Below are 111287 nucleotides of genomic sequence, written 5' to 3' on the forward strand. Positions count from 1 at the left end.
GTGGATCATTTGGATTCGCAATAAGGTCTCAATGAACAATGAATAACACAAACCGAACCATCTGATGATCGTTCTACCTGGGGAGGAAGGAATGAAATTTGAGGGACGTCGCGCTGCACCTCTGGTTGCGGCGCTTGGGCTTTTGCTCGCGCAAAACATCTATGCCGCACCACCGTCCGCGCGAGTGGTGACACCACGGCTAGCGCTCGACAAGGCGGCGATCGCCTCACAGCGCGATACAAACCCTGCACTCAACGGATCCATCGGCGAATGGCGCCCGACGCCGCCGGATGCGGCCCTACAAGCTGCGGCCAACGCCGCCCGGCAAGACTCCAACCCGGTCCTCAACGGCACGGTTTCCTCATGGACACCCCTCGGTGCAAGCAAGAGCGTATCGATCAGTACCGCCTGGACCGCGTACGAGCACTGCCATTGGCGCACGGCGTTTGAAGGGTTTGCCGCGCATGCCGATGCGGGAAATTTCCAGGCCGCACGCATGGCGTTGGCCATGGCCAAGCACGGCAATGCCCTTTACGGACAAACGTTTGAGGTGCCCGAGACTCGACGATTGGCATGGCTCCATGTCGTCGAACTCGGGCCGACATGGAGAGGACAAGACGTTCCCGCGGCATCGCAAACCGCACTCGATCACACCCCCGCAGAGATCTCGCAATAGCGGGGGCGTGGCCTATGCGTCTCGAGGCGGCCGACAAGGCATTCGTCTCGCCAGCGCGGCCGAACCCTCAACTCGAATCCCAACAACAATGGAGAAACTCCCATGCACTTCGCCCGTATCGCAGCCGTTGCGACCATCGTTGCCGCTCTGAGCCCTGCTCACGCCGGTGTCAGCAAAGCGGTGGACTCCGCCGGTGCCATTCAGAACTTCGACATCCTCGGCGTCAAACTCGGCATGACCGAAGCTCAGGCGGTGTCCGCCATCAAGCAACGTTTCCCAGATGGCACCAAGGAAAGCCGCGGCCGCACCATCAAGCTGAAGATGTCGGAATACACCTGGCCCAATTCGGTCACCCGTGCGCCGATGCGTGCCGGCATCCGCTTCGATTTGTTCCCCGAACAGAAGAGTAACTACGACTTCATCAAGATCCTGATCAACGACGGCAAGGTCTGGGCGATCTGGCGGGATGACACGACGTCGACCTACGCGTATGAAAAGACCATCGGAGACATGGGTACCAAGTATGCCGGCGCGGCTCCGATCAACGACTATTTCGACATCCTCGTCAATGGGCAGCGCAAAGGCGATGGCTCCAAGACCCTCACGGGCTTCGAGCTCTATCAGGGGACGTGCAGCGACAACACTCTGCCGTTCGGACGAGTCAATCAGGGTGACTCGATGCGCCTCGAGAACAGTTGCAACAAGGTTTTCCGCGTCAACTACGGCGTGATCTCCACCAGTGGTGTGAAGTCCATGGGCAATGGGAGCGCCCAGCTCGTGGATATGGATGCGGGCCGTGCGTTCCTTGCATCCATGGCAAACGCAGCCGCGAACAGCGCCGCCAAGGAAGCTACCGCCGGCGCCAAACTCTAAAACAGACGCAGACATCCATCATCGCCAAGACCGCTGATGCCCATCTAAGGTCGCTGGACATCTCATCTTTGGCAGTCAAGCCGAAGCATGCTTGTTGTTGCACCGTGGCGTTCCAGGCGGAGATTCTGGGCGCATGCGTCGAGTCTGGTATCTCGGTCGCTGCGCTTGGCGCCGTCACTGAGGTTGTGATGCTTGCCCGGTTGCTCTCGTGGCCGAATCAGCGAATTCTCGCCCCAGTTCAGCCAGCGCAGCGAGGCGTCGAACGCGCGGATCTGCAGCAAAGCGATTTAGTGGCTCATCCCATGAGCTACCAGTAGCTTACGCTGACCTGTCCAGATGGAGGTCAACATGGACAAGTACCGAAACACCTACCAAGGCATTTCCGCCCGTGCCATCCACCAGGCGCTGCCGCAGAACTGCCGACACCTCTTCCTCCGGCTCATGCCTTTCAGCTGGGCTTCGCCAGAAGAATACGTCGACCTACAAGTCCAGACGTATCACGCGCTGAGGTCAGATCAGACCCGCGAGGCGCGAGCCGCCGCAATCATGCGGATTGCATCGATTTACGACACCGAATTCGCTGACATGCATGAACGGCTCGAGTTTCTAGCCGAAGTCGCGAGCCGGGTGCTCGAGATGGATTTCTCTTTTGATGTTGTTGAGTGGCTCACATGGTCTCAGCTGTCCAAAGAAGACGTGCTTGTTGATGAGTCGCGGTCGTCACTTGACGAGGGCGGCGTGCCGGTCTTGACCTGGCATAACCCGCAGAAGTTGAGTCAGGCCCTTCTCACCATGAAGTGGTCATTTGAAACTTTGGAGAAGATGCCTTTCGAGGCGCAACAGGCCTTGCCCGAATCCGAGGCACGTGCGGCAATCAGACTGCTCCGGCTGTACAGCCGGTATTTCGAGCCGACTGAGGTTTCGAACAAGGCTCAAGCGCGCGCAGAATTCTTCCGAGACCGCGCGCAGCCGATATGGCTCCGGTTGATCCGCTTCGGCCACGCGCACGGTGAATCTGCAACATGTGGAACCGGCGCCGTAGTCGCGCTCAATCGCCTGCTGCAAAGGAACGCTGAGGAAGAGTCCATGCCGTTACAACCATGTCCAGCTGCCGTTGCCTTGAAGAGCTCGACTCTTCCTCGGCTGGTGCATACCGTTGTCAAGGAAAGGTTTCCGCGAGGCCGGGGCGATGGCGACACCGACGTGCTCCGGGAGTTCGAACCGCTGCGCAGGCCAATGTCAGTTGCGGCCTTGCCCGATGTCACTGAGCTCGAGAAGCGGCGTGCCCAGTTGACCGCGGAGTTTCCATGGGCCACAACCGCGATCAACCCGGTGTTCGACGAGATGATTGGACGCCGGCAAATGGGCGTCATCAAACTTCACTTTCAGCCGATCCTGTTGACTGGACCAGCCGGCTCCGGAAAAACTCGTCTGGCTCGCCGTCTGGCAGAGATTCTCGGGATCGAGTGCTATTCGCAATCGCTTGCAGGTGCGAGCGACTCGATGTCATTGCTCGGGACGGCGCGGGGCTGGAGTTCGGGTCAACCAAGTCCGCTTCTCCGCCCTCTCCTGAAAGGGTGCGCAACGGTTCTGGTCGCGCTCGACGAAGTGGAAAAAGCTGGGGATGACGTTGCCAAAAGTCCGTCCGTACAGAACGCCTTGCTGTCTTTGCTCGAGCCGAACGAGAGTCGACATTGGCGAGATGTGTATCTGCAGACTGAATGCGACTTGAGCACCTTGATTTTCGTACTGACATGCAACTCGACGGTTTGGCTTTCGCAAGCGCTCAGGAGTAGGTTGCGTGAACATGAAATCAGGCGACCGACTCGGAACGAATTGGTGCAAGTCGCCAAGTTCGTCGTTGATGATCTGGAACGAGAGATGGAACTGCCTCCGGGAGTTTTCGCTGGCATGCCGGTGGAGGAACTTTTGCCACCGTCTATGTCATCGCTGCGAGATCTGCGCAGTGCGGTGCGAATGGTGATGCGGCATTGGATGAGTCTGCCCGCGCAAGCAGCTCGGCACTGATCGTCTACGATCTATGCGATCACCTCTCAATATAGTGAAGCGCATAGGTCGCTCTGTGGCCAATCGGAAATCCGATGTATTCCTACGCGCGGACTTTGAAGCTTTCGGTAGCCGGTCCCAGATAGGTCGCGCGCTCGCCGAACTGATCAGCAGCGGCGCACTTTTACGTGTTGGGATCGGTGTGTACGTCAAGGCCAAGCCAAGCGTACTGTCCGGTAAGCCCATTCCCATCAGGCCGCTCGAGGTGCTCGCACCCGAAATTCTCAAGAGGCTGGGTGTGCAGGTGAAAGAGTCTCGTCAGATGCGCGAGTACAACTCTGGTGCGAGTACACAGGTCCCAGTGGGCTTCGTTGTCTGCGTCGGCAAACGGCGCATTCAGCGCAAGCTAGGTCTGAACGGCAAGATCGTTGAGTATGAGCAGCGCTAGCTAGCCGGCAGCGGCTTGTACCGCTCCAACGAAAAGGTTGGTTGTCCGAGCACCGTCGATAGACGGTGTTTGGTAGCTCGCACTGAGACCTCGCCATGTTAGAGCCGGCGGCTGGCAGAGCAAGACAGGGCGCGCTTGGCTCCACGACGCCAATGATGGGCACCGGATCGGAATCGGGGCGCCCCAAGCAGCACTGACCCCACCGCTATCGCATCAATCTCGAGTCAAATGAGCTATAGGGAACTTATCCAACAATGCAAAAAAGACCCGCAATTCAAATAAAATGCGAATTCATTATTCGATACCAAGCATAAAGCCCCGCATTTAATGCAACTTTATGACAGGGCCATGCTGGCCCCAGTCCCTCACTCGACCGTGACGCTTTTTGCGAGATTTCTGGGCTTGTCGACATCGGTGCCGCGCGCGCAGGCGGTGTGATAGGCCAGCAGCTGCAGCGGGATAACATGCAGGATGGGGCTCAAGCTGCCGTAATGCTCGGGCATGCGGATCACGTGCAGGCCCGGCTCGCTTTCGATCTGGGTGTCGCCGTCGGCGAACACATAGAGCTGGCCGCCGCGGGCGCGGACTTCCTGCATATTGCTCTTGAGCTTTTCCAGCAGCGCGTCGTTGGGCGCCACCGTGACGACCGGCATCTCGGCCGTCACCAGCGCCAGCGGGCCATGCTTGAGCTCGCCAGCCGGGTAGGCCTCGGCGTGGATATAGCTGATCTCCTTGAGCTTGAGCGCGCCTTCCAGCGCGATCGGATAGTGCAGGCCGCGGCCGAGGAAGAGCGCGTTTTCCTTGCGCGCGAACTCCTCGCTCCAGGCGATCACCTGCGGCTCCAGCGCCAGCACCGCCTGCACGGCCACCGGCAGATGGCGCAGCGCCTTCAGATGCCCGGCTTCCTGCGCCTCGCTCAGATGGCCGCGCGTCTGCGCCAGCGCCAGGGTCAGCATGAACAGGCCCACCAGCTGGGTCGTGAATGCCTTGGTGGAGGCCACGCCGATCTCGGCGCCGGCACGGGTGATGTAGGCCAGCTCGCATTCGCGCACCATCGCGCTGGTAGCCACATTGCAGATCGTCAGCGTGTGCGTCATGCCTTGAGCGCGGGCATGCTTGAGCGCGGCCAGCGTGTCGGCGGTCTCGCCGCTCTGGCTGATCGTGACGACCAGGGTGCGCGGGTTCGGCACGCTGTCGCGGTAGCGGTACTCGCTGGCGATCTCGACGCTGGTCGGGATCTTGGCGATGCTCTCGAGCCAGTACTTGGCGGTGGAGCCCGAGTAGTAGCTGGTGCCGCAGGCCAGGATCAGCACCGAGTCGATCTCCTTGAAGATGCGATAGGCACCGTCGCCGAACAGCTCCGGGCTGATGCCGGTGACGGCATCGAGCGTGTTGGCGATCGCCACCGGCTGCTCGAAGATTTCCTTCTGCATATAGTGGCGGTAAGGGCCCAGCTCGGCCGCGCCGCTGTGCGCATGCACGGTGCGTACCTCGCGGGTCTGGGCCTCGTAGCGGCCGGTCTCGGTATTGCGCTTGCTGATCCAGTAGCGGCCCAGCTGCAGGTCTACCACATCGCCCTCTTCCAGATAGACGATCTGGTCGGTGACGCCGGCCAGGGCCATCGCGTCCGAGGCGACGAAATGCTCGCCCTGCCCCGCCTCGGTGCCAACCCCCAGCACCAGCGGCGAACCCTCGCGCGCGGCGATCACGCGGTGCGGCTCGTCGCGCGCGAACACCGCGATCGCGTAAGCACCCTTGAGCCGAGTCAGCGCCTGCTGCACCGCCTCCAGCAGATCACCGCTGTAGAGCTGGTCGACCAGATGGCAGATCACCTCGGTGTCGGTCTGGCTGGTGAAGACATAGCCGCGTGCCTTCAGCTCGGCGCGCAGCTCGTCGTGGTTCTCGATGATGCCGTTGTGGACCAGCGCGATCCGGCCGGCGGTCGCGGTATTGGCATCGGCACCCGGGCCGTGCGAGAAGTGCGGGTGGGCGTTGTGCACCGCCGGCGCACCGTGGGTGGCCCAGCGGGTGTGGGCAATGCCGGTGCCGGAGGCGATGCTGTCCTCGGCCGCCAGCGCATGCAACTCGGCCACGCGCGAGGTGCTGCGGGCGCGCTTGAGCTCGCCGCCCTGGTGCACGGCCACGCCGCAGGAGTCATAGCCGCGATATTCCAGGCGCTTCAGGCCCTCGATCAGGATGGGGACGATATTGCGCTGACTGACGGCGCCGACGATGCCACACATGAGGTTCTCCTGCCTGAGGCTTTGAGTAGATGCCGGATATTAGGCAGGCAGCGAAAACCAATGTTTTCAAATTTTCGTATCAAATGAAATAATCAACCACACCCATCATTTCAAGACTGAATATTTCAAATATCAAATCTCTATGAATAATTCGGTCAATTCCATGGCGCTGGACACCACCGATTTGCGGGTGTTGGACTTGCTGCAGCAGGATGCCTCGCTGTCCAACCAGGCACTGGCCGAGCTGGCCCATGTCTCGCCGGCCACCTGTCTGCGGCGCGTCAAGCGCCTGGTCGAGACCGGCGTCATCGAGCGGCGCGTGGCCCTCCTGTCGCCCGACAAGCTGGGCGCCGGCCTCAGCGCCATCGTCGAGATCACGCTGGACCGCCAGGGGGCCGAGCATCTGGCGGCCTTTGAGCAGAAGCTGTTGGCCGAGGCGGCGGTGCAGCAGTGCTACCGCGTCTCACCGGGGCCCGATTTCGTGCTGATCCTGCAAGTGCCCGATATGCCGGCCTATCACGCGCTGGTGCTGCGCCTGTTCACGCAGGACGCCAATGTGCGCAACGTCAAGACCTTCTTCAGCGTGCTGCGCAGCAAGTTCGAGCCGCGCATCGCGCTGCCGGCAGCCTAGCGCTTGAGCACCAGCAGGCCCTTCAGGTACTCGCCCTCGGGGAAGCAGATGGTCTGCGGGTGGTCGGGCGCGGCAGCCACGCGCTCGAGGATGTAGCCATCGGCCGGCGCATCGAGGCCGGCGCCGGCCACGATCTTGTGGAACAGGTCCGGCGCGATGCCACCCGAGCAGGAGAAGGTGAACAGCAGGCCGCCGGGTGCCAGCAGCTTGAAGGCCAGGCGGTTGATGTCCTTGTAGGCACGGGCGGCGCGCTCGGCGTGGGCCACGGTCGGCGCAAACTTCGGCGGGTCCAGCACGATGGCATCAAAGCGCTCGCCGGCCTCCAGCAGGCCGCGCAGGGTCTGGTTGACGTCGGCGTCGCGCGCCTCGTGGCGGCCGGGCTCGAAGCCGTTCAGCGCCACATGGGCACTGGCCCTGGCCAGCGCCGGTGCCGAGGAGTCGACGCTGATGACACGCTCGGCGCCGCCGGCCAGCGCCGCCACCGAGAAGCCGCCGGTATAGCTGTAGCAGTTCAGCACGCGCTTGCAGCCGTAGTGGCGCACCGCGTCGGCAAAGCGCTTGCGGTTGTCGCGCTGGTCCAGGTAGTAGCCGGTCTTGTGGCCGGTGGCGATGTCCAGGGTCAGCCGCCACTGATGCTCGGCGATCGTCAGCTCGGTCGCGCCCTCGCCCTGCAGCCAGCCGCTGCGCTCCTCCAGACCTTCCAGGCCGCGCGCACTGGCGTCCGAGCGTTCGTAAAAGCGGGCCAGCCCGGTCTGCCTGAGCAGGCTATCGACGATGACCTTCTTCCAGCGCTCCACGCCCACGGACCCGAACTGCGCGACCAGGGTGTCGCCATAGCGGTCGACGATCAGGCCCGGCAGGCCATCGGCTTCGCCGTGGATCAGGCGCAGCGCATCGGAGGCAATCGGCAGCCGCTGGCGCATCGCCAGGGCCTCGGCAATGCGGGCCTCGAAAAAGGCTGCGTCGATACGCTGGGCCTCATCGAAGCTCCAGGCCCGCAGCCGGATCTGCGAGCTGGGGCTGAACGCGGCCCAGCACAGGAACTGGCCCTCGTGCGACTCGACCCGCACGGTCTCGCCCGGATCGCCCCCGCCCTTTTGCAGCGAGCTTTCAAACACCCAGGGGTGGCGGCGTTGCAGCGAGCGTTCCTTGCCCGCGCGAAGACGTATGGATTTCATGCGGCAGATTGTCGCCGCAGTACCTTAGCGGCTCAGTGCGCCGAAGGCATAGCCCAGCGAGACATTGACCACGGGCGAGGACTGGGTCTGCCCGCGCAGCGTGCGCCACTGGCCGACGCCGGTACGCAGGCGCAGCCGCTCGCTCTCGCCGAAGCGCCATTCGGCCCAGGCCTCGGCCTGGGCCACCGCACCGCCGGTCACGGCGACGCCGCCGCCGCCGGCTGCGCCGACCAACAGTTCGGCGCCCACGCGCGGCCCGCCGGCCAGCGGCCGGCCCTGCAGGCCCAGACCGAACAGGCCGAAGGAATAGGCACCGGCGCGCCCGAAGGCCGCACTGCCGGCCTGGGCCGTGCCATAGAGATGGGTACCGAGATCGCGGCTCATCACCATCGCCAGATGACCGACGCTGGTCTCGTGCCCATCCTTGAACCTGACCTTGGGCAGGTGCATCAGGCTGGCATAGACGGTTTGCGTGCGCACCACGCCGCCCGCGTCATTGGCTTGGCCGAACAGGCCGGTGGCCTGGTCCAGCGGCAGGCCCAGCGAGGCGCGCACATAGGTGGACTTGAAGCTGCCGGTCAGCGAGCCCATCACGCCAGCATCCAGATGCAGGGCCGGTCCCCAGGGGGATTTCCAGCGCAGCGTCGGTCCGCCCTTGACCAGCCAGCCATTGCCGGTGTCCACATCGCCACCGCCGCCCAGGCCGGTCGCCACATGCCAGCCGGCACGCAGATTCGGCCCGGCCAGGCCGTAATCCTGACCCATCGTCGCCAGCACCTCCATATAGCCATCGGCGCCGCCCGAGGCAGCGCCGGCCGCCTCCATGCCCCACCAGGCGCCCTCGGTCACGTACTGGCGCAGCACCGCGCCGGCCTTGCCCATGCGCTGGGCCGGCGCACCGCTGCGGGTGCGCGCGCCGGAGCGCGGCTTGTAGGAGCCCACGCTCAAGGACACCTCGTCGACGCCCAGGCCGCTGCGGCGCGTGTTCTGCACACGCCGGCCGGCATCACCCGGCGCATAGCTGAAGAAACCATCGGAATAGCCCAGCACCAGGCCCAGCGAGCTGCCGCGCACATTGCCCCGGCCGTTCGGAAACGCGGTATGGGCCAGCGACACGCCGCTGTACCAGCTGCCGAACTCGGTGCGCAGCGACAACTCGGGCCGCAGCATCAGGCCGCCGCCGAAGCGCACCTTGTCCGAACTCAGACCACCGCCAGCGCCGGCGTAGAGGCCGGCCGCCGCATGGGTCCTGGAGCCCAGCCGCCAGCGGCGCTGGGCCGTGAAGCCTACCGTGAAGATGCCGCCGAAATTGCCCTTGGCCGAGCCGTAAAAGCTCGGGCCCACGCCCCAGTCCTCGTTCATCGCGACCAGATAGCTGGCGCCCAGCAGCGCGATGCGCTCGCCGGTGGGCATCTTCAGCGGCGTCCAGTTGGCCTCGAAGGCGGCCGGCTGGGCCTGCAGAAAACCCGGCCGCGGCAGCGGCGACTGGGCTTGCACGGCGCCGCTGAACACCAGCAGCGGAAACAAGGGCAGGAGGTAACGAGGTTTCATTGCTTTTTCTTGGCGCGCGGATGCGCGGCGTCGTAGACCTTGGCCAAGTGCTGGTAGTCCAGCTTGGTATAGACCTGGGTGGTGGTGATATGGGCGTGGCCCAGCAGCTCCTGCACCGCGCGCAGATCGCCGCTGGACTGCAGCAGATGCGAAGCAAATGAATGGCGCAGCATATGCGGGTGCACATGCGCCGGCATGCCCGCGGCCAGCGCGCGCGCCTTCAGCAGCGCGCGCACCTGGGCCTCGTTGATACGGCCGCCGCGCGCGCCCACCAGGAGCGCCGGTTCGCCGGCCCGCGCGCGCTGCGGGCGCAGCGCCAGCCAGGCCTGCAAGGCGCTGATCGCCGCGCGGCCCAGCGGCACGCTGCGGCGCTTGCTGCCCTTGCCCAGCACCTGGGCCTCGGCGCTGACCAGATCGACCCAGCCGCGCGCGGTGCCGCTGGCCTGGGCATCCAGGCCCACCAGCTCGGCCACGCGCAGGCCGCAGCCGTAGAGCAGCTCGACGATGCAGCGGTCACGTGCCTCCAGCGCCGGGTCGGCCCGGCTGTCGGCATGGTCGGCCAACTGCACCGCATCGTCGGCCGACAAGGCCTTGGGCAGGGGTTTGGCCGCCTTGGGAGCACGCAGGCCCTCGATGGGATTCAGCGCCACCAGCCGCTCGCCGCCCAGCCAGCGATACAGCCCGCGCCAGGCCGACAGCAGCAAAGCCAGGCTGCGCGGCCCCAGGCCCTCGCGATGCAGCTGCGCCACCCAGCGTCGCGCCTGCGCGGTCTGCAAGCGCAGCAGCTCGACGCCGTCGCGCAGGGCCAGCGCCTGCAGGCGCTGCAGCGCGTCCGCGTAAAGACTCAGCGTGCGCGGCGCCAGCCGGCGCTGCACGCGGGCATGCGCCAGATAGCGCTGCAGCACATCCTCAGTCTGCGGCGCCGACATCGGGAGCGGCCGGCGCCGGCAGCAGCCGCGCCAGGCCGGCACTGGCGATCTCGCCGATGCGGGCCAGGAACTCGGTGCCCATCTCGGCCGTGTAGCGGGTCGGGTCAGGCGAGCCCAGCACCAGCATGCCGAAGGCCTGGCCCCCCTGCGACAGCGGGACCAGGGCCAGCGAGGTCACGCCATGGCTCTGATCCAGCCAGCGCGCCGCCTCGAAGCCCGAGTTGACGCCGCAATAGGGCTGATTCAGGCTGGCCGCGAAGCTCTTCACATCCTGGCTGACCGCCTGGGCAAACTCGGCCTCGGCATGGGCGGCATCGACGCCCCACAGCCGCAGCCCGGCCTGCGGGATCATGAACTGGTGGCGCAGCTCCTGCAGCAGCACGGCCGGCAGCGCCGCCGCATCCCGCGTCTGCATCAGCGACAGGGTCCAGCGGTGCAGGCGGTCGGCGATAGACACATTCTCCTGGCCGTTGCGGATCATCTCGATGATCTTGTGCTCCAGACCCTTGATCTTCTCGCGCAGCATCTCGGCCTGGCGCTCCTGCAGCGACACCGCACGCTGGCCGAGCGGATGGCTCAGCTGCACGCTGGCCAGCAGCTCGGCATGGCGCTCGAAAAAGCCTGGCGTGTTGGCCAGGAAGTCGGCGATGTCCTGTTCGGTAATGCCTTGGGTGGTGCTCACAGCGTGATCTCTCCATCAAAAACGGTTTGGGCCGGTCCCGTCATCAGCACCGGCGCGGCCAGGCCCTGGCTCAGGCCGGCCCATTCAATCGTCAGCAGGCCGCCCAGCGCCTGCACGTCCACCTTTTCGTCCAGCCAGCCCAGCCGGATGCCGGCAACCACGGCCGCACAGGCGCCGGTGCCGCAGGCCAGGGTCTCGCCGGCGCCGCGCTCGAACACGCGCAGCTTGATGCGGCCACGGTCCAGCACCTGCATGAAGCCGGCATTGACCCGGCGCGGGAAGCGCGCGTGCCGCTCGAGCTGCGGGCCCAGGCTCAGCACCGGCGCGGTCTCGACATCGGCGACGCGCTGCACCGCATGGGGGTTGCCCATCGACAGAACCGCCACCTCGCAAGCCAGCCCTTCGAGAGGCCAGAGCTCGAAGCCGCCTTCGCCGCGCGGGGTCAGGCCTTGCGCATCGAAGGGCACGCGCTTGAGCGCGAACACCGGCGCGCCCATGTCCACCGTGACCCGGCCGTCCTCGCGCAGGCGCAGCTCCAGCACCGCGTTGACGGTCTCGACCTTGATGCTGCGCTTGTCGCTCAGCCCTTTGTCTGACACATAGCGAACGAAGCAGCGCGCGCCATTGCCGCAATGCTCGACCTCGTCGCCGTCGTTGTTGAAGATGCGGTAGCGGAAGTCGATGCCCGGCGTGCCGGAGCGCTCGATCACCAGGATCTGGTCGCAGCCGACGCCGAAGCGGCGGTCACCCAGCGCGCGCAGCTGCGCCTCGCTCAGCGCCAGCGGCGCCTGGGTGGCGTCGATGACGACAAAGTCGTTGCCGGCCCCCTGCATCTTGGTGAAGCGAAGTTTCATGGCGCGATTATCACCGTCAGTACAGGGCGGGCTCGCCCTCGGGCCGGGTCTTGAAGCGCTTGTGCACCCACAGATACTGGGCCGGCCGCTCGCGGATGCGGGCCTCCAGCCACTGGTTGAGCCTGAACGCGTCGGCCTCGGGGTCGTCGCTGGGGTAGCCGGCCAGCGGCTCGCCGGCCTCGACCTCATAGCCCTGGCCGCCCGGCAGCATGGTCACGACAATGGGCTGGACCCGCATCTGCATGCTGCGCGCCAGCCGCGAGGGCGCCAGCAAGGTCGAGGCCGGCACGCCGAAAAAGGGCACAAAGGCCGACTCGCGCTCGCCGAAGTCCATGTCCGGCGCGTTCAGATAGGCATAGCCCTGGCGGATCAGGCGCAGCACCGGGCGTATGCCCTCGCTGCGCTGCACGAAGGCGGTGGTGCCGAAGCGCGAGCGCCCGGCCAGCATGCGGGCATCGAAGACCGGATTGCTCTGCGCCTGGTACATATCGACGCCGGGGCTCTTCTGGTTCAGCATCAGCGCCGGGCCCGACCATTCGAGGCCGACGAAATGCGGCAGCAGCCACATCACCGGCCCCTGCCCCGACTCAGCACCCTGCTCGGCCAGCTTGATATTGCCCTTGACGCGCACCAGTTTCTGCAGCCGCTCGGCCGGGGCAAACCACAGCAGGCCGCGCTCCAGAAAGCTGCGCCCCAGCCAGCCGAAGTGCTCGCGCGCCAGACGCTCGCGCTGCGCCTGCGTCTGCTCGGGAAAGCACAGCTCGAGATTGCGCAGCGCCACCTTGCGGCGCGAGCCGGCCGCATGCCAGAGCAGCCAGCCCAGGCCCCGGCCCAGCGCCGCCAGCAGGCCCAGCGGCAGGAAATGCAAGAGCCACAAGAGCCCGATGAAGAGATGGGCGGACAGGCGGCCCAGCATCAAGCGCCCCGCCCCAGGTCCAGGCCGCGCGGATTCTTGTAGCGGTGATAGCCCCACAGGTATTGCTGGGGCGCGAGCAGTATCAGGTCTTCCATGGCCTTGTTGATGATGGCGGCAGCGGATTCTGGCGTGGAATCGGCCGGCAGGCTCGGCCCGGGGCTGATGCGCACCACATAGCCGCGCCCCCGGCTCAGGCGCTCACCCCAGATCAGCAGGATGGGCGCGCCGCTTTGCAGGCTCAGCTTGGCCGCCAGTGTCATCGTGTAGGCCGGGCGGCCAAAGAAGGGGGCCCAGACCCCCAGCCCCTCGGGCGGCACCTGGTCGGGCAGCAGGCCCACCGTCTGCCCCTGGCGCAGCGCCCGCAGCATTTGGCGCACGCCGGCCAGGCTGGCCGGTGCGGTGGCCAGTCCCGGGCGCTCGCGCGTGCCGTCCAGCAGCTCGCGCATCCAGGCCTTGCGCGCCGGGCGGAACAGCACGGTGATCGGCGCACGCGCGCCGTAGGCCTCGGCATAGGCCTGGGCCGTCACTTCGAAGCAGCCCATATGCGGGGTCAGCAGGATCAGCCCGCGCCCCTGGGCCAGCGCGGCCTCGACATGCTCGCGGCCCTCCAGCCGCACCCGCGCGCCCAGGGCCTGGTCGTGCGGCCGCAGCCACAGCCAGGGCAGCTCGCCGATCATGCGGCCGGCGTGGGCAACGGCCGGCCGCGCCTGGGCCCAGCGCAGACCGGCGGTCTGCACATTGGCCTTGAAGCGGGCGCGGTAGCTGGGCGACAGCGCCCAGCTGAGCCAGCCCACCGCCGCCCCCAGGCCATGCAGCAGCCACAAGGGGCAGCGGGAGAGCAAAGACAGCAACAAGGACATTTGTGTTTCTATAATCGGCTCATCGCCGAGTTAATTTGGACAACTTGCGGGGCGATGCGGGTGTTTATCAAGCCATTGAAAACCCCGCCGGGCTGTCAAGCTCAACAAATGCCGCTAAAGCGTTCGCCGCGTCTCCCGACAGCACGGCAACGCCGACCGACTGACGACTAGGAGCATACAAGTGGCGAACAGCGATTTTCTCTTTACTTCGGAATCCGTCTCCGAAGGACATCCCGACAAGGTCGCCGACCAGATCTCGGACGCAATTCTCGATGCCATCTTCGAGCAGGATCCGCGTTCGCGCGTGGCCGCCGAGACCCTGTGCAACACCGGCCTGGTGGTGCTGGCCGGCGAGATCACGACCAATGCCCATGTCGACTACATCCAGGTGGCGCGCGACACGATCAAGCGCATCGGCTACGACAACACCGAGTACGGCATCGACTACAAGGGCTGTGCGGTGCTGGTGGCCTATGACAAGCAGAGCAATGACATCGCCCAGGGCGTCGACCATGCGTCGGACGACCATCTGAACATCGGCGCCGGCGACCAGGGCCTGATGTTCGGCTATGCCTGCGACGAGACGCCCGAGCTGATGCCCGCGCCGATCTATTACGCCCACCGCCTGGTCGAGCGCCAGGCCCAGCTGCGCAAGGACGGCCGCCTGCCCTATCTGCGCCCCGACGCGAAGAGCCAGGTGACGATGCGCTATGTGGACGGCAAGCCGCACAGCATCGACACCGTCGTGCTGTCGACCCAGCACGCCCCCGAGTGGAGCCTGGGCGACAAGATGAAGCCCGAGTTCTACGAGGCGGTGCGCGAGGAGATCATCAAGCCGGTGCTGCCCAAGGACTGGATCACGGCCGACACCAAGTACCTGATCAACCCGACCGGCCGTTTCGTCATCGGCGGCCCGCAAGGTGATTGCGGCCTGACCGGCCGCAAGATCATCGTCGACACCTATGGCGGCGCCTGCCCGCATGGCGGCGGCGCGTTCTCCGGCAAGGACCCCAGCAAGGTCGACCGCTCGGCCGCCTACGCGGCCCGCTATGTGGCCAAGAACATCGTCGCCGCCGGCCTGGCACGCCAGTGCCAGATCCAGGTCGCCTACGCGATCGGCGTGGCCCGCCCGATGAATGTCACGGTCTATACCGAGGGCACCGGCGTGATCTCGGACGACAAGATCGCCGCGCTGGTGCAGGAGCATTTCGACCTGCGGCCCAAGGGCATCATCCAGATGCTGGACCTGCTGCGCCCGATCTACTCGAAGACCGCCGCCTACGGCCACTTCGGCCGCGAAGAGCCCGAGTTCACCTGGGAGCGCACCGACAAGGCGGCGACGCTGCGCGCGGCCGCCGGCCTGTAAGGAAGCGCCCCTCACCCGAAGCCACCGCCAGGTGGCTTTTTTGTGCCCGCCGCTGTCCCGCCGCGCAACAACTGCGTACAAGCCCGGCCCCGGCTCTCGTTAAGCTATGTCAGCCCCATAGCCAGATGCCGCCCATCCGCGCATGACTTCGCCCGCCCCACAACCCGATGCCACCCGCCCCGCGGCGCTGCCGAACGCCGACCAGGTGCTGCCCAGCGGCCACAGGCTCGACGGCTATGAGCTGCATGGCCTGATCGCCGCCAGCGGCTCGTCGCTGAGCTATTTGGCGACAGATCTGGAGCTGGGGCTGACCGTCGTCCTGATGGAGTATTTCCCCGCCGCGTTGGCACGACGCGATGGCGCGGGCCTCGTCGCCTGCGTGGAGGACCGTCACGCGGCGGCCTATCAGCGCGGCCTGGCCGCCTTTGTCGATGAAGCGCGCATGCTGGCGCGCTGCCAGCATGCGGCCCTGGTCCAGGTGATACGCCTGTGGCAGGCGCGCGGCACGGTCTATCGCGCCATGCCCTATCGCGGCGGCCAGACCCTGCTCGATCTGCGCCGCGATATGCCGGGCCCGCCCGACGAGGCCTCGCTGCTGGCCCTGCTCGACGATCTGCTCGGCGCGCTCGATGCCTTCCACCGCACGGGCCGGACCCACGGCGGCATCCATCCCGGCAGCGTCCTGCTGCTCGGCGATGACAGGCCGCTATTGCTGGGCCCCGACTGGGCCGCCACCACGCTGGCGCTGGACCTGGGCAGCCCCCAGACCGATGCGCTGGCCGGCTTTGCGCCGCCCGAGCAGCAGGGCACGCCGCCCGGCGCACCGCAGAATCCGGCCTTCGATCTGTTCGCGCTCAGCGAAGTTGTGAGGTTTTGCATCAGCGGCGAGATGCCGCAGTCGGCGCGCCGCAGCGGCGAACCCCGGGAAGCAACGGCGGCGTTGATCGAGCGCTGCGTCACCAGCGATGCGCGCCCGCGCTACAGCCTGCCGCTGCTGCACACGCTGGACGCCGCCACCTCGGGCCGGCCCCAGGAGAGGCCCGCTGGCGTCGCGCCGTACCGGGCCTGGCTGCTCGGCGGCCCGCCGGCCGAGCGCCGCGCCGCCGAGGGGACCGAGGCGCCGGCTCCAAGCAGCGACCACCCGGACGATGCCAACGCCTTTCTGTCGCCGGAATTCCTGGCGCAGCTCAGGCGCGCCAACACCGTGCCGCCCCGGCCCGAATCCGTGCCGCCGGTCCGGCCCGAGGTCCGCGACACAGCGCCCCAGGCGCGGCGGACGCCGGCCCGGCGCGTCGCGGCCCTGGCTGCGCTCGGGGTGCTGGCGGTGCTGGCTGCTGGTCTCTGGCAAGCCGGCCGGATTGACGCACCGATGGCCGGCGTGCCACCCTTCATCGACGCGGCGGCCAGCGACGCGGCCCGCAGGACCGATGCAGATACCGATACCGACGCCTCAGCGGCCCGACGCGCCCGCATCGAGGCCGACCTGCGCCGGGCCGAGGAGCTGCTGGCCCGCTCGGCGCCTGCCGATGCCGGTGTCGACAAGCCATCCGACCCGCTGCCCGTCGAACCCACCGCCGCCGGGCCGTCGTCAGCGCCACCGGCGAGCGCCGCCAGCCAGCCAGGCAGCTCGCCGACCCGCAGGTCCGCCGAAACGCCGCGCAGCAGCTGCGGCAAACGCAGCGACTTTGCGCTCTACCGCTGCATCCAGACGCAATGCGCGAAACCACGCTGGAAGGCCCACGCCCAATGCCTGGCACTGAAAACCGGCGAAGCACCCCGCTGAAGCGCTTCAGCACCCAGCTACGCACAAACCCTTGAGGCAGCTGTAACAGAGGGCAACATAATTACCAGGCGTCAATTCGACGCCCCTGGTCCGGCGCCCCATGCTGCCCTCCTCCCTGCCTCCGCTGCAAATCCTGGTGGTCGACGACCAAGCCTCGACGCGCAAGGTCCTGACGGCCCAGCTCAGCGCGGCGGGCCATCGGGTGGTGGAGGCCGATTCCGGCGACAGCGCGCTGGCGCTGTTCCTGAGCAGCCGGCCCGATCTGGTGCTGCTCGATGTCGAGATGCCCGGCCATGACGGCTACTGGGTGGCCAGCCAGCTGCGCGCCAGCGAGGCCGGTGGCTGGACGCCGATCATCTTCCTGTCCAGCCGCGACCAGGACCAGGATCTCTGGCAGGGCATCGAGTCCGGCGGCGACGACTATCTGGTCAAGCCGGTGTCCACCACGGTGCTGCAGGCCAAGCTGCGCGCGATGCAGCGCCTGCGCCGCATGCAGACGCGGCTGATCGAGCTCTCGGACGAGTTGCGTCTGGCCAATGAGCAGCTGACCAAGCTCAGCAACGAGGACGCGCTGACCCGGCTGCCGAATCGCCGCGCTTTCGATATGCGGCTGCAGCACGAGATCCTCTGCGCCCGGCGCGACCAGCAGCCGCTGACCCTGGTGCTCTGCGATATCGATCATTTCAAGGGCTATAACGACCGGCTCGGCCATGTCGAGGGCGATGCCTGTCTGCAGCGCATGGCCGCGCTGCTGCAGGAGACCTGCCGGCGCCCGCGCGACTGCGCGGCCCGCTATGGCGGCGAGGAGTTCGGGCTGATACTGCCCGGCACGCCACGCTCAGGCGCGATGACATTTGCGCGCGCGGTGCTGCGCACCTTGGCGCTGACCGCGATGCCGCATCCGGGCTCGGCCGTCGCGCCCTATGTGACCCTGTCGGGCGGCATCACCACCTGCACGCCCGACGAGAGCACGACCCTGGAGGGCCTGCTGCGCCGCGCCGACGATGCGCTCTACGCCGCCAAATCGCGCGGGCGCAACCGCTTCTTCAGCTTCGAGATGCAGATGGACACGCTGGAGCAGCGTGGCAACACGGCCTGGGGCGGGCTGGTGCCTTGAACCGTCAAGCCTGGCGGGCCAGCAGCAGGCGCTGAGCCAGCTCCGCGAAGCCCCGGCCGCGCTCACCGTCGGTGACATAGGCCGGCAAGCGCTGCAGCTGCGGCACGAAGCGCGCGATATTGGCCACCCCGACCGACAGCGGCACGCGCTCGAACATCAGCTGGTCATTGGTCGAGTCACCGACATAGACCCAGTCGCCCGCGTCGAAGTCCAGGCCCAGCGCGGTCGGCACCGCCCATTGCGCGGCGGTCCATTTGCTGTGCTCACCGATCCAGCCATTGATGTGGATGGAGCTGACGGTGGCGGTCAACCCATGCTCGCGCATCACCGCACAGGCCTGCGCGATCTGGGCCGGCGCCAGATGGGTGAACTCGCTGTGGTCGATCGCGATATCGGTCAGCCGCCCCGGGCTGTCGGTCGCCAGGCGGGCGCCCGGCACGCGCGCCAGCACCTCGGCCGCACAGGCCTGCAGCCGGGCGAAGTTGACCGTGCGCGTCGCCTCGTCCTGGCTGAAGTCGCGGCGCAGCGCGCCGCTCTCATTGCGCAGCATCACCGAGCCGTTCTCGGCCACGATGGCGGCCACCGGCCAAGCCAGCGCGAAGGGCTCGCTCCAGCCGGCCGGGCGGCCGGTGATCGCGATGACCGGCAGGCCGGCGGCGCGCAGCTCGTGCAGCGCCCGCAAGGCCTCGGGAGCGATCGCGCCGTCGGCGGTCAGGGTGTCGTCGATGTCGGTGAGCACGCCGCGCACGGCACGCAAGGCCGCCGGGGGGCAAAGATTCAAAGGCTGCATGGGCCAGGATTGTCGTCAATCCCGGCGCTATTCCACGCCAGAGCCGTGCGGCTTGCGGCTAGAATTCAAGCCTTCCGAGGAGCGTTGCAACCTCAGCTCCCATTGAGGCCAGGCTCGGATCGTCTTGAAGCGTTGATCTTCAGACCCCTGCAACCGCGCTCACCCGCAATGTCTCGCGTGGGTGACCGTTTTTTGACTCTGACGTCCCACCGGCATTGCGGCTTCAAACATGAAGGAGCTTTTGCAATGACGACGCTGTCCGCTGACCAATACCATATCGCCGACCTGAGCCTGGCCGCCTGGGGCCGCAAGGAACTGAGCATCGCCGAGAGCGAGATGCCCGCGCTGATGGCCATCCGCAAGGAATACGCCGCCAGCCAGCCGCTCAAGGGCGCGCGCATCACCGGCTCGCTGCACATGACCATCCAGACCGGCGTGCTGGTCGAGACCCTGCAGGCGCTGGGCGCCGAGGTGCGCTGGGCCTCCTGCAATATCTTCTCGACCCAGGACCACGCCGCCGCCGCGCTGGTGGCCGCCGGCACGCCGGTGTTTGCCTACAAGGGCGAGACGCTGGAAGACTACTGGGACTACACCCACCGCATCTTCGAATTCGCCGGCAAGGGCCAGCCGGGCGAAGGCCCGAACATGATCCTCGACGACGGCGGCGACGCGACGCTGCTGATGCATCTGGGCCAGAAGGCCGAGAAGGATCTGAGCGTGCTGGCCAAGCCGGGCAGCGAGGAGGAGCGCATCCTGTTCGCCGCGATCAAGGCCAAGATCGCCGTTGACGCCACCTGGTACACCCGCAAGAGCGCCGAGATCATCGGCGTGACCGAGGAGACCACCACCGGCGTGCACCGCCTGAAGGAGATGAGCGCCAAGGGCAGCCTGCTGTTCCGCGCGATCAATGTCAACGACTCGGTCACCAAGAGCAAGTTCGACAACCTCTACGGCTGCCGCGAGTCGCTGGTGGACGGCATCAAGCGCGCCACCGACGTGATGATCGCCGGCAAGATCGCCGTGATCGCCGGCTATGGCGATGTGGGCAAGGGCTCGGCCCAGGCCATGCGTGCGCTGTCGGCCCAGGTCTGGGTCACCGAAATCGACCCGATCTGCGCGCTGCAGGCCGCGATGGAAGGCTACCGCGTCGTGACGATGGAATACGCCGCCGACAAGGCCGACATCTTCGTGACGACGACCGGCAACAAGGGCGTGATCCGCCACGAGCACATGGCCGCGATGAAGCACAACGCCATCGTCTGCAATATCGGCCACTTCGACAACGAGATCGACATCGCCTCGATCGAGAAGTATGAGTGGGAAGAGATCAAGCCCCAGGTCGATCATGTGATCTTCCCGGACGGCAAACGCATCATCCTCTTGGCCAAGGGCCGCCTGGTGAACCTGGGCTGCGGCACGGGCCACCCGAGCTATGTGATGAGCTCCTCGTTCGCGAATCAGACCATCGCCCAGATCGAGCTATTCGCCCACAAGGACGCCTACGACATCGGCAAGGTCTATGTGCTGCCCAAGCACCTGGACGAGAAGGTCGCGCGCCTGCAGCTGGTCACGCTGAATGCCCAGCTCAGCGAGCTGACGGACGAGCAGGCCGCCTATATCGGCGTGCCCAAGCAAGGTCCGTTCAAGCCCGACACCTACCGCTACTGAGAGCCGATGCGCGCGGATCAGTTGCTCGTCGCCCAAGGCCTGGCGCCGACGCGCTCGGCCGCCCAGCGGCTGATCGAGAACGGCGCGGCCGAGTGGGCCTCCGGCAAGGGCTGGGTCGCCGTCCGCAAGGCCGGCGAGGACATCCCCGAGACGGCGCAGTTCCGCATCACCGATGACGCGGAGCTGCGCTACGTCTCGCGCGGCGGGCTCAAGCTCGAAGGCGCGCTGAAGGCCAGCGGGCTGGCCCTCGGCGGGCTGACCGTGCTGGACATCGGCCAGAGCACCGGCGGCTTCACCGACTGTCTGCTGAAAAGCGGCGCCGCTCAGGTGATCGGCATCGATGTCGGCCATGGCCAGCTGCATGCCGGCCTGGCGGGCGACCCGCGGGTGCAGGCCATCGAGGGCATGCATGTGCGGCAGTACCAGCCGGCGCAGCGCTTTGCGCTGATCGTCGGCGACCTGAGCTTCATCTCGATGCTGGGCGAGCTGCCGCGCCTGGCGCCCTGGCTGGCGCCGGGGGGCCAGGTCTTGCTGCTGATCAAGCCGCAGTTCGAGCTGGGGCCCAAGGCCCTGGGCCGCGGCGGCCTGGTGCGCGATGCGGCCCAGTACCCGCTGCTGGAGATCCGGGCACGCGAGGCCGCAGCGGCGCTGGGCTGGCAGGTGCGCGGCTATTTCGAGAGCGCCATCACCGGGGGTGATGGCAATAAAGAGTTCTTCTTGTGGGCACAACAACCATGACGACCGCTGTCAGTTTCGAATTCTTCCCGCCCAACACGCCGGTGGGCGCCGAGAAGCTGAAGACCGTGGTGCAGGACTTGAGCGTCCTGCAGCCGCAGTACTTCAGCGTCACCTATGGTGCCGGCGGCTCCACCCGCGACAAGACCCTGGCCACCGTGATGGACATCGCGGCCATGGGTCATGAGGCCGCGCCGCATCTGAGCTGTGTCGGCTCGACGCGCGAGAACATCGCCGAGATCCTGGCCACCTACCGGGCCCAGAACATCCGCCGCGTGGTCGCGCTGCGCGGCGACCTGCCCAGCGGCACGGCCACGGCCGGCGAGTTCCGTTATGCGGCCGAGCTGGTGCGCTTCATCCGCGAGACCCAGGGCCCGGACTGGAAGATCGAGGTCGCGGCCTATCCCGAGTACCACCCGCAGCAGCGCTACGCGGCGCGCGATCTGCAGCACTTCGCCGACAAGATGCGCGCCGGCGCCAGCGCCGCGATCACGCAGTTCTTCTTCAACCCCGACGCCTATTTCAACTTCGTGGACGAGGTGCGGGCCCTGGGTGTGGACGCACCCATCATCCCGGGCATCATGCCCTTCCACAACTACGCCCGTATCGCCCAGTTCGCCCAGCGCGACGGCATCGAGATCCCGCGCTGGGTGGCGCTGAAGATGGAAGGCTATATGGACGACGCGGCCTCGATCCGCGCCTTCGGCCTGGACGTGATGACGCGGGTCTGCGAGCGCCTGATTGCCGGCGGCGTGCCGGCCATCCACTTCTATACGCTGAACCAGTCGGCACTGACCCTGGAGTTGTGCAAACGCCTCAGACTCGGCTGACAAGCTTGAGCCAGCGCAAACTCCACCGGCCCTCCTCGCGAGGGCTTTTTTTCGCTTGCGTCAGATCAAGTGGTAAGCCGTGCCGCGCGCCTCCAATAGCTTCATCGGGACCACGCAGGTCCCATCAACAAGGAGTTATTGCCATGTCGTCCAAGAAGTTCGTCCTCGCCACCCTCGCCGCTCTCAGCCTGGCCGGCACCGCCCAGGCCCAGGCCGTGCAAGAGCCCTGGCTGGTGCGCGTGCGTGCCGTGCATCTCGACGCGGCCAACAAGGACAGCACCGGTCTGGGCCTGGCGATCAATAACAAGACCATTCCTGAAGTCGACATCAGCTATTTCTTCACGCCGAACATCGCAGCCGAGCTGGTCCTGACCTATCCGCAAAAGCACGACCTGAAGGCCGGCGGCGCCAAGATCGGCTCGCTCAAGCATCTGCCGCCGACCCTGAGCCTGCAGTACCACTTCGCACCCACCGCGAGCTTCCGCCCCTATATCGGCGCCGGCCTGAACTACACCCGCTTCTCCAGCGTCAACTTCGCGCCGTCCGTGGTCAACGCGCTGGCCCCCAGCATCAAGAAGAACAGCTACGGCCTGTCGCTGCAGGTCGGCGCCGATATCGAGCTGGCCAAGAACCTCTACCTGAACGTCGACGTCAAGAAGGTGCAGATCGACACCACCGTCTACTCGCACGGCCAGTCGGCCGGCAAGTTCAAGGTCGACCCGCTGCTGGTCGGCGTGGGTCTGGGCTGGCGCTTCTAAGCCCCCCACCCCGAAGAAAAGCCGTGCGGCTCGGCCGCACGGCTGAGCCACGGACAATCGGCGCCCTGAGACTTCATTTCTGGGGCCTGCCGATGTCCGTTCACCGCATCCTCTTCTTCTGCATGGGCAATATCTGCCGCAGCCCCACCGCCGAGGGCGTGATGCGCGCCAAGCTGGCGGCAGCAAGGCTGGACATCGAGGTGGACTCCGCCGGCACCCATGGCTATCACATCGGCGCGCCGCCCGACCCGCGCAGCCAGCAGCATGCCGAGCGACGCGGCTATGAGCTGGGCGCGCTGCGTGCCCGCCAACTCGTCGCGGCAGACTTCGAGCACTTCGACCTCGTGCTGGCGATGGACGGCGACAACCTCAGCCTCGCCGAGCGTCTGTGCCCGCCGGCGCAGCGGTACCGGCTGAAGCTGCTGATGGATTACGCTCCGCACGCCGGCAGCCCTCATGTGCCCGACCCCTACTACGGTGGCGATGCAGGGTTCGAGGAGGTGCTGGATCTGGTGGAAGCAGCCTGCGACGGGCTGATCGCGGCGCTGCGCCATCGGTGAGTGCACCGTCGCTGCAGAGCTGCGGGGCGGTTTTGCAGCGGAAAGCGCCTAACGCGTGCGGGTTCTTCTGCCGACCTTCAGCTAGGCCCCCCGCTTCAGCCCATGTCAGTTTCGGACGGCCGCCACCCGTGGCGGGGCCCTTGACGACGATTCGCCGGGCCTCCAGGCAAAATCCGCATGATCGGGGCGAGCCTGGCCTCAGGCCTGCCGGGAAGCCCACCTTGAAGAATGGAGCAGCATCAATGGCACTGACGAAGAAGGGCGAGTTCTGGTACGGGACGACGTCCGGCGACACCCAAGCCGAGCTGCGCAGCTACAGCATTGCGAATCGCCATGAGGCCGTCCGGTTTGCCGCGTCCAAATGCGATTGCGGGTGCCGGACCTTCGCGCTGCAGACCGATGAGGAAGCCGGCGTGGCCATCCGCACCTGCACCGACTGCGGGCAGGAACACCTGATGGGCGACAGCGCGGACTACGTTGAAGAAGCCGCGCCCGAGGCGCACGAGTGCGTGTGCGAGAACGAGGTGTTCGAGCTGATGTCAGGCGTCTCCGTCTACGAGGGCACGCATGACGTGCGCTGGTACTACATCGCTTGCCGCTGCGTGGAATGCAATCTGGTCGGGGTCTTCGCAGACTGGAAGTGTGAAGCGGGTGATGCGGCGGCCTTCCTCGCCAAGGTATGAGCGGCCGAACCCCGTGAGGGCCCCGTCATTCGACAGCCGCAGGCTCGGTGTGCCGCTCAGGCTCCGTGGTGTGGAGGATTTCGTTCAGCACGGACGTGGCGTAAGTCCCGGCGGGCAAAGAGAACGTGAGCAGCAGTTGATCGGCTTGCGGCCATTCCCATGACAGGTCCACCGGCCTGGCCACCAGGGCGCGGCGCTCCTGGTCCAGACCGGCGTGCTCCATGCCGTTGCACAAGCCGGCGTGACGTTCGGCCACGCCCATTTCCAGGGCCTGCGCCTGATCGGTGGTGATCACGCGGCCCCGTCCCCAGAGCGGTCCGGTGGGCAGTCCCGCCTCGTCCATCACATCACCAGGCAAGGTCTGGCCCCAGAGCCCCTGCTGGATGCGCAGCGCCAGCACCTCATTGAAAACGAAGGAGCGCAGCGCCGAGAGGTAGAGACCCTTCTTCTTCGGGTTGCGCACACGGATCTCGCGCGCCAGCATGGCTCGGCCCTGCTCGATGTTGCCGCCGTCATGGCCGAAACGCTGAGCGCCGAAGTAGTTGGGCACGCCACGCGCCGCAGCGGCCTGAAGATTGGCCTCGATGGCCTGAATGGCATTGGGGTCGCCGCTCACCTCACGCAGCACGATGCGGAACCGGTTGCCCTGCAGATCACCGGGGCGCAGCTTCTTCACGTGCCGGCTCTGACTCAGCACCTTGAATTCCGGGTGCTGAAGCAGGGTCAGGTCGGGCGTCTCGCCTTTCCCCTTCCCATTCGGCAGATAGATGCTGAACCACTGACGGGTGATGGCGTAGCGATCCTTGAGGCCGGCATAGCCCACATCCCATTCCTGCACACCGGCGGCCTCGGCCAGCGCTTTAGCGACGAAGGCGGTGTTGGCACCGTTCTTTTCGATGTCCAGCCAGAGGTGTTCGCCCGCACCGGAGGGCAGCTGCAGCGGCAGTTCGGTCACGATGAAATCCTCGTTGAGGAATTTCAGCGTGGCGCTGGCGCCGCTGGCCGGGTAAGCCTTGGGCCAGGACGGCAAGGTCGTGTATTGAATAGGGGCGTCGGTCATGAGCAGTCTGACGGCAGCAGCCGTAGAGAGGGAGAGACTGTCTCGCCCATCGGGGGCGGTCCAGACCGTGATTCTCCGCTAGCTGCATGCCTTGGCGGGCGCCAACTCACGGCGACGAGCTTGTGTTGGTGCAGGTTGACGTAGTAGACGGGGAGTGGAAGGCGGCTGTTAATCGCGGCATCGCATCGGTGAGCGAGCCGGTTACGCTGACGTCAGGACTTGTGATCACGTTGGGCGTGACCGCAGGCGTTGCTTTGTCCGCGCCGGACGATGAGGTGAGCCCTCATGAGCTTATTCAGCTAGCCGACCACATCATGCTGGCTGGCAAACGCAGCGGCATGGGGCGAGCATTCATGCGGGAGCCTGGGACTCCTGCGGCCGCACCGGTGGCCTCCTGAGCTGCGAGCGCGTGCGCCGCGATGACAGCCTTTGCAATCATGGAAAGTTCAAGTCCAAGCCAAGCCTTGTGCCAACGCTGAAGGTGACGAGCAACAGGACGACGACTAGCACCACGAACAATGCGGCGAGCTTCAGGCTCGTGCGAAGTACCGCGCGCTGCGTCTCCGTCCCCTTCTTCTGTCCTTGGTCGTAGTGCCATTTGACGGCGTAGAACATGCCAATGCCCAGCACGCCGACCTTGAACGCAATGAAGACCGCAGGGACCCATTCCATGATTTCGATATGCCAGTAGCGCGCTTTCTCACGAGCTGCCACTGTGCGCTCTATGGCACAAGAAATACAGGACCAGATTCTTGGAAAAGAGATCGGATCAGTTTAGGTCTGTCGGACACCTGCCCGGTGTCAGCGCAGCGTCGCGAACGACACCACCGTGAGGGCGGGTGTCGGACAAACCTAAACTCTTACAGTCGCCCCCCCGGCCGGGCCGCGCCCCACCCGCCATCACCCCAGCGCCGCAAACGCATCCCGCGTCAGGTTCTCCGGCGCGCCGTCGCTGCGGCAGACCACATCGTCCTCGATGCGAACGCCGCCGAAGCGGGCCAGGTGCTCGACCAGGCCCCAGTTGACCGCGCTGCCGGCCGGCGTGGCGCGCAGCTTGTTCAGCAGGGTGGGGATGAAGTAGAGCCCCGGCTCTATCGTCACCACCATGCCGGGCTCGAGCCGGCGCGTCAGGCGCAGATAGGGATGGCCCTCGGGCTTGGGCGCGAGCGCGCCGCTGTCGTCGGCCATGAAGCCGCCGATGTCGTGCACCTGCAGGCCCAGCAGATGGCCGATGCCGTGCGGGAAGAAGGTGCTGGTGACGCGCTGCTCGACCAGGGCCTCGGCACTCATGCGGACGATGCCCTGCTCGGCCAGGATGGCGGCGATGCGGCGGTGCGTGCTCAGATGGATGTCGCGGTAGTCGACGCCGGCACGCACCTCGTCGACCAGGGCCAGCTCGGCCGCCTCCATCGCCGCCAGCAAGGCATCGAAGCGCTCGTCGCGGCCGCTCCAGGTGCGCGTGATGTCCGAGGCATAGCCATTGACCTGGGCGCCGGCATCGATCAGCAGCGAGCGTGACTGGGCCGGCGGGGTCGGGTCTTGATACTGGTAATGCAGCACCGCGCCGTGCTCGTTGAGCGCGACGATATTGCTGTAGGGCAGGTCGCGATCGGTATGGCCGCTGGCCGCCAGATAGGCGCGGTGGATGTCCAGCTCCGAGGCGCCGGCCTCGAAGGCGGCCTTGGCGGCCCGATGGGCCGGCACCGCACGGCGCGAGGCGGCGCGCATCTGTTCCAGCTCGTAACCGCTCTTCACCGCACGCTGCCAGTGCAGGATGTTCAGCAGCGCCGCCGGATTGTTGGGCACCAGACCGTCGAGCGCCGCATCGGCCTCGCCGACGATGGCCAGCCGGCCCGGCACGCGCAGATGCGCCAGCGCGTCTTCAGGCCGGCCGATCACGCACAGCTCGACATGGGGTAACCATTCGCCGCTGGGGTCGGCCGGCGGCACATGCCAGAAATCATCGGGCTGGTAATACACCAGGCGCGGCTTGTGGCCCGGGCGCACCAGCAGCCAGCTGTGCGGATGCGCGGTCAGCGGCAGCCAGTGCTTGAAATGCGGATTGGGCTGGAACAGATAGGGCCGGTCGTCGAGGAAGGCGTACTTCTCGATGCCGGCGGCGATCAGCAGCGCGTCAAAGCCGCTGCGGGCCAGCGCGCTCTCGGCCTGGGCTTGCAGGCGGGACAGGTGTCGGGCGTAGGAGTTCATCTGCGGATTGTCTGTCGATCAGCCGTTCACATCCCAGACCACGCCCTCCTCGGTCAGCATCGCGTCGACCGGCATATCGGTCGGCTCGGCCTTCAGCAGCGGCAGGAAGCCATGGGCATAGCCGACACCGGCAGTGGCGGGGCGCGGCGTCAGGCCGGCCAGGGTGCGGTCCATGAAGCCGCCGCCATAGCCCAGGCGCAGGCCACAGGGGCCGTAGCCCAGACAGGGCACGATCATCAGCTGGGGCTCGAAGACCTCGGTGTCCTTGGGCTTGGGAATGCCGTAGGCATCCTCCTCCATCGGGCAGCCGGGATACCAGACATGAAAGCGCAGGGTGCCGTGTGCCTTGTCGACGACCGGCAGGCCAATCCGGCGCTGGGGGTCGGCCTCGCTCCAGCGGTACAGCGCCGGCAGCGGATCGAACTCGCCCTTGATCGGCCAGTAGGCGCCGATGGTGCTCTCGCGGCGGCGCACCAGCCAGACGCGCAGCACGCTTTGCAGCTGCTCGGCCAGCGCCAGGCGGTCCGGCAGGTCCAGCCGGTCCTGAATCAGCTTGTGGCGCAGGGCGGCTCGATCATTGACATCCACGCGGGGCTCCATCCAAGTGCTGCGGTGCCGCGATTGTGCGGGAGCCCCGGCCCGCCGCGTGAGCGGGTTTATCGATAGCGCAAGAGGCTCAGGCGGTCGCCAGGCCGGCCGGTTTCAGCCAGGCCGCGCTGCTGGCGGCAGCGGCCGGCCGGGCACGACGTGCCAGGCTCGGGCAGGCGCTGGGCGGCACCAGCAGCTGAAACTGCGCGCTCGGCCAGGCTTCCAGCACGATCTGGCTGCCCGAGGCCAGCGACACGCTCTGGCCCGGCTCCAGCCAGATGTCCTGCAGGCTGCCGGCCTGGGTCAGCCAGACCCGGCCTTCGACCACGCTCAGCTCGCGCGCACCGGGGCCGATCTCCAGGCTCAGGGCCTCGCCGGACGGCAGCAACCAGACCGATTGCGTGAACTGGGCTTGTGCGACTGTGGATTGCAATTTGCTCATGATTGATTCCCCTGACTCTGCGGCAGCAACAGCTGCTTGGCATGGGTGAATACTAGGGACTACCCGGATCATCGTCCAATGAGATGAGCGCGCGGGATTGATACCATTTGCTCATGAGTAAGCCACTCCGCCAACGTCCGCTGTCGATCGGTCCGCTGCGCGCCTTCGAGGCGGTGGCACGCCTGCTGAGCTTTCGCGCCGCCGCCGAGGAGCTCTACCTGACCCAGTCGGCCATCAGCCGCCAGATCCGTACGCTGGAGGAGGAGATCGGCTGCACCCTGTTCCTGCGCGGCACCCGCCATGTCGAGCTGACCGCCGACGGCGCCACCCTGCAGGGCACGGCGGTCGCGGTGCTGGAGAAGCTGGACGGCACGGTGCGCCAGATCCGCCAGACGCGCGGCCGCCAGGTCGTCAACGTGACCACCTTTGCCTCCTTTGCCTCGCTCTGGCTGATCCCGCGGCTGGAGGCCTTCCAGCGCGAGCATCCGGACATCGACATCCGCGTCTCGGCCCACGACACCGTGGTCGAGCTCGACGACAGCGAGGTCGACATCGCGCTGCGCTATGCCTCGCCGGGCCAGCTCGCCGACCGCAGCGAGGCGCAGCGCCTGTTCGGCGAGACCCTGACCCCGGTGATCAGCCCCTGGCTGGCACGCCAGGCCGCGCAGGGCGAGGTGCCGCCGCTGGCCAGCGCGGCCGATCTGGCCCGCTACACCCTGGCCGAGGAGGACGACCAGCGCCCCAGCGCCGAATACCTGAGCTGGCGGCGCTGGCTGCGCGAGCACGGCCAGGGCGGCCTGCAGCCGCGGCGCTGGATGTATCTGAACTTCACCTACCAGCAGGTGCAGGCGGCACTGGCCGGCCAGGCGGTGGCACTGGCCCGGCTGGCCCTGGTCAGTGAGCAGCTGCACCGCGGCGATCTGATCGAGCCCTTCGGCCCCGAGGGCCGGCTCGACAGCCCCTACGCCTACTGGCTGCTGCTGTCCCGCCACGGCCGCCACCGGCCCGAGGTGCAGCAGTTCAGCGACTGGATACTGGCGCAGGCCGCGCAGTCGCGGCGCGATATCGGCGAGGCGGAATAGTTCAGGGGCTGATGATCTCGTGCTCGGTCAGCACCAGGGTCAGCGCCTGGTCATGCGGCTCGACGGCAAAGCTCGCCTCGCCGCAGCTCCAGGCCAGACCCACGCTGGTCACGCCCGGGTGGGCGGCCAGCCAGCGGTCGAAATAGCCACCACCGTAGCCCAGGCGGTAGCCCTCGCGGGTGAAACCCACGCAGGGCACCAGCACCACATCGGGCTGAACCGGCGCGCCGGCGCAGCTGGCGATGCCGCATTCGTCCTGCAAGGCCGGCGGGCTGCCGTCCCAGCGCCGGTAGTCCATCCGGCGCGAGGCCTGGTAGGCATAGGGCAGGGCCAGCGCCGGCGGCTCCGGCAAGGCCTGGGCCAGCAGATCGCTCACTGCGTTAAATTCGCCGGCTAGCGGCCAGTACAGGCCCAGGCATTGCGGCTCCAGCTGCTCCAGCAGCTCGCGCAGCCGCTGCGCCAAGGCGGCCGCGGCGGCCTGGCCGGCCGTGGAAGCGAGCCATTGCGCACGCGCGGCCAGCAAATGAGTGCGCAACGCGGCGCGTTCATGGGGTACTGTAGAAGTCTGGGACACCGAAGCACCGATGAAGGAAAGAATGTTGTTGGCAGTATATGAAGCTGGGCGGCGGACCCTGGCCGCGCTGATGGCGCTGGGCCTGGCGGCAGGGACAGGTCTTGCACAGCCGGCCGCGAAACCCGAGCTGATCACCGAGGCCCGCGAGGCCTTGCGTGCCAGGGATGGCCAGCGCCTGGCCGCGCTGAAGGCCAGCGCGCTGGAACGCCAGTACCCGCTGGCGCCCTGGATCGACTACTGGGAGCTGGGCCTGCGGCTCAAGGACTTGCAGCAGAGCGATCTGGAGGCCTTCTACGCCCGCTGGCCGGGCAGCTATGTCGAGGACCGCCTGCGCAACGACTGGCTGCTGGAGCTGGGCCGGCGCCGCGACTGGGCCAATTTCGCGCAGGACCATCCGCGCTTCAAGATGAATGACGACCGCCAGGTCAGCTGCTACGCGCTGCTGACCGAGCACCTGGCCGGCCGCGATGTGCGCGTGGCGGCCAGGGCGGCATGGCTGGCGCAGCGCGATGCCGACGACGGCTGCCAGCTGATGGCCGGCGCGCTGTATGAGGCCAAGCGCCTGGACGCCGAGGATGTCTGGCTCAAGCTGCGCCTGGCTGCCGAGGCCGGCCGGCCGCAGGCGATGCAGGCGGCCGCCCGGCTGCTGGGCAAGCCGGTCGAGGCCGAGGTCAAGACCTTGCTCGACAACGCCGGCCGCTACCTGACCCGCAAGGCCGCCGCGAACAACCGCCAGCAGGACGAGCTGACCACGCTGGCCCTGATACGCAGCGCCGCCAACGACGCCGAGGTCACGGCCGAGTTCATGAACAAGCGCTGGGAACGCCAGCTGCCGCATGAGCTGGCGGCCTGGGTCTGGGCCCAGATCGGCCGCTCGGCCGCTTTCAAGCTGCAGCCCGAGGCGGCCGACTACTACGACAAGGCGCTGAAGCTGCAGGGCAGGAAGGCGCCCGAGTGGAGCGACGAAACCCTGGCGCGGGCCGCCCGCGCGGCCTTGCGCGCCGATGACGGCGCGGGCCGCCCGGCCCTGCTGCTGCGCGCCATCGAGCTGATGAGCGCCGCCGAGCAGCAGGACCCGACCTGGCAGTTCTGGAAGGCGCGCGCGCTCAAGCAGAGCAGCGCCGCCGCCAAGCAGGCCGAGGCCCAGCGCCTGCTGCAAGGCCTGGCCTCGCCGCTGAGCTTCTACGGCAAGCTGGCGGCCGAGGAGCTGGGCCAGCGCACCGCGCTGCCGCCCGCCCCGCTGGCGCTGAGCGCGGCCGAGAAGACCCAGGCCCTGGACCACCCGGGCCTGAGCCGGGCGCTGGCGCTGATCGCGGCCGGGCTGCGCAGCGAAGGGGTGCGCGAGTGGAACTTCAGCCTGCGCGGCATGGGCGACCGCGAGCTGCTGGCCGCCGCGCAGATCGCCTGCGACCGCGAGGTCTGGGACCGCTGCATCAACACCAGCGAGCGCAGCCGCGGCGAGATCGATCTGGCCCAGCGCTTTCCGACGCCCTACCGCAGCGAGCTGCTGGCGCAGACCCGCGAGATCGGGCTGGACCCGGCCTACGTCTATGGCCTGATCCGCCAGGAGTCGCGCTTTGTCAGCGATGCGCGTTCCCATGTCGGCGCCTCGGGTCTGATGCAGGTGATGCCCGGCACCGCGCGCTGGACCGCCAAGAAGGTCGGCATCGACTACCGGCCCGAGCTGCTGACCGACCGCGATTTCAATCTGCGCATAGGCACCCGCTATCTGAAGCTGGTGCTCGATGATTTCGGCGGCTCGATGGCGATGGCCGCCGCCGCCTACAACGCCGGCCCCTCGCGCCCGCGCCGCTGGCGCCAGGGGCCGCCGCTGGATGCCGCGATCTGGGCCGAGAACATCCCGTTCCACGAGACCCGCGACTATGTCAAGCGCGTGCTCTCCAACGCGACGATCTACGCCGCCTTGCTGGGCACCGAGCCGCCCGATCTGCGCTCGCGCCTGGGCCGGCTGATCGGCCCGGCCGGCGCTGCGCCCATCAATCAGGACCTGCCATGAGCGCCGGCAACCCTCGCGTGCTGGTCCTCGGCGGCAGCGGCTTTGTCGGCCGCGCGGTCTGCGAGCAGCTGGTGCGCGAGTTCGGCGGCGCCGCCCGCATCACCGTGCCGACCCGGCGCCTGCGCGCGGCCCAGGCGGTGCAGTCGCTGCCGGGGCTGACGGTGCTGCAGGCCGATCTGTTCGACGAGGCGCAGCTGCGCGCGCTGCTGGCTCAGCAGGATGCGGTGATCAATCTGGTCGCCATCCTGCAAGGCAGCGAGGCGGCCTTCCAGCATGTGCATGTGGAGCTGCCGCAGCGCCTGGCCGCCGCCTGCCGGGCCAGCGGCGTGCGCCGGCTGATCCATGTCAGCGCGCTGGGCGTGTCGGACCAGGCACCCTCGCGCTATCTGCGCTCCAAGGCCCATGGCGAGGCCGCGCTGCAGACCGCCGCGCAGATGCAGGGTCTGGATCTGACCCTGCTGCGGCCCTCGGTGATCTTCGGCCGCGAGGATCGCTTCCTGAACCTGTTCGCGCGGCTGCAGACGCTGTTCCCGCTGCTGCCGCTGGCCGGCGCCAAGGCGCGCTTCCAGCCGGTCTGGGTCGAGGATGTGGCGGCCGCCATCGTGCGCTGCGTCGTCGACGCCGACACGGTGGGCCAGACCTATGAGCTGGCCGGCCCCCAGGTGGCCAGCCTGGCCGAGCTGGTACGGCTGGCCGGGCGCTGTGTCGGCCGGGCCCGGCCCATCCTGCCGCTGCCCGGGCCGCTGGCCTGGTTGCAGGCCGTCGCGCTGGAGCTGCTGCCCGGCGAGCCGCTGATGTCGCGCGACAACCTGGCCTCGATGCAGGTGCCCAATGTGGCCGGCGGCCAGCTGCCGGGCCTGGCCGCGCTGGGCATCCAGGCCCATGCGGCCTCTGCCATCGTGCCGGCCTATCTGGGCAGCGGGCTGGGCCTGGCGCGGCTGGACCGCTGGCGTGCCGGCGCCGGGCGCTGAGTTCCTGGCGCGCCGCTGCGTGCGGCGCATCAATCCCTTGCGCAAGCCTCACCCACGAGACGCATGGCGCCGCTTAGGATGACGGGGTTTTGACGAGGAAACCCCCCATGCATCTGATCATCGGCAACAAGAACTACTCCTCCTGGTCCATGCGCCCCTGGGTGCTGCTGAAGGCCTTCGGCATCCCCTTCGAGGAGCGCAAGCTGCGCTTTGACTTCGCGCCCGGCTCGGACTTCTACCGCGAGCTGGCCCGCTACACGCCGACCGGCAAGGTGCCGGTGCTGGTCGAGGACGAAGGCTTCGCGGTCTGGGACACCTTGGCGATCGCCGAGCACATCGCCGAGCGCCATCCCGAGCTGCCGATCTGGCCGCGCGATGCAAGACAGCGCAGCCGTGCCCGCAGCCTCTGCGCCGAGATGCACGCCGGCTTTGGCGCCTTGCGCCAGAACTGCCCGATGAATATCGAGGCGACCCTGCCCGAGGTCGGTACCCGCCTGCTGGCCGAGCAGCCCCAGGTGCGCGCCGATCTGGCCCGCATCGACGCGATCTGGCAGGAGCAGCTGGCAGCCAGCGGCGGCCCCTTTCTGTTCGGCGAGTTCGGCGCCATCGACGCCTATTTCGCGCCGGTGGTGATGCGCATCCACAGCTACGGCCTGCCGCTGTCGGCCGCCAGCGCCGCCTATGCCCAGCGTGTGCGCCAGGCGCCCGGCGTCGCCGACTGGATCGCCGACGCGCTGGCGGAGCAGGACTTCCTGGACTTCGAGGAGCCCTACCGCAAGGTCCGGACGTAAAAAAGGGCGCCACGGGCGCCCTTCTCATAAGGCCGAGAAAACTCAGGCCTTGATATTGCGGCGGCGAGCCACAAAGCCCACGGCGGCCAGACCGGCCAGCATCAGGGCATAGGTCTCGGGTTCCGGCACGGCCGTGACTGCCAGCGAACCTTGGAAGTTGGCTTGACGCAGCACGCCATCCACCGAACCCACGACGGTCAGGGTCAGCGGAGTCGTGCCGGTGTACTCGATGAAACCAGCGCGCAGCTTGCCATTGACGCCCGGGGTCAGGTCCCAGCTCTTGCCGTCCAGCAGCACCGAGCTGAACACCACGCGAGTGCCGCTGATGTCGCCGGTGATGTTGTACTGGCCTGCAGCCAGACCCGAGAACGTGATCGTCTGGGTGAAGTCACCAGTGGTGGTGAACTTGTCGTTGCCGAACATGGCCAGGCCATCGACATCGAACTCGGCCACACCGGCCAGAGCACCGGAGGCGGATACGGCCAGCATGGCGGCCGCTGCAATTGCGCGCAGGTTCATCGGGTTTTCCCTCGTTGAATATTGAAATAATTGAATTTCCGCCTGCATTATCTTCAAGCCTACACTCCATGCCTCCCCTCCATCCGGGGGGATTGGCCAGCGCCAAACACTGGCTTGGCCAGCAATCGCACAAACAAGCCTCACTGATCTCTCATCGATGCAAGTCTTCAAAGTCGGCGGCGCGGTGCGCGACGCTCTGCTGGGGCGCCCGGTCTCGGACATCGACTGGGTCGTGGTCGGGGCCAGCCCGGCCCAGATGCTGGATCGGGGCTATCTGCAGGTGGGTCGCGACTTCCCGGTCTTTCTGCATCCGCAGACCCATCAGGAATACGCGCTGGCCCGCACCGAACGCAAGACCGCGCCCGGCTATCACGGCTTCGCCTTCCATGCCGCGCCCGATGTCACGCTGGAGCAAGACCTGGCACGGCGCGATCTGACGATCAACGCGATGGCCGAGGACGCGGCCGGCGCCCTCGTCGACCCCTATGGCGGCCGGCAGGACTTGGCCGACAAGGTGCTGCGCCATGTCTCCGAAGCCTTTGCCGAGGACCCGGTGCGCATCCTGCGGCTGGCGCGCTTTGCGGCACGCTTGCCCGACTTCAGCGTGGCGCCGGAGACCATGGCGCTGATGCGCCGCATGGTGGCGGCCGGCGAGGTCGATGCGCTGGTGGCCGAGCGGGTCTGGCAGGAGCTGTCGCGCGGGCTGATGGAGGAGAGGCCCTCGCGCATGCTGGCGGTGCTGCGCGAGGCCGGCGCGCTGGCGCGGCTGGCGCCCGAGATCGAGCGGCTGTTCGGCGTGCCGCAGCCCGAGGCCCATCACCCGGAGATCGATACCGGCGTGCACCTGCTGATGGTGCTCGACACCTGCGCCCGGCTCGCGGCGCCGCTGCCGGTGCGCTATGCCAGCCTCTGCCATGACCTGGGCAAGGGGCTGACACCCGCCGAGGCCCTGCCCCGCCATATCGGCCACGAGGGCCGCGGCGTGCCACTGGCCCGCGCCTTGAGCGAGCGCTGGCGGGTGCCGACCGACTGCCGCGAGCTGGCCGAGTTGATGGCGCGCGAGCACACCCATGTGCACCAGAGCGGAGGCTTCGGCCCGGAGGCCAGGCTGCGCCTGCTGGAGCGCTGCGATGCCTGGCGCCGGCCCGAGCGCTTCGAGCAATTGCTGCTGGCCTGCGAGTGCGATGCGCGCGGCCGGCTCGGGCTGGAGGACAGGCCCTACCCGCAGCGGCCGCTGCTGCAGCGCGATCTGCAGACACTGCTGGCCCTCGACCTGGGCGCCGTCAGCACCGCCGCGCTGGCGGCCGGCAAGACCGGCCCGGCGATCGGCCGCGAGGTGCAGGCCGCGCGCCTGCAGGCGCTGCAAGCACTGACCCCGCCCTGAGGCGGGGCTTCGCTCAGAGCATGTGCGAGCGGTCGCCCGCCGCGAAGCCGAGGGCCTCGAAGCTCTCGCCCGCGACGAAGCCGATCACCTTGAACAGCTCGCCCATCTCATGCTCGGCGATTAGCCGGTGCGCCATCGCGCGGCCGGCCAGGTCGGTCTCGCAGAGCAGCTCGGTCAGGCCGCAGTTGATCAGGAAGTTGGCCTGGCTGGTGTAGCCCAGCACGGTCAGGCCGGCCTCCTGCCCAGCCAGCGCGATGCCGGTGAAGTTGACATGGGCGGTGATGTCCTTCTCGCCGACCAGGGCCAGCGGATCGGCATCGACGCGGTGCTGGTGATGGCACATCACGGTGCCGCCGGCGCGCTGCGGGTGGTAGTACTCGCGCTCGGGAAAGCCGTAGTCGATCAGAAAGATCGCGCCGCGCTGCAGGCCGGCGGCCAGCGTGCGCACAAAACCCTCGGCCTGCGCGTGCAGCTCGGTCAGATAGCCGCCGGGATAGGGCTCATTGACCACCTCGGCCGGCAGGCTCAACCCGGTTTCGCGCTCGCCCCAGGCCAAACCTGCCCCCGTCCAGACGACACCGCGCTCCAGCCACTGCTGGCCATCGAAGCGCATCAGCTGCACCGGCATCGCGTCCAGCACCTCGTTGCCGACCACCACGCCGGCAAAGCGCTCGGGCAGCGCGTCCAGCCACTGCACCTTGTCGCCCCAGGCTGCCAGGCGCTCGGCCTGGCGCGCGCGCAGCGAGCCGGACAGGTCGACGATGCAGTAGCGCGCCACGCGATCGCCCAGGGCCTGCAGCAGCTGCGCCGCCAGCGCACCGCTGCCGGCACCGAACTCGAACACGGTGTCGGTGGCGCTGGCGCTCAGCGCCTGATCGAGCTGGGCGGCCAGCGCCCGGCCGAACAAGGGCGACAGCTCGGGCGCGGTGACGAAGTCGGAACCATCGGCCGGCATCGTGCCGAACTTCTGCCGCGCGCCGCTGTAATAGCCCAGGCCCGGTGCATACAGGGCCAGGGCCATGAAGTCGTCGAAGCCCAGCCAGCCGCCGGCCTCGGCGACGGCCTCGCGAATCAGGGTCTGCAGTGGGGTGGGCCGGCCTTCATGCGCTGTCATGGCGCCATTGTAGGAAGGGCGCCGTGGCGGCTGTGCAGCCAGGCCTCGAACTGCTCGGCCGACATCGAGGCGGCGATCAGCTCGCCCTGCAGATCGTGGCAGCCCCAGTCCGCCAGCAGCTGCCATTGCGCGCGGCTGCGCACGCCCTCGGCGCCGACGCGCAGGCCCAGGCCCTGGGCCATCTGCACGATGGCGCGGGTGATGGCCAGCGCGCCAGCGTCGTCGGGCAGCTTGGCGACAAAACCCTGGTCGATCTTCAGCTTGTCCAGCGGCAGCTGGGTCAGATGGGCCAGCGAGGTGTAGCCGGTGCCGAAATCGTCGACCGAGATCGACAGGCCCAGCGCACGCAGCGCGGTCAGCGTGGCCGGGGCCGTGCCGATATCGTCCATCAGCATGCGCTCGGTCAGCTCTAGCTCCAGCCAGGCTCCCGGCACGCCGGCCTCGGCCAGCACCTGGCGCACGGTGTCGGCAAAGCGCTCGAGCCGGAACTGCATGGCCGAGAGATTGACCGCGATCGGCACCGCCGCCACCCCGCTCTCGTGCCACAGCCGCGACTGCCGCGCCGCCTCGCGCATCACCCATTCGCCCAGCGGCAGCATCAGCCGATGCCGCTCGGCCACGCCGATGAAGGCGTCCGGACTCAGCAGACCGCGCTGCGGATGCTGCCAGCGCAGCAAGGCCTCGGCGCCGACCAGACGGCCGTCGCGTGCATCGACCTGGGGCTGGTAGTGCAGGCGGAACTCGCCGCGCGCCAGCCCTTCGCTGAGCTCGGTCTCCAACACCAGGTCGGCATAGGCACGCGCCGCCATCGCCGGCTCGAAATAGCGATAGCTGGCCCGCCCGCCGGACTTGGCCAGATACATCGCGGTATCGGCATGCTGGATCAGCTCCTCGGCACTGTCGCCATGCTCGGGATAGACGGCGATGCCGATCGAGGGCGTCACGAAGAGGTCGCGCCCGTTGACATTGACCGGCACCTCGACCACCGACAGCAGGGCCATCAGCACCACCAGCACATCGTCGCGCTGATGGATATCGTCCAGCAGCACGACGAACTCGTCGCCACCGAAGCGCGCCACCAGATCGCTGGCGCGCAGGCAGTCGCAGATGCGCTGGGCCACCGTCACCAGCACCTTGTCGCCTTCCAGATGGCCCAGCGAATCGTTGACGCGCTTGAAATTGTCCAGGTCGATGAACAGCAAGGCCAGGCGCTGGCCGCCACGCTCGGCGCGCTGCATGGCCGGCACCAGGCGCTCCATGAAGGCGACGCGGTTCAGCAGGCCGGTCAAATTGTCGTGATGGGCCAGGTGGTGGATGCGCGACTGCGCCGCCAGCTGCTCGCGGATATCGCGCACGATGGTCATGCGCAGGCGCTCGCCCTGGCGCAGCAAGGTCCGCACGATGAACTCGACCGGGATCGGCGTGCCGTCGCGATGCAGCACCACGCTTTCATAGCGCAGCTCCTGGCCCTGGTTCATGACCTGGCGGACCTTGTGCAGCTCCTGCGGCGCGACGAAATCCAGTGCGGGGCGGCCGACCATGTCCTCCAGGCTGTAGCCCACCAAGGCGCACAGCGGCGGATTGGCGTCGGTGATGATGCCGTCGCGGTGGAACAGGATGCCTTCCACCGAGGCCTGCATGAATTTGTCCAGCCGCGCCTCGGACTCGCGCACCGCCGCCTCGGCCAAGCGGTACTTGGTGATGTCGAGGATCTGCACAAAGCTGGCCAGCGAATTGCCCTGCGCGTCCAGATGCGGAATCAGGTGCACCTCGATCCAGCGCGGCCGGCCATCCGGGCCGAGCAGCTGACGCTCGTACTGGGCCGGCTGCTTGTCGCGCAGCACCCGCTCCACATAGGGCTGGATGCGCTCGGCCGCCTCCGGGCCTATCACCTCGGCAAAGGTCAGACCCAGCACCGAGCGCTCGGTGAAGCCGAAGGCATGGGCGTACTCGCGATTGGCAAACAGGCAGCGGTGGGTCACCGCGTCATACAGCGCGATCAGCGCCGGCACATGGTCGGCCAGCAGCCGCAGCTGCGCCGCCTGCTCGGCCGCCTTGCTGCTGAGCAGGTCCTGCCAGACGCTGATATGGGCTTGCAGCGCGGCATCCCAGCGCGAGCGGCAGACCAGCCAGCCGGGGCCCGGCGCGCGCGCCAGCTCCAGCTCGAAATCGGTCGGGCGCTGCCAGGCCAGCTGCAGCTCGTCGCACGACTCGACATCCAGCCAATCCCAGCCCGGTGCCGTCCTCAGGCCGGCGAACAGCCCGTTCGCGCCGACCAAGCGGCCCTGCGCATCGACCACGGCCACGGGGCATGGCAGCCGCTCCCAGCTGGCCCGGGTGGACTCGTCGATGGCAGCGGCGGCGGGCTTCATGCGTCTCCTCGTGGCCCTTGTTTTATAACCCAGGGGTCAGGTCTTGCGCTGAAGAACGTCCATGGCCAGACACAAATCTTCCCAGGCCCTGGCCTTGTCGACCAGATTGCGCAGCAGATAGGCCGGGTGGTAGGTGACGATCAGCGGCACGCCCTGGTACTCGTGCACCCGCCCGCGCAGCCGGCCGATCGGCTCGCTGCTGCGCAGCAGCGACTGCACGGCGAAGCGCCCCATCGCCAGGATGATGCGCGGCTGCACCAGCGCGATCTGGCGGTTCAGATAGGGCTCGCACTGCGCCAGCTCCTCGGGCTCGGGATTGCGGTTGCGCGGCGGCCGGCATTTCAAGGTGTTGGCGATGAAGACCTGTTGCTCGGGCGGCCCGTCGGCGCGCGTCAGGCCGATGGCGCGCAGCATGCTGTCCAGCAGCTTGCCGGCCTGGCCGACGAACGGTTCGCCCTGCAGGTCCTCCTGCTCGCCCGGCGCCTCGCCGACCACCATCCAGTGCGCGCGCTCGTGGCCGACGCCGAAGACCGTGTGCTTGCGCCCCTCGCAAAGCCCGCAGGCACGGCAGCCGGCCACGGCCTCGCGCAGCTGCGTCCAATCCATCGCCGCCACCGCGCCCGCCGCGGCCGGCGCCTGCGGCAGCGCTGCCGTTGCGGGCTGCGCAGGTGCCACGATCTGCGGCAGGACGCTGGCGACCCGGACCGGCGCCGGCGCCTCGACCTTGGCCGGCACCGGCGGCTCAGGCACCGCCGGCTCGGGCTCGGCCAGGGGCGGCGCCGTCCAGACCCGCAGCCCCATCGCCTCCAGCATCGCCTGCTGGCGTTCGCTCCAGCTCATGCCGCGCCCTCCGCCAAGCGCAAGCTCATCAGCACCGCGTCCTCGCGCCGGCCTTCGGCGGCCGGGTAATAGGCGCGGCGCAGGCCCACCTCGGCAAAACCGTAGCGCGCATAGACACGCCGCGCCCGCTCATTGCCCTGCCGCACCTCCAGCCAGATCTGCGCGCCGCCGTGCTCGCGCGCCAGCGCCTGCAAGGCATCCAGCATCAGCCGGGCCAGGCCCTGACCCTGGTACTCGGGCAGCACGGTGATATTGAGCAGATGCAGCTCGTCGACCCCCTGCATCGCGAGGAAATAGCCGAGCAGGCTGCCGTCGGCGCCGCGCAGCACCTGGGCCAGGTAGCCGGCCGACAGCGAGTCGATGAAATTGCCGCGCGACCAGGGAAACTGATAGGCGCGCTGCTCGATCGCCAGCACCGCCTCGACATCGCCGGCCTGCATCGCCTGCAGGCGGCTGCCCACCGGGCTCAAGACGTCGCCCCGCATCATGATGCGGCGCGAGCGGCCAGGCGCTCCTCGGTGGTTTGCGCCACCTTGTCGCGCACATAGACCGGCATCGCCTCGGCCGGGTCCAGCAGCAGGCCCTGGGCCCAGGCCTGCTCGGCCAGCACCGGCAGCGCCTGCGCGCGCGAACGGCTCTGCGGCCAGGCCTGCGCGGCCAGGCCTTGCAACTCGGGAAAGACCGTGATCGCACTGCCGCACAGGGCCGCCGGCGGCTCGCGCCACTGGGCCAGCAGTGCGGCCGGGCTGTAGAGCGCCGGCGCGCTCTGCACGCGCCAATGCCGGCCGTCATGCGCATAGGCGCCGGCATAGATCTCGCCCATGCGGGCGTCCATCGCGACCCAGACCTGGGCCAGCGTGCCGCCGGCCTGCTGGCGGGCGTCCTCGGCGACCAGCATTAGGCTGTCCAGCGACAGCACCGGCTTGGCCGCGCCGAAAGCCAGGCCCTGGGCCACCGCACAGGCGGTGCGCAGGCCGGTGAAGGCGCCCGGGCCGCTGCCAAAAGCGATCGCATCGACATCGGCCAGGCGCAGGCCGGCACCGGCCAGCAAGGCCATCAGCTCGGGCACCAGCCGCGCCGAGGCCTGGGCACCGCCGGCACCCTCGAAAAACCAGCGTCCTTGCGGGCCGGACAGGGCCAGCGCCATGCTTTCGGTCGAACTATCCAGGGCCAGCAACACAGTCATGCGGCAAGTGTAGCCGTGCGATCATCGCCGCCATGCGAGCCCTGCCCCTTGTTCTGAGCCTTGTTGCGGGGCTGGCCAGCCCCGCGTCGGCCCCGGCCCAGCCGGCGCCGCTGCCGGCCGGCGTCGGCCAGATCCTGCGCCAGGCCCAGCTGCCGCCCGAGGCCCTGGCCGTCTGGATCCAGGAGCTCGGTGCCGGCTCACCGCGCCTGGCCTGGCAGGCCGAGCAGGCGATGAACCCGGCCTCGCTGATGAAGCTGGGCACCACCCTGGCGGCGCTGGAGATGCTCGGGCCGGCCTGGACCTGGCAGACCCCGGTCTGGCTGCAGGGCCGGCTGCGGCCGGAGACCGGGGTGCTGGAGGGTGATCTGGTGATCAAGGGGGTCGGCGACCCCAAGCTGGTGCGCGAGCGGCTGTGGTTGCTGCTGCAGCGGGTGCGGGCCCTGGGTGTGCGCGAGATCCGCGGCCATATCCTGCTGGACAACAGCGGCTTCGCACCTCGCCCGCTGACGCCGGCCGATTTCGACGGCGAGCCCTGGCGCCCCGGCAATGTGCAGCCCGAGGCCCTGCTGCTGAACTACAAGAGCCAGACGCTGACCTTCCGGCCCGACCCGGCGCGCGGCCTGGCCTGGATCGCCAGCGATGTGCCGCTGCCCGCGCCCGCCAGCGTGCCGCTGCAAAAGGACGGGGCCTGCGGCGATTGGCGCGGCGCACTGCGCCTGCAATGGCAGGCCGGGCAGGCGCTGGGCTTTGCCGGCAGCTATCCGGCCAGCTGCGGCGAGCTGTCCTGGCCGCTGGCCGACACTGACCCGGCCAGCTACAACGCCCGGCTGATCGCCGCGATGTGGCGCGAGATGGGCGGCGGCCTGCTCGGCGAGGTCAGGGCCGGCGCGGCGCCTGCCACGCCGCCGAGCTTCAGCTTTGCCTCGCCGCCGCTGGCCGAGGTGGTGCGCGACATCAACAAGTACAGCGCCAATCTGATGAGCGAGATGCTGTGGATGAGCCTGGCCGGCGGCACGGCGGCGGCCGCCCAGGAGCGGCTGCGCCTGTGGCTGGCGGCCAAGCTCGGGGACTCGGCCTTTGTGCTGGAGAACGGCTCGGGCCTGTCGCGCGAGCAGCGCCTGAGCGCCCGGCAGCTGGGGCGGCTGCTGCAGCTGGCCCATGCCAGCCCGGTGATGCCGGAGTTCATGGCCTCGCTGCCGGTGGCCGGCGCCGACGGCACGCTGACACGCGGCGGGGCCACCCGCTTCGGGGCGGCCGCCGGCCGCGCGCACCTGAAGACCGGCTCGCTGCGCGATGTGGTGGCGCTGGGCGGCTATGTGCTGGCCGACTCGGGCCGGCGCTATGTGCTGGTGGCCCTGATCAACCACCCGCGCGCGTCGGCGGCGCGCGGTGCACTCGACGCCTTGCTGCAGTGGACGGTCCAGGACCTGGACCGCAGCGCCCCCTGATCAGAAGGGGTTGTTGACCGCGCGGCTCACCGCCATCGAGCCCAGGCGCGACTGGCCGGCCGGGCTCATCAAGGTGCTGGTGGCCCACAACCAGGTGTCGCCGCTGGCATTGGTGACCAGGGTCTTGGTATTGCAATCGGGCGCCGGCGCGGTGCCTAGGCAGGCCGCCTCGGTCACATTGGCAAAGCCATAGCTGGTGTTGAAGCGCACGATGCGCTCCACCTCCTCGTTGATCAGCACCAGGCCGATCAGTCGACCGTCATCGATCAGCGTGATGCGCATCTGGGTGTTGAACTCGGTCGTCAACTCGCTGAGCAGCTTGGCGCGGTCGGTGTCGGGCTTGTTGGCGCGTTCGGTCAACGCAAAAGGCGTGGTGCCCATGTCCGGCAAGGTCGCGACGATGACGCGGCCGTCGGCATTGGCAATGCGGTTGACCTGCCTGGCCAGCTCACGCCCGCGCTCGCGGGCCTGGGCCTTCAGCGTGTCGGCGCCCTGCTGGGGGTATTGGCGATACAGCTCCAGCACATCGTTGGCGCCGGCCATCACCGCCACCAGGTCCTTGCTGTTGAAGCCGCCGCTGGCGAAGAAGGTGTCCAGCTGCGCCTTCACGCCGGCCACGGTGGCGCCGGGCTGGGCGTAGATCTTGCCGGCCGGCGTGGTCTGGTTGGTCGGATTGCACTCGGCAAACACCAGGCCGAAGGTCGCGGCCAGCGACTGGATCCAGATCGGGTTGTTGGCGCATTGCTGCGCATTGGTGGTCGCGTCGACCGCGTTGATCGAGTACTTCTTGCCCTCGGTCGTGATCACGCTGGCCTCGTCGCCGAAGGCCATGATGCGCTTGGGAGCGAAGGGCTCGATCTGCCCGCCACCGCCACCGCAGCCGGCCACCAGGGTCGCGGCCACCAGGGCCGCCGTGGCCAATAGCGTGCGGCTGTGCGCAGCTTGCTTCAACATCTTCATGAACACTCCAGGCATGACTAACTTGCTCTTCAACTCAGGACTCGAACGCCGCCGCCGCACGCGACAGCCGGTCGCGCACACCGTCCCATTCGACATCGGGGGGCGGCAGCTCGATCCAGATCTCGCCGGCACCGGCATCGTCCAGCTCCCGCAGCACGGCGAACAGCTGCTGAGCCGCCGCCGCCGCATCGCCCGGCATGGCCCGCCATAGCGGGCCGGCCACCGGGCTCAGCGTCCGCGAATATACCGCCAGCCCCGCCGGCCATTGTTGCTGGCCCAGGCGCTCGGCCAGGGTCGGCGCATCGAGCAGACGCACCACGGCGCTCGGCGCATAGTGGGCCGCCAAGGTGCCCGAGGCGCGCGGCGCCTGGGCATCGGGCGCCCGCAGCGGCTCGCCGGCGGCCGCCTCGATCTGGGCCGGCGTCAGCACGCCGGGGCGCAGCAGCACCGGGTGGGCACGGCTGCAGTCGACGATGCTGGACTCGATGCCCACCGCGCAGTCACCGCCGTCCAGCACCCAGACCAGGCCCTCGAACTCGCTCTCGACATGGGCGGCGCGGGTCGGGCTGACGCGGCCGAAGCGGTTCGCGCTGGGCGCGGCCACGCCGTGCACGCCGAGCGCCTTGGCCTCGGCCAGCAGCGCCCGTGCCACGGGATGCGCCGGGCAGCGCAGGCCGATGCTGGTCTGGCCGCCGGCCGCCGCCGCGCCGACACCGGGGGCGCGCGGCAGTATCAAGGTCAGCGGGCCGGGCCAGAAGGCCGCCATCAGGCGCTGCGCCACCGGTGGCAGCTGGGCCGCGAAATCCGCCGCATCGGCCGCGTCCAGCACATGGACGATCAGCGGGTGATCGCTGGGCCGGCCCTTGGCGGCAAAGATCTTGGCCACCGCGGCGTCGTCATCGGCACGCGCACCCAGGCCATAGACTGTTTCGGTCGGCAAGGCCAGCAACTCGCCCTCGGCCAGATGGCGGGCGGCACGGGCGATGTCGGCGGGGTCGGATCCGTTGAGTAACACGGCGGTCACCAATCGGTGGGCAGGCCCAGGATCGCGGCAGCCTGCTGGGCATGGCTGCGGGCCAGCTCGGGCGTGGCCGCGGTGATGTTCAGATGGCCCATCTTGCGGCCGGGCCTGGCGCTGGCCTTGCCATACAGATGCAGATGCGTGCCGGGGATGGCCAGCACGGCGGCCCAGTCGGGCGCGCGCTCCTTGCCATCAGGCAGGAACCACAGATCGCCCAGCAGATTCAGCATCACGGTCGGCGAATGCAGGCGCGGCGTGTTCAGCGGCAGGCCGGCCAGCGCGCGGACCTGCAGCTCGAACTGCGAGACATCGCAGGCATTCATCGTGTAGTGGCCCGAGTTGTGCGGGCGCGGCGCCATCTCGTTGACGACCAGGCGTCCGTCCTGCAGCACAAAGAACTCGATGCACAGCACGCCCACATAGGCCATCGCCTCGGCGATGCGCGCCGCCGACGTGGCGGCCTGGAGCTGCAGCGCGGCGCTGGCGCTCGGCGCCGGCACCTCGGTGACGGCCAGGATGCCGTCGCGGTGCAGGTTCTGCTGCACCGGGAAGTGCACGATCTGGCCCTGGGCATTGCGGGCGACGATGACCGACAGCTCCAACGCCAGCGGCAGCATCTGTTCCAGCACGCAGGGCACGCGCTTCAACTCATCCCAGGCGGCGAGCAGTTCGGCGCGGGTCTTGACACGGATCTGGCCCTTGCCGTCATAGCCCATGCGGGCGGTCTTGACGATGCCGGGCAGCAGGCTGTCGGCCACCGCCGCCAGATCGGCCTCGCTGCGCAGCACGGCATAGGGCGCGCAAGCCACGCCGCTGGCCTGGAAATGGGCTTTCTCGTCGGCGCGGTCCTGGCAGATCGCCACACAAGCGCCGGCCGGCGCGACAAAGCGCGTCTGCGCCAGCCACTGCAGCGCGGCCGCGGGCACGTTCTCGAACTCGGTGCTGATCGCCTCGCAGACCTCGGCCAGCCGGGCCAGGCCGGCCTCGTCCAGATAGTCGGCGCGGATGTGCTCATGGGCCACGGCCCCGGCCGGGCTGCTGGCATCGGGGTCCAGCACCACGGTGCGGTAGCCCAGGCTCTGCGCCGCATGGACAAACATGCGGCCCAGCTGGCCGCCGCCCATCACCCCGAGCGTCGCGCCGGGTTGCAAGATCTCGGCCATCAGACCAGGTCCTTCGTCATGCCGCGCGCATGCTCGGTCTGGCGCAGGCGGTAGGCCTGCAGCTGCTCGCGCAGGCCCGGCTGCTCGGCCGCCAGCATCGCCACCGCAAACAGCGCGGCATTGCCAGCGCCAGCGGTGCCGATCGCAAAGGTCGCGACCGGAATGCCCTTGGGCATCTGCACGATGGAATGCAGCGAATCGACGCCCTGCAGATGGCGGCTGGCCACCGGCACGCCCAGCACCGGCACGATGGTCTTGGCCGCCAGCATGCCCGGCAGATGGGCAGCACCGCCGGCGCCGGCAATGATGGCGCGCAGGCCGCGGGCTTGCGCGGCCTCGGCATAGGCAAACATATCGTCGGGCATGCGATGGGCGGACACCACCTGCGCCTCGAAAGGGATGCCGAACTCGGCGAGAATGTCGGCAGCGTGTTTCATGGTCTCCCAGTCGCTGCTGGAGCCCATCACCACGCCGACCAGGGGGGAGGCGCTGACTGGCATGTTCGGCACGGCTCGCTCCATAGGCTGGAAAACCTTGAATTGTAGGCGGCTGCCGCCACCTGCTCCCGAACAAGCCGCGCCGCTAGAAACCATGACCGACATCACCATACAGAATTTCGAAACCGAACTGCTGCAAGCCTCGATGCAGCAGCCCGTGCTGCTGGACATCTGGGCCCCCTGGTGCGGCCCCTGCAAAAGCCTGGGCCCGGTGCTGGAGAAGCTCGAAGTCGCCTATGCCGGGCGCTTCAAGCTGACCAAGCTCAATAGCGACGAGCAGCCCGAGATCTCCAGCCAGCTGAGCCAGGCTTTCGGCGTGCGCTCGATCCCGTTTTGCGTGATGTTCGTCGGCGGCCAGCCGGTCGACGGCTTTGTCGGTGCCATCCCCGAGGCGCAGATCCGCGAGTTCCTCGACAAGCATGTGCCCAGCGGCGAGATGCTGGAGGCCGAGGCCGACCTGGCCGAGGCGGAGGAGCTGCTGGCCGAGGGTGATCTGGAGTCGGCGCTGAGCAAGCTGCAGCAGGCGGTCGAGACCGATCCGGCCAACGAGACCGCACGCTACGACTACATCAAGGCCTTGCTGGAGCTGGGCCTGCTGCAGGACGCCAAGGCCGCGTTCGCGCCGGTGGCCGCCCAGGCCGCCGACACCATCACCCCGCATGCCCGCTTTGCCGCACTGGGCCAATGGCTGGCGGCCATCGAGCAGACGGCCGGCGCCGATGTCGCGGCCCTGCAATCGGCGATTGCCGCCAACAAGCGCGATTTCGAGGCCCGCTATGCGCTGGCCCGGAGCCATCTGGCCGGCCAGCGCTTCACCGAGGCGATGGACGAGCTGCTGGAAATCATCATGCGCGACAAGGCCTGGAACGGCGAGGCCGCGCGCAAGAGCTATGTGGCCATCCTGGAGCTGCTGACCAAGCCGGCGCCCAAGGCCCAGCCCGGCGCCGAGGCCAAGGGCACGCTGGAGCTGTCCGGCAAGGCGCTGGTGCCGCCCAGCGATCCGCTGCTGGATCAGTACCGCCGCAAGCTCAGCATGGCCTTGTTCTAAGCGGGTCGGGACAGCCCGGCGCCATCCAACGCCCGGGCCCAGACCTGCTGCTGGGCCGCAAACTCGGCCCATTCGACCACCGCATGGGCGGCATGGCGCTCGGCGGCCGCAGCGTCACCGAGCAGGCCGTAGACCTGGGCCAGCCGGCTGTGGGTGGCGGCCCGGTCGTCGACATCGCAGGCCGGGTCCAGCTCGATCTCGGCCTCGCGCGCCTGCTGCAAGGCATGCTCGCGCTGGCCCAGATTGCAGCGGCACCAGGCCAGATCGGCCAGCAGGCTGCTGCCCAGCCGCGTCAGCCCCTTGGACATGGCCTGCGGCAGATGCTGCTCGTACAGCGCCTGGGCCTGGGCGAACTCGCCCTGCACCGTCAGCACCTGGGCGCGCAGCACCGGCGTCAGCTCGGCCATCGCCGAGCCGCCGACGGCCGCGTCGTAGTGTTTGATCGAATCAGCCCCCAGCAGCAGCTCGGGCACCGGCCGGCTCGGGTGGGCCAGACTCTCGCGCCGCACATGGGCGGTGCGCATCTCGGCCATGTTGTACATCAGGGCCGACTGGCTGGCGTCGTCACCCTCGGCCGAGGCGTGCTGGCGCGCCTGGCCGTACCAGGCCTGGGCGGCCTCGGGCTGGTTGGCAAAGTGATGGGCCAGGCCCAGCGCGATGGCGACCCGCACGCGCGCCGCATGGTGATCGGGTGCGGCCAGCTGCAGGCAGGCCTGGGCATGGCCGACCAGGGCCTCGATGTCATGCCGCACATAGGCCAGATGGCACAGCCAGGCCGCTGCCAGCGCCTCGACCTCCTTGAGCTCGGCCAGCTTGGCGATCGCCTGGGCGCGCTGGATCTTCTCCCGCGCCGCGCTGCCGAAGTCGGTGAAGTAGCTCATCAGCCCTTCGGCGAAGTGCAGCCAGGCACCCAGCTGCGAATTCGGATGCTGGAACGAGAGCTGATGCAGGGCCGTCAGCTCCTCGCGGGCTTCGGCCAGCTGGCCATGGCGGGCCAGCAGCACGGCGCGCTGGGCGCGCAGGCCGGCGGACTGCAGCTGGCTGGGGGCTGCCGCGATCTGGGTGTCCAGCTGCCTCAGCAGGCGGGATTTGGCGGGGATCATGGCCGGAGCTCAGCGCGTCAGGCGTTCCAGCGCCTCGCGGTACTTGGCAGCGGTCTTGGCGATCACCTCGGCCGGCAGGGCCGGCGCCGGCGCGGTCTTGCCCCAGGGCTTGCCGTCGACCTGGGCCTGCTCCAGCCAGTCGCGCACGAACTGCTTGTCATAGCTGGGCGGGTTGATGCCCACCGCATAGCTCTCGATCGGCCAGTAGCGCGAGGAATCGGGCGTCAAGACCTCGTCCATCAGGGTCAGCGTGCCATCGGCATCGAGGCCGAACTCGAATTTCGTATCCGCAATGATGATGCCCTTGGTGAGGGCATAGTCGGCAGCGCGCTGGTAGAGCTGGATGGAGATGTCGCGCACGCGGGTGGCCAGGTCGGCCCCGATGATCTCGACCATGCGCTCGAAGCTGATGTTCTCGTCGTGATCGCCCATCTCGGCCTTGGTGGCCGGCGTGAAGATGGGGGTGGGCAGCTTGGAGGCGTTCTGCAGCCCGGCCGGCAGCGCGACGCCACAGACCTGGCCATTCTTCTGATACTCGGCCCAGCCGCTGCCGGCCAGATAGCCACGCACCACCGCCTCGACCGGCAGCGGCTTCAGGCGCTTGACCAGCATGGCACGGTCCTGGACCTGGGCTTTCTCGGCCGCGCTGCTGACCGCCGACAGCGGATCCTCGCCGGTCAGGTGGTTGGGTACGATGCCGTCCAGCTTGTCGAACCAGAACAGCGCCATCTGCGTCAGCAGCGCGCCCTTGCCGGGGATGGGCTCGCCCATGATGACGTCGAAGGCCGACAGGCGGTCGCTGGCGATCATCAGGATGCGGTCCGCGCCCACCGCATAGTTTTCGCGCACCTTGCCGCGGGCGATCAGGGGGAGCGAGGTCAGCGAAGATTCGAGCAGGGCAGCGGTCATGGTGGGGGTTTCCTGAGCAAGGGCCGGATTTTAGGACGTTAAAAAGCCCGCCGAGGCGGGCTTCGCACGGGTGGGGCGCCGACCCGGGCTTACTGGACGACCTGGTTCAGCTCGCCGCGCGCGTAGGCGGCGGCGATGTCGACCAGGCTGCGCGGCTTGATCTTGCCGGCCTGACCCTCGCAGCCGAACTCCAGATAGCGCGCCTTGCAGACCAGCTTGGCGGCCTCGCGGGCCGGCTTCAGCCATTCGCGGGCATCGAACTTCTCGGGGTTCTCGGCCAGGAACTTGCGCACCGCGCCGGTCATCGCCAGGCGGATGTCGGTGTCGATATTGATCTTGCGCACGCCGTGCTTGATGGCTTCCTGGATCTCTTCGACCGGCACGCCGAAGGTCTCCTTCATCTTGCCGCCGTACTGGTTGATGATGGCCAGCAGCTCCTGCGGCACGCTGGACGAGCCGTGCATCACCAGATGGGTGTTGGGGATGCGCTTGTGGATTTCCTTGACGCGGCCGATCGCCAGGATGTCGCCGGTGGGCTTGCGCGAGAACTTGTAGGCGCCGTGGCTGGTGCCGATGGCGATGGCCAGCGCGTCCAGCTGAGTGGCCTTGACGAAGACGGCGGCTTCCTCGGGGTCGGTCAGCATCTGGCTGTGGTCCAGCTTGCCCTCGGCGCCGATGCCGTCTTCCTCACCGGCCTCGCCGGTTTCCAGATTGCCCAGGCAGCCCAGCTCACCCTCGACGGTGACGCCGACCTTGTGCGACATCTCGACGACCTTGCGGGTCACCTCCATGTTGTACTCGAAGGAGGCCGGGGTCTTGCCGTCCTCCATCAGCGAGCCGTCCATCATCACCGAGCCGAAGCCCAGATTGATCGCGCCCTCGCAGACCTTGGGGCTGGTGCCGTGGTCCTGGTGCATCACCAGCGGGATGTGCGGGTAGGCTTCGACGGCCGCCTGGATCAGGTGCTTGATGAAGGCCTCGCCGGCGTATTTGCGGGCGCCGGCCGAGGCCTGCAGGATCACGGGCGCACCGACCTCGTCGGCGGCTGCCATCACGGCCTGGACCTGCTCGAGGTTGTTGACGTTGAAGGCCGGGATGCCGTAGCCGTGTTCGGCGGCATGGTCCAGCAACTGACGCATGGAGACGAGAGCCATGAGGAAGATCCTCGCTGAAGTTGAAGAATTCTTGCGGGCGCGGCCCAAGGTAACCGCGCCGTAACTGCGACCGATTCTAACGGCGCCCCATCGCCACGGCGCCCATGCCCCCTGGATACGGGTCGGTACAAGCGCGCTTGCGGCTGGACAGGCCTGCCGCTAGGCTCGGCACGGTGTTTTCGGTCCTATTTCGCCGCATGCTGCGCGGGGCGGCCGGGGCACACTGGGGTGGGAGCCCTGCCATGACACGCCTAGCCATCGACCACCTGACCCTCTGGATCAGCGCCGCCGCGCGCGAACACTCGCATGATCTGGTCGCCCATGTGGAGGAGCGCACCGGCGCCAGCCGCCGCGCCGTGCAGGCCGCGCTGCGCCGCCTGGTCGACGCCCATTGGCTGACGCGCAGCGGCACGAGCCGCCGCCCGGTCTATGCCCCCGGCCTGCTGCGCCAGGTGGCGCGCAGCTACACGCTGCACGGCCTGCAGGAGGACCTGCCCTGGCAGCGCGACTTCGCCCCCAATTTCGATCTGCCGCCCCAGGTGGCACGCATGATCCAGCATGGTTTCACCGAGCTGGTCAATAACGCGGCCGACCACAGCGGTGGCTCCAGCGTGACCGTCTCGCTGCGCCAGACCCCCAGCCATGTGCAGCTGCTGGTCTCGGACGACGGCTGCGGCGTGTTCGACAAGATCTGCGCGGCGTTTGATATCGCCGATGCCCAGCACGCGATGCTGGAGCTCAGCAAGGGACGGCTGACCAGCCAGCCCGAGCAGCACACCGGCCGCGGCCTGTTCTTCAGCTCGCAGCTGGCCGATGTGTTCGACATCCATGCCAACAACACCGCCTTCCAGCGCCGCGCCTGGGAGTCGACCGGCTGGCAGCGCGGCCGCCCGCTGCCGCGCCAGGGCAGCTCGATCTATATGGCGATCGCACTGGACACCAAGCGCACGCTCGATCAGGTGCTGGAAGCCTGGAGCACGGCGGGCGATGGCATCGAGTTCGACCGGACGACGATTGCCTTGCGGCTCCTGGCCGGCCCGGGCCAGCCGCTGGACTCACGCGCACAGGCGCGGCGCGTGGCCGCCCGGCTGCCGATGTTCAAGCGCGCCGAGATCAGCTTCGACGGCGTGGCCGATGTCGGCCATGGCTTTGCCGACGAGCTGTTCCGCGTGTTCGCGCGGGCGCACAAGGAGGTGGAGCTGCTGCCCACCCATATGACGCCGCGCATCGCGGCCCTGGTCAAGAGCGCGCAGAACGGCTGATCAGCCGACGCGACACACCTTCAGCATATTGGTGCCGCCCGGATAGCCCATCGGCTCGCCGCAGGTGATCGCGTAAGTGTCGCCGGGCATCAGCGCCCCACGCTCCACCAGCAGTTTCTCGGCCGCCGCCAGCGCGGCGTCGCGGTCATCGAACTTGGGCATCAGCAGCGGCCGCACATTGCGGTACAGACACATCTTGCTCTGGCTGAGTTCCTGCGTGGTCAGCGCGAAGATCGGCACCTGGATGCGGTGGCGGCTCATCCACAACGCGGTCGAACCCGACTCGGTCAGCGCAACGATGGCCTTGCAGCCCAGGTGGTAGGCGGTGAACAGCGCGCCCATCGCGATGCTCTGGTCGATGCGGCCGAACTGGCGGCCGGCGAAATCGGTGTCCAGGCTGACGAACTCGGCGCGCTCGGCTTCCAGCGCGATCGCGGCCATCTGCTCGATGGTCTCGACCGGGTATTTGCCGGCCGCCGTCTCGGCGCTCAGCATCACCGCGTCGGTGCCATCCAGCACCGCGTTGGCGACGTCGGACACCTCGGCGCGGGTCGGCACCGGGTTGACGATCATCGACTCCATCATCTGGGTCGCAGTGATCGCCACCTTGTCGAGCTCGCGGGCCAGCTTGATCATGCGCTTTTGCAGCGCCGGCACGGCCGCATTGCCGACCTCGACCGCCAGGTCGCCGCGCGCCACCATGATGCCGTCGCTGGCCTTCAGGATGGCTTCCAGATGCGGGATCGCCTCGGAGCGCTCGATCTTGGCGATCAGGCCCGGCTTGTGGCGATAGGGCTCGCCGGCCACATTGCAGAGCTGGCGCGCCATCTCCATATCGGTGGCGTTCTTCGGGAAGCTGACCGCCACATACTCGGCCTGGAAGCTCATCGCCGTCTTGATGTCCTCCATATCCTTGCCGGTCAGCGCCGGCGCGGTCAGGCCGCCGCCCTGCTTGTTGATGCCCTTGTTATTGGACAGCTCGCCGCCGACCTTGACGATGGTGTGCACCGCCGCGCCCTTGACGGCCTCGACCGTCAGCACCAGCAGGCCATCGTTGAGCAAGAGGGTGTCGCCCGGTTTCACGTCGCGCGGCAGCTCCTTGTAGTCCAGGCCCACGGCCTGCTCGTTGCCGAGCTCGACGCGGTCGGCATCGAGGATGAAGGGCGTGCCGTTGACCAGCTCGATCTTGCCGTGCTCGAACTTGCCGACGCGGATCTTCGGACCCTGCAGATCGGCCATGATGGCGACCTGCTTGCCGGCCGCGCGCGCCGCCTCGCGCACCAGGCGGGCGCGGTCGATATGGTCCTGCGCCTTGCCGTGCGAGAAGTTCAGCCGCACGACATCGACGCCGGCCCGGATCATGCGCTCCAGCACTTCGGGCGACGAGGAGGCAGGCCCCAGGGTGGCGACGATCTTGGTGGCACGGGTCATGATGAAGCGGTCTCGCTGGAATTAAGTTACAGGCGAGCGATTATGGGCCGCATCAGGACGCCGGCAATGGTTTCACGCGGTTTCATCCCTTCGCCGCGAGCACATCCGCAACAGCCAGCGCCGTCATATTGACGATGCGCCGCACCGTGGCCGAGGGCGTCAGGATGTGCACCGGCGCGGCCGCTCCCAAGAGGATGGGCCCGACGGTGACGCCCTGGCCGGCGCTGATCTTCAGCACATTGAAGAGGATGTTGGCGGCATCCAGGGTCGGCAGCACCAGCAGATTGGCCGCGCCCTTGAGCTTGCTGTCGGGCAGAAAGGTCTGGCGCACCGCTTCGCTGAGCGCCGCATCGCCGTGCATCTCGCCGTCGCTCTCGATCTCCGGATGGGCGGCCGCGAACAGCTCGTGGGCACGCCGCATCTTGACGGCCGAGGGCCGCTTGCTGGAGCCGAACATCGAGTGCGAGACAAAGGCCAGCTTGGGCGGCAGGCCGAAGCGCTGCACCTCCTCAGCCGCCATCGCGGCGATCTCGGCCAGCTGTTCGGCGTCGGGGCTGTCGTTGACAAAGGTGTCGGTGATGAACAGGGTCTGCTTCTCCAGCATCACCGCATTCATCGTCGCAAAGCTGCGGGCACCGGGCTTCAGGCCGATCAACTCGGAGACATGCTCCAGATGGCTGTCGAAACGACCCACCATGCCGCAGATCATCGCGTCGGCATCGCCCAGCTTGATGGCCAGCGCGCCGATGGTGGTGTTGGAGCGCCGCACCGCCGCCTTGGCCGCCTCGGGCGTGAAGCCGCGCCGGCCCATGATCTGGTGATAGGCCTCCCAGTACTGGCGGAAGCGCGCGTCGTTCTCGGGATCGATCACCGCGACATCGCCGCCCAGTTGCAGGCGCAGGCCTGCGCGCTGGATGCGCATCGCGATCACCTCGGGCCGGCCGATCAGGGTCGGCTTGACCAGACCCTCATCCAGCGCCACCTGCACCGCGCGCAGCACTCGCTCGTCCTCGCCCTCGGCGTAGATGACCCGCGCCGGATTGGCCTTGGCCGCCGCGAACACCGGCCGCATGAACATGCCGGTCTGGTAGACGAAGCGCGACAGTTCCTGGCGGTAGGCGTCCAGGTCCTGGATCGGCCGGGTCGCCACCCCCGAGGCCTCGGCCGCCCGCGCCACCGCCGGCGCGATGCGCAGGATCAGGCGGGCATCGAAGGGCTTGGGGATCAGGTAGTCGGGGCCGAAGGCCAGTTCCTCACCGGCATAGGCAGCCGCCACCTCATCGCTGGTCTCGGCCTTGGCCAGATCGGCGATTTCGCGCACGCAGGCCAGCTTCATTTCCTCGGTGATCTTGGTCGCGCCGCAATCCAGCGCGCCGCGGAAGATATAGGGGAAGCACAGGACGTTGTTGACCTGGTTCGGATAGTCCGAACGGCCGGTGGCGATGATGCAGTCGGGCCGCACCGCCTTGGCCAGCTCGGGCCGGATCTCGGGCTCGGGATTGGCCAGGGCCAGGATGATCGGTCGCTCGGCCATGGTCTTGACCATCTCGGCCGTCAGCACCCCGGGGGCCGAGCAGCCGAGGAAGACATCGGCACCGGCCACCACATCGGCCAGGGTCTTGGCCTCGGTCTGCTGGCAGTAGCGCTGCTTGCTCTCGTCGAGTTTGTCGCCCCGGCCCTCGCGGATCACGCCCTTGGAGTCGACGACGAAGATGTTCTGGCGCGCTACGCCCAGCCCCACCATCACATCCAGGCAGGCGATCGCTGCGGCGCCGGCGCCGGAGGTCACCAGCTTGACCTTGGCGATGTCCTTGCCCACCAGCTCCAGCCCGTTCAGCAGGGCCGCCGCGCTGATGATGGCCGTGCCGTGCTGGTCGTCATGGAAGACCGGGATGTTCATGCGCTCGCGCAGCTGCTTCTCGATATAGAAGCACTCCGGCGCCTTGATGTCTTCCAGATTGACACCACCCAGGGTCGGCTCCATCGCCGCGATGATCTCGACCAGCTTGTCCGGGTCGCGCTCGGCCAGCTCGATATCGAACACATCGATGCCGGCGAACTTCTTGAACAGGCAGCCCTTGCCCTCCATCACCGGCTTGGCCGCCAGCGGGCCGATATCGCCCAGGCCCAGCACCGCCGTGCCATTGGTGATCACGCCGACCAGATTGCCGCGCGAGGTGTACTCGGCCGCCAGGGTCGGGTCTTGCTCGATGTCCAGGCAGGGATAGGCCACGCCGGGCGAGTAGGCCAGCGACAGATCGCGCTGGTTGGACAGGGCCTTGGTGGGGGTGACCGAGATCTTGCCGCGCGTCGGGCTGCGGTGGTAGTCGAGCGCAGCTTCGCGCAAGGCGCTTTCCGCAGGCGACAGGGCCGGCGACAGGGTTTTGCTCATCCAGGTCTCCTCTTGTAGGGCCGGTGAGATTACTCCTGTTCGCCACGCATGCCGATGCCGAGTGTTTTAACTGGCATGCAAAGATGGCAATGAAGCCGCCATCAAGAAAGGGGCCGAAGCCCCTTGTTCATCTCAGCCCGCTGCGCGCTTGGCCAGCCCGGTCGCAAGCATGCGACCGGTCCTTCGCCAGCCAGCGCAAGGGTGAGCAGTCACCCTTGCGCGCGCCGGCTCAGGATCTCGAAGGCCGGCAGGGTCTTGCCCTCCAGCACCTCCAGGAAGGCGCCGCCGCCGGTGGAGATATAGCCGACGTCCTTGTCGATGCCGTATTTGGCGATCGCGGCCAGCGTGTCGCCGCCACCGGCGATGCTGAAGGCGCTGGACTCTGCAATCGCGCGGGCGATGGCCTCGGTGCCGCCGGCAAAGGCGTCGAACTCGAACACGCCGACCGGACCATTCCAGACGATGGTGCCGGCCGCCTTCAGCTGCGCGGCCAGGATGGCGGCGGTCTTCGGGCCGATGTCCAGGATCAGGTCGTCGTCGGCCACCTCGGTGGCGGCCTTGACGGTGGCCTCGGCATCGGCGGCAAAGCGCTTGGCGGTCACCACATCGACCGGAATCGGCACGGCGGCACCGCGCGCGCTCATCGCATCGATCACGGCCTTGGCCTCGCCGACCAGATCGGGCTCGGCCAGCGACTTGCCGATCGACAGACCGGCCGCCAACATGAAGGTGTTGGCGATGCCGCCACCGACGATCAGGCCGTCGACCTTGTCGGACAGCGCTTTCAGGATGGTCAGCTTGGTCGACACCTTGGAGCCGGCGACGATGGCGACCAGCGGGCGCTTCGGCTGGGCCAGGGCCTTGCTGATCGCGTCGATCTCGGCTGCCAGCAGCGGGCCGGCGCAGGCGATGGGCGCGAACTGCGCGATGCCATAGGTCGTGCCCTCGGCGCGGTGGGCGGTGCCGAAGGCGTCGTTGACATAGATGTCGCAGAGCTGGGCCATCTTCCTGGCCAGCTCTTCGTTGTTCTTCTTCTCGCCCTTGTTGACGCGGCAGTTCTCCAGCAGCACGAGCTGGCCCGGCGCGACCGACACGCCGTCGACCCAGTCGGCGACGACAGCGATCTCGCGGCCCATCAGCTCGCCCATGCGCTTGGCGATCGGCGCCAGCGAATCCTCGGGCTTGAACTCGCCCTCGGTCGGGCGGCCCAGATGCGAGGTCACCATCACCGCAGCGCCGGCTTTCAGCGCCTGCTCGATGCAGGGGATGGACGCGCGGATGCGGGTGTCCTCGGTGATGTGGCCGGCATCATCCTGCGGCACATTGAGGTCGGCACGGATGAAGACGCGCTGGCCGGACACCTTGCCGGCGGCGACCAGATCGGAGAAACGCAAAACGTTCATGGGAGGGAGCTTGGTGGTTGGATTCAGGCCGAAGCTTACCAACCCAGGCCGATCCGAAGCGCCAGCATCACCACCGTGCCGCTGATGATGGTGCCGAGGATGCCTCCCTTCCAGAAGAAATAGGCGGTGCCGACGGCCGTGGCATAGAGCCGCGCATCCTTCCAGGTCGAGATCAGCTCGCCCTGGCTCATCACGATCTCCGGCACGATGACGGCCGCCAGCGCGGCCAGCGGCGCATAGCGCAGGCCCTGCTTGAGCCAGTCCGGCAAGGGCAGCTCGTTCTTCGGGATCAGGAAGAAGGAGCGCGTCAGCAAGGTGATGGCCCCCATGCCCAGGATGGCCAGCGTGGTCTCCCACCAGTTCATGTGCGCGGCCCCTCTCGCGGCCCTTCGGGCAACCATTTCTCCATCATCAGGCCGACGGCTACCGCCACCGCGATCGCCACCATGATGTTCAGCCGCAGCGGCAAGGCATAGGCCGCCACCGCCGCGCAGCCGGCCACTGCGGCCGTGACCCAGGTATTGCGGTCCTTCAGCAGCGAGTAGGACAGGCCCAGCAGGGCCAGCACGCCGGCAAAACCCAGGCCCCATTCGGTCGGCACATGGTTGGCCAGGAGGATGCCGGCGATCGACGGGATCTGCCAGGCGCACCAGTTCAGCGCCACCCCGCCCCAGAAATAGGGCTCCTGCTCGGGCGCGGGCTTGCCGTCGGGAAAGCGTTTCAGGAAGGCGACATAGTTCAGGTCGGCGGCGAAATAGGCGATCTTCATGCGCCGGGCTCGCGGCAGATGGCCGAAATACATGCGCCACTGGGTGCTGAAGATCACGAAGCGCAGATTGACGCAGAAGGCCGTGGCCCACAGCACCCACATCGGTGCGCCGGCCGCGATCAGCGGCAGCGAGGCCAGCTGCGAGCTGCCGGCGAACACCACCAGGCTCATCAGCAAGGCCATCCAGACCGACAGCCCGCTCTTGACCATGGCCACGCCGGTCACCAGACCCCAGGCCGAGATGCCCAGCGTGATGCCCATCATCTCGCGCGCCCCCCGGCGAAACTCGGGGTCGCGCGTCAGCGCCAGATAGTTGGATACAACAGCCCGCATGGACCGATTGTCGGCGCAAGCCGGGCGGCACGGCGCCGCCCTGTGCGTATAGCGTCAGTTGCCCAGGCGCTTGATCGAGCCGCTGCCGGCCACCGAGCTGCTGATCTCGGGCGATCCGAGATAGCGCACATCGCCGGAGCCGGCGATGCTGACCTTGAGCTGCTTGTTGGCCTGGACCTGGACATCGCCGGAACCGGCAATGCTGACCTTGACCTCGTCGGCCACCAGCTCGGACGCTTTCACGTCGCCGCTGCCGGCCACCGAGACCGCCAGGCTGTTGATGCGACCCTTGGCCAGGATATCGCCCGAGCCCGAGACCTTGAAACCGACCCGCTCGCTGAACAGCTCGGCAAAGCGCACATCGCCGGAGCCCGAGATGCTGGCATCGAGCTGCGGCGTCTTCATCGTCTCGACCCGGATGTCGCCGGAGCCGTTGACCGCCAGCGCGCGCAAGGCGCCAATGTCGACATTGACCTGGATGGGCATCGTGCCGGACAGGCGATAGCCCTTCTTGGTCCGGACCTCCAGCGTGCTGCCGACCAGCTGGGTCTCGATCAGCGGCAGCAGATTCTTGTCGGCCCGGATCTCGACCGACTCGGTCGCGGCCTGCCGCACCAGCACCTTGAACTCGCCGCTCAGCGTGATGGCATCGAAGCTGCCGGGGCTGCGCTTTTCGCTGGCCGCCTCGCCCGAGCCCTTGACGCGCTCGCCGCTGCCGAAGGTCCAATCCCAGGCCTGGGCCGGACTCAGGGCGGCCAGACCAGACAGCGCGATGACAGCCACAGCAAGGCGGCGACGTTGGGTGTTCATGACGGGGTTCTCCTCGTTGTGGATTGCAGTGCCGCCATCATGGCTCAGCCCGGCACGCGGCCCCAGCATGACGCGACCAACTGCAATTCAAAACCCGCCAGCTGCGCCTCAGCGCGACGCGGCGGGGCGGCTCGCCTCGCGAGACGCGCCCTTGGGCTCGGTCTCGACATCGTCGGCCGGCTTGGCCGCGCCTGGGCGCGGCACGACCGGCGCCACGCCCTCGAGCTTGTTCTCGCGCATGTACTCGTCCATCTCGCGCCAGCCGGCAAACACCGCCGCCTTCTGCGCCTTGGGGTTCAGCAGATAGCAGTCCTCGATCGCGCGCATCGCATGGCGGCAGGCGCTGCCTATGGCCTTGCCCTCGGCCTCCTTGTTGGCGGCGGCCTTGGCCGGGTCTTCGATGCCCAGCTGCTCGCAGCCGGCCAGCAAGAGGACGGCAAGCAACACGGGAGAGAGGGAGAGAATGGCCTTCATCGCCCCATTATCGGCCGCTGGGGCCAGGTCTTGAGTCGCGGCCCTTGCTCAGCGCCGGGCCATCTCCAGCAGGCGGGCGACCCGCTCCTCGGTGGCCGGGTGGGTGCTGAACAAACCCTTGATACCGCCAGCGGACAGCGGGTTCATGATCATCATCTGGGCGGTCTCGGGGTGGCGCTCGGCCGCCTCCATCGGGATGCCCTTGGCATAGCGCTGGATCTTCTCCAGCGCCGAGGCCAGGGCCTGCGGGTCGCCGGAGATCTCGGCGCCGCCGCGGTCGGCCTCGAACTCGCGGGCGCGGCTGATGGCCATCTGGATCAGGCTGGCGGCGATGGGCGCCAGAATCATCACCAGGATGCTGACGATGGGGTTGGCCGGCCGGCCCTCGCTGTCGCGCCCGCCGAAGAACATCGCGAAATTGGCCAGCATCGAGATCGCACCGGCCATCGTCGCGCTGACCGTGCTGATCAGGATGTCGCGGTGCTTCACATGGGCCAGCTCGTGCGCCATCACGCCGCGCAGCTCACGCTCGCTGAGCACGCGCATGATGCCGGTGGTCGCGGCCACGGCAGCGTTCTCGGGGTTGCGACCGGTTGCAAATGCGTTCGGCGCATCCTCGCGGATGATGTAGACCTTGGGCATGGGCAGCTGGGCCTTGGCGGCCAGCTCGCGCACCATGGCGTAGAACTGCGGCGCCGAGGTCTCGTCGACCTGCTGCGCGTTGTACATCTTCAGCACCATCTTGTCCGAGAACCAGTAGCTGAAGAAATTCATCGCCACGGCCACGGCCAGGGCCAGCCACATGCCGCTCTGTCCACCCAGCATGGCGCCGATGGCCATGAAGAGGGCGGTGATGGCGGCCATCAGGATGGCGGTCTTCATCAGATTGAACATGTCGTCGAACTCCTTTGTGGACCGCAGATGGGGTGTCCACCCCGAAATTCAAGCCGCCGGCGTGATGAAGCGGCTGCCGACCGCCACCGGCCGGGCCTGCAAAAAAGCCTGGGCCGGCAGGCGCTTGCCACCGGCACGCTGCAACTCGGTCAGCCGCAAGGCCTGCTCGCCGCAAGCCACCAGCAGGCCGCGCTCGTCGGCCGCCAGCACTTCGCCGGGCTGGCCTTGGCCCTGGGGCCGCTCCGCCAGCTCGGCGCGCCAGCATTTCAGGATTTCTCCGTCCAGCTGGGCCTGGCCGCCCGGGAAGGGATCGAAAGCGCGCAGCCGGCGCTCGATCTGCGCGGCCGGCTCGGTCCAGTCGATCTGCCCTTCGGCCTTCTCGATCTTGTGGGCATAGCAGACCCCCTCGGCCGGCTGCACCACCGGCCGCAACCCCCCCTGCTCCGCCAGCGTCAGCGCTTCGACGATCAGGCGCCCGCCCTGCGCCGCCAGACGGTCATGCAGGGTCGCCGTACTTTCCTGCGGCGCGATGTCCAGGGCCTCGACCAGCAGCATGTCGCCGGTATCCAGGCCGGCATCCATCTGCATGATGGTGATGCCGGTCCGGGCATCACCGGCCTCGATCGCGCGATGGATGGGCGCGGCGCCACGCCAGCGCGGCAGCAGCGAGGCGTGGATGTTCAGGCAACCGAGGCGCGGCAGGTCCAGCACCCATTGCGGCAGGATCAGGCCATAGGCGGCCACCACCATCACATCGGGCCGCGCATCCAGCAAGGCCTGGCGCGCGGCGGCCGCCTCCTCGGGAAATTTGCCATCCAGGCGCAGGCTGCGCGGCTGGGCCACCGCGATGCCATGATCGACGGCGAACTGCTTGACCGGCGAGGCCTGCAGCTTCATGCCGCGACCGGCCGGCCGGTCGGGCTGGCTCAGCACCAGCGGGATCTCGTGGCCGGCCGCCCGCAGGCAGGCCAGCGCTTGTTTGGCGAACTCGGGGGTTCCTGCGAAGACGACGCGCATGGACCGCCTCAACGACGCCGCGACTGCTCTTCGCGCGTCTTCTTGACCATCTTGCTCTTGATGCGCTCACGCTTGAGCGGGCTCAGGTACTCGACAAAGACCTTGCCCATCAGATGATCCATCTCGTGCTGGACGCAGACGGCCAGCAGGCCCTCGGCCTCGAACTCATGGGGCTGGCCGTCGCGGCCCAGCGCCCGCACGGTGACCTTGGCATGGCGCGGCACCTTGTCATAGATGGCCGGCACCGACAGGCAGCCCTCCTCGCCCTCGACCCAGCCATCGCTGTGGGCGACCAACTCGGGGTTGATCAGCACGCGCGGCTCGTCGCGGCCTTCCGAGGTGTCCATCACGATGACGCGCTCATGCACATCGACCTGGGTCGCGGCCAGGCCCACGCCTTCGGCCGCATACATGGTCTCCAGCATGTCGTCGACCAGGGTGCGGATGCGTTCATCGACCGCCGTCACCGGCTTGGCCACCGTGTGCAGACGGGCATCGGGGTATCTCAGGATATTCAGTATCGCCATGGACATCTTCAAGGTTTATGGCCGCCTCTTTGGTGCTAAGGAGGCAGCCCGGGCTGTGGACAACGCACAACGCCTGTTTGTAAGAGCGTGCAAGAGCATCGGGGCACCGGACGCTTTCATTGCGACCACCCCTGATTGGGGGCAAAATCGTCTCAAGCCAAGCGGATTTTCGCCGATCTTGAGCAATACCCGCTTGAAGCGGTCCATTCGGTGTGCACGCCGAACATTTTTTAGCTGAGACAGCGCCGCGCTGCGAGGCAGAAGGCGCGGGAGATTTCTTGATGACCCAGAGGCGGCCCCAACTCCCCCACCCTGCCAGTTGCCTGACGGCGCTGGTCCTGAGCCTGGTCGGCGTTTCCGCCTCGGCCACCAACTACCCCATCACCGCCGATCAGCGCCAGACTGCCGCGCGCGTGGCCCAGGCCGGCGTGCCGCTGTCGGAGCTCTCGCCCAACGCGCCGGACGGCCACACCGTCAAGCCCGGCGACACCTTGTGGGACATCTCCAAGCTCTTTCTGACCAGCCCCTGGCGCTGGCCCGAGCTCTGGGGCATGAACCGCGACCAGATCAGCAACCCGCACCTGATCTACCCGGGTCAGGTCTTGCTGCTGGTCAAAAGCAATGGCCGCGCCAGCCTACAGCTGGCGCGTGGCGCCGGCGCGGGCGATGGCGGCACCGTCAAGCTCTCGCCGCAAATCCGCTCCAGCCGGCATGACGACAACCCGATCACCGCGATCCCGCAGCACCTGATCGAACCCTTTCTGACCGATGCCGTGGTGTTCGACAGCGACGAGCTGGCGCGTGCGCCGCGCATCGTCGCGACCCAGGAGGGCCATGTGCTGCTGGCCAAGGGCGATCTGGCCTATGCGCGCGGCGATCTCAGCCAGGCCACCGACTACCGGGTGTTCCGCAACACCGTGCCGCTGCGCGACCCGACCACGCGCGAGATCCTTGGCTACGAAGCGCCTTATCTGGGCACGGCCGAGCTGAGCCGCCCGGCCGAGAACCGCCAGCTGGCCGACGGCAAGGTGGATGTGATCCCGGCCACCCTGGTGATCAAGACCACGCGCCAGGAGATTGGCGTCGGCGACCGGCTCTCGCCGGTGCCGCAGCGCAGCTTTGCGCGCTATGTGCCGCATGCGCCGGCCAATCCGATCTCGGGCCAGATCGTTTCGATCTACGGCGACGCGCTGAACGCCGGCCAGAACCAGATCGTTGCGCTGAACCGCGGTGCCCGTGATGGCATGGAGCGCGGCCATGTGCTGGCGCTGTGGCGCGACGGCCGTCGCATGGTGGACCGCACCGGCGAGAAGCGCGAGGACATCAAGCTGCCCGACGAGCGCCATGGCGTGCTGTTCGTGTTCCAGGTCTATCAGCGGGTCTCCTATGCGCTGATCATCTCGGTACAGGACCCGGTCTCGGCCGGCGACCGCTTCACCCAGCCCTAGCGCGGGCGACCCCGGTCAGGACGCGCAGATGGAGCGCAGCGAACTGGCCGCCTGGCTGCAACTGCTGGAAACACCGGGCCTGGGGCTGGAGAGCGCACGCCGGCTGCTGGCCGGCCTGGGCTCGCCGCAGGCCGTGATCAGCGCCACCGCCCTCACCCGGCGGCAGTTCGTCGCCGCCGGGCCGGCCCAGGCGCTGGGCGAGCCCAGCGCCGAGCTGCTCGGCCTGATCGTCCGCACCTGGGCCTGGTTGCAAGGCGATCCGCGCCGCGATGTGCTGGTGCTTGGCGATGCCGACTATCCACCGGCCCTGCTGCAAACCGCCGACCCACCGCTGCTGCTCTATCTGATCGGTCGGCGCGAGCTGCTGGCGGCCGAGTCCCTGGCCATCGTCGGCAGCCGCAGGCCGACCCCGCAAGGACGGGACAATGCCCACGATCTGGCGCAGGCCCTGGGCCAGGCCGGGCTGACCGTGGTCTCGGGCCTGGCCGTGGGCATCGACGGCGCCGCCCATGCCGGCGCGCTGAAAAGCACCGCCGCCACCATTGCCGTGCTGGGCACCGGGCTGGACCAGATCTACCCGAGCAGCCACCAGCGCCTGGCCAACGAGATCGCGGAGCGCGGCCTGCTGCTGAGCGAGTACTCGCTGGGCACGCCGCCGCTGCCGGCCAATTTCCCGCGCCGCAATCGCATCATTGCCGGACTGGCGCGCGGCTGCCTGGTCGTCGAGGCGGCGCCGCGCTCGGGTTCGCTGATCACCGCCCGGCTGGCCGCCGAAGCCGGCCGCGAGGTGTTTGCCGTGCCCGGTTCCATCCACGCACCGCAAAGCAAGGGCTGCCACGAACTGCTGCGCCAGGGCGCCAAGCTGGTCGAGCGCGCCGAGGACGTGCTCGAAGAGCTGCAGCCCTCGCGCGCCGCGCCGGTGCTCAGAGGCAGCCTCCGGGAAGACGGGCCGGCCGACCCGCCCGAGCCGGAGGGCGAGACGGGCCTGCTGCTGGCCGCGATGGGCTATGAGCCGGTCAGCCTGGACGCACTGCAGGCGCGCGGCGGCTGGTCGGCCGCCCAGCTCAATGCGCTGCTGCTGGAACTGGAGCTCAGCGGTGCCGTGGCCCGGCTGCCGGGCCAGCTGTTCCAGCGCCAGGGCCAGGCCTGAATCGGCCCATATTCGGTCCATATCTGCCGCAAAAGCGGGTTTTCGGCCCCGGTTTCGCGCGCCAGGGCTTTGGGGGCCTGGGTTATAGTCGATTCATGTTTGACGTGCTCGTCTATCTCTACGAAACCTACTGGCGGCCCGACGCCTGCCCCGATCACGCCCAGCTGACGCGCAAATTGTCGGCCGTAGGCTTCGAGAGCGACGAAATCCAGGAAGCCCTGTCCTGGCTGGACGGTCTGGCCGAGGCGGCCCAGTCCTATCACGGCGAACAGGGTGCCCTCAGCCAGCGCGTCTATTCCGTTGACGAGCTGGACCATCTGGGCGAGCCCTCGGTCGGTTTCGTCAGTTTTCTGGAGTCGGCCGGCGTGCTGCCGCCGCCGATGCGCGAGATGGTGATCGACCGCGCGATGGCCATTCCCGGCGCGCCAATGGATCTCGAAGACCTGAAGATCATCGTGCTGATGGTGTTCTGGAGCCTGGGCGAGGAGCCCGATGCACTGATCCTGGACGAGCTCTTCGTCGCGCCGGAAGACCGGCTGATCCACTGACCCGCTCATCAGTTGGGGTCAGAGCTACGCGCTTTGCGCGGGCGGTCTGACCCGCAATCAACTCAGCAATCTCGTCGGATCCACATCCAGCTTGGCCAGCGCATTGCGCGTGGCCTTGACCGTCAGCGCCTCATCCTGGGCCGGCAGCAGCAGGCCGGCCTGCAAAAATGCCGCCAGCCGGCTCAGCTGGAACAGCACGCCGCGCCCCTTCGGTGACACGAACAAGGTCAGCTGGTGGCGCATGCCGCGCCAGGCCAGCTGCACCGCCTCGTTGCGGCCGCGATAGTCCAACATATACCAGCCACCGACCTGAAGCTCCTTGGCCCAGGCCAGCATCGCCGGCGTCGGGCTGGAACCGCCCTCGGCCACCACTTCCAGGTCCTCGGTCTCGTGGCCCGACAGATCGCGCACCAGCGATTCGTTGATCTCCAGCCCGCCGGCCTCGGGCAGCAGCGCGTCGAGCGCCTGCAGCTGGTCCATCAGCTCGTCCAGGCGCTCGCGCGGGATCGCGGCGGTCTTGGCGGTGAAGGCCGCCGCCAGCGAATTGTTCAGCGCGCGGATCTGCTCGTCCTGCTTGGCGCTCGGCAGGCCGGCATGGCCCATGCCGTCGCGCAAGGTCTTCAGCAGCGGCGGCAGCCGGCGTATCACTTCGGCACGCTCTTCCCGGGAAACCTTGGCGCTGGCCGACCAGATCAGATCGGCGGCAGCCCGCTTCATCGCCTTGGTGTTGTCGGACTGGGCGCCGCTGCGCACCGCGGTGACAGCCAGCACATCAGCCCAGACATGGAACAGGAACTCGCGCACACCGTCCTGCACCGGCACCTCGTTGAGCATCTTGCGCAGCTCGATCGTGAACTGGATCGCCAGCGTCTCGCGCTGCTCGACCTGCTGGGCCAGCGACACACCCTTGCGCGAGGCCTGGTTCTCGTTCTCGAAATAGTGGTCGAGAAACTTCTCGAACTCGGTCAGCACGGTCTGGAACACGCGCCGCCCGGTATCCGGATAGGCCTCGACGACCTGGACGATGCGCTTGATCTCGCGCTCCAGCGCCTCGCCGACACCGCTGCCGGCCGAGGTGTTGAAGCCCATCACGCAGGAGCCCATGCGGTCGATCAGCGCGCGCGCCGGATGCTCGGCCTCGGCAAAGAAATCGGGCTCGCTGACCGCCACCCGCAGCACCGGCATCTGCAGCCGCGCAAACCAGACCCGCACAGCGGCCGGGATGCGCTCCTCCTGCAGAATGCTCTGGAACAGCAGGGCCACGATCTCGATGGTCGCGCGCTCGGCCGGCGTGTCCGCGGCCTGCTTGAGCACCTGCTTGAAAGCCTGGTTGCGGGCCTTGATCTCTTCGAGCTGCTGCGGCGCCGGGGCCTCGACCTCGGGGCCGGCCCCGACGGCAGGGCGGCGCTGCAAGGCCTCCTGCGCATGATTGATCGCGGCTGCCAGGCGCGGCGATGCGCTGCCCATCTGGCTGGGCCGTCCCGTCGCGCCTGGCGCCGGCTGGCGCGACGGCGCGGCGCCCGCGGGCGACACGGTCCGATAGCCGGCCGACGGCGATACCGTGGCGGCAAAACCCGGCACCTGGCGGCCCACCACGCGTTGCAAGAGCTGCATCACCTCCTCGGCCGCACGGCTGGCCTGGCTGCGCGCGGCAACCTCGACCGGCGCGACCTGGCGCGCCATATAGCGCGTCTCCTCATGGCCGCCGCTGAGCTCCTGACGTGTCGAGGGCCGGTGGGCCGCGGCAGCACTATTACCAGCACGGCGGATGAAAGGCCGCAGATCGACCTCGGGCAGCACGCCCTGCTGGATCAGCCAGCGATTGGTCTCGTGATAGGCCTCGCCCAGCAGCAGCGAGAACTCGGCATGCAGCGTGCTCTTGAGCATCTGCCATTCCGAGGGGCTGAGCCCGCTGCGATACCAGGCATCGAGCGCCAGGCCGGCCACCACCGGGGCGCGCAGCAGATCGTGGGCCGGCAGCTCATCAAGCTGCTCCAGCTGATGCATGCGGGTGCGCAGATCGGTGAACTCCCACGAGGCCTTGTCCATCATCGCCAGCGACAGGCGCGAGCCGATGATCTCGCGCTCTATCGTGTCATCGTCCACCAGCGAGAGCGGGCCGGACTGGCTGGATCGCCCCATCGCCTGCCGGGCCTCGGCCACGCCATGCGAGACCGCGTGGCGCAGACCGGCGACGAAGGCGCTTTGCCAGGCCGGGCCATGGCGCATCCAGGCGGCCACACCGTCACGGCGCGCCACCATCACCGCGTACTCGGCCGGCAGCAGCAGCAACTGCTGGGCGGCCTCGTTGAGCACGCCGGCCACCGGCGCCAGGCCGCGCACCAGGGCCTCCAGATAGACATGCCGCGCATGCGAAGCCAAGGCTTTGTTGCGGGCGGCGTCGGTCATGAAGGCGTCAGGGATTCAGGCAGCTGGTGCAAATGACTCTACACCACCGCTCCGGAGTTCGGATCGTCCGGATCTTCCTTGTTGACCGGGGCCTTGACCAGGTCTTCGCGCTTGATGCCCAGCCACATCGCGATCGCCGCAGCCACGAAGACCGAGGAGTAGATGCCGAAGCAGATGCCAATGGTCAGTGCGATCGCGAAATAGTGCAGCGAGGGGCCGCCGAAGATCAGCATCGACAGCACCATCATCTGCGTGGAACCGTGGGTGATGATGGTGCGGCTGGTGGTGCTGGTGATCGCATGGTCGATGACCTCGTGCGTGTTCATCTTGCGGAACTTGCGGAAGATCTCGCGCACCCGGTCGAAGATCACCACCGACTCGTTGACCGAGTAGCCCAGCACCGCCAGCAGGGCCGCCAGCACCGTCAGCGAGAACTCCCACTGGAAGAAGGCGAAGAAGCCCAGGATGATGATGACGTCGTGCAGATTGGCGATGATGCCGGCCACCGCGAACTTCCATTCGAAGCGCAGCGCCAGATAGATCATGATGCCGACCACGGTGAAGGTCAGCGCCAGCGCGGCGTCCTGCGCCAGCTCGGCGCCCACCGCCGGGCCCACCACCTCGGAGCGCGAGAGCTTGATCGGCTCGGCCTGGCTCGCCGTCATGCAAACCTGCTTGCTGATCGACTCGCCCTTGTCGGTGACGATGTCACGCTGCGAGACGGTGCCACTCTCGGCCTTGCACAAGGCATCGAACACCAGGCCGACCTGCTCGGTCTGCTTGACGTCGCCGCGCAGCGGCAGGCGGATCATCACATCGCGCGAGGTGCCGAAGTTCTGCACCTGCACCTCGCCGAAGCCCATGGCCTCGACGGTGTGGCGGGTCTTCTCCAGATTGGCCGCCTGCGCATACTCGACCTCGACCACCGAACCGCCGGTGAACTCGATCGAGAAGTGCAGGCCCCGGGTGACCAGGAAGAACACCGCGAGGGCGAAGGTGACGAAGGAGATCGCGTTGAGCAACAACGCGTGCTTCATGAACGGGATATCCCGTTTGATGCGGAACAGTTCCATGACTAGTTTCCTCAGGCCTTGGGCGCGTCGGCCTCGGGCTTCCAGATCTGACCGATAGAGACGGACTTGAGCTTCTTCTGGCGGCCATACCAGAGATTGACCAGGCCGCGCGAGAACACCACCGACGAGAACATCGAGGTCAGGATGCCCAGGCAGTGCACCACCGCGAAGCCCTTGACCGGGCCGGAGCCGAAGGCCAGCAGGGCGACACCGGCGATCAGGGTCGTCACATTGGAGTCGAAGATCGTCGCCCAGGCGCGCTCGTAGCCGGCATGGATGGCGGCCTGCGGCGCGGCGCCGGCGCGCAGCTCCTCGCGCACCCGCTCATTGATCAGCACGTTGGAGTCGATCGCCATGCCCAGCACCAGTGCGATGGCGGCCATGCCCGGCAGGCTCAGCGTGGCCTGCAGCATCGACAGCACCGCGATCAGCAGCAGCAGGTTGAAAGCCAGGGCCAGCGAGGAGAACACGCCGAACAGTGCGTAGTAGATGCACATGAACACGGCCACCGCGACAAAGCCCCACAGCACCGAGGCCAGGCCCTTGGCGATGTTCTCGGCACCCAGGGTCGGGCCTATGGTCTTCTCTTCGATGATCTCCATCGGCGCGGCCAGCGAACCGGCGCGCAGCAGCAGGGCCGTGTCGCTGGCTTCGGTCGTCGTCATCGCGCCCGAGATCTGCATGCGCGAGCCGAGCTCGCCACGGATCACCGGTGCGGTCACGACCTCGCCCTTGCCCTTCTCGAACAGCAGGATGGCCATGCGCTTGCCGATGTTCTCGCGCGTCACGTCCTTCATGACCCGCGCGCCCTTGGCGTCGAGGTTCAGATGGACGGCGGGCTGCTGGTTCTCGTCGAAGCCGGCCTGGGCGTCGACCAGGTTGTCGCCGGTGATGACCACCTGGCGCTTGACGATGATGGGGCCGAAACCGCGGTCGATATAGCGCTCGGTGCCGAAGGGCACCGGGCCGCTGCCGGCCACAGCCGCCTGGGCCTCGGCGCTGTCATCCACCATGCGCAACTCCAGCGTCGCGGTGCGGCCGATGATGTCCTTGGCGCGCGCCGTGTCCTGCACGCCGGGCAGCTGCACGACGATGCGGTCCAGACCCTGCTGCTGGATCACCGGCTCGGAGGTGCCGAGCTCGTTGACGCGGTTGTGCAAGGTGGTGATGTTCTGCTTCAGCGCGGTTTCCTGCACCTGCACCAGGGCCTGCGGCTTCAGCGCGCCGGTCAGCGTCGGCTGGTCGCCGCTCTGGCCAGGGGTCCATTGCACATCGGTGATCTGGTCGCCCAGCAGGGTGCGCGCCGCCGTCATGGCCGCCGCATCGCGGAAGGCCAGCACCACGGTATTGCCATCGCGGCTGATGCCGGCATGGCGGATGTTCTTGTCGCGCAGCAGGGTGCGCACGTCGCCGGTCAGCGACTCGGCCTTCTTGGTCAGCGCCGCCTTCATGTCGACCTGCATCAGGAAGTGCACGCCGCCGCGCAGATCCAGGCCCAGATACATCGGGAAGGCATGCAGATTGGACAGCCAGCGCGGCGAGCGCGACAGCAGGTTCAGCGCGACGATATAGGTCGGGTCATTCGCATCCGGGTTCAGCGCCTTGCTGATGACGTCCTTGGCCTTCAGCTGCGTATCGGTGTCGGCGAAGCGGGCCTTGACCGAATTGCCCTCGAACTCGACGAAGTCGGCCTTAATCCCGGCGGCGCTCAGCGCCTGCTCAACCCGCGACTCCATCGAGGCATCGAGCTTGACGGTGACCTTGGCGCTGGAGACCTGGACGGCCGGCACCTCGCCGAAGAAATTCGGCAGCGTGTAGATGAAGCCGATCAGCATCGCGATCACAAGGATCGCGTACTTCCACAGCGGATAACGATTCATGGTGCGTCCTCTCAGGCCGAGTCAGCGTCAGCGCCTGAAGCGAACCCGGCACCATCATGGCGCCGGGCTATGGTTTGGGGGCGTGCGCCGACGGCGCGGCACCCCTGGCAGCTGGATTACTTGACGGTGCCCTTGGGCAGCACCTGCACGACCGCGCCGCGCTGGACCTGCAGCTCGACCCCGGTGGCCACTTCCAGGGTCACGAAGCTGTCGCCGAGCTTGGACACCTTGCCCAGCAGGCCGCCCGAGGTGACGATCTCATCGCCCTTGGCCAGGGCCTCGATCATGGCCTTGTGCTCCTTCTGACGCTTCATCTGCGGGCGAATCATCACGAAGTACAGCACCACAAACATCAGCACCAGCGGCAGCATGCTCAGCAAGCTGGACTCGGTGCTACCGGCGGCAGCGGCCGGGGCGGCTTGGGCAAAAGCGTTGGAAATAAACACGTCGGAATCCCTTTGGTGAAAGCCGCCCTTGGCGGACGGAAGAACTGCGGATTGTATGCGGCCACCCGGGGCGGCCACCCACCGCAGCCGAGATGGGGTTGACAAGCCGGAATTCAAAAAATATTCTACAAATATATTAAATGCAAACCCTGCTGGCCAGAGCCTAGCGGCCTGCGATGATGGCGCCATGACCGACAGCAACGACGCTCCCGAGCAAGACCATAAACGCCGCGTGGCCGACCAGGCCTATGACGCGCTCGAATCGATGATCGCCACCCTGGTGCTCAAGCCCGGCGCCCCTATCGTCGAGGCCGAGCTGATCGAGCGCACCGGCCTGGGCCGCACGCCCACCCGCGAGGCGCTGATGCGCCTGGTCTCCAACGGCCTGATCGTGCAGCTGCCGCGGCGCGGCCTGCGGGTCAGCGATATCTGGCTGGCCGAGCATCTGGACCTGGTCGAGGCGCGCCGGGTGCTGGAGCGCCTGATCGCCGGGACCTCGGCCCGGCGCGCCACACCGGCCCAGCGCGAGGACCTGCTGGCCTGTGCCCGCAGCATGGTCAAGGCCGGCGAGGACGATGATCTGGCCGCCTATATGGATGCCGATCAGGCGCTGGACCGGGTCAACCACGCGGCCTGCCGCAACCCCTTCGCGGTAGCCGCCGTCGTGCCCATGGTGATCCAGTGCCGGCGCTTCTGGTATGCCTACCAGCACCAGGGCGATATCAAGGAGGGCGCGCGCCGCCATCTGCTGCTGGCCCAGGCCATTGCCAGCGGCGACGGCGAGCAGGCCGCACAGGCCAGCGACGCCTTGATGGACTATCTGCGCCAGTTTGCCCAGGCGGTGATCGAATGAGCACGACTCGCATTGTTGACTCCCACACCGGTGGCGAACCGACCCGGCTGATCGTCAGCGGCGGCCCCGATCTCGGCCGCGGCAGCATGGCCGAACGGCTGCAGCGCTTTCGCAGCGAGCACGATGCCTGGCGCCGCGCCGTCGTGATGGAGCCGCGTGGCTCGGACGTGATGGTCGGTGCGCTGCTGTGCGAGCCCGAGCTGAGCGACAGCACGGCCGGCGTGATCTTCTTCAACAACGTCGGCTATCTGGGCATGTGCGGCCACGGCAGCATCGGCCTGGTCGCGACCCTGGCCTGGCTGGGCCGCATCCAGCCCGGCGAGCACCGGATCGAGACCCCGGTGGGCCGGATCACGGCACGGCTGCATCAAGACGGCAGCGTCAGCATCGCCAATGTGCCGGCCTGGCGCCATGCCAAGCGGGTGGCCGTGCGCATCGCCGGCAAGACCGTGCACGGCGATGTCGCCTGGGGCGGCAACTGGTTCTTTCTGTGCGAAGACCATGGCCTGAGCCTGGAGCTGGCCTCGGTCGAGGCGCTGACCGACTTCGCCTGGGCGCTGCGCCAGGAGTTGCCGCGCCAGGGCGTCAGCGGCGCCGGCGGCGCCGAGATCGACCATATCGAGCTGCTGGGCCCGCCAGCCGACCCGGCCCACAACGGCCGCAACTTCGTGCTGTGCCCCGGCAAGGCCTACGACCGCAGCCCCTGCGGCACCGGCACCAGCGCAAAGATCGCCTGCCTGGCGGCCGACGGCAAGCTGGCGCCCGGCGCGCTCTGGCAGCAGGAAAGCGTGATCGGCAGCGTGTTTGCCGCCAGCTACCAGAGCGGTGAGCCGGGTCAGGTCTTGCCCACCATCCATGGCCGCGCCCATGTGAATCTGGATGCCAGCCTGGTGTTCCAGGGCGGCGACCCCTTCGCCTGGGGCATCGCCTGAAGACCGCCAGCACCCGTCGGGCCGATGTGCTGATCGTCGGCGCCGGCATCGTCGGCGCGGCCTGCGCGCGCGAGTTTGCGCGCCAGGGGCTCAGCGTGGCCGTGATCGAGTCCGGCGCGGTCGGTGGTGGTGCGACGGCGGCCTCGATGGGCCATCTGCTGGTGGTCGATGACGAGGCGGGCGGAAATGACCCGGAGTTCGCGCTGAGCCAGCGCTCGATGCGGCTGTGGCAGGACTGGCTGGACGAGAGCGCCGGCCATGCCGCCCAAGTCGAGCATGGACGCTGCGGCACGCTGTGGCTGGCCGCCGACGATCAGGAGCTGGCACTGGCCGGGCGCAAGCAGGCCTGGTACGCGGCACGCGGCATCGCGGCCGAGCTGGTAGACGGCGCCACGCTGGCGCGGCTGGAGCCTATGCTGCGCCCCGGCCTGGCCGGCGCGCTGCGCGTGCCGGGCGACGGCCGCGTCTACCCGCCCAAGGTCGCAGCCCACTGGCTGCAGGGCTGTGAGCTGATCAGCGGCGAGGTCATCGGACTGGACGGCCACAGCCTGAGCCTGGCCGACGGCCGGCGGCTCTGGGGCGGCCTGATCGTGCTGACGGCCGGCCTGGCCAGCCAGCGCTGGCTGCCGCAGGGCTGGCTGCTGCCCAAGAAGGGCCAGTTGGCGATCACGCAACGAAGCACGCCGCGCGTCGCTCACCAGCTGGTCGAGCTCGGTTATATCAAGAAGGCCCATCTGGCCGACCAGGACACGGTGTCCTTCAATGTGCAGCCGCGCCCCGACGGCCAGCTCTTGATCGGCTCCTCGCGCCAGATCGGCCGCAGCGATGCAGCGCTGGACCGCGCCATGCTCGAAGCGATGCTGGCCCTGGCCTGCGACTATCTGCCCGAGCTGGCGACGCTGAGCCTGCTGCGCTGCTGGACCGGCCTGCGGCCGGCCAGCCGCGATGGACAGCCGCTGATCGGCGCCCACCCCGAGCACCCGCGGGTCTGGCTGGCCTGCGGCCATGAGGGCCTGGGCATCACGACCTCGCTGGCCACGGCCGAGCTGCTGGCCCAGCTGAGCCTGGGCCAGTCCACCCTGTTGAACGCCGCGCCCTTTGCGCCGGCGCGCCTGCTGTGATGAGTAACAAGATCGTCTTGCAGATCAATGGCCAGCCCCATGCGGTGCCGGCCGGCTGTAGCGTGGCGGCCGCGCTGGCCCATGCCGGCCTGAGCGCCACGCGCCACTCGGTCAGCGGCCAGCCGCGCGCCGCCTTCTGTGGCATGGGGCAATGCCAGGAATGCCGGGTCACGATAGACGGCGTCACCGACCGGCTGGCCTGCATGAGCCCGGCAGCGGCCGGCATGGACATCAAGACCTGCACATGAAGACTCTGGACGCCGATATCACCGTCGTGGGCGCCGGCCCGGCCGGCATTGCCGCCGTCTGCCGCTTGATCGCGGCCGGCCGGCGCGTGGCCTGGGTCGATCAGGGCGCCCGGCCCGGCGGCCAGATCTGGCGCGCCGGCCTGCCGCCGCGCTGGGGGCGCGCGCTGGACGAGATCACGGCCAGCCCGCTGCTGCAGCGGCTGGCCGGCCATGCGGTGGTCGATGCCAATGGCCCGCAGCGCCTGCTGCTGCACGACACGCTGAGCAGGCAGGGTTTGTGGGTGCGTTCGCCGCAGCTGCTGCTGGCGCTGGGCGCGCGCGAGCGTTTTCTGCCCTTCCCCGGCTGGACACTGCCCGGCGTGCATGGGGCCGGCGGCCTGCAGGCGCTGATCAAGAACGGTTGGCCGGTCGCCGGCCGTCGCCTGGTGCTGGCCGGTTCGGGCCCGCTGCTGCTGGCCGCCGCCGACACGGCCCGCGCGGCCGGTGCCGATCTGCTGCTGGTCGCCGAGCAGGCCTCGCGCGCCGCGCTGCTGGGCTTTGCCGCCGGCCTGGACACCGCCCGGCTGGCCCAGGCCGCCGGCCTGGGCTGGCGGCTGCGCGGCCGCTACCGCAGCGGCCACTGGGTGCGGCGCGCGATCGGCAGCGACAAGCTCGAAGCCGTCGTCATCAGCGATGGCCACAGCGAGCAGCAGCTGGCCTGCGACGCCTTGGGCGTCGGCTTCGGCCTGCTGCCCAATACCGAGCTGGCCGAGCTGCTGGGCTGCCGCATCGAGGACGGCGCCATCGCGGTCGATGCACAGCTGCGGACTTCGCTGCCGCAGGTCTGGGCGGCCGGCGAATGCACCGGCATCGGCGGGGCCGACAAGGCCCTGGTAGAGGGCGAGCTGGCGGCGCTGCGGATGCTGGGCCAGGACGGACAGCCGCTGCAGGCCGCCCACCGCCAGGCCCAGCGCTTCGCACGTCGTCTGGCCCGCAGCTTTGCCTTGCGGCCCGAGCTGCTGCAGCTGGCCGAGGCCAAGACCCTGGTCTGCCGCTGCGAGGATGTGTCCTTCGGTGCGCTGAAGGCGCAGCGCGGCTGGCGTGATGCCAAGTTGCAGACCCGTTGCGGCATGGGGGCCTGCCAGGGCCGCGTCTGCGGTCCGATCACCCAGCAGCTGCTGGGCTGGGACGCACGCGGCCAGCGCGCGCCGCTGCAGCCGGCGCCGATCGCGCTCTTCCTGCCGGACAAGACTTGACCCTGCTCCCGGCATCGCCGATGCTGGCCGCATGACCGGACCCCGCGCGCTGCTCGCCCTGTTGCTATTTCTCCTCGGCTTCGCGGCCTCGGCCCAGGAGCCGCTGCGCATCGGCTCCAAGCGCTTCACCGAGGCCTATATCCTGGCCGAAGTGCTGGCCCAGACGGCCCGGCCGCATGGGAGCATCGAGCTCAAGCCTGGCCTGGGCAACACCGCCATCGTCTATGCCGCGCTGCGCGCCGGCAGCATCGATCTCTATCCCGAGTATGTCGGCACGATAGACCAGGAGATCCTGAAGAACGCGCAACCCTCGTCCTCGCTGGCGGCGATGAATGCGCAGCTCAAGCCGCTGGGCCTGGGCGTGGCCGTGCCGCTGGGCTTCAACAACGGCTATGCGCTGGCGATGAAGGCCGAGACCGCGCGCCTCCTGGGCATCGCCACACTGTCCGATCTGGCCGCGCATCCGAGCTTGCGCCTGGGTTTGAGCAATGAGTTCATCGGCCGCGCCGACGGCTGGCGCGGTCTGGCGCAGCGCTATGGCCTGGCACAACAGCCCAGCGGCCTGGACCATGGCCTGGCCTATGACGCGGTGACGGCCGGCCAGATCGATGTGATCGACATCTACACGACCGACGCCAAGATAGCCCACCTCGGCCTGACCGTACTTGCCGATGACGCCGCCTACTTCCCGCGCTACGACGCGCTGCTGCTGTACCGGCTCGATGTGCCGCAGCGCTTCCCGGCCGCCTGGGCCGCGCTGCAGCGCCTGGGCGGCAGCATCAATGAGAAGACCATGATCGCGCTGAATGCCAGGGCCGAGCTGCAGGGCCAGGGCTTCGCGGCGATTGCCCGCGAGCACCTGGCCGGCGGCGCGAGCAGCGAGGTCCAGGCCGCGGGCTTCTGGGGCAAGCTCTTCGGCCCCGACCTGGCCCGGCTGACCGGGCAACACCTGACCCTGGTGCTGGCCTCGGTCGCGCTGGCGGTGTTGATCGGCGTGCCGCTGGCGATTGCGGTGGCCCCGCATGCCGGGCCGCGCGCCCTGGTGCTGGGCGCCAGCGGGCTGCTGCAGACCATCCCCTCGCTGGCCCTGCTGGCGGTGCTGATCTCCTGGGTCGACCGCATCGGCGCGCTGCCCGCCCTGCTGGCGCTGACGCTTTATGCGCTGCTGCCCATCATGCGCAACACCTGCGTGGGGCTGGCCGAGGTGCCGCAAGGCCTGCGCCTGGCCGGCACCGCCTTGGGCTTCACCACGCTGCAGCGCCTGCGCCTGATCGAGCTGCCGCTGGCGCTGCCGACCCTGGTGGCCGGTGTGCGCACCGCCACCAGCATCGCGGTCGGCACCGCGACGATTGCCGCCTTCATCGGCGCCGGCGGCTATGGCGAGCGCATCGTCACCGGCCTGGCGCTGAACGACAAGGACCTGCTGCTGGCCGGCGCCCTGCCCTCGGCCGCGCTGGCCCTGCTGTTCGAAGCGCTGTTCGGGCTGGCGGCCCGCTGGATGCGGCGCCGCTGAGTGAATCAGCGCGCGCGCCGCAGCCGCTGCAGCTGCCCGGCCACCATCTCGGCCATGGTCTCGGCCACCGCCTGCGGATCCAGGCCCGGCTGGTCGAACAGCAGCTCCTGGGCCGCATAGAGCGCATCGATCGCGAGCCGGAAGTTCAGCCGCACGCGCGCCGGCTCGGCCTGCGGGTGCGCGGCGATGAAGGCCGCCATCAGCATCTCGGTGACCTGGTCATGCGAACCGTTGCGCACATGCTGCAGCGCAGGCACCGCACGCAGCGCCCGCGTGACCCAGACGCCGGCCGGTATCTGCTCGGTCAGCGCGATGGTCTGCAGGAACAGCGCGGCCACGCTGCGCGCGAACTTCGCCTCGGGCAAGGCCATCGTCGCCGGCGTGGCCCAAGGCTCCAGCAAGGCGTTCTGCGCCGCCATCAGCCGCAGGCCCAGCTCGTGCAGCAGCGCGTACTTGTTCGGGAAGTACTGGTAGAGCGCCGGCGGAGAGATGCCGACGCGCTGGCACACCAGATTGGTCGACAGCCGCTCGATGCCCACCTCGCCCAGCAGCTCGGCGCAGGCCGCCAGGATGCGCTCATAGGTCTCGATCGCACGCGGCTGGGTCGGGGCTTTCTTCAGCGCCAGCTCGGGGGCGGCAGTTTTCGGGAGGCCGGTCATGCCGGCAGTCTAGGGCCATCCCGCCCTCGGGATAGTCCGTAGAACATCGCCCTAGCGAATAAATATAGTCATCGCTACATTCACTGCGTCACGATCGATGGCGACAGGAGACAAGCGATGAAGCACATCAGGCAGCAACACCTGACCCCGCTGATGCTGGCCGCGCTGGGCCTGCTGGGCGGCCCCTGCGCGGGGGCCCAGGAGGCGGTCCAGCTCGAAGCGGTCGTCGTCTCCGGCCAGGGCCGCAGCCAGCAGCTGCAGTCGGTGCCGATCGCGATCCAGGTGCTGGGCGCGGACCAGGTGCGCAGGCTGGGCGCCAATCATCTGGGCGAGCTCAGCGCCCATGTGCCGGGGCTGGAGATCGATGCCAACCAGGCCACCCAGCCGCGCATGTCGCTGCGCGGCATCGGTACCTCGGACTTCGGCATCGGCACCGATTCGCCGGTGGGCATCTATGTCGACGGCGTCTACACCGGCAAGACCGGCGGCGCGCTGCTGAACTTCAACGACCTCAAGCGCATCGAGGTGCTGAAGGGCCCGCAGGGCACGCTGTTCGGCCGCAACAGCGCCGGCGGTGCGATCTCCATCGTCACCAATGAGCCCGAGTTCCGCCGCAGCGGCAGCGGCCGGCTGCGCCTGGGCGAGGACGGGCTGCGCCAGCTCGAGGCCCTGGTCAACCAGCCGCTCGGCGAGCGCCTGGCGCTGCGCGCCAGCCTGGTGTCGCAGCGCAGCGACGGCGATCTGCGCGATGCCGCCAGCGGCCAGCGCTACGGCGGCCAGGGCAGCTGGGGCGCGCGCCTGGCGCTGCGCCTGCAGGCCAGCGAGGACACCAAGGCGGTGCTGACCTATGAGCATGAAAAACTGGACCAGCGCGCCCGCGCCGCGATCGGCCTGGTGGCCGCCCGCCCGGCCGGCACGCCGCTGCCCTTCCCGGCCGATCCGGGCGGCTTTCTGGACCCGCGCAAGGCGCCGCTGTTCAGCGATGTGCCCGATGCCAGGGAGGCGCGCGACTTCGACGGCCTGACCCTGCGCATCGAGCACAGCCTGCCCTGGGCCGAGTTCACCTCGACCACCGCCTACCGCCATTTCAGCTCGCTGAACCGCCAGGACAACGACGGCACCAACAACCCGGCCGCCTATCTGCGCACCACCAATCTCGAGGGCAATACCAGCTGGCAGCAGGAGTTCCGACTGGCCGGCAAGCACCCCGGCGCCGACTGGCTGCTGGGCCTGAGCCTGTTCCACGAGAAGGCGCGGCAGTCGGCCCTGGTCGGCACGACCACCACCGGGCTGGACAGCCTGTCGGCCAATCTGCTGGGCGCGCCGCTGTTCAGCAGCGTCAATATGCTGAGCCAGGCGGCCGGCATCCCGGGCGTGGACCTGCTGGGCCAGGACTGGCTGGAGGACATGAGCAACCGCGCGCGCAACCAGGCGCTGGCGGTCTACGGCGATGTGATCTGGCGCGTCGGCCCGGCCACCAACATCACCACCGGCCTGCGCCTGACCCGCGACGACAAGCGCTTCAGCTGGTTCAACCCGCTGCGCCAGGCCCCCGGCCTGGACGCCCAGCTGGCGGCGCTGGACGCGGCCGGCCTGTTCCCGGCCCTGGTCGCACTGGGGGCGATCAGCCAGGACGAGGCCGATGCACTGTGGGGCGGCATGACGAACAACGCCCTGGTCGCAACCCAGGGCGCCAGCGCCGCGCCGCTGCGCGTCAGCAAGAAGTGGAGCGATACCAGCCCGCGCCTGGTGCTGGACCATCGCTACAGCAAGGACCTGATGGCCTATGCCTCGCTGACGCGCGGCTACCAGGCCGGCGGCTTCAACACCTTGCAGGTCAACTCGCGCTACGAGCCCGAGCGCGTCAGCAATCTGGAGCTGGGCCTGAAGGGCCAGTGGCCGGCGCAAGGCCTCAGCTACAGCGCCGCGCTGTTCCACTACCGCTTCGACAATCTGCAGACCCTGCAGCTGGTGCCGGCCAGCACGCCCGGCGGCATCCCGGCCTACCAGGTGACCATCAGCGACCAGCGCGCCACCGGCCTGGACCTCGAGGCCCGCTGGCAGGCGACGCGCCAGCTGCGCGTCAACGCCGCGCTGGAGCTGCTGGACCAGACCTACCGGCGCGGCCGCGGCAGCGCCGGCGAGAACCTGGCCGGCCTGCCGGTCGGCACGCCCAAGCTGAGCGCCAGCCTGGGCGCCGACTATGGCTGGGCCCTGGCCGGCGGCCAGGCCCAGGCCAGCCTGCAGGCGGCCTATAGCAGCGCCCAGCGCTGCAATAGCGAATCGCTGGTGCAGGGACAATGCCTGAGCACGCCCACATTCCGCGTCGGCGGACCCCGGCAGCGCCTGGACGGCCGGCTGGCCTGGGACAGCGCGAACCAGGGCTGGGGCCTGAGCCTGGCGGTCAGCAATCTGCTGGACAAACGCTATGTCAACAAGCTCTGGTACGAATCGGCCCCGCTGGGCAGCGCCTATGCAACGCTGAGCCGGCCGCGCACCGTGTCGCTCGAACTGCGGGCCAGCTACTGATGCGCATCACCGTATTGCCGACCCTGCTGACCCTGCTGGCGCTGCAGGCCTGCGGCCGGGACGCGCCGCCGACCGCGGCCGCCATCTCCGCCCAGGCCGAGACGCTGCGCCCGGCCGAGGCGCGCCTGGCCGCCGTCTACGAACGCTCCTGCCTGGCCTGCCATGGCCGGGCCCATAGCGGCGCGCCACTGACCGGCGATGCGCAAGCCTGGGCACCGCGCCTGGCCAAGGGCATGGAAGCGCTGCTGCTGAGCAGCCGCCAGGGTCTGGGCGGCATGCCGGCGATGGGCCTGTGCGCCGACTGCAGCGACGCCGATCTGCGCGCGCTGATCGAATTCATGAGCATGAGAGCAAAGCCACGATGAACAAGCGACGCGACTGGCTGAAGATGAGCGCTGCGGCCGCGCTGGGCGGCGGTCTGCTGCCATCGACAGCGCGGGCGAGCAGCGCCACCGCACGCCCCTGGCAGAACTGGTCCGGCAGCGCGCGCTGCCAGCCCAGCCAGTGGCTGATGCCGGCCGACGAGGCCGAGCTGGCCGGGGCCCTGGCCCGCAGCAGCGGCGCGCTGCGCTGCGTCGGCGCCGGCCATTCCTTCACACCGCTGGTGCCCACCGATGGCAGCCTGGTGGCGCTGGACAAGCTCAGCGGCATCGTCGCGCTCGACAAGGCCGCGCAGACGCTGCGGGTGCGGGCCGGCACCCGCATCGGCCAGCTGGCCCGTGCGCTCGACGGCCTGGGCCTGGCCCTGCACAACCAGCCCGATATCGATGTCCAGACCCTGGCCGGCGCGCTGGCCACCGCCACCCACGGCACCGGCGCCGAGTTGCCGGCGCTGCACGCCCAGGTGCTGGGCCTGCGTCTGGTGACGCCCGCCGGCGAGATCCTCGAGTGCAGCCGCGACAGGAACCCCGAGCTGCTGGCCGCAGCCCAGGTGTCGCTGGGCGCCCTGGGCGTGATCACCGAGTACACGCTGGCCGTGCGACCGCGCTTTCTGCTGCAGCGCCATGTGTGGCTGGAGCCGACCGAGGCCTTGCTGGAGCGCGCGCCCGAGCTGGCCCGCACACACCGGCATTTCGAGCTCTATGTGCTGCCCTTCACCGGCCACAGCGCGGCCATCACCCATGCCGAGGTGGCGGCCGGCGAGCCCTATGCGCCGCCCTCGGCCGACGAGGACGTGCTGCGCGATCTGCGCCGCCTGCGCGACTGGCTGGGCCGCTGGCCCGAGCTGCGCCGCTGGACCGCCGCCAAGCTGATCGCCCAGGCCGCGCCCGAGCGCTCGCTGAACTGGTCGTGGCGCCAGCTCAGCACGGTGCGGCCGACCCGCTTCAACGAAAGCGAGTACCACGTGCCGCGCGCCGCCGGCATCGCCTGCCTGCGCGAGATTGTGCAGACGCTGGAGCGGCGCAACGAGGTCTTCTTCCCGATCGAGTTCCGCTACATCCGCGGCCGCGATGATGGCGCCTGGCTCAGCCCCTTCCATCAGCGCGACAGCTGCTCGATCGCCTGCCATGCGCTGCAGGGCGAGGCCCATGACTATCTGGTCAGCGAGCTGGGTCCGGTGTTCCGCCGCCACGCCGGCCGGCCGCACTGGGGCAAGCTGCATGACCTGGGCCGCGCCGAGCTGCAGGCCATGTACCCGCGCTTCGCCGACTTCCAGCGCCTGCGCGCCGGTCTCGACCCGCAGGGCCGCCTGCTGAACCCCCATCTGAAGCAACTCCTTGGCGGAGGTCCGCACAATGGCTAGCACCAAGCGCCGCCTGCTGCTGGGCGCCGCGGTCGCGCTGCCCGCAGCCGCCTGGCTGGCCCGGCCCGCCGAGCAGGGCGGCCCGCACGACGACTACTTCCAGCGCCTCAGTGCGGCGCTGCGCGAGGCCGGCATCGCCCAGGCCAGCCTGGTGATCGACCTGCCGCGGCTGCGTGCCAATCTGGCCGCGATCGGCGCCCATGCCCAAACCGGCATGGCGCTGCGCGCAGTGCTGAAAAGCCTGCCCAGCCTGCCCTTGATGGACGAGCTGGCGCGAGCCTGGAACAGCGAACGGGTGATGGTGTTCAACGCCGCCCAGCTGCTGCAGCTGCTGCAGGCCAGGCCGCAGGCCCAGGTGCTGATGGGCAAGCCCTTGCCGGTGGCGGCCGCCGCCGCGGTGCTGCAGGCCCTGCCGGCCGAGCTCGGCTCCGGCATCGAGTGGTTGGTCGACACACCGCAGCGTCTGGCCCAGTACCGCCGGCTGTCCGAGCAGCGCGGCGGCCAGGCGCTGAAGATCAATCTGGAGATCGATGTCGGCCTGCACCGTGGCGGTTTCGAGGACCAGGGCGAGCTCGGCGCCGCGCTGGCCGGCCTCAGGACCGGCGCGCTGCGCTGGAGCGGCTTCATGGGCTACGACGCCCATGTTGCGGCCCTGCCCGATGTGCTGGGCATGCGCGCCACCGCCTGGGACGAGGCCCAGCGCCGCTACCGCACGGCGATGGATACCGCCAGCACCGCGCTGGGCACGCAGCAGCGCGAGCGGCTGACGCTCAATACCGCCGGCTCGCCGACCTTCCGCCTGCATGACGGCAAGGGCGTGGCCAACGAGGTGGCGGTCGGCTCGGCCGCGCTGCTGCCGCTGGACTTCGAGAAGCCGCTGCTGGCCGATCTGCGGCCGGCCGCCTTCATCGCGACCCCGGTGCTGAAGAGCTGGCCGCAGTTCCGCCTGCCCGAGGGCGCGAGCTGGCTGTCACGGCTGGCGCGGGCCTGGGACCCGAACCAGGCCCGCGCGCTGGCCATCCATGGCGGGCACTGGCTGGCCCGCCCGGTCTCGCCGCCGGGAGTGCAGCCCAGCGGGCTGTACGGCCACTCGAGCAACCAGCAGGTGATGGTGGCGTCCGAGCGGGTCGCACTGCGGCCCGACGAGCAGGTGTTCCTGCGCCCGCAGCAGAGCGAGGCCGTGCTGCTGCAGTTCGGCGACCTGCTGGTGTTCGATGGCCAGCACATCAGCGCCCGCTGGCCGGTGCTGCCGGCGTCGGCCTGAAGCCTTCTTTCTTTTTTCAAATACTTTGGGGACGGCGTGTCGAACTGCCTGGCCTTGCCTCGTCGTGGGAATGTAGCCAACCACCACCTCAAGGAGAGACAAGATGCGATTCATGGTTTTGATCAAGGCCGACAAGAACAGCGAAGCCGGCCAGATGCCCAGCGAACAGTTGCTGACCGAGATGGGCAAGTTCAACGAAGAACTCGTCAAGGCCGGCGTGATGCTGTCCGGCGAGGGCCTGCACCCCAGCAGCAAGGGCGCGCGGGTGCGTTTCTCGGGCAGGGAGCGCACGGTCGTTGACGGACCTTTTGCCGAGACCAAGGAGCTGGTCGCCGGCTTCTGGATCTGGCAGGTCAAGTCGCGCGAGGAGGCCCTCGAATGGGTCAAGCGCTGCCCCAACCCGATGGGTGAAAGCAGCGAGATCGAGCTGCGCCAGATCTTCGAGGCCGAGGACTTCGGCGCCGAGTACACGCCCGAGCTGCGCGCACAGGAAGACGGGCTGCGCGCCAAGCTGGCCGCGGTCGAGCCGGTGCCCGAATCGCGCGGCGCGATTCCCTATCTGGTGATACGCGGCGCGGCCGATGCGATCGGCTTCTACCAGCAGGTGCTCGGTGCCAGCGTGGCGTTCCGGCTCGATGCGCCGGACGGCAAGGTCATGCATGCCGAGCTGAGCGTCGGCCCGGCCCGCTTCATGCTGACCGAGGAGCGGCCCGAGTACCAGGCGCTGAGCCCCCTGTCGGTGGGCGGCACGGGCAGCAGCGTGGTGGCCTATGTGCCCGACGTCGATGCGGCGGTGGCGCGCGCCATCGCGGCCGGCGCCACCCTGGGCATGCCGGTGGCCGACCAGTTCTGGGGCGACCGCAGCGGCAGCGTCACCGACCCCTTCGGCCACCAGTGGATGATTTCCACCCACATCGAGGATCCGACGCCGGAGCAGGTCCGGCAGCGGGTTCAGGCCATGTTCGAGGGCGGCGCCAAGCCTTGCTGAGCGTCGGGGCTGTGTTGCAGCCGGTTCAGCAGCTGGCGGGCACTCAGCTCCGAGGCTATCGCCAGCTCCAGCGGCGACTGCGACAGGCCCGAGCGCTCGTAATGCAGGTTCTCGTACAGCTGGGCCACCGCCGGGCTGGCGCGCAGCACCGCGAGCAGGGCGTCGCCCGGCAGATCATCGGCAGCAATCAGCGCCTGCACGGTCCGCACCAGCTTGCGGTACTGCGCGGCGCCGACCAGGGCGGGGTTGGCGTCGACGCGCTCCAGCAGCTGCGTCATCGCGATCAGGTTCTCGATACGGCTTGTGGCGGTGGCCATGGCAGGGACCTCGTAGGGCTGGGCGGCGAGTCGTCGCCCTGACAAGGTTCAGATGGCAGCATATTGGCGCTTTTCAAGACGGCCCGATTGGCTGAACGAAGCGCCATTCGCCACCCACTGGGACCGCGCCCAGGAAACGCACAAAACGCCAGGCGTGCCGCCCCCTCAGCCCTGATAAGTCGCGTCACCGTGCGGCGCGGCGATGAACGCGGGCAGCCGTTCGGCCGCCGCCGAATAGGCTGTCAGCACGGGGAAGTCCGCCGCCGGCGCCAGCTCGGGCACCAGCTCGCGGGTGAAGTGCCAGACCACGGCCGTGGTCAAGCCGGCTTGATCCATGGCCGAGTCGGGTGCGGGCAGCGGCTGGCGGGCCAGCTCGGCCTCCAGCGCGCCATAGGCGGCCCGTGCCTGAGCCTGGATGCGCTCGACCCAGGGTGCGTGCTGCTTCTCGCTCGGGCGCAACGCACGCTCGTAGACGATCTGCACGGTCTTCTCGCAGCCCGCCAGCGCCAGGCCGATCAGGCGCAGCGCATGGCGGCGTGCGGCCAGCTCGGCGGGCATCAGGCTGAGCCCCGGAGCGGCCATGGCCTCGGCATAGTCGAGGATCAGGCTGGAATCCATCAACACCGTGCCTTCATCGCAGACCAGGCTGGGCGCTTTGACCACCGGATTGACGGCGCTGAATTCCGCGAAGCCGCGAAACACCGAGATCGAGCGATGCGTGAACGGCAGGCCCAGCAACTGCAGCGAAATGGCGACCCGCCGCACATAGGGCGAGTCCAGCATGCCGATCAGTTCCATCATGCGTCTCCAGCAAGAACAGGGCGCTCAGTTTAGGCCGCCTTCGCGCCTGCCAAGCGCAGCAATGGGGGACACGCCCGCTACCATCTCGGCGTACCTGTCGATGCAGTGACCATGTCCGGAGCCGCCGATGCAAGCCCCAAGCCGCAAGCCCGACCTCAGCCCGACGAAGCCGCTGCTGCGCCTGGGCCTGGCGCTGCTCACGCTGGGCGCCATCGCCTGGCAGCTGCGCATCCACCTGAGCCTGGGCATGGACCCGGTCAATTTCTTCAGCTACTTCACCAATCTGTCCAATCTGCTGGCGGCCAGCATGCTGCTGGTGCTGGCGCTGGACGAGTTGCTGAATAGCAGCCGCCTGGCGGCCCGGCCGGGCTGGCAAGGGCTGCGTGCCCGCTCCATCGCCAATATGCTGGTGGTGGGCCTGGTGTTCGCCGTGCTGCTGCGCAATGTGGATCTGGGCGCCTTGCTGCCCTGGATCAACTTCGTGCTGCACACGCTGATGCCTTGCGCGCTGCTGCTGGACTGGTGGCTGCGGCCACCGGCCGCCGACCATGGCCTGGCGGTCAGCGCGAGATCGCTGGGCCTGACCCTGCTGTTCCCGGCCCTCTATCTGATCTATGTGATGCTGCGCGGCTCGGCCACCGGCTGGTACCCCTACCCCTTCCTGCGACCCGATCAGGCCGGTGGCGGACTGGCCGTGAGCGCCTATGCGCTGGGCATCGCAGTGAGCTTTGTGGTGGCCCATCTGTTCTTGCGGGCCGTGGCCGGTTGGCGGCTCAGGCTGTCTTCTTCGCCGCCCCCAGATAGGTCTCAATGACCCGCGAGTCGCGCGCCAGTTCGGATGCCGGGCCCTCCAGCCCGATCTCGCCGGTTTCCAGCACATAGCCGTAGTCGGCCACCTCCAGCGCGGCGCGGGCGTTCTGCTCGATCAAGAGGATGGACACGCCGGTGTCGCGCAGGCGCGCGACGATGCGGAAGATCTCCTTGACGATCAGCGGGGCCAGGCCGAGGCTGGGCTCGTCCAGCATCAGCACCTTGGGCTGGGCCATCAGCGCACGGCCGACGGCCAGCATCTGGCGCTCGCCGCCCGACAGGGTGCCGGCCAACTGCTCGCGGCGCTCCTTCAGCCGCGGGAACAGTTCGAACACCTTCTCCAGGCCCTCGCGCCAATCGCGCTGGCCCAGGCGCATCGGGCGGAAGCCGCCCAGCACCAGGTTGTCCTCGACGCTCATCGTCGTGAACAGCTCGCGCTTCTCCGGCACCAGGGCCAGGCCCTTCATGACCCGCTCCTCCAGGCCCAGCGTCGAGATGTCCTCGCCGTCGAACAAGACCTGACCCTTGGCGGGCAGCACGCCCATCAGCGCGTTCAGCGTGGTGCTCTTGCCGGCGCCGTTGGGGCCGATCACGGTGACGACCGCGCCCTGCGGCAGGCGCAGGTTCAGCCCGCTCAGCACCTCGGCGCGGCCGTAGCCGGCGTGCAGATTGGTGACGTTCAGCAAGTCCTTGGCCATCTCAATGCTCCGTTCCCAGATACGCCGCGCGCACTGCGGGGCTGGCCTGCACCTCGTCGGGCGTGCCCTCGATCAGCTTGGTGCCGAACTCCATCACGACGATGCGATCGGTCAGCCCCATCACGAACTCCATATCGTGCTCCACCAGCAGGATGCTCATGCCCTCGCGCTTGAGCTGGCGCAGCACCTCGCCCAGCGCCTGTTTCTCCTTGTGGCGCAGGCCGGCAGCCGGCTCGTCGAGCAGCAGCAGGGCCGGGTCGGTGCACAGCGCGCGGGCGATCTCCATCAGGCGCTGCGGGCCCAGCGCCAGATTGCCGGCCAGCTCGTGCATCTGGCCGGCCATGCCGATGCGGCTCAGCTGGGCTTCGGCCTCCTTGAACAGGCGCCGCTCCTCGTCGCGGTCCAGGCGCAGCATCGCGCGCGCCGCGCCGCTGCGGCTGCGCAGATAGCCGCCCAGCGCGACGTTCTCCAGCACCGTCATGTCGGCAATCATCTTGACGTGCTGGAAGGTGCGCGACATGCCGCGCCGCGCGATCTCGCGCGAGGCCTGGCCGCCGATGGCCTGGCCCCGGAAGCTCACGCCGCCGCTGGTCAGCGACAGCACGCCGGTGATCAGATTGAAGGTGGTGGACTTGCCGGCGCCGTTCGGGCCGATCAGGCCGACGATCTCACCGGCCCGTATCTGGAAGCTCACGTCATTGACGGCGACCAGGCCGCCGAACTGCTTGCGCACCTTGTCGACATCGAGCAGCAGCTCGCCGGCCTGCGGCTTGGGCCGAGCGGCCAGCGGGGCGGCGTCGGCCCAGTCGCGCTCGCGCTCGGCGGCCGGCAGCCAGCGCGAAGCAAAGCCGGTGATGTAAGGCCACAGCCCCTTGGGCGCGTACTTCAGCATCAGCACCAGCACCACGCCCAGCACGATGATTTCGAAGTTGCCGCTGCTGCCCAGCAGGGCCGGCAGCACTTCCTTCAGCTGGTCTTCGATGATCTTGACGATGCCGGCGCCGATGAAGGCCCCCCAGACCGTGCCGACCCCGCCGACCACGGCCATGAACAAATACTCAATGCCCATCTTCAGTGCGAAGGGGCTGGGGTTCACGGTGCGTTGGAAATGCGCGAACAGCCAGCCCGACACCGAGGCCAGCAGCGCCGCGATCACAAAGATCTGAACCTTGTAGCGGAAGGTCGAGACGCCCATGGCCTCGGCCATCGTCGTCGCGCCATTGAGCGCGCGGATCGCGCGGCCGGGCCGCGAGTCCAGCAGATTGCGCACCGCCAGCGCCGCCAGGATGGCGAAGGCCCAGATCAGGAAATAGATCGCCCGGCCCTCGCGCAGGCTCCAGCCGAACAGCTCCAGCGCCGGCAGGCCCTGGATGCCGTCGTACTTGCCGAGGAACTCCATATTGCCCATCAGGTAGTTCAGGCTCAGCGCCCAGGCAATCGTCGCCAGCGGCAGGTAGTGGCCCGACATGCGCAGCGTCAGCAGGGCCAGCACCAGGGCGACGAGCAAGGTGATGCCCAGGCCGACGATCAGCGCCAGCCAGGGCGAGACGGCATGGCCGGTGCTCAGCATCGCGGTCGTGTAGGCACCCAGGCCGACAAAGGCTGCCTGGCCGAAGGAGGTCAGGCCGCCGACCCCGGTCAGCAGCACCAGGCCCAGCGCCACCAGCGCGAACAGGCCGATGTAGTTCATCTGCGTGATCCAGTACTCGGGCACCGGCAGCAGGGGCAGGACGATCAGCAGGGCCAGGCCCGCCAGCGGGAGGATTTTGCGCGCTTGCATCGTAGTGCTCACTTCATTCTTCGTCTTTGTGCGGGTCGCGCAGCGAGCGCCACAGCAGCACCGGCAGGATGGAGGTGAACACGATCACCTCCTTGAAGGCGCTGGCCCAGAAGGAGCTGAACGACTCCAGCAGACCCACCAGCAGCGCGCCGACGGCGGCGGCCGGATAGCTGGCCAGGCCGGCGAACACCGCCGCGACAAAGCCCTTCAGCCCGATCAGGAAGCCGCTGTCGTAGTTGATCGTCGTCGTCGTGCTGATCAGCAAGCCCGACAGCGCACCGATGAAAGCCGCCATCAGAAAGGACAGCTGGCCGGCGCTGGTGCTGGAGATGCCCATCAGCCGCGCGCCCAGGCGGTTCACCGCCGTGGCCCGCAAGGCCTTGCCGTAGAGGCTGTGCTCGAAGAACAGCCACAGCAGCACGATCAGCGAGGCCGCGCTCATGATGATGATCAGGGTCTGGCCCGACAAGGTCAGCGGGCCCAGCTCGAAGCTGGCGTCCCAGAAGCTCGGGTTGGTCGAGCCCTCGGGGCCGAAGAACACCAGGCCCAGGCCGGTCAGCGCGAAGTGCACGCCCACCGAGACGATCAGCAGCACCAGCACCGAGGCATCGGCCAGCGACTGGTAGGCCAGGCGGTAGACCAGCGGGCCCATCGGCGTCACGATGGCCAGGGTCAGCAGCGCCTGCCAGCCCAGCGCCAGCTTCTGCGGCGCGGCCCAGAGCGCGAACAGCGCAATCGCCACCGGCAGCGCCGCCGCGCGCAGCACCGCCAGCAGCAGCCTGGCCGCCGGCTTGCCGGCGCGCAGGCCGGCCACCAGGTCCAGCACCGCCACCGCCAGCGCCATCGCCAGCAGGAACCAGATCGTGCCGGGCGTGTGGCCCAGCTGCAGGCCGGCCATCGTCAGCGCGCCATAGGCGACGAACTCGCCCTGCGGGATGAAGATGATGCGGGTGACCGCAAAAACCAGCACCGTGGCCAAGGCAAGGAGCGCGTAGATCGCCCCGTTGGTCACTCCGTCCAGCATCAGGATGCTTGCAATCGTGAAGTCCATCAACACACCACCTGCGCCCGGGCTGGGCTGTCTCGGCGCACTCTAAACAAAAACCCCTAGTGAAGCCCTAGTGCGAGGCCGCATTGACAAATGACAAACTTTCGTCCGACCAGTCGGTCGAAATTGCTTTTACCCTGCTGGCCACTGTGTCAAAAGCGGGCAGCGCCCTGCCCGCGCCGCGTGCAAACAAGGCCCCAAGCCGGGGCGATTGGTGCTTACCCCAGCACCATGCTGGGACATCGGGCGATCAGCGCCCTAGACTCGCGCCTTCCCGAAGCCGCTACAGAAAAGCCTCACCATGCCCGCCCACAGCCCCCTGCTGAAGATCGATGGCCCCCTCGCCCGCATCACGCTGCGCCGCCCCCAGGTCGCCAACCGGCTGGAGCTGATCGATCTGCAGACCCTGCGCGAGCAGCTGCGCCAGATCCATGCCGACCCAGCGATCCGCGTGCTGTTGCTCGATGCCCAGGGCCGGCACTTCTGCAGCGGCTTCAATATCGCTGCGGTGCCCGGCGTCGATGCCGGCGCGCTGTTCGAGGCGCTCAGCAATGACTGGGAGGCCGCCCGCCCGATCACCATTGCCGCGATCCAGGGCGGCGTCTACGGCGGCGCCACCGATCTGGCCCTGGCCTGCGACTTCCGCCTGGGCGTGCGCGGCAGCGAGATGTTTGTGCCGGCGGCGCGGCTGGGCCTGCACTTCTATCGCGGCGGTCTGGAGCGCTATGTCTCGCGCCTGGGCCTGCAGGTCGCCAAGCGCGTGTTGCTGGCCGGCCAGACCCTGGATGCCCAGGCCATGCTGGACTGCGGCTTTCTCGACGAGCTGCTGGACGACGGCGCGGCCCTGAGCGCCGCCAGCACTGCGCTGTGCGAGCGCCTGCTCGGCATGGCGCCGCTGGCCTTGCTGGGCATGAAGCAACACCTGAACGCGATCGCCGAGGGCCGGCTCGACGCCGACGCGCTGCGCGCCGATATCGAGCGCGCCAATGCCTCGGCCGACCTGGCCGAGGGCGTCGCCGCCTGGCAGGCCAAGCGCGCGCCCCGCTTCAGCGGGAGCTGAGGAGCAGCGACTCCTGCAAGACCTGCTTGCGGTGCGCCAGGCTCTCGGCGCGGATCGCCTGCTCGCGCCGGCGCAGCGCCATCAGCTCATCGACCGCCTGATGGTGCAGGCCCTGGGCCGCATAGACCTGGGCGGCCAGCTCATGGCCGCGCACCGCCAGGCTCTCGCTCTCGACCAGGGTGGCGATCGCAATCATCTCGTTGGCGGCCTGGCTCGCCTCCTCCCACTGGCCGGCCGCCCAGGCGATCTCGCTGCGCAACCACATCACGGTGGCATGCAACCAGGGCGAGTAGCGCAGCTGGCGCACCCGCTCGAAGCTGCGCTGCAGATGGCGCCGTGCCGGCTCCAGCCGGCCCGACCAGCAGGCCGCGAAACCCTCCAGCCACTCGGCGATCAGCATCGCGATCACCGGCGACGCGCCGTTGAGCATCGCGCCCTGGCGCAGCGGCCCGAGCGCGCGCGCCGGCTCCAGCAGCTGCTCCAGGCGCTCCAGCGAGATCGCCTCGCCCTGCAGATGGCGGCGGCCGAACTGTCGGAACAGCTCGCTGGTGCAGCGGTTGCCCAGCGGCTGCCAGCGGGCGGTGAGGTCGTCGCCCAGGTCCACCGCGAGCGCGCAGGTGCGCTCGAAGGCGGCATCGGCCGCGTCGAAATCGGCGTTCCACATCAGCGCGACGGCCAGATAGTTGTGGCTGAGCACGCGCAGGCGCAGATCGCCGCTGCGATCGGCCAGCGCGGTGCTGCGCAGCGCCACCTCCAAGGCCTCCTCGCCGTGGCCCAGGGTGCTGCAGGCATTGGCGTTCAGTGCCAGCGCGCGGGCTTCACCGGCCTCGTCGGCGGCACGCCGGAACAGCTGGGCGGCGCTGCGGCTGCTGCGCCAGGCCTGGCGCACATTCGAGCCCATCAGCTCGGCCTGGGCCATCATCAGCACCGCAGCGGCCTCGCCGCGCAGATCGGCGCTGCGCCGGGTCAGCTGTTGCGCGCGCTCGCCCAGGGCCTGGGCCTCGCGCAAACGCCCCTCGGACAGATGGCGCTGGGCCTGGGCCAGGCAGTCGCTGGCGGTCGGGCCGGTGGTCGTGGCGGGAACATCGTCGGGAGCGGCCATCGGCGCGATTCTAGGCAGCCGCCACCGCGCCGATACCGTGCTTTCCCGACTCTTCACCGGAGGGCCCGCACATGATGGAAAATAGCGCCCTCAGGGCGTGACGGCCAGATCGACGAAAATAGCGGCTTGCCGCCCGCCGTCGCGAGCATTCCTTTCTCTTACTACCCAGGACCAGCGTGGCCAAGGACAGTACTAAAACGACCATCGAAGCAGATGGTCTGCGTTACCGCTCTAAAGCACCGGGTTCGCCGTTTGCGGCGACCTCCTCCTTCGGCGCGGCCACCATGTCGTGCTTTCTGTGCGGCAAGCATCGCCCTCGGGCGATGCTGAAATCCAAGAAGCTCCTCGGCAAGTCGCAGCCGGTCTGCGCGCCCAGCTGCAAGGAACTGGACGAGCAACTCAGCAAGGGCTGAGCCCGGCGCTCACGCCGTCAGCCGGAAGCAGCGCCCGCAGACCGCCCGGTAGCGGGCGTTGCCGCCGATCTCGACCTGCGCGCCCTCGGTGATGCGGCGGTTGTCGGCGTCGAGCCGCGCATTCATCGTCGCCTTGCGGCCGCAGTCGCAAATCGTCTTCATCTCGTCCATCTCGTCGGCCAGCGCCAGCAGCGCTGCCGAGCCGCTGAACAGCTCGCCGCGAAAATCGGTCCGCAAGCCGTAGCAGATCACCGGCACATTGTGGACATGGGCCAGTTCGTGCAGGGCCCAGACCTGGGCCTTGGCGAGGAACTGCGCCTCATCGACCAGCAGACAGGCCACGCCCGGCTGCGCCGCGTTCTCGGCCAGGAAGTCGGTCTCGGCGCCGAACAGCTCGGCCGCACGCTGCGGCCCCAGCCGCGAGGTCACGAAACCGCGCCCGTAGCGGTCATCCACCTGGGAGGTGAAGATGCGCACGCGGTGGCCGCGCTCCTCGTAGTTGTGCGCCACCTGCAGCAAGGCGGTGGACTTGCCGGCGTTCATCGCCGCATATCGGAAAAACAGTTTGGCCATGACTCTCGCGTTCTGGGAGCGCCGATTGTCCCGAAATCCGCCCAGGCACCGCCGCCAATCGCACAGATATTGGTGGTTTATGACATCACCCCTGGGCAAGCGAGGTAGCCGCCGGGCCCGCCGGGCCCTACTATGTGCTGGAGGGTTGTGAGAAGTCAGAGGTAATCAAGCCAGGATCCATCATGGACCTGGCCGGCTTGGAGCGGGCCACCACAGATGAGCAAAGACACCTACACCAGCGTCAGCGACAACGGGCTGCGCTATGAGTCCAAACTGGGCGGTTCGCCCTTCCTCGGCAGCGGTCACACACGCTCCTGCTTCAAATGCGGCAAACACCGCCCGCCCAGCAGCCTGCAATCCAAGCGTGTGCTGGGCCGCACCGAGCTGGTCTGCAAACCGGCCTGTGTCAAACCCAAAGATGACACGGCCTGAGACTTTTTGACGGCCGCGCCGCCCCGGTGCCGCGCCGGCCGCGCCTATCATCAGGGTCCACTTCGCCGACTCTTTTGCCCATGGCCGCGCCGGACCCTGCCCTGCATGCCTTGCTGCGCTCGACGCAGGCCGCCTACACGGCCGAGAACTGGGAGCAATGCCGTCAGCTGGCCGCCGAGCTGCTGAGCCACGCAACGGCTGCCGCCGATCTGCCGGCCGAGGCGCAGGCCCATGTCTGGCTGGCCCATGCGGCCCAGCGCCAGGGTGAGCACAACCTCGCCGCCGCCCATGCCGTCAGCGCGCTGACCCTGAGCCAGGGGCTGGACGACGCGCAGCTGCAGGCGCGCGCCCGGGTCGCGGCGGCACGGGTCAGCTGGAGCGTCGGCGACAACAACCAGGCCCTGGTCGATCTCGAAGAGGCGATGCGCTCGCTGGCCCAGGGTGGCGATAGCGAGCTGATGTTCGACGCCCACAACCAGCTGGGCATCGTCTATGGCGAGCTGGGCAATGACGAGGCCTCAATCGCCTGGCATCAGCGCGCGATGGCCCTGGCCGAGCACAGCGGCGTGCCGCGCATGCGCGCGATCTCGCGCACCAATCTGGCCGGGCGCGAGCTCGAACACGGCGAGACCCTGCTGAACAAGCAGCAGACCGAAGCCGCGCGGGCCGCGCTGGAACGCTCGCTGGAACTCAATGAGCAGGCCTTGCAGATCGCCGTCGCGGCCGGCATGCAGCATGTGCAGGTGGTGATACGCAGCAACCAGGGCTCCGCGCTGGCCTTGCTGGGCCGCAGGCAAGAGGCCATCGAGGCCTTCGAGCTGCAGCTGCAGCTGGCGGCCGCGCGCAAGGACCAGGCCGGCAAGGTGCAGCGGGCCCAGTATCTGGCGCGCATGTACCGCGAGGCCGGCGAGCTGACGCTGGCGCGCCGGCTCGCCGCCGAGGGCCTGGAAATCGGCGAGGCGGCCAGCGCCAAGAGCCAGCTGGTGAGCTTGTACGAGCTGGCTTCGGCAATGGCCGAGCAGCAGCAGGAGTTCGCCGAGGCGCTGCGGCTTTACAAGCGCTTTCACGCGCTGCGTGGCGAGATGGCGCTGGACAGCGCCCAGCAGCGTGCCCGCGTGCTGTCGGTGCGGCTGGAGACTGAGCGCGCGCTGGCCGAGGCCGCGACGGCCCGCCAGAACGCCCAGGCCCTGCTGCAGGCCAATCGGGAGCTGACGCAGCAGGCCGAGGCCCTGGGCCGCGACGCGATGGAAGACGCGCTGACCGGCCTGGCGAACCGGCGCCGCCTCGATGCCTATCTGAATCTGCGCCACGAGGCCGCGCGCCGTGCGGGCAGCGCGCTGTGCGTGGCCCTGATCGACCTCGACCATTTCAAGCGGGTCAACGACGCCTTCTCGCACAGCATCGGCGACCAGGTGCTGCGCCAGCTGAGTCGGCTGCTGCAGGCGCACTGCCGCAGCCAGGACCTGGCCGCCCGTTATGGCGGCGAGGAATTCCTGATCGCGCTGGACGGGGTCGGCCTGGACGACGCCGTGCTGATCTGCGAGCGCCTGCGCCAGGCCATCGCCACCCATGACTGGGCCCTGATCGCGCCCGGGCTGGCGGTCACGGCCAGCCTGGGCGTCTGCGATATCGCCCTGCATCCGCAGTGGAGCGCCGGCATGAAACAGGCCGACACCCTGCTCTACCGGGCCAAGCAAAGTGGTCGCAACCGCGTTTGCGCCTGAGCGGCCGCGCAGCAGGCACAATCCAGCCCTTTCCTGTTGATTGCTGACCGCTCTATGTCGTCCACCCCGTCACCTCAGCCCGCCGAAGCCGGCGCCATGTCCCCGGCCGCCTGCGCCCAGGCGCTGAAGGCCCAGTTCCCGGCGCTGTTCGACGGTCCGGTCAAGCCGCTGAAGCTGCGCATCCAGGCCGACATCCAGGAGCGCGCGCCGGGCCAGTTCAGCAAGCAGCTGCTGTCGGCCTTTCTGCGCCGCTATACCGGCGGCACCGCCTATCTGATCGCGCTGAGCAAGGCCAAGCACCGTTTCGACCTCGACGGCCAGCCGGCCGGCGACCTGGCCGACGAGCACCGCGAGGCCGCCGTCACCGAGCTGGCGCGCCGCCGCAGCCTCAATGACGAGCGCCGCGAGCTCGAGCTGCAGCAGCGCCGCAACCGCGCCGGCCTGCTGCACGACTTCCAGATCACCACGCTGACCCGCGCCAACTTCTGCGCGCTCAAGGGCGTGGCCGACGAGGAGCTGGACGGGCTGCTGGAGATTGCCAAGCAAGAGGCCATCGAAGACCAGGCGCGGCGCGCCAATCGTTCCGAGGGTCGCCCCGAGGCTCGCCCCGGCCAACGCCCGGATCAGCGTCCGAACCAACGCCCCGGCGACCGCCGTGGGCCGCCGCGTGGCGACCGTCCGCGCGGCCCGCGCACCGACAAGAGCTCTTGAGCGCGCTTAGCTGGCGTACTTGATCGTGCAGCCGTAGGCCGTCGAGTTCGGCCGGCTGACCGGCTTGCCGGCCAGGACCTCGCCCAGGGCCTGGCTGACGTAGTTGGTCGCGGTCTTGATGTCGGCCGGATTGGCCGTAGGCTTGCTGTCGATCGCGCCAGCATAGACCAGGGTGCCGGCCGGATCGATCACATACAGATGCGGCGTCGTGCGGGCGCCGTAGGCGCGCCCGAGCTTGCCGTCGTCATCCATCAAGGTGGCCTTCGGCACCGCCTGCTTGCTGGTCAGCCAGGCCTCGAGCTGCGGCGGCGGCAGATAGTCGCTGGCCGATTTGGCGGTCGAGCTGACCGCCAGCCAGACCACGCCCTTGTCGGCCGCGCTCTTCTGCGTGGCCGGCATATTGCCGCTGTCGTAATGCTTCTTGACGAAGGGGCAGCCGGGGTTGACCCATTCCAGCACCACATGCTTGCCCTTGTAGTCGGCCAGGCTGACCGTCTTGCCCTGGCTGTCGCTGATGCTGAAGGCCGGCGCCGGCTGGCCGACCACGGCCGTGGCCTGGGCCAGCGAGGCGCCTGCCAGCAGCAGGGCGGAGATCCAGGTCTTCTTCGACATCGTCATCATCATGCAAACCTCCAGGGTAGGTTGAGGGTCGGAGCAAAGATCAGAGAGACAGGGCTTCGCGCACCGAGGCGAGGCTGAGGATCTCGGGCAGCAGCTGCGGCGCGGCCGCGCCCGGCAGATAGACGGCGTAGACCGGCACGCCGCTGCGACCCAGGCTGCGCAGCGCCTGCGTGATCGCGGCGTCGCGGCGGGTCCAGTCGGCGCGCAGCAGCAGCACGTTCTTGGCCCGCATATCGGCCAGCAGCTGGCTGTCGGCCAGGGTGCTGCGCTTGTTGAACTGGCAGGTCACGCACCAGGCGGCGGTGAAGTCCACCAGCACCGGCTGGCCGGCCGCCTGCGCGGCCTGCACCCGCTCCGGCGACCAGGCCTGCCAGCCCTGGGCAGACGACTCGGCCGAGGCGGCAGGCGGCGGCTCGCGCAGCGCCGGCCAGGCCCACAGCACGGTGGCAGCCACCAGGGCCAGCGACAGCGTGCCGAGGATCTGACGGCCACGCCGCGCCAGGTCCGGCGCGCTGAACACCCAGGCCGCCAGCGCCAGCGCCAGCAGCACGCCCAGCAGGGCCACTGCACCGTCGATGCCGACCTGCTGGCCCAGCACCCACAGCAGCCACAGCACGGTGGCAAACATCGGGAAGGCCATCAGCACCTTGAAATGCCGCATCCAGGCCCCCGGCCGCGGCAGCGCACGCGCCAGGCCCGGCCACAGGCTGGCGGCCAGATAGGGCGCGGCCATGCCCAGGCCCAGCGCGGCAAACACGGCCAGCGCCTGCCAGGTCGGCAGGGTCAGCGCCGCGCCCAGCGCCACGCCCATGAAGGGCGCGGTGCAGGGCGAGGCCACGGCCACCGCCAGCACGCCGGTCAGGCCATGGTCCAGCACCGGGTTGGCAGCGCGCAGGCCGGCCAGATTGCCCGGCAGCACGGCGCGGAACTCAAACACGCCCAGCAGGTTCAGCCCGATCACACCGAACAGCAGGGCCAGCGCGGCGACAAAGCCGGGCGACTGCAGCTGAAAGCCCCAGCCCAGCTGGGCCCCGCCGGCGCGCAGCGCCAGCAGCAGGCCGGCCAGCGCCAGAAAGCTCAGCACCACGCCGGCCGTGTAGGCCAGGCCCCCGGCCACCAGCACCCGCCGATCCGTCGCATGCTGGGCAAAACCCAGCACCTTCAGCGACAGCACCGGGAACACGCAAGGCATCAGGTTCAGCAGCAGGCCGCCGGCAAAGGCCAGCAGCAGCGCCAGGCCGACCGACTGGGGTGGCTCTTCGACCAGCGCCGTGACCGGCTGCAGCGCCGGCGCCGGCGCGGCGGCCACGCCGGCCGGCCAGGCCGCGACGGCATAGGCCAGGCGCGCGCCGGGTTCACCGGCCGGACGCAGCACCAGTTGCAGGGCCGCCGGGCTTTCGCTGCGCTGGGCCGACAGCGGCAGGCGCAGCTTCAGCACTTCGCCCTCCCATTGCAGGGTCGGCGCGGCGGCATGGTCGAACACACCGGCCTCCTCGGGGAAGGCTTGCAACTCGCGGCCGCGCCAGGCGGCCGGCAGACCGTCGATGCGCAAGGCCAGCTGCGGCCCCTCGACTGCGGCCGCGATGCGGGCCTGCAGCGCCTGCGGCAGGCCGGCGCGGGCGCGCTCGAACTGCGCCGCATGGCCGGCGGTCGCGGCGGCGGCCGGCAGGTCCAGCGAAAACTCGCCCGACTCCGGAATGCACACCTCCTTGCAGACCAGCCAGTCGGCCAGCATCTGCAGCTTCAGGCTGCCGCCCTTGAACTCGGGGCCTATGGTCAGCGGCACGGCCAGCAGCAACTCGCCCTCGTAGCCGTAATTGACCAGCGGGCCGACCGGCAGGCGCTGCGGCGTCGGCCACTGGATCTCGCCGACCGTGACACCGGCCGGCAGCTGCCAGTCCATCCGCGTCGGCAGGCCGGAATCGCCGGGATTGCGCCAGTAGGTGTGCCAATGCGGCTGATGCTTGATCAAGAGGCCCAGCCAGGCCGGCTTGCCGGGCTCCAGGCCCTCGGGCGCATGGGCCACCAGTTCGGCGCGCACCTGCTCGGTGGTGACGACGGCCCCTTGGGCGGCGGCCAGCAGGGGCAACAAGCTCAGGGCGAGCCAGGACAACAAAAGACGGACGACAAGAATCATGCGGGTCTGCCGGAGCGCCGGGAAATGGCCCTGCACTCTAGGGGATGACGGAAGACCCTGAGTATCGGTGAGCTTCTCGATGCGCTTGTGACGCCCCGCCAAGCCGCTTTGCGCGCTATGCGCATAAGCAAATAGGCATTGCGCGCATGCGGACCGGCGGCTCTGCGTAGACTGGCTGACCGATATTCATAGGAGCTGTGTTGACCAAGAAGACCTTGCTGGCGCTGAGCCTGCTGAGCGCCGCCCTGCTGTCCCAGGCCCAGACCCTGCGCTGGGCCGGCGCCGGCGATCCGCTGACCCTGGATCCCTATGCACAGAACGAGTCGCTGACCAATGTGTTCAACGGCCAGGTCTATGAGTTCCTGATCGCGCGCGACAAGCAGCTGACCCTGGTGCCCCAGCTGGCCACCGAATGGAAGCAGAACGGCCCGCTGAAGTGGACCTTCAAGCTGCGCCCCGGCGTCAAGTTCCATGACGGCCGCGCGCTGACGGCCGACGATGTGGTGTTCTCGCTGGAGCGGGCCAAGCAGCCCAGCTCGCAGATCGCCGTCTACGCCAATGCGCTGGGCACGGCGCGCAAGATCGACGAGCTGACCGTCGAGTTCAACCTGCCCAAGGTCAACCCGATCTTTCTGGAGCACATCAACACGCTCTACATCATGAGCAAGGGCTGGGCCGAGGCCAACAAGGCCACCAAGACCCAGGACTTCGCGAACAAGGAAGAGAGCTACGCCGCCTTCAACACCAATGGCACCGGCCCCTTCCAGCTGGTCAGCCGCGCGCCGGACAACAAGACGGTCTACAAGCGCAACCCGGCCTACTGGGGCAAGATCGAGGGCAATGTGCAGGAGATCGTCTACACGCCGATCAAGAGCGACGCGACCCGCACCGCCGCCCTGGTCTCGGGCGAGGTCGACTTCGTGCTCGACCCCTCGCCGCGCGATCTGGAGAAGCTGGCCGTCACCCCCGGCGTCAAGGTCATCAACGGCCCCGAGAACCGCATCATCTTTCTCGGCCTGGACCAGGGCCGCGACGAGCTGCTCTACAGCAGCGTCAAGGGCAAGAACCCGCTGAAGGACCAGCGCGTGCGCCGCGCGCTCTACCAGGCCATCGACATCGAGACCATCAAGACCAAGCTGATGAACGGCCAGGCCGCGCCCACCGGCGCCGTCGTGCCCTCGCCGCTGGGCAGCTTCAACGACCCCGAGATCGAGCGCCGCCTGCCCTTTGACGCCGAGGCCGCGAAGAAGCTGCTGGCCGAGGCCGGCTATCCGCAGGGCTTTGAGGTGCAGCTCGATTGCCCGAATAACCGCTACGTCAACGACGAGCGCATCTGCGTGACCCTGGCCTCGCAATGGGCCAAGATCGGCATCAAGACCAAGGTACTGGCCCAACCGAAGGCGCAGTTCTTCAACAAGGTCGAGAAGCTCGACACCTCGATCTATCTGTTCGGCTGGGGCGGCTCGATCACCGACCCCGAGAGCATCTTCACCTCGCACTACCGCAACCGCGGCGAGAAGGGCGTCGGCGAGTACAACCGCGGCAACTTCAAGGACGACGAACTCGACGCGCTGGCCGCCGCCTCCAGCGTCGAGCCCGATGCCGACAAGCGCAAGGCCCTGATCAAGCAGGTCTTCAAGCGCCAGGCCGAGCAGGTCCACTACATCCCGCTGCACCGCCAGTTCATCCCGTGGGCCGCGCGCAGCCATGTCGCGGTGGTGCACCGCCCCGACAACTGGCTGGAGGTGCGCTGGGTGACGGTGGGCGCAAAGTAAAAAGACCGGTCGGGCGGCACAATGGCGGTCCCGACCGCCCACAGGATCACCCTAAGATGACGCCCACCCCCGAGCAGTTCAATCAACGCGGCGAAGGCAAGCTGCCCGGCCATCTGGGCATCGTGATCACCGCCATCGCGCCGGGCGCGGTCAGCGCCGAGCTGGCCGTGGCCCCGCACCTGATGGCGCCCAACGGCTATCTGCATGCCGGCAGCCTCGTGACCCTGGCCGACACCGCCTGCGGCTATGGCTGCATCGCCAGCCTGCCCGAGGGCGCACAGAACTTCACCACCGTCGAGCTGAAGTCCAACCATCTGGGCACGGCGCGCGAGGGCATGCTGGACTGCCAGGCCACCGGCTTGCACCTGGGCCGCACAACCCAGGTCTGGGACGCCGTCGTCAAGCATCGCGACAGCGGCAAGACCCTGGCGGTCTTCCGCTGCACGCAGATGATTCTCTACCCCAAGGCCTGAGCGGTTCAGGCGCGTCGCAGCAGATCGCCGAACACCGTCAGCTCGCCGTCGCGGCGGTCCTCGCCCGGCGCGTCGTAGAGCACCAGCCAGTCGGCCTTCTTGCCGTCCAGCAGCTCGGGCGGCACGGCGCACAGCGCTTCGGCGCGGTTGCAGCCCTGGCCATGGGGCAAGGTGATGGCTTCGCTCAAGGCGGCCGCCTCGAAGCGCACCGGCACACTGTTGGCCGCCAGCGCGGCGCGCGCACCCGGCCATAGAAACAGGCGGATCTCCCCGTCCAGCACCATGGTCGGCCCGGCCAGGATGTAGAGATCATCGCCGCTGAAATGCAGATCGCGCACGCCCAGCCCCTGCAGCTGCAGGAAATGCTTGCGATACAGGCTGCCCTGCTCGTCCAAGGGCAGCAGCCGCAGCTGCTCGCCACGCGCCTCGACCTCGATCTCCAGCAGCGCCGACCAGCCGCGCAGCACCGGGCCGCGCAGGCCCAGCAGCAGGCGCTGGCCGGCAATCGCCAGGCCTTCGATATCGAAGCCGTTGTCCTTGCCCGGGATGGCCATGAAAGGGCCGATATGCGGGTCATCGGCCAGCAGCCGGCTCAGCTGGTTGCCTTCGGCATCGCCCTTCAGGCGCTGCGCGCGGCGGCCGTCGCGGGCCTCGCGCACCAGGCAGGGCGGGCCAGCAGGCGCCGGTTGCCGTCGAGCGAGAGCTTGGACAGGCGCTTGGCGTTCTCGACATCGTCGCGCCCGGGCTTGATGTTCTTGCGCTTGAGCCCGTGCGAGCCGACCAGCCAGAGCCAGTCGTCGGCCACGGCCAGGCCCTCCAGATCGGCCAGGGAGAAGTCGCGGGCCTCGCCGAAGCGCAGGCGCTCGGCCCCGACCGGCTGGAGCCGGCGCAGCCGGTCGATACCGCAGGCCTCATCGCCGGCCACCCACAGGAAATCACCGCTGAAGGCCGCACCGGAAAGATTGCTGTGAACCAGGGAGGCCGAGGCGAATTCCAGGCGAACGGCATTGGCGCTGCGGGATTGGGGCATGAGGAGGCTCCAGGAAACGAGGCCCCCATCATGCAACAGGCCCGCACGCGGGCCGCAGGCTTTCAGCGCAGGGTCAGCGCGAGGCTGGCCAGCAGCAGCAGCGCGTGCGGAAAGGCCACGGTCGGCTTGCAGGCGCTGCGCACATAGCCGCCCAGCAGGGCCAGCCCGCCGGGCCGGGACGCGGCCCATTCGCTGTGCAGCTGGAAGGCCGCCAGCGCTTGCCGATCCGGCGCGGTGGCCGGCAGCAGGCCCTGCTCGACGCACAGCAGGCGCGCAGCGATGCGGGCCTGGTAGGTCTTCAGCATCGCCTCCTGCCCCCACAGCAGCAGCGCCACCAGGCCCAGCCAGTGCGGGCCGAGCCGCCAGGCCAGACCGAGCGCGAACAGCGCGACGCCGGCCAGCTTGATCAGCAGCGCGCCGCGCTCGTATTGCTCGTGCTGCTGCTGCAGCAGGGTCCACTCTTGTTGCAACGGCGACATCATGCTCATCGCTCCGGCTTGCCGGCCACGCCAAGCTGGCGATACAGCGCATTGGCCCGCGTCAGGTGCTCGCGCATCGCCTGCTCGGCAGCGGCCGGTTGGCGGGCGGCAATCGCCTCTACGATGCGCCGATGCTCGCTCAAGGTCAGCTCCTCGGCGCCGGGGGCGCGCACCAGGGGCTGGTAGTACTCGCTGGCCCAGCCGAACAAGGCCTCGACGATGGCCGGGAAGATCGGGTTGCCGCTGATGCGGGCGATCTCGCGGTGGAAGGCCATGTCGAACTCAAGAAACTTGCCGAGATTGGCCATCGAGGCACGGTGCTCGTCCAGGCGCTGGCGCAGCCGCGCGATGTCGTCCTCGGTCGCCCGCTCGGCGGCCAGGCGGGCCATGCCGGTCTCCAGGAAGATGCGCGCCTCCTTCAGATGCTCCAGGCTGTCCGGCTGCATATGCAGCAGGTGACGGGCGCCGCCGGCGATCTGCTCGATCAGGCTGCCGGCCGTCGGCACGACGACGCGAGCCCGCTCGCCGTGGCTGATCTCGACGATGCCCGAGCGCTCCAGCGCCTGCAGGGCCTCGCGCACCGCCGGCCGGCCGACGCCGTAGAACTCCATCAGCTCGCGCTCGGCCGGCAGCTGCGCACCCGGCGCGATCTCGCCACTGCGGATGCGCTCCATCAGGCGGTCCAGCACCTCCTGGTAGAGCTTGCGACGGTGGATGGGGGATTCGGCGGCTGTCATGGCGCGGCGGAACTTAACACATGGCCACGCCGCACATCGGCGAAGACGTCGACGCCGCCCATCTGGCCGCCCTTCAGCACGATCTCCAAGCCATCGCGTGCGCTGTGGTCGGACCAGGCGCGGCACAGCGGCGCACCGGGGGCAAGACCTGCCACCACGCTCAAGGCTGCGATGTCCAGCGCGCTGGCCACCGCGCCCGAGCTGTCGCCGCCGGCCACCGCGATGCGCGTCAGGCGCTGGGGCGCGCGGTCCAGCAGCCGGCGCATCAGCGCGGCCAGGCCGCGGCCCACCTGCTCGGCGGCCGCCGCGTCGAAGCTGAGCACGGCCGGGTCGTCCGGGCCGGTGGCCGAATAGACCAGCGGGCTCTGCCCCTCGGCCAGCGCCTTGAGCGCGGCGGCCACGGCGCGCTCGATCTCGGCCTCGGGCGAGGCCAGCAGGCGCGGCAGGTCCAGCCGCTCGCAGGCAAAGCCCTGCTGAGCGGCCCGCGCGATCTGGGCCGCGGTGACCGGCGAGCAACTGCCGCTGACCACGGCGATGCGGTCCACCGGTGCGGCCACCGGCAGCCCTGGCTGGGCCGGCAGCAGGCCCTCGCGGCGCCAGTGCGCGGCCAGCGCGTACTGCAGGCCCGAGGACGAGGCGCTGAACAGCCCCGCGCCGCGCTGCTGCCAGATCAGCCGGCCGGCCTCGGCCAGGGTCTCCTCGTCCAGCACATCGATCAGCACGACCGGCACATCTTCGGGCCTATCCTCGCCCAGCAGGCGCTGCAGATCCGCGCCCTGGCGCAGCCGCACCATATCGACCAGCTCGATGCGTCGGGCCGTCTGCGCGCCCAGATGCAAGCGCAGATCGGCCTCGGCCATCGGCGTGACCGGATGGCGCGACATGGTCGGGTGACGGTCCAGCCGGTGGCCGACACCGTTGACGGCCGCGAACAGATGGCCGAACACCTGGTAGCGCGCCAGCCGCGGCGCACCGACCACCATCGGCGACCAGCGGCCCTCGGGCATCAGCGGCACGCCGAGATCGATCGCGCGGCCTATCGAGCCGACGGCGGGCGAGGAGTCGAAGGTCGAGCAGATCTTGTATTGCAGCAGCGGTGCACCGAGCGCGGCCAGGCTGGCGAAGGCGGCCGGCAGGTTCGCATCCATCCAGGCGGGGCTCTGGCCGCGCGACTGGCCGGCCAGGCCGACGCAGCGCAGGCCCGGGAAGCGCTGCAACCACTCGGGCGTCGGCGGGCGCAGGAACAGCAGGGTCGGCACGCCGGCGGCCGTGAAGGCCTCCATCACATCGGTGGAGCCGGTGAAATCGTCGCCGTAGTAGCTCAGCAGCAGGCCAGGGGGCCAGGTCTTGCCTTCAGCCATCACGCTCACCAGAAGCCCAGCGCCTCGCGCAGCTCGGCGTGCTCGCGGGCATGGTCCTGCAAGGGCGTGCCGGCCATCGCCGCGGCCCAGGCCTGGCGGAAGGCGGTGACGCCGGCCGCGATGCCGCCGGGGTGGCCGAAGATGCCGCCGCCGGCGGCGTGGATCAGGTCGGCGGTGCCCAGCGCCGCATAGGTGCCCGGCGCCTGCAGGCCGGTCTGGCCCGAGCTGAAGACCGGCATCGCCGCCATAGCCGCCCGCTCGAACAGCGGCTGCAGCACCGCGCGCGCGGCCGCGATCACGCTGTCGTCGGGCTCGCTGAACTTGTTGGCCAGGCCGTTGACATGCAGATGGTCGGCGCCGGCCAGGCGCTGGATCTGCTGCCAGGGCGCGTAGTCCCAGCCCAGCGCCGGGCAGCGGCTCAGCCAACCCCAGCCGGCGCGGTGGCCGTGGATCGGCAGCTGGGCATGGCGGCGCAGCTCGGTCAGGCCGACCAGGCCCACCGCATTGAGGCTGACCATCACGCACGTGCCGCCCAGCTGCTGGACGAGATCGTGGCGGCGCCGCATCTGGTCCAGATCACCGGTCAGATTGAAGGCCACCATGGGCTTGCGGCCCAGCTTGTCGGCGGCCGCGTTGACGACGGCCATCACCGCGCGCACCCGCTCCTCGAAGGGGCAGTGCGGGCCATCGGCCTGCAGCTCGTCGTCCTTGATGAAGTCGATGCCGCCGGCCAGCAGCTGACGCACCTGTGCGGCCGTCTCTGCGGGGTTCAGACCGACGCTGGGCTTGATGATGGTGCCGATCAGCGGGCCGGCAGGCACACCGGCCAGCGCCCGCGTGCCGGCGATGCCGAAGGCCGGGCCGGCATAGGCGGCAGCAAAGGCCGGCGGCAGCCGCAGATCGGTGATGCGCAGACCCGAGACCTGGCGCAGCTCGAACAGATTGCCGGCAATCGTCGCGATCAGATTGGGTAGCGAAGGGCCCAGGTTCTCCAGCGGCCAGGACAGTTCCAGCCTGCAGCGGGTGTAGCGCTTGCTCGGCATGCCACCGGGCAGGCTGGGCTGATCGCTGGTATCGATGATCTCCAGCTGCTCGACCCGCGCGCCGGACCGCGCCTTCAGCGCGGGCGTCTCGGCCGCCAGCGCGAGAAAAGTGCCGCTGGACTGCTCGCCGGCGATGACCTCGGCCGCACGGCGCGGGTCATCGCCGGTCTCCAGCCAGTAGCTGGCGTGGATGCGTTCGCCGCTCATCAGATGCAGCGGCCGCCATCGACTTCGAGGGCGACGCCGGTGATGAACTCCGCGTCGTCGCTGGCCAGAAAGGCCGTGGCCTTGGCGATGTCCAGCGGGGTCGAGAGCCGGCCCATCGGGATGGTCGCGACGATCTTGGCGCGGGTGGCCTCGCTGTCTTCGCCGGGCAGGAAATCCTGGATCAGGCCGGTCGCCCCCATCACCGGATTGATCGCGCAGACGCGTATGCCCTCGGGCGCCAGCTCGACGGCCATGCCCTTGGTCAAGGTGATCGCCGCGCCCTTGGTACCGCTATACCAGCTCAGGCCCGGCCGCGGCCGCAGGCCCGCGGTCGACGCGATATTGATGATGACGCCGCGCTTTTGCTTCTTGAACAGCGGCACGGTGTGGATCGCGCCCAGATAGATGCTCTTCACATTGGTCGCATAGACCCGGTCGAAGGTCGCCTCGTCGACCTCCAGCATCGGCTGGTTCTTGTGCGTGGTGCCGGCGTTGTTGATCAGGATGTCGACGCGGCCGTACTGTTTCACGGTGGCGGCCACCATCGCGGCGACCGACTCGTTCTTCGTCACATCGGCATGCACGGGGATGGCCTGGCCACCGGCCGCCTCGATCTCGCCGGCCACCTTCTCGGCCGCGTCGAAGCGCCAGTCGGCCACGACCACCTTGGCACCCAGCTCGGCGAAGAGCTTGGCAATGCCCTCGCCGAAGCCGCTGCCGGCCCCGGTCACGATGGCCACGCGGTCCTGCAGTTTCTTGGTGTCGCTCATCTCGAAGTCTCCTCAGCCGTGTTGGATGGCAATGGTCTTGATGGTCGTGAAGCTGCGCAGCCCCTCAAAGGCCTTCTCGCGGCCATAGCCCGAATGCTTCATGCCGCCGAAGGGCAGCTCGATGCCGCCGCCGGCACCGTAGTTGTTGACAAAGACCTGGCCGGCCTCGATGCGGTGCGCGGCGCGCAGCTGGCGCGCGCCATCGCGGGTCCAGACCGCGGCGGTCAGGCCGAAGGGCGTGCCGTTGGCCAACTCGATCGCCTCGTCCTCGCCGTCGAAGGCGAAGGCGGCCAGCACCGGGCCGAAGACCTCGTTCTGCGCGACGTGGTGAGCGCTGGGCACGGCGTCCAAGAGCATGGGCGGGAAGTAGAAACCGCCGGCCGGCGCATCGGCGGCCAGCTTGGCGCGGGCCGCGAGCCTGACGCCATCGGCAAGGGCCGAATCGATCATTGCGGACACGCGGTCGAGCTGGCGGCGGTTGATCAGCGGGCCGCAGTCGGGGCCGGTCTTGCCGGCGCCGGTCGTCAGCGCCTCGAAGCGCGCCTTCAGCTGCGCGATCACCGTGTCGTAGATCGACCGCTCGATCAGCACGCGGCTGCCGGCCGCGCAGGTCTGGCCGGCGTTCTGCACGATGGCGTTGACCACCACCGGCAGGGCCTTGTCCAGATCGGCATCGGCGAACAGGAGTTGCGGCGACTTGCCACCCAGCTCCAGGGTCACCGGCACATGGTTGGCCGCAGCGGCCTGGGCCACCGCGGTGCCGGTCTGCGGCGAGCCGGTGAAGGAGATGTGGTTGATGCCGGTATGGGCGGCCAGCGCGGCACCGGCCTCGATGCCCAGCCCGCAGACGATGTTCAAGGCACCGGCCGGCAGGCCGGCTTCCAGCGCCAGCGCGGCAATGCGCAGCGGGCTCAGGCAGGCGTCCTCCGCCGGCTTGACGACGCAGGCATTGCCGGCCGCCAGCGCACCGCCGACCGAGCGGCCGAAGATCTGCGCCGGGTAGTTCCACGGAATGATGTGGCCGGTCACGCCATGCGGCACGCGCACCGCGATCACGGTGCTGCCGGCCGCATAGGGAATGCTCTCGCCATGCAGCTTGTCGGCCGCGCCGCCGTAGTACTCGAAGTAGCGCGCGCAGGCGGTGATGTCGGCCTTGGCCTGCTGGATAGGCTTGCCGGTGTCGGCGCACTCCAGCAGCGACAACTCCTCATGGTGCTGCAGGATCAAGGCCGACAGCTTGCTCAGGATGCGGCCGCGCTCGGTGGCCGTGCAGCGGCCCCAGGCGCCGTGGAAGGCGGCGCGCGCCGCCTGCACCGCGGCATCGATATCGCGCGCATCGCTGCGCGGCAGGCTGGTGAAGACCTGGCCGTCGGAGGGGTCCAGCACCTCGATGGTCTGGCCCGAGACCGCCGCACCGCGCTCGCCGGCGATCAGGTTCAGCTGGGGTTTCAGCGTGATCATCAGCGCACCGCCTGGATCGCCGCGATCTTGTCGGCACCGAACTCTTTCGCGAAGGCGGCATAGGCCGGCGCCACCGCCTTGCGGAAACTCTCGCCATCGACCTTCTCGATCACCTGCATGCCGTCCTTGCGCAGCTGGGCGATGCCATTCGCCTCGTCATCGTTGACCTTCTTGCGCTGCGCGATCGCACCCACCTGGGCGGCCGCGACGAAGACCTTCTTGTCGGCCTCGGACAGCTTGTTCCAGACCGCAGGTGACATCAGGATCACCGCCGGCGAGTAGACATGGCCGGTCAGCGACAGGTACTTCTGCACCTGGGCAAACTTGGCCGACAGGATCACCGGGATCGGGTTCTCCTGGCCGTCGACCGTGCCCTGCTGCAGCGCGCCGAACAGCTCGGGGAAGGCCATCGGCGTGGGCAGCAGGCCGAAGCTCTTGTAGCCGTCCATATGGACCTTGTTCTCCATCGTGCGCAGCTTCAGGCCGGCCGCGTCGCCGGCCGTCATGATGGGCCGCTTGTTATTGCTCATGTGGCGGAAGCCGTTCTCGGTCCAGGCCAGGCCGATCAGGCCCTTGGCCGGCATCTTCTTCAACAGCTCCTGGCCGATCGGCCCGTCCATCACCTTGCGCGCGTGGTCGTAGTCGCGGAACAGAAAGGGGATGTCGACGATCTTGGTCTCGGGCACGAAGTTGCCCAGCGCCCCGGTCGAGGCATTGACCAGGTCCTGCGTGCCGAGCTGCACCGCCTCGATCTGCTCGCGCTCGCCGCCCAGCGCCGAGGCCGGGAACTGCTGGCATTTGTAGCGGCCCTGCGTGCCCTTCTCGACCTCGTCGCAGAAGGTCACCGAACCGACCCAGTAATGCGAGTCCTTGGCCGGCGTGTAGCCGATCTTCAGGACGGTTTGCGCGCCGGCCATGCCGGTCAGGACGGCGAGGACCGCCAGCAGGGTGGCGCGGCAAAGACGGTGTTGTGCGTGCATGGCTGTCTCCGTGATGTAGGGGGCGTGGCGTCGTCAGGTGATGCGCTGGATGCTGTCGGCGATCTCGGGGCGATCGAACACGCCCTTCCAGTCCTCGCGCATCAATCGCGGCTTGCCGAAGGCGATGGCCTTGTTGCAGGCATCGGAGAACTGGCCCGGGATCTCCTTGAAGATCACCGCGGCGAGGATGGTCATATGGCCCAGCAGAAAGTCGCGCGCCGCCTCGGCCGGCACGCCGCGCTTGACGACCTCGTCCATGCCCTCGCGCATCACGTCCAGCAGGGTCGCGCAGACGGTCTCGGACAGGCCCGGCTCCAGCAGGGCCATCTGCTCGACGGTCAGCCGGTAGGAACGCAGGATGGGGGCATAAATGGTCTTGGCAATGTCCTCGCCCAGCGCGAAGTCGCCGTCGGTTCCCTGCATCAGCGCACTGACCACCGACTGCTTGGCATGCAGGCCGCCGAAGAAATCGCGCCGGCCCTCGGGCGTGCTCTCGTCGTTGAAGATCGGCGGGTGGCAGGGATGGGCGACGAAATAGACCAGGTCGGGCCGCTCGGGCAGATGGCCGGCGAAGGGCGCGGCGGCGTCCAGCGTCATCACCATCGTGCCGGGCTTGAGCAGCGGCGCGATCTCGTGCGAGAGCTTGCCGATCAAGGTGTCGGGCACCGCCAGGATCACGACCTCGGCCCCGTCCAGCGCGGCCTCGGCCGAGACGCAGGCGATGCCCAGCTCATCCTTGAGCCGCTGGCGGCCACCGGCGCCGGGCTCGACATGCCGCACCTCGTAGGCCGAGCCGATCAGGTTGCGGCTCAGGCGGTAGCCCATCTTGCCGCCGGCGCCGAACAGCGCGATTGTCGAAGTTGCTGCCGTCATGCCATGTCTCCAAGCTGTGTTGGCCCAATGGTATGATGAGTACATCAACACATAACTAGCATTTACCCGCGCACCGCCCGTTCTACTTGAAGCCCATCGCCCGTGGCAGCCAGGTACTCAGTGCCGGCACAAAGGTGATCGTCATCAGGATCACGCCGTGAGCCCACAGAAAGGGCTTGAGCTCGCGCACCAGGGCCCCCAGCGGCACCCGCGAGACGTTCGAGGTGACGAAGAGCAGGCCACCGACCGGCGGCGTGATCATCCCCAGCGTCAGGTTGAAGATCACCACCATCGCGAAATGCACCGGGTCGACGCCGATCTTGGCCGCCACCGGCGCCAGGATGGGCACCAGCACCATCACGCCCGGCAGCGGCTCGATGAAGATGCCGAACAGCAGCAGGAAGATGTTGACCACCAGCAAGAAGGTCACCGGCGAGAAGTTCTGCGCCGCCATCCACTCGGCCAGATGCTGGGGCAGGCCCTCGATCGTCAGCACCCAGGCGAAGGCCGCCGACATGCCGATGATGATCAGCACCGAGGCGGTCAGCAGGGCCGAGCGGGCCAGGATGTCGGGCAGGGCCTTCCACTCCAGGGTCCGGTAGATGAACTTGCCGCAGACCAGCGCATAGAACACCGCCACCACCGAAGCCTCGGTGGGCGTGAACCAGCCGGCCCGCATGCCGCCGAGGATGATGACCGGCAGCAGCAGGGCCGGCAGGGCCTTGAAGCTGGTGCTCATGATCTCGCGCCAGCCGGGGTGCTCGCCATCGCCGCGGTAGTTGCGTTTCGTCGAGATGCGCCAGTTGACGAAGCTCATGCCCACCGCGATCAGCAGGCCCGGCAGCAGGCCGGCGACGAAGAGCGCGCCGACCGACACGCTCTCGTCCTGCAGCGCATAGATGATCATGATGATGGACGGCGGGATGATGGGCCCGACGATGGCGGTCGCCGCGGTCAGCGCCGCCGCATAGGCGCGGTCGTAGCCGGCCTTGTCCATCATCTTGATCATCATCGAGCCCGGGCCGGCCGCATCGGCCAGGGCCGAGCCCGAGATGCCGGAGAAGAAGGTCAGGCCGACCACGTTCGTGTAGCCCAGGCCGCCGCGCTTGTGGCCGACGAACTGGCTGGCAAAGCGCAAGAGCACCTCGGTCAGCGAGCCGCCGCTCATTAGCTCGGCCGCCAGGATGAAGAAGGGCACGGCCATCAGCGGGAAGCTGTCGATGCCGGTGAAGGTTTCCTTCAGCAGCACGAACAAGGGAAAGCTCGTGCCCAGGGCCAAGGCGGTCAACGTGGACAAACCCAGCGCAAAAGCGACAGGCACGCCGATCGCCAGATAGATACAGGCACTCAACAGCAGGATTGCACTTGCACTCATAGGGAGGCACTCGCGTTGGCGTCGAAATGGGCGTCGGAGGCGAACACGCGCGCCGATAGATAGCCGCGCATGACCAGCAGCCAGTGCACGATCAGCAGCAGGCCACCAATAGGCATCGCGGCATAGACATAGGCAAACGAGATCTGGGTCGCGGCCGTGGTCTGGTACTGGGTGCGCTCCAGATAGAGCAGGCCGTACCAGATCATGAAGCCGAAGAAGCCCAGCATCAGCAGCGAGATCAGCCAGCGCAAGAGCACCGCCAGCGCCGGCGGCACGCCGTCCTGCAGGTTGTCCACCGCGATATGGCCGCCATAGCGCAGCACCGGCCCGGCGCCCAGAAAGGTCAGCCAGATCATCAGATGGCGCGACACTTCCTCGGCCCACTCGATCGACTCGCTGGTCAGGTAGCGCAGGCCGACATTGGCGAAGATGATCACGGCCATCGCCGCCAGCAGCAGGATCAGCACCCAGCGATTGGCCGCGAGGAAGTACTTCTCGAAAGTATTCAGCAACATGCACGTCTCCTGCGCGCGCTCCCGCCGCGCCCGGCGGCGG

Annotated in this window: 107 protein-coding genes, 2 pseudogenes and 1 riboswitch; of the genes and pseudogenes, 46 read left to right on the plus strand and 63 right to left on the minus strand. The window is 68.5% G+C overall.

Annotated features, from left to right (window positions below; translation table 11 throughout):
- Positions 1–91: 91 nt before the first annotated feature.
- From ABGI63_RS21260 to ABGI63_RS21275, 4 genes are all read left to right on the plus strand, one after another.
- Positions 92–676: a hypothetical protein gene (locus ABGI63_RS21260; RefSeq protein WP_349744481.1), complete on the plus strand. Its 585-nt coding sequence runs from the start codon at positions 92–94 to the stop codon at positions 674–676.
- A 102-nt stretch (positions 677–778) separates the two neighbouring features.
- Positions 779–1549, plus strand: a complete 771-nt coding sequence (locus ABGI63_RS21265) for a hypothetical protein (RefSeq protein ID WP_349744482.1) — start codon at positions 779–781, stop codon at positions 1547–1549.
- A 348-nt stretch (positions 1550–1897) separates the two neighbouring features.
- The gene (locus ABGI63_RS21270; RefSeq protein ID WP_349744483.1) at positions 1898–3577 is read left to right on the plus strand and encodes an AAA family ATPase; all 1680 of its coding nucleotides are present in this window, start codon (positions 1898–1900) and stop codon (positions 3575–3577) included.
- Between the two features lie 13 nt (positions 3578–3590).
- Positions 3591–4004, plus strand: a complete 414-nt coding sequence (locus ABGI63_RS21275; protein WP_349744484.1) for a DUF6088 family protein — start codon at positions 3591–3593, stop codon at positions 4002–4004.
- Between the two features lie 365 nt (positions 4005–4369).
- On the opposite strand, the gene glmS is transcribed toward ABGI63_RS21275, so the two are convergent.
- Positions 4370–6247: a glutamine--fructose-6-phosphate transaminase (isomerizing) gene (glmS, locus tag ABGI63_RS21280; protein ID WP_349744485.1), complete on the minus strand. Its 1878-nt coding sequence runs from the start codon at positions 6245–6247 to the stop codon at positions 4370–4372.
- Positions 6248–6389: 142 nt separating this feature from the next.
- Between glmS and ABGI63_RS21285 the strand changes: the two genes are divergently transcribed.
- Positions 6390–6878, plus strand: coding sequence for an Lrp/AsnC family transcriptional regulator (locus tag ABGI63_RS21285; protein ID WP_349744486.1), 489 nt, complete (start codon positions 6390–6392; stop codon positions 6876–6878).
- On the opposite strand, the gene ABGI63_RS21290 is transcribed toward ABGI63_RS21285, so the two are convergent.
- Genes ABGI63_RS21290 through ABGI63_RS21320 form a run of 7 tightly spaced genes read right to left on the minus strand, consistent with a single transcriptional unit; the run spans position 6875 to position 13848 of the window.
- Positions 6875–8056 carry a class I SAM-dependent rRNA methyltransferase gene (locus tag ABGI63_RS21290; RefSeq protein WP_349744487.1) on the minus strand — a complete coding sequence of 394 codons (1182 nt, stop codon included), beginning with the start codon at positions 8054–8056 and terminating at the stop codon, positions 6875–6877. The two genes, ABGI63_RS21285 and ABGI63_RS21290, sit on opposite strands and share 4 nt — an antisense overlap.
- Before the next feature lie 24 nt (positions 8057–8080).
- Positions 8081–9607 carry a hypothetical protein gene (locus ABGI63_RS21295; RefSeq protein ID WP_349744488.1) on the minus strand — a complete coding sequence of 509 codons (1527 nt, stop codon included), beginning with the start codon at positions 9605–9607 and terminating at the stop codon, positions 8081–8083.
- Entirely contained in the window at positions 9604–10536 is a 933-nt protein-coding gene (locus ABGI63_RS21300) for a tyrosine recombinase XerC (RefSeq protein ID WP_349744490.1), read from the minus strand. The genes ABGI63_RS21295 and ABGI63_RS21300 overlap by 4 nt, the downstream gene beginning before the upstream one ends.
- Entirely contained in the window at positions 10517–11218 is a 702-nt protein-coding gene (locus ABGI63_RS21305; RefSeq protein ID WP_349744491.1) for a DUF484 family protein, read from the minus strand. The genes ABGI63_RS21300 and ABGI63_RS21305 overlap by 20 nt, the downstream gene beginning before the upstream one ends.
- Positions 11215–12072: a diaminopimelate epimerase gene (gene dapF, locus ABGI63_RS21310; RefSeq protein WP_349744493.1), complete on the minus strand. Its 858-nt coding sequence runs from the start codon at positions 12070–12072 to the stop codon at positions 11215–11217. The genes ABGI63_RS21305 and dapF overlap by 4 nt, the downstream gene beginning before the upstream one ends.
- 16 nt (positions 12073–12088) lie before the next feature.
- Positions 12089–12988 carry an LpxL/LpxP family acyltransferase gene (locus tag ABGI63_RS21315; RefSeq protein ID WP_349744495.1) on the minus strand — a complete coding sequence of 300 codons (900 nt, stop codon included), beginning with the start codon at positions 12986–12988 and terminating at the stop codon, positions 12089–12091.
- Positions 12988–13848, minus strand: coding sequence for a lysophospholipid acyltransferase family protein (locus tag ABGI63_RS21320; protein ID WP_349744497.1), 861 nt, complete (start codon positions 13846–13848; stop codon positions 12988–12990). The genes ABGI63_RS21315 and ABGI63_RS21320 overlap by 1 nt, the downstream gene beginning before the upstream one ends.
- Before the next feature lie 181 nt (positions 13849–14029).
- On the opposite strand from ABGI63_RS21320, the gene metK reads away from it, so the two are divergent.
- From metK to ABGI63_RS21335, 3 genes are all read left to right on the plus strand, one after another.
- Positions 14030–15214, plus strand: a complete 1185-nt coding sequence (gene metK / locus ABGI63_RS21325; RefSeq protein ID WP_349744499.1) for a methionine adenosyltransferase — start codon at positions 14030–14032, stop codon at positions 15212–15214.
- Between the two features lie 142 nt (positions 15215–15356).
- Positions 15357–16997, plus strand: coding sequence for a serine/threonine-protein kinase (locus tag ABGI63_RS21330; RefSeq protein WP_349744501.1), 1641 nt, complete (start codon positions 15357–15359; stop codon positions 16995–16997).
- Between the two features lie 100 nt (positions 16998–17097).
- Positions 17098–18114, plus strand: coding sequence for a GGDEF domain-containing response regulator (locus tag ABGI63_RS21335; RefSeq protein ID WP_349744502.1), 1017 nt, complete (start codon positions 17098–17100; stop codon positions 18112–18114).
- Positions 18115–18118: 4 nt separating this feature from the next.
- On the opposite strand, the gene ABGI63_RS21340 is transcribed toward ABGI63_RS21335, so the two are convergent.
- Positions 18119–18904 (minus strand): HAD-IIB family hydrolase, encoded by a 786-nt coding sequence (locus ABGI63_RS21340; protein ID WP_349744503.1) that lies wholly within the window; start codon positions 18902–18904, stop codon positions 18119–18121.
- 70 nt (positions 18905–18974) lie between these two features.
- Positions 18975–19072, plus strand: a riboswitch (S-adenosyl-L-homocysteine riboswitch).
- A 78-nt stretch (positions 19073–19150) separates the two neighbouring features.
- Between ABGI63_RS21340 and ahcY the strand changes: the two genes are divergently transcribed.
- From ahcY to ABGI63_RS21370, 6 genes are all read left to right on the plus strand, one after another.
- The gene (gene ahcY / locus ABGI63_RS21345; protein ID WP_349744505.1) at positions 19151–20572 is read left to right on the plus strand and encodes an adenosylhomocysteinase; all 1422 of its coding nucleotides are present in this window, start codon (positions 19151–19153) and stop codon (positions 20570–20572) included.
- 6 nt (positions 20573–20578) lie between these two features.
- Positions 20579–21310, plus strand: a complete 732-nt coding sequence (locus tag ABGI63_RS21350) for a TlyA family RNA methyltransferase (protein ID WP_349744506.1) — start codon at positions 20579–20581, stop codon at positions 21308–21310.
- Positions 21307–22137, plus strand: a complete 831-nt coding sequence (gene metF / locus ABGI63_RS21355) for a methylenetetrahydrofolate reductase [NAD(P)H] (RefSeq protein WP_137944640.1) — start codon at positions 21307–21309, stop codon at positions 22135–22137. The genes ABGI63_RS21350 and metF overlap by 4 nt, the downstream gene beginning before the upstream one ends.
- 143 nt (positions 22138–22280) lie before the next feature.
- Entirely contained in the window at positions 22281–22895 is a 615-nt protein-coding gene (locus ABGI63_RS21360) for an OmpW/AlkL family protein (protein ID WP_349744507.1), read from the plus strand.
- Positions 22896–22987: 92 nt separating this feature from the next.
- Positions 22988–23455: a low molecular weight protein-tyrosine-phosphatase gene (locus ABGI63_RS21365; protein WP_349744508.1), complete on the plus strand. Its 468-nt coding sequence runs from the start codon at positions 22988–22990 to the stop codon at positions 23453–23455.
- Positions 23456–23697: 242 nt separating this feature from the next.
- On the plus strand, positions 23698–24138 hold the full coding sequence (locus tag ABGI63_RS21370; protein ID WP_349744509.1) for a hypothetical protein: 441 nt from the start codon (positions 23698–23700) through the stop codon (positions 24136–24138).
- Between the two features lie 25 nt (positions 24139–24163).
- Here ABGI63_RS21370 and truD read toward each other — a convergent pair whose 3' ends face one another.
- A complete protein-coding gene (gene truD, locus ABGI63_RS21375; RefSeq protein WP_349744511.1) occupies positions 24164–25198 on the minus strand; it encodes a tRNA pseudouridine(13) synthase TruD in 1035 nt (344 codons plus the stop codon).
- A gap of 86 nt (positions 25199–25284) precedes the next feature.
- On the opposite strand from truD, the gene ABGI63_RS25915 reads away from it, so the two are divergent.
- Positions 25285–25596 carry a diguanylate cyclase domain-containing protein gene (locus ABGI63_RS25915; RefSeq protein WP_432767449.1) on the plus strand — a complete coding sequence of 104 codons (312 nt, stop codon included), beginning with the start codon at positions 25285–25287 and terminating at the stop codon, positions 25594–25596.
- Between the two features lie 37 nt (positions 25597–25633).
- Here the strand turns inward: ABGI63_RS25915 and ABGI63_RS21380 are convergent, their stop codons facing one another.
- The 4 genes from ABGI63_RS21380 to ABGI63_RS21395 form a co-directional block, all read right to left on the minus strand.
- On the minus strand, positions 25634–25912 hold the full coding sequence (locus ABGI63_RS21380) for a hypothetical protein (protein WP_432767450.1): 279 nt from the start codon (positions 25910–25912) through the stop codon (positions 25634–25636).
- 186 nt (positions 25913–26098) lie between these two features.
- Positions 26099–27406: a Xaa-Pro dipeptidase gene (gene pepQ / locus ABGI63_RS21385; RefSeq protein ID WP_349744513.1), complete on the minus strand. Its 1308-nt coding sequence runs from the start codon at positions 27404–27406 to the stop codon at positions 26099–26101.
- A gap of 18 nt (positions 27407–27424) precedes the next feature.
- Positions 27425–27994: a 5-formyltetrahydrofolate cyclo-ligase gene (locus ABGI63_RS21390; protein ID WP_349744514.1), complete on the minus strand. Its 570-nt coding sequence runs from the start codon at positions 27992–27994 to the stop codon at positions 27425–27427.
- A gap of 88 nt (positions 27995–28082) precedes the next feature.
- Entirely contained in the window at positions 28083–28436 is a 354-nt protein-coding gene (locus ABGI63_RS21395) for a DUF2917 domain-containing protein (RefSeq protein ID WP_349744515.1), read from the minus strand.
- 113 nt (positions 28437–28549) lie between these two features.
- On the opposite strand from ABGI63_RS21395, the gene ABGI63_RS21400 reads away from it, so the two are divergent.
- Entirely contained in the window at positions 28550–29518 is a 969-nt protein-coding gene (locus tag ABGI63_RS21400) for a LysR substrate-binding domain-containing protein (RefSeq protein WP_349744516.1), read from the plus strand.
- Position 29519: 1 nt separating this feature from the next.
- Here the strand turns inward: ABGI63_RS21400 and ABGI63_RS21405 are convergent, their stop codons facing one another.
- Entirely contained in the window at positions 29520–30053 is a 534-nt protein-coding gene (locus ABGI63_RS21405) for a 5-formyltetrahydrofolate cyclo-ligase (protein WP_349744518.1), read from the minus strand.
- Positions 30054–30114: 61 nt separating this feature from the next.
- On the opposite strand from ABGI63_RS21405, the gene ABGI63_RS21410 reads away from it, so the two are divergent.
- From ABGI63_RS21410 to ABGI63_RS21420, 3 genes are all read left to right on the plus strand, one after another.
- The gene (locus ABGI63_RS21410) at positions 30115–32109 is read left to right on the plus strand and encodes a lytic transglycosylase domain-containing protein (RefSeq protein WP_349744519.1); all 1995 of its coding nucleotides are present in this window, start codon (positions 30115–30117) and stop codon (positions 32107–32109) included.
- Positions 32106–33080, plus strand: a complete 975-nt coding sequence (locus ABGI63_RS21415; RefSeq protein ID WP_349744520.1) for a complex I NDUFA9 subunit family protein — start codon at positions 32106–32108, stop codon at positions 33078–33080. Before ABGI63_RS21410 ends, ABGI63_RS21415 begins: the two co-directional genes overlap by 4 nt.
- Positions 33081–33187: 107 nt before the next feature.
- Positions 33188–33871 (plus strand): glutathione S-transferase family protein, encoded by a 684-nt coding sequence (locus ABGI63_RS21420; RefSeq protein ID WP_349744522.1) that lies wholly within the window; start codon positions 33188–33190, stop codon positions 33869–33871.
- Between the two features lie 42 nt (positions 33872–33913).
- Here ABGI63_RS21420 and ABGI63_RS21425 read toward each other — a convergent pair whose 3' ends face one another.
- Positions 33914–34612 carry an FxDxF family PEP-CTERM protein gene (locus ABGI63_RS21425; protein ID WP_432767451.1) on the minus strand — a complete coding sequence of 233 codons (699 nt, stop codon included), beginning with the start codon at positions 34610–34612 and terminating at the stop codon, positions 33914–33916.
- Here ABGI63_RS21425 and ABGI63_RS21430 point away from each other — a divergent pair.
- Positions 34548–35774, plus strand: a complete 1227-nt coding sequence (locus ABGI63_RS21430) for a multifunctional CCA addition/repair protein (RefSeq protein WP_349744525.1) — start codon at positions 34548–34550, stop codon at positions 35772–35774. The genes ABGI63_RS21425 and ABGI63_RS21430 overlap by 65 nt on opposite strands.
- 13 nt (positions 35775–35787) lie before the next feature.
- On the opposite strand, the gene ABGI63_RS21435 is transcribed toward ABGI63_RS21430, so the two are convergent.
- Genes ABGI63_RS21435 through tsaB form a run of 5 tightly spaced genes read right to left on the minus strand, consistent with a single transcriptional unit; the run spans position 35788 to position 41286 of the window.
- The gene (locus tag ABGI63_RS21435; RefSeq protein WP_349744527.1) at positions 35788–36888 is read right to left on the minus strand and encodes a class I SAM-dependent methyltransferase; all 1101 of its coding nucleotides are present in this window, start codon (positions 36886–36888) and stop codon (positions 35788–35790) included.
- A complete protein-coding gene (locus ABGI63_RS21440) occupies positions 36885–39260 on the minus strand; it encodes a putative bifunctional diguanylate cyclase/phosphodiesterase (protein ID WP_349744529.1) in 2376 nt (791 codons plus the stop codon). Before ABGI63_RS21440 ends, ABGI63_RS21435 begins: the two co-directional genes overlap by 4 nt.
- Positions 39261–39296: 36 nt before the next feature.
- Positions 39297–40100, minus strand: a complete 804-nt coding sequence (locus tag ABGI63_RS21445; protein ID WP_349744531.1) for a uracil-DNA glycosylase — start codon at positions 40098–40100, stop codon at positions 39297–39299.
- Positions 40097–40585 carry a ribosomal protein S18-alanine N-acetyltransferase gene (rimI, locus tag ABGI63_RS21450; protein ID WP_349744657.1) on the minus strand — a complete coding sequence of 163 codons (489 nt, stop codon included), beginning with the start codon at positions 40583–40585 and terminating at the stop codon, positions 40097–40099. The genes ABGI63_RS21445 and rimI overlap by 4 nt, the downstream gene beginning before the upstream one ends.
- Positions 40585–41286, minus strand: coding sequence for a tRNA (adenosine(37)-N6)-threonylcarbamoyltransferase complex dimerization subunit type 1 TsaB (gene tsaB, locus ABGI63_RS21455; protein ID WP_349744533.1), 702 nt, complete (start codon positions 41284–41286; stop codon positions 40585–40587). The genes rimI and tsaB overlap by 1 nt, the downstream gene beginning before the upstream one ends.
- A 32-nt stretch (positions 41287–41318) precedes the next feature.
- On the opposite strand from tsaB, the gene dacB reads away from it, so the two are divergent.
- The gene (dacB, locus tag ABGI63_RS21460) at positions 41319–42734 is read left to right on the plus strand and encodes a D-alanyl-D-alanine carboxypeptidase/D-alanyl-D-alanine endopeptidase (RefSeq protein WP_349744535.1); all 1416 of its coding nucleotides are present in this window, start codon (positions 41319–41321) and stop codon (positions 42732–42734) included.
- Here the strand turns inward: dacB and ABGI63_RS21465 are convergent, their stop codons facing one another.
- From ABGI63_RS21465 to purE, 4 genes are read right to left on the minus strand one after another with little or no spacing between them, the layout of a single operon-like run.
- Positions 42735–43694 carry an SGNH/GDSL hydrolase family protein gene (locus ABGI63_RS21465; protein ID WP_349744536.1) on the minus strand — a complete coding sequence of 320 codons (960 nt, stop codon included), beginning with the start codon at positions 43692–43694 and terminating at the stop codon, positions 42735–42737.
- A 34-nt stretch (positions 43695–43728) separates the two neighbouring features.
- Positions 43729–44709 carry an L-threonylcarbamoyladenylate synthase gene (locus tag ABGI63_RS21470; RefSeq protein WP_349744538.1) on the minus strand — a complete coding sequence of 327 codons (981 nt, stop codon included), beginning with the start codon at positions 44707–44709 and terminating at the stop codon, positions 43729–43731.
- 5 nt (positions 44710–44714) lie between these two features.
- Positions 44715–45878, minus strand: a complete 1164-nt coding sequence (locus tag ABGI63_RS21475; RefSeq protein WP_349744539.1) for a 5-(carboxyamino)imidazole ribonucleotide synthase — start codon at positions 45876–45878, stop codon at positions 44715–44717.
- Positions 45878–46378: a 5-(carboxyamino)imidazole ribonucleotide mutase gene (purE, locus tag ABGI63_RS21480; protein ID WP_349744659.1), complete on the minus strand. Its 501-nt coding sequence runs from the start codon at positions 46376–46378 to the stop codon at positions 45878–45880. The genes ABGI63_RS21475 and purE overlap by 1 nt, the downstream gene beginning before the upstream one ends.
- A 91-nt stretch (positions 46379–46469) precedes the next feature.
- On the opposite strand from purE, the gene ABGI63_RS21485 reads away from it, so the two are divergent.
- The gene (locus ABGI63_RS21485) at positions 46470–47423 is read left to right on the plus strand and encodes a tetratricopeptide repeat protein (protein ID WP_349744540.1); all 954 of its coding nucleotides are present in this window, start codon (positions 46470–46472) and stop codon (positions 47421–47423) included.
- Here ABGI63_RS21485 and ABGI63_RS21490 read toward each other — a convergent pair.
- From ABGI63_RS21490 to fba, 3 genes are all read right to left on the minus strand, one after another.
- Complete coding sequence (locus ABGI63_RS21490; RefSeq protein WP_349744542.1) at positions 47420–48526, minus strand: tetratricopeptide repeat protein; 1107 nt, start codon at positions 48524–48526, stop codon at positions 47420–47422. The two genes, ABGI63_RS21485 and ABGI63_RS21490, sit on opposite strands and share 4 nt — an antisense overlap.
- 9 nt (positions 48527–48535) lie before the next feature.
- Positions 48536–49435 carry a phosphoribosylaminoimidazolesuccinocarboxamide synthase gene (locus ABGI63_RS21495; protein ID WP_349744544.1) on the minus strand — a complete coding sequence of 300 codons (900 nt, stop codon included), beginning with the start codon at positions 49433–49435 and terminating at the stop codon, positions 48536–48538.
- Between the two features lie 89 nt (positions 49436–49524).
- Positions 49525–50589, minus strand: coding sequence for a class II fructose-bisphosphate aldolase (fba, locus tag ABGI63_RS21500; protein ID WP_349744545.1), 1065 nt, complete (start codon positions 50587–50589; stop codon positions 49525–49527).
- A gap of 242 nt (positions 50590–50831) precedes the next feature.
- Between fba and ABGI63_RS21505 the strand changes: the two genes are divergently transcribed.
- Positions 50832–51851, plus strand: coding sequence for an STAS-like domain-containing protein (locus tag ABGI63_RS21505; protein WP_349744547.1), 1020 nt, complete (start codon positions 50832–50834; stop codon positions 51849–51851).
- Here ABGI63_RS21505 and pyk read toward each other — a convergent pair whose 3' ends face one another.
- The 10 genes from pyk to def all read right to left on the minus strand — a co-directional run bounded on the left by pyk (position 51852) and on the right by def (position 61901).
- The gene (gene pyk, locus ABGI63_RS21510) at positions 51852–53282 is read right to left on the minus strand and encodes a pyruvate kinase (protein WP_349744548.1); all 1431 of its coding nucleotides are present in this window, start codon (positions 53280–53282) and stop codon (positions 51852–51854) included.
- A gap of 82 nt (positions 53283–53364) precedes the next feature.
- Positions 53365–55674, minus strand: coding sequence for an NADP-dependent malic enzyme (locus ABGI63_RS21515; protein WP_432767452.1), 2310 nt, complete (start codon positions 55672–55674; stop codon positions 53365–53367).
- A 209-nt stretch (positions 55675–55883) separates the two neighbouring features.
- Positions 55884–57077, minus strand: a complete 1194-nt coding sequence (locus ABGI63_RS21520) for a phosphoglycerate kinase (RefSeq protein WP_349744550.1) — start codon at positions 57075–57077, stop codon at positions 55884–55886.
- 35 nt (positions 57078–57112) lie between these two features.
- Positions 57113–57442, minus strand: a complete 330-nt coding sequence (locus ABGI63_RS21525; RefSeq protein ID WP_137944675.1) for an AzlD domain-containing protein — start codon at positions 57440–57442, stop codon at positions 57113–57115.
- Positions 57439–58179, minus strand: a complete 741-nt coding sequence (locus ABGI63_RS21530) for an AzlC family ABC transporter permease (protein ID WP_349744551.1) — start codon at positions 58177–58179, stop codon at positions 57439–57441. Before ABGI63_RS21530 ends, ABGI63_RS21525 begins: the two co-directional genes overlap by 4 nt.
- A 54-nt stretch (positions 58180–58233) precedes the next feature.
- Positions 58234–58989, minus strand: coding sequence for a head GIN domain-containing protein (locus ABGI63_RS21535; protein WP_349744553.1), 756 nt, complete (start codon positions 58987–58989; stop codon positions 58234–58236).
- 108 nt (positions 58990–59097) lie between these two features.
- The gene (locus ABGI63_RS21540) at positions 59098–59436 is read right to left on the minus strand and encodes a hypothetical protein (protein WP_432767453.1); all 339 of its coding nucleotides are present in this window, start codon (positions 59434–59436) and stop codon (positions 59098–59100) included.
- Positions 59437–59511: 75 nt separating this feature from the next.
- Entirely contained in the window at positions 59512–60357 is an 846-nt protein-coding gene (gene htpX, locus ABGI63_RS21545) for a zinc metalloprotease HtpX (RefSeq protein ID WP_349744556.1), read from the minus strand.
- Positions 60358–60405: 48 nt separating this feature from the next.
- Positions 60406–61374 (minus strand): methionyl-tRNA formyltransferase, encoded by a 969-nt coding sequence (fmt, locus tag ABGI63_RS21550; protein WP_349744557.1) that lies wholly within the window; start codon positions 61372–61374, stop codon positions 60406–60408.
- Positions 61375–61382: 8 nt separating this feature from the next.
- Positions 61383–61901, minus strand: a complete 519-nt coding sequence (gene def / locus ABGI63_RS21555) for a peptide deformylase (RefSeq protein ID WP_349744559.1) — start codon at positions 61899–61901, stop codon at positions 61383–61385.
- A 281-nt stretch (positions 61902–62182) separates the two neighbouring features.
- On the opposite strand from def, the gene ABGI63_RS21560 reads away from it, so the two are divergent.
- From ABGI63_RS21560 to ABGI63_RS21570, 3 genes are all read left to right on the plus strand, one after another.
- Positions 62183–63349 (plus strand): LysM peptidoglycan-binding domain-containing protein, encoded by a 1167-nt coding sequence (locus ABGI63_RS21560; RefSeq protein WP_349744561.1) that lies wholly within the window; start codon positions 62183–62185, stop codon positions 63347–63349.
- Positions 63350–63377: 28 nt separating this feature from the next.
- Positions 63378–64499, plus strand: coding sequence for a DNA-processing protein DprA (dprA, locus tag ABGI63_RS21565; protein ID WP_349744562.1), 1122 nt, complete (start codon positions 63378–63380; stop codon positions 64497–64499).
- A gap of 95 nt (positions 64500–64594) precedes the next feature.
- A complete protein-coding gene (locus ABGI63_RS21570) occupies positions 64595–65047 on the plus strand; it encodes a Smg family protein (RefSeq protein ID WP_266003713.1) in 453 nt (150 codons plus the stop codon).
- Positions 65048–65104: 57 nt separating this feature from the next.
- Here the strand turns inward: ABGI63_RS21570 and ABGI63_RS21575 are convergent, their stop codons facing one another.
- The 4 genes from ABGI63_RS21575 to yajC all read right to left on the minus strand — a co-directional run bounded on the left by ABGI63_RS21575 (position 65105) and on the right by yajC (position 70855).
- Positions 65105–67456, minus strand: a complete 2352-nt coding sequence (locus tag ABGI63_RS21575) for a DUF1631 family protein (protein WP_349744563.1) — start codon at positions 67454–67456, stop codon at positions 65105–65107.
- Positions 67457–67494: 38 nt separating this feature from the next.
- Positions 67495–68529 (minus strand): protein translocase subunit SecF, encoded by a 1035-nt coding sequence (gene secF / locus ABGI63_RS21580; RefSeq protein ID WP_349744564.1) that lies wholly within the window; start codon positions 68527–68529, stop codon positions 67495–67497.
- Between the two features lie 11 nt (positions 68530–68540).
- Positions 68541–70409, minus strand: coding sequence for a protein translocase subunit SecD (gene secD / locus ABGI63_RS21585; RefSeq protein WP_349744565.1), 1869 nt, complete (start codon positions 70407–70409; stop codon positions 68541–68543).
- Positions 70410–70525: 116 nt separating this feature from the next.
- Positions 70526–70855 carry a preprotein translocase subunit YajC gene (gene yajC / locus ABGI63_RS21590; RefSeq protein WP_349744567.1) on the minus strand — a complete coding sequence of 110 codons (330 nt, stop codon included), beginning with the start codon at positions 70853–70855 and terminating at the stop codon, positions 70526–70528.
- A 187-nt stretch (positions 70856–71042) separates the two neighbouring features.
- On the opposite strand from yajC, the gene ABGI63_RS21595 reads away from it, so the two are divergent.
- Genes ABGI63_RS21595 through ABGI63_RS21620 form a run of 6 tightly spaced genes read left to right on the plus strand, consistent with a single transcriptional unit; the run spans position 71043 to position 76757 of the window.
- A complete protein-coding gene (locus ABGI63_RS21595; RefSeq protein WP_349744568.1) occupies positions 71043–71708 on the plus strand; it encodes a GntR family transcriptional regulator in 666 nt (221 codons plus the stop codon).
- Complete coding sequence (locus tag ABGI63_RS21600; protein ID WP_262971543.1) at positions 71705–72640, plus strand: 4-hydroxyproline epimerase; 936 nt, start codon at positions 71705–71707, stop codon at positions 72638–72640. The genes ABGI63_RS21595 and ABGI63_RS21600 overlap by 4 nt, the downstream gene beginning before the upstream one ends.
- A 26-nt stretch (positions 72641–72666) precedes the next feature.
- On the plus strand, positions 72667–73761 hold the full coding sequence (locus ABGI63_RS21605; protein WP_349744569.1) for an NAD(P)/FAD-dependent oxidoreductase: 1095 nt from the start codon (positions 72667–72669) through the stop codon (positions 73759–73761).
- A complete protein-coding gene (locus ABGI63_RS21610; protein WP_349744570.1) occupies positions 73761–74009 on the plus strand; it encodes a (2Fe-2S)-binding protein in 249 nt (82 codons plus the stop codon). The genes ABGI63_RS21605 and ABGI63_RS21610 overlap by 1 nt, the downstream gene beginning before the upstream one ends.
- A complete protein-coding gene (locus ABGI63_RS21615; RefSeq protein ID WP_349744571.1) occupies positions 74006–75244 on the plus strand; it encodes an FAD-dependent oxidoreductase in 1239 nt (412 codons plus the stop codon). The genes ABGI63_RS21610 and ABGI63_RS21615 overlap by 4 nt, the downstream gene beginning before the upstream one ends.
- A gap of 31 nt (positions 75245–75275) precedes the next feature.
- Positions 75276–76757, plus strand: a complete 1482-nt coding sequence (locus tag ABGI63_RS21620; RefSeq protein ID WP_349744572.1) for a glycine betaine ABC transporter substrate-binding protein — start codon at positions 75276–75278, stop codon at positions 76755–76757.
- 5 nt (positions 76758–76762) lie between these two features.
- On the opposite strand, the gene ABGI63_RS21625 is transcribed toward ABGI63_RS21620, so the two are convergent.
- Positions 76763–77416, minus strand: a complete 654-nt coding sequence (locus tag ABGI63_RS21625; protein ID WP_272648683.1) for a TetR/AcrR family transcriptional regulator — start codon at positions 77414–77416, stop codon at positions 76763–76765.
- A 117-nt stretch (positions 77417–77533) separates the two neighbouring features.
- Here ABGI63_RS21625 and ABGI63_RS21630 point away from each other — a divergent pair, with 117 nt between their 5' ends.
- The 6 genes and pseudogenes from ABGI63_RS21630 to ABGI63_RS21655 all read left to right on the plus strand — a co-directional run bounded on the left by ABGI63_RS21630 (position 77534) and on the right by ABGI63_RS21655 (position 83941).
- Positions 77534–79945 carry a TonB-dependent receptor gene (locus ABGI63_RS21630; RefSeq protein ID WP_349744574.1) on the plus strand — a complete coding sequence of 804 codons (2412 nt, stop codon included), beginning with the start codon at positions 77534–77536 and terminating at the stop codon, positions 79943–79945.
- Positions 79945–80310: a c-type cytochrome gene (locus ABGI63_RS21635; protein ID WP_349744575.1), complete on the plus strand. Its 366-nt coding sequence runs from the start codon at positions 79945–79947 to the stop codon at positions 80308–80310. The genes ABGI63_RS21630 and ABGI63_RS21635 overlap by 1 nt, the downstream gene beginning before the upstream one ends.
- On the plus strand, positions 80307–81689 hold the full coding sequence (locus ABGI63_RS21640) for a D-arabinono-1,4-lactone oxidase (protein ID WP_349744576.1): 1383 nt from the start codon (positions 80307–80309) through the stop codon (positions 81687–81689). Before ABGI63_RS21635 ends, ABGI63_RS21640 begins: the two co-directional genes overlap by 4 nt.
- Positions 81682–82953 carry an alanine racemase gene (locus tag ABGI63_RS21645; protein WP_349744577.1) on the plus strand — a complete coding sequence of 424 codons (1272 nt, stop codon included), beginning with the start codon at positions 81682–81684 and terminating at the stop codon, positions 82951–82953. The genes ABGI63_RS21640 and ABGI63_RS21645 overlap by 8 nt, the downstream gene beginning before the upstream one ends.
- 103 nt (positions 82954–83056) lie before the next feature.
- Positions 83057–83467 (plus strand): annotated as a pseudogene (locus tag ABGI63_RS21650) (YciI family protein); the annotation flags it as partial.
- Between the two features lie 48 nt (positions 83468–83515).
- The gene (locus ABGI63_RS21655; RefSeq protein WP_349744662.1) at positions 83516–83941 is read left to right on the plus strand and encodes a VOC family protein; all 426 of its coding nucleotides are present in this window, start codon (positions 83516–83518) and stop codon (positions 83939–83941) included.
- On the opposite strand, the gene ABGI63_RS21660 is transcribed toward ABGI63_RS21655, so the two are convergent.
- Both ABGI63_RS21660 and ABGI63_RS21665 read right to left on the minus strand, forming a co-directional pair.
- The gene (locus tag ABGI63_RS21660) at positions 83905–84258 is read right to left on the minus strand and encodes a hypothetical protein (protein WP_349744578.1); all 354 of its coding nucleotides are present in this window, start codon (positions 84256–84258) and stop codon (positions 83905–83907) included. The two genes, ABGI63_RS21655 and ABGI63_RS21660, sit on opposite strands and share 37 nt — an antisense overlap.
- Positions 84259–84423: 165 nt before the next feature.
- On the minus strand, positions 84424–85056 hold the full coding sequence (locus tag ABGI63_RS21665) for a glutathione S-transferase family protein (RefSeq protein WP_349744664.1): 633 nt from the start codon (positions 85054–85056) through the stop codon (positions 84424–84426).
- 130 nt (positions 85057–85186) lie between these two features.
- Between ABGI63_RS21665 and ABGI63_RS21670 the strand changes: the two genes are divergently transcribed.
- Positions 85187–85873, plus strand: a complete 687-nt coding sequence (locus tag ABGI63_RS21670) for a Pr6Pr family membrane protein (RefSeq protein WP_349744579.1) — start codon at positions 85187–85189, stop codon at positions 85871–85873.
- Here ABGI63_RS21670 and ABGI63_RS21675 read toward each other — a convergent pair.
- Genes ABGI63_RS21675 through ABGI63_RS21685 form a run of 3 tightly spaced genes read right to left on the minus strand, consistent with a single transcriptional unit; the run spans position 85833 to position 89398 of the window.
- The gene (locus tag ABGI63_RS21675; RefSeq protein WP_349744580.1) at positions 85833–86567 is read right to left on the minus strand and encodes an ABC transporter ATP-binding protein; all 735 of its coding nucleotides are present in this window, start codon (positions 86565–86567) and stop codon (positions 85833–85835) included. The genes ABGI63_RS21670 and ABGI63_RS21675 overlap by 41 nt on opposite strands.
- A gap of 1 nt (position 86568) precedes the next feature.
- Positions 86569–88347 (minus strand): branched-chain amino acid ABC transporter ATP-binding protein/permease, encoded by a 1779-nt coding sequence (locus ABGI63_RS21680; protein WP_349744581.1) that lies wholly within the window; start codon positions 88345–88347, stop codon positions 86569–86571.
- A gap of 13 nt (positions 88348–88360) precedes the next feature.
- Entirely contained in the window at positions 88361–89398 is a 1038-nt protein-coding gene (locus ABGI63_RS21685; RefSeq protein WP_349744582.1) for a branched-chain amino acid ABC transporter permease, read from the minus strand.
- A 298-nt stretch (positions 89399–89696) separates the two neighbouring features.
- Between ABGI63_RS21685 and ABGI63_RS21690 the strand changes: the two genes are divergently transcribed.
- The gene (locus ABGI63_RS21690) at positions 89697–90455 is read left to right on the plus strand and encodes an enoyl-CoA hydratase/isomerase family protein (protein ID WP_349744583.1); all 759 of its coding nucleotides are present in this window, start codon (positions 89697–89699) and stop codon (positions 90453–90455) included.
- Here the strand turns inward: ABGI63_RS21690 and ABGI63_RS21695 are convergent.
- Positions 90442–91557, minus strand: a complete 1116-nt coding sequence (locus ABGI63_RS21695; protein ID WP_349744584.1) for an ATP-binding protein — start codon at positions 91555–91557, stop codon at positions 90442–90444. The two genes, ABGI63_RS21690 and ABGI63_RS21695, sit on opposite strands and share 14 nt — an antisense overlap.
- A gap of 176 nt (positions 91558–91733) precedes the next feature.
- Here ABGI63_RS21695 and ABGI63_RS21700 point away from each other — a divergent pair, with 176 nt between their 5' ends.
- Positions 91734–91970 (plus strand): hypothetical protein, encoded by a 237-nt coding sequence (locus ABGI63_RS21700; protein ID WP_102766008.1) that lies wholly within the window; start codon positions 91734–91736, stop codon positions 91968–91970.
- 9 nt (positions 91971–91979) lie between these two features.
- On the opposite strand, the gene ABGI63_RS21705 is transcribed toward ABGI63_RS21700, so the two are convergent.
- Positions 91980–92543 (minus strand): thymidine kinase, encoded by a 564-nt coding sequence (locus ABGI63_RS21705; RefSeq protein ID WP_349744585.1) that lies wholly within the window; start codon positions 92541–92543, stop codon positions 91980–91982.
- A 216-nt stretch (positions 92544–92759) separates the two neighbouring features.
- Here ABGI63_RS21705 and ABGI63_RS21710 point away from each other — a divergent pair, with 216 nt between their 5' ends.
- The 3 genes from ABGI63_RS21710 to ABGI63_RS21720 all read left to right on the plus strand — a co-directional run bounded on the left by ABGI63_RS21710 (position 92760) and on the right by ABGI63_RS21720 (position 95410).
- Positions 92760–92975: a hypothetical protein gene (locus ABGI63_RS21710; RefSeq protein WP_137944707.1), complete on the plus strand. Its 216-nt coding sequence runs from the start codon at positions 92760–92762 to the stop codon at positions 92973–92975.
- Positions 92976–93055: 80 nt separating this feature from the next.
- Positions 93056–94699 (plus strand): diguanylate cyclase, encoded by a 1644-nt coding sequence (locus ABGI63_RS21715; protein ID WP_349744587.1) that lies wholly within the window; start codon positions 93056–93058, stop codon positions 94697–94699.
- A gap of 96 nt (positions 94700–94795) precedes the next feature.
- Positions 94796–95410 carry a ProQ/FINO family protein gene (locus tag ABGI63_RS21720; RefSeq protein WP_349744588.1) on the plus strand — a complete coding sequence of 205 codons (615 nt, stop codon included), beginning with the start codon at positions 94796–94798 and terminating at the stop codon, positions 95408–95410.
- 6 nt (positions 95411–95416) lie between these two features.
- On the opposite strand, the gene ABGI63_RS21725 is transcribed toward ABGI63_RS21720, so the two are convergent.
- A complete protein-coding gene (locus ABGI63_RS21725; protein WP_432767456.1) occupies positions 95417–96031 on the minus strand; it encodes a thioredoxin family protein in 615 nt (204 codons plus the stop codon).
- Positions 96032–96071: 40 nt separating this feature from the next.
- Positions 96072–98168: a protein-disulfide reductase DsbD family protein gene (locus ABGI63_RS21730; protein WP_349744589.1), complete on the minus strand. Its 2097-nt coding sequence runs from the start codon at positions 98166–98168 to the stop codon at positions 96072–96074.
- Between the two features lie 200 nt (positions 98169–98368).
- On the opposite strand from ABGI63_RS21730, the gene ABGI63_RS21735 reads away from it, so the two are divergent.
- Positions 98369–99943: an ABC transporter substrate-binding protein gene (locus ABGI63_RS21735; RefSeq protein ID WP_349744590.1), complete on the plus strand. Its 1575-nt coding sequence runs from the start codon at positions 98369–98371 to the stop codon at positions 99941–99943.
- Positions 99944–99999: 56 nt separating this feature from the next.
- Positions 100000–100416, plus strand: a complete 417-nt coding sequence (locus tag ABGI63_RS21740) for a PaaI family thioesterase (RefSeq protein WP_349744591.1) — start codon at positions 100000–100002, stop codon at positions 100414–100416.
- Positions 100417–100421: 5 nt separating this feature from the next.
- On the opposite strand, the pseudogene ABGI63_RS21745 reads toward ABGI63_RS21740, so the two are convergent.
- From ABGI63_RS21745 to ABGI63_RS21795, 11 genes and pseudogenes are all read right to left on the minus strand, one after another.
- Positions 100422–101446: pseudogene (locus tag ABGI63_RS21745) on the minus strand (DUF3616 domain-containing protein).
- Between the two features lie 62 nt (positions 101447–101508).
- Complete coding sequence (locus ABGI63_RS21750; protein WP_349744592.1) at positions 101509–101928, minus strand: hypothetical protein; 420 nt, start codon at positions 101926–101928, stop codon at positions 101509–101511.
- A 2-nt stretch (positions 101929–101930) separates the two neighbouring features.
- Positions 101931–102662: a transcriptional regulator NanR gene (locus ABGI63_RS21755; RefSeq protein WP_349744593.1), complete on the minus strand. Its 732-nt coding sequence runs from the start codon at positions 102660–102662 to the stop codon at positions 101931–101933.
- A complete protein-coding gene (gene oiaK / locus ABGI63_RS21760) occupies positions 102659–104023 on the minus strand; it encodes a 3-oxo-isoapionate kinase OiaK (RefSeq protein WP_349744594.1) in 1365 nt (454 codons plus the stop codon). Before oiaK ends, ABGI63_RS21755 begins: the two co-directional genes overlap by 4 nt.
- A 5-nt stretch (positions 104024–104028) precedes the next feature.
- Positions 104029–105273 (minus strand): ribulose-bisphosphate carboxylase large subunit family protein, encoded by a 1245-nt coding sequence (locus tag ABGI63_RS21765; protein WP_349744596.1) that lies wholly within the window; start codon positions 105271–105273, stop codon positions 104029–104031.
- Entirely contained in the window at positions 105273–106043 is a 771-nt protein-coding gene (locus tag ABGI63_RS21770) for an SDR family oxidoreductase (RefSeq protein ID WP_349744598.1), read from the minus strand. The genes ABGI63_RS21765 and ABGI63_RS21770 overlap by 1 nt, the downstream gene beginning before the upstream one ends.
- A gap of 12 nt (positions 106044–106055) precedes the next feature.
- Positions 106056–107495 carry an aldehyde dehydrogenase family protein gene (locus tag ABGI63_RS21775; protein WP_432767457.1) on the minus strand — a complete coding sequence of 480 codons (1440 nt, stop codon included), beginning with the start codon at positions 107493–107495 and terminating at the stop codon, positions 106056–106058.
- Positions 107496–107503: 8 nt separating this feature from the next.
- Entirely contained in the window at positions 107504–108421 is a 918-nt protein-coding gene (locus tag ABGI63_RS21780; protein ID WP_349744666.1) for a TRAP transporter substrate-binding protein, read from the minus strand.
- A gap of 96 nt (positions 108422–108517) precedes the next feature.
- Positions 108518–109357 carry a phosphogluconate dehydrogenase C-terminal domain-containing protein gene (locus ABGI63_RS21785; protein WP_349744600.1) on the minus strand — a complete coding sequence of 280 codons (840 nt, stop codon included), beginning with the start codon at positions 109355–109357 and terminating at the stop codon, positions 108518–108520.
- A gap of 82 nt (positions 109358–109439) precedes the next feature.
- Positions 109440–110732, minus strand: coding sequence for a TRAP transporter large permease (locus ABGI63_RS21790; protein WP_349744601.1), 1293 nt, complete (start codon positions 110730–110732; stop codon positions 109440–109442).
- Positions 110729–111241 carry a TRAP transporter small permease gene (locus ABGI63_RS21795; RefSeq protein ID WP_349744667.1) on the minus strand — a complete coding sequence of 171 codons (513 nt, stop codon included), beginning with the start codon at positions 111239–111241 and terminating at the stop codon, positions 110729–110731. Before ABGI63_RS21795 ends, ABGI63_RS21790 begins: the two co-directional genes overlap by 4 nt.
- Positions 111242–111287: the final 46 nt, after the last annotated feature.

This window comes from Roseateles cavernae (assembly GCF_040187885.1).
In the GTDB taxonomy this organism is placed as follows: Bacteria; Pseudomonadota; Gammaproteobacteria; order Burkholderiales; family Burkholderiaceae_C; genus Roseateles_E; species Roseateles_E cavernae.

Coding starts and splice junctions, on each gene's coding strand:
- ABGI63_RS21260 (WP_349744481.1), top strand. CDS start 92: ATGAAATTTGAGGGACGTCGCGCTGCACCTCTGGTTGCGGCGCTTGGG.
- ABGI63_RS21265 (WP_349744482.1), top strand. CDS start 779: ATGCACTTCGCCCGTATCGCAGCCGTTGCGACCATCGTTGCCGCTCTG.
- ABGI63_RS21270 (WP_349744483.1), top strand. CDS start 1,898: ATGGACAAGTACCGAAACACCTACCAAGGCATTTCCGCCCGTGCCATC.
- ABGI63_RS21275 (WP_349744484.1), top strand. CDS start 3,591: ATGCGATCACCTCTCAATATAGTGAAGCGCATAGGTCGCTCTGTGGCC.
- glmS (WP_349744485.1), bottom strand. CDS start 6,247: ATGTGTGGCATCGTCGGCGCCGTCAGTCAGCGCAATATCGTCCCCATC.
- ABGI63_RS21285 (WP_349744486.1), top strand. CDS start 6,390: ATGAATAATTCGGTCAATTCCATGGCGCTGGACACCACCGATTTGCGG.
- ABGI63_RS21290 (WP_349744487.1), bottom strand. CDS start 8,056: ATGAAATCCATACGTCTTCGCGCGGGCAAGGAACGCTCGCTGCAACGC.
- ABGI63_RS21295 (WP_349744488.1), bottom strand. CDS start 9,607: ATGAAACCTCGTTACCTCCTGCCCTTGTTTCCGCTGCTGGTGTTCAGC.
- ABGI63_RS21300 (WP_349744490.1), bottom strand. CDS start 10,536: ATGTCGGCGCCGCAGACTGAGGATGTGCTGCAGCGCTATCTGGCGCAT.
- dapF (WP_349744493.1), bottom strand. CDS start 12,072: ATGAAACTTCGCTTCACCAAGATGCAGGGGGCCGGCAACGACTTTGTC.
- ABGI63_RS21315 (WP_349744495.1), bottom strand. CDS start 12,988: ATGCTGGGCCGCCTGTCCGCCCATCTCTTCATCGGGCTCTTGTGGCTC.
- ABGI63_RS21320 (WP_349744497.1), bottom strand. CDS start 13,848: ATGTCCTTGTTGCTGTCTTTGCTCTCCCGCTGCCCCTTGTGGCTGCTG.
- ABGI63_RS21330 (WP_349744501.1), top strand. CDS start 15,357: ATGACTTCGCCCGCCCCACAACCCGATGCCACCCGCCCCGCGGCGCTG.
- ABGI63_RS21335 (WP_349744502.1), top strand. CDS start 17,098: ATGCTGCCCTCCTCCCTGCCTCCGCTGCAAATCCTGGTGGTCGACGAC.
- ABGI63_RS21340 (WP_349744503.1), bottom strand. CDS start 18,904: ATGCAGCCTTTGAATCTTTGCCCCCCGGCGGCCTTGCGTGCCGTGCGC.
- ahcY (WP_349744505.1), top strand. CDS start 19,151: ATGACGACGCTGTCCGCTGACCAATACCATATCGCCGACCTGAGCCTG.
- ABGI63_RS21350 (WP_349744506.1), top strand. CDS start 20,579: ATGCGCGCGGATCAGTTGCTCGTCGCCCAAGGCCTGGCGCCGACGCGC.
- metF (WP_137944640.1), top strand. CDS start 21,307: ATGACGACCGCTGTCAGTTTCGAATTCTTCCCGCCCAACACGCCGGTG.
- ABGI63_RS21360 (WP_349744507.1), top strand. CDS start 22,281: ATGTCGTCCAAGAAGTTCGTCCTCGCCACCCTCGCCGCTCTCAGCCTG.
- ABGI63_RS21365 (WP_349744508.1), top strand. CDS start 22,988: ATGTCCGTTCACCGCATCCTCTTCTTCTGCATGGGCAATATCTGCCGC.
- ABGI63_RS21370 (WP_349744509.1), top strand. CDS start 23,698: ATGGCACTGACGAAGAAGGGCGAGTTCTGGTACGGGACGACGTCCGGC.
- truD (WP_349744511.1), bottom strand. CDS start 25,198: ATGACCGACGCCCCTATTCAATACACGACCTTGCCGTCCTGGCCCAAG.
- ABGI63_RS25915 (WP_432767449.1), top strand. CDS start 25,285: ATGCCTTGGCGGGCGCCAACTCACGGCGACGAGCTTGTGTTGGTGCAG.
- pepQ (WP_349744513.1), bottom strand. CDS start 27,406: ATGAACTCCTACGCCCGACACCTGTCCCGCCTGCAAGCCCAGGCCGAG.
- ABGI63_RS21395 (WP_349744515.1), bottom strand. CDS start 28,436: ATGAGCAAATTGCAATCCACAGTCGCACAAGCCCAGTTCACGCAATCG.
- ABGI63_RS21400 (WP_349744516.1), top strand. CDS start 28,550: ATGAGTAAGCCACTCCGCCAACGTCCGCTGTCGATCGGTCCGCTGCGC.
- ABGI63_RS21410 (WP_349744519.1), top strand. CDS start 30,115: ATGTTGTTGGCAGTATATGAAGCTGGGCGGCGGACCCTGGCCGCGCTG.
- ABGI63_RS21415 (WP_349744520.1), top strand. CDS start 32,106: ATGAGCGCCGGCAACCCTCGCGTGCTGGTCCTCGGCGGCAGCGGCTTT.
- ABGI63_RS21420 (WP_349744522.1), top strand. CDS start 33,188: ATGCATCTGATCATCGGCAACAAGAACTACTCCTCCTGGTCCATGCGC.
- ABGI63_RS21430 (WP_349744525.1), top strand. CDS start 34,548: ATGCAAGTCTTCAAAGTCGGCGGCGCGGTGCGCGACGCTCTGCTGGGG.
- ABGI63_RS21425 (WP_432767451.1), bottom strand. CDS start 34,612: ATGTCCGAGACCGGGCGCCCCAGCAGAGCGTCGCGCACCGCGCCGCCG.
- ABGI63_RS21435 (WP_349744527.1), bottom strand. CDS start 36,888: ATGACAGCGCATGAAGGCCGGCCCACCCCACTGCAGACCCTGATTCGC.
- ABGI63_RS21440 (WP_349744529.1), bottom strand. CDS start 39,260: ATGAAGCCCGCCGCCGCTGCCATCGACGAGTCCACCCGGGCCAGCTGG.
- ABGI63_RS21445 (WP_349744531.1), bottom strand. CDS start 40,100: ATGAGCTGGAGCGAACGCCAGCAGGCGATGCTGGAGGCGATGGGGCTG.
- rimI (WP_349744657.1), bottom strand. CDS start 40,585: ATGCGGGGCGACGTCTTGAGCCCGGTGGGCAGCCGCCTGCAGGCGATG.
- tsaB (WP_349744533.1), bottom strand. CDS start 41,286: ATGACTGTGTTGCTGGCCCTGGATAGTTCGACCGAAAGCATGGCGCTG.
- dacB (WP_349744535.1), top strand. CDS start 41,319: ATGCGAGCCCTGCCCCTTGTTCTGAGCCTTGTTGCGGGGCTGGCCAGC.
- ABGI63_RS21465 (WP_349744536.1), bottom strand. CDS start 43,694: ATGAAGATGTTGAAGCAAGCTGCGCACAGCCGCACGCTATTGGCCACG.
- ABGI63_RS21475 (WP_349744539.1), bottom strand. CDS start 45,878: ATGGCCGAGATCTTGCAACCCGGCGCGACGCTCGGGGTGATGGGCGGC.
- purE (WP_349744659.1), bottom strand. CDS start 46,378: ATGCCAGTCAGCGCCTCCCCCCTGGTCGGCGTGGTGATGGGCTCCAGC.
- ABGI63_RS21485 (WP_349744540.1), top strand. CDS start 46,470: ATGACCGACATCACCATACAGAATTTCGAAACCGAACTGCTGCAAGCC.
- ABGI63_RS21490 (WP_349744542.1), bottom strand. CDS start 48,526: ATGATCCCCGCCAAATCCCGCCTGCTGAGGCAGCTGGACACCCAGATC.
- ABGI63_RS21495 (WP_349744544.1), bottom strand. CDS start 49,435: ATGACCGCTGCCCTGCTCGAATCTTCGCTGACCTCGCTCCCCCTGATC.
- fba (WP_349744545.1), bottom strand. CDS start 50,589: ATGGCTCTCGTCTCCATGCGTCAGTTGCTGGACCATGCCGCCGAACAC.
- ABGI63_RS21505 (WP_349744547.1), top strand. CDS start 50,832: ATGACACGCCTAGCCATCGACCACCTGACCCTCTGGATCAGCGCCGCC.
- pyk (WP_349744548.1), bottom strand. CDS start 53,282: ATGACCCGTGCCACCAAGATCGTCGCCACCCTGGGGCCTGCCTCCTCG.
- ABGI63_RS21515 (WP_432767452.1), bottom strand. CDS start 55,674: ATGAGCAAAACCCTGTCGCCGGCCCTGTCGCCTGCGGAAAGCGCCTTG.
- ABGI63_RS21520 (WP_349744550.1), bottom strand. CDS start 57,077: ATGAACGTTTTGCGTTTCTCCGATCTGGTCGCCGCCGGCAAGGTGTCC.
- ABGI63_RS21525 (WP_137944675.1), bottom strand. CDS start 57,442: ATGAACTGGTGGGAGACCACGCTGGCCATCCTGGGCATGGGGGCCATC.
- ABGI63_RS21530 (WP_349744551.1), bottom strand. CDS start 58,179: ATGCGGGCTGTTGTATCCAACTATCTGGCGCTGACGCGCGACCCCGAG.
- ABGI63_RS21535 (WP_349744553.1), bottom strand. CDS start 58,989: ATGAACACCCAACGTCGCCGCCTTGCTGTGGCTGTCATCGCGCTGTCT.
- htpX (WP_349744556.1), bottom strand. CDS start 60,357: ATGTTCAATCTGATGAAGACCGCCATCCTGATGGCCGCCATCACCGCC.
- fmt (WP_349744557.1), bottom strand. CDS start 61,374: ATGCGCGTCGTCTTCGCAGGAACCCCCGAGTTCGCCAAACAAGCGCTG.
- def (WP_349744559.1), bottom strand. CDS start 61,901: ATGGCGATACTGAATATCCTGAGATACCCCGATGCCCGTCTGCACACG.
- ABGI63_RS21560 (WP_349744561.1), top strand. CDS start 62,183: ATGACCCAGAGGCGGCCCCAACTCCCCCACCCTGCCAGTTGCCTGACG.
- dprA (WP_349744562.1), top strand. CDS start 63,378: ATGGAGCGCAGCGAACTGGCCGCCTGGCTGCAACTGCTGGAAACACCG.
- ABGI63_RS21570 (WP_266003713.1), top strand. CDS start 64,595: ATGTTTGACGTGCTCGTCTATCTCTACGAAACCTACTGGCGGCCCGAC.
- ABGI63_RS21575 (WP_349744563.1), bottom strand. CDS start 67,456: ATGACCGACGCCGCCCGCAACAAAGCCTTGGCTTCGCATGCGCGGCAT.
- secF (WP_349744564.1), bottom strand. CDS start 68,529: ATGGAACTGTTCCGCATCAAACGGGATATCCCGTTCATGAAGCACGCG.
- secD (WP_349744565.1), bottom strand. CDS start 70,409: ATGAATCGTTATCCGCTGTGGAAGTACGCGATCCTTGTGATCGCGATG.
- ABGI63_RS21595 (WP_349744568.1), top strand. CDS start 71,043: ATGACCGACAGCAACGACGCTCCCGAGCAAGACCATAAACGCCGCGTG.
- ABGI63_RS21600 (WP_262971543.1), top strand. CDS start 71,705: ATGAGCACGACTCGCATTGTTGACTCCCACACCGGTGGCGAACCGACC.
- ABGI63_RS21610 (WP_349744570.1), top strand. CDS start 73,761: ATGAGTAACAAGATCGTCTTGCAGATCAATGGCCAGCCCCATGCGGTG.
- ABGI63_RS21615 (WP_349744571.1), top strand. CDS start 74,006: ATGAAGACTCTGGACGCCGATATCACCGTCGTGGGCGCCGGCCCGGCC.
- ABGI63_RS21620 (WP_349744572.1), top strand. CDS start 75,276: ATGACCGGACCCCGCGCGCTGCTCGCCCTGTTGCTATTTCTCCTCGGC.
- ABGI63_RS21625 (WP_272648683.1), bottom strand. CDS start 77,416: ATGACCGGCCTCCCGAAAACTGCCGCCCCCGAGCTGGCGCTGAAGAAA.
- ABGI63_RS21630 (WP_349744574.1), top strand. CDS start 77,534: ATGAAGCACATCAGGCAGCAACACCTGACCCCGCTGATGCTGGCCGCG.
- ABGI63_RS21635 (WP_349744575.1), top strand. CDS start 79,945: ATGCGCATCACCGTATTGCCGACCCTGCTGACCCTGCTGGCGCTGCAG.
- ABGI63_RS21640 (WP_349744576.1), top strand. CDS start 80,307: ATGAACAAGCGACGCGACTGGCTGAAGATGAGCGCTGCGGCCGCGCTG.
- ABGI63_RS21645 (WP_349744577.1), top strand. CDS start 81,682: ATGGCTAGCACCAAGCGCCGCCTGCTGCTGGGCGCCGCGGTCGCGCTG.
- ABGI63_RS21660 (WP_349744578.1), bottom strand. CDS start 84,258: ATGGCCACCGCCACAAGCCGTATCGAGAACCTGATCGCGATGACGCAG.
- ABGI63_RS21665 (WP_349744664.1), bottom strand. CDS start 85,056: ATGGAACTGATCGGCATGCTGGACTCGCCCTATGTGCGGCGGGTCGCC.
- ABGI63_RS21670 (WP_349744579.1), top strand. CDS start 85,187: ATGCAAGCCCCAAGCCGCAAGCCCGACCTCAGCCCGACGAAGCCGCTG.
- ABGI63_RS21675 (WP_349744580.1), bottom strand. CDS start 86,567: ATGGCCAAGGACTTGCTGAACGTCACCAATCTGCACGCCGGCTACGGC.
- ABGI63_RS21680 (WP_349744581.1), bottom strand. CDS start 88,347: ATGCAAGCGCGCAAAATCCTCCCGCTGGCGGGCCTGGCCCTGCTGATC.
- ABGI63_RS21685 (WP_349744582.1), bottom strand. CDS start 89,398: ATGGACTTCACGATTGCAAGCATCCTGATGCTGGACGGAGTGACCAAC.
- ABGI63_RS21690 (WP_349744583.1), top strand. CDS start 89,697: ATGCCCGCCCACAGCCCCCTGCTGAAGATCGATGGCCCCCTCGCCCGC.
- ABGI63_RS21695 (WP_349744584.1), bottom strand. CDS start 91,557: ATGGCCGCTCCCGACGATGTTCCCGCCACGACCACCGGCCCGACCGCC.
- ABGI63_RS21705 (WP_349744585.1), bottom strand. CDS start 92,543: ATGGCCAAACTGTTTTTCCGATATGCGGCGATGAACGCCGGCAAGTCC.
- ABGI63_RS21710 (WP_137944707.1), top strand. CDS start 92,760: ATGAGCAAAGACACCTACACCAGCGTCAGCGACAACGGGCTGCGCTAT.
- ABGI63_RS21715 (WP_349744587.1), top strand. CDS start 93,056: ATGGCCGCGCCGGACCCTGCCCTGCATGCCTTGCTGCGCTCGACGCAG.
- ABGI63_RS21720 (WP_349744588.1), top strand. CDS start 94,796: ATGTCCCCGGCCGCCTGCGCCCAGGCGCTGAAGGCCCAGTTCCCGGCG.
- ABGI63_RS21725 (WP_432767456.1), bottom strand. CDS start 96,031: ATGATGACGATGTCGAAGAAGACCTGGATCTCCGCCCTGCTGCTGGCA.
- ABGI63_RS21730 (WP_349744589.1), bottom strand. CDS start 98,168: ATGATTCTTGTCGTCCGTCTTTTGTTGTCCTGGCTCGCCCTGAGCTTG.
- ABGI63_RS21740 (WP_349744591.1), top strand. CDS start 100,000: ATGACGCCCACCCCCGAGCAGTTCAATCAACGCGGCGAAGGCAAGCTG.
- ABGI63_RS21750 (WP_349744592.1), bottom strand. CDS start 101,928: ATGATGTCGCCGTTGCAACAAGAGTGGACCCTGCTGCAGCAGCAGCAC.
- ABGI63_RS21755 (WP_349744593.1), bottom strand. CDS start 102,662: ATGACAGCCGCCGAATCCCCCATCCACCGTCGCAAGCTCTACCAGGAG.
- oiaK (WP_349744594.1), bottom strand. CDS start 104,023: ATGGCTGAAGGCAAGACCTGGCCCCCTGGCCTGCTGCTGAGCTACTAC.
- ABGI63_RS21765 (WP_349744596.1), bottom strand. CDS start 105,273: ATGAGCGGCGAACGCATCCACGCCAGCTACTGGCTGGAGACCGGCGAT.
- ABGI63_RS21770 (WP_349744598.1), bottom strand. CDS start 106,043: ATGAGCGACACCAAGAAACTGCAGGACCGCGTGGCCATCGTGACCGGG.
- ABGI63_RS21780 (WP_349744666.1), bottom strand. CDS start 108,421: ATGGCCGGCGCGCAAACCGTCCTGAAGATCGGCTACACGCCGGCCAAG.
- ABGI63_RS21785 (WP_349744600.1), bottom strand. CDS start 109,357: ATGACGGCAGCAACTTCGACAATCGCGCTGTTCGGCGCCGGCGGCAAG.
- ABGI63_RS21790 (WP_349744601.1), bottom strand. CDS start 110,732: ATGAGTGCAAGTGCAATCCTGCTGTTGAGTGCCTGTATCTATCTGGCG.